The organism is Pseudomonas sp. BP11-1-1 (genome assembly GCF_052112105.1).
Taxonomy (GTDB): domain Bacteria; phylum Pseudomonadota; class Gammaproteobacteria; order Pseudomonadales; family Pseudomonadaceae; genus Aquipseudomonas; species Aquipseudomonas alvandae.
The window spans coordinates 113,854-229,196 of the sequence record NZ_JAUTYU010000003.1 but is presented as its reverse complement, the minus strand read 5'-3'; the positions used below and the strand labels follow the sequence as shown (position 1 = coordinate 229,196).

96 protein-coding genes and 3 pseudogenes (2 of these 99 only partly in view) are annotated in these 115,343 nt (G+C 60.8%); 54 read left to right on the top strand and 45 right to left on the bottom strand.

All coding sequences use genetic code 11. The annotated features are described in order from the left end of the window. The 3 genes in view from Q7C33_RS07795 to Q7C33_RS07785 are tightly spaced (at most 54 nt apart) and all read right to left on the bottom strand, a layout consistent with a single transcriptional unit that may run on beyond the window. Nucleotides 1-294, bottom strand: the 5' end (the start) of a protein-coding gene (locus Q7C33_RS07795) for an amino acid ABC transporter permease (protein WP_407683134.1). 495 nt of this gene lie to the left of the window's left edge; only the first 294 of its 789 coding nucleotides appear in the window; its start codon is at nt 292-294; the stop codon falls past the left edge of the window. Beyond that, complete coding sequence (locus Q7C33_RS07790) at nt 284-1,018, bottom strand: amino acid ABC transporter permease (protein ID WP_407683133.1); 735 nt, start codon at nt 1,016-1,018, stop codon at nt 284-286. The genes Q7C33_RS07795 and Q7C33_RS07790 overlap by 11 nt, the downstream gene beginning before the upstream one ends. Nucleotides 1,019-1,072: 54 nt before the next feature. Further along, nucleotides 1,073-1,915 carry a transporter substrate-binding domain-containing protein gene (locus tag Q7C33_RS07785; protein WP_407683132.1) on the bottom strand — a complete coding sequence of 281 codons (843 nt, stop codon included), beginning with the start codon at nt 1,913-1,915 and terminating at the stop codon, nt 1,073-1,075. Between the two features lie 242 nt (nt 1,916-2,157). On the opposite strand from Q7C33_RS07785, the gene Q7C33_RS07780 reads away from it, so the two are divergent. Next, nucleotides 2,158-3,009 (top strand): LysR substrate-binding domain-containing protein, encoded by an 852-nt coding sequence (locus Q7C33_RS07780; protein ID WP_198795821.1) that lies wholly within the window; start codon nt 2,158-2,160, stop codon nt 3,007-3,009. Between the two features lie 37 nt (nt 3,010-3,046). Here the strand turns inward: Q7C33_RS07780 and Q7C33_RS07775 are convergent, their stop codons facing one another. Further along, a complete protein-coding gene (locus tag Q7C33_RS07775; RefSeq protein ID WP_030141713.1) occupies nt 3,047-3,964 on the bottom strand; it encodes a LysR substrate-binding domain-containing protein in 918 nt (305 codons plus the stop codon). Between the two features lie 44 nt (nt 3,965-4,008). Between Q7C33_RS07775 and Q7C33_RS07770 the strand changes: the two genes are divergently transcribed. The 7 genes from Q7C33_RS07770 to Q7C33_RS07740 all read left to right on the top strand — a co-directional run bounded on the left by Q7C33_RS07770 (nt 4,009) and on the right by Q7C33_RS07740 (nt 11,423). Beyond that, the gene (locus tag Q7C33_RS07770; RefSeq protein ID WP_264081977.1) at nt 4,009-4,137 is read left to right on the top strand and encodes a hypothetical protein; all 129 of its coding nucleotides are present in this window, start codon (nt 4,009-4,011) and stop codon (nt 4,135-4,137) included. 22 nt (nt 4,138-4,159) lie between these two features. Beyond that, nucleotides 4,160-4,909, top strand: coding sequence for an SDR family NAD(P)-dependent oxidoreductase (locus Q7C33_RS07765; RefSeq protein ID WP_323155318.1), 750 nt, complete (start codon nt 4,160-4,162; stop codon nt 4,907-4,909). Between the two features lie 99 nt (nt 4,910-5,008). Then, complete coding sequence (locus Q7C33_RS07760; RefSeq protein ID WP_030141715.1) at nt 5,009-6,307, top strand: MFS transporter; 1,299 nt, start codon at nt 5,009-5,011, stop codon at nt 6,305-6,307. 17 nt (nt 6,308-6,324) lie between these two features. After that, nucleotides 6,325-7,173, top strand: coding sequence for a transketolase (locus Q7C33_RS07755; protein WP_407683131.1), 849 nt, complete (start codon nt 6,325-6,327; stop codon nt 7,171-7,173). Beyond that, on the top strand, nt 7,170-8,192 hold the full coding sequence (locus Q7C33_RS07750) for a transketolase family protein (RefSeq protein ID WP_407683130.1): 1,023 nt from the start codon (nt 7,170-7,172) through the stop codon (nt 8,190-8,192). Before Q7C33_RS07755 ends, Q7C33_RS07750 begins: the two co-directional genes overlap by 4 nt. A 60-nt stretch (nt 8,193-8,252) precedes the next feature. Beyond that, a complete protein-coding gene (locus tag Q7C33_RS07745) occupies nt 8,253-9,194 on the top strand; it encodes an alpha/beta hydrolase (RefSeq protein ID WP_334598794.1) in 942 nt (313 codons plus the stop codon). Between the two features lie 285 nt (nt 9,195-9,479). Continuing rightward, a complete protein-coding gene (locus Q7C33_RS07740; RefSeq protein WP_407683129.1) occupies nt 9,480-11,423 on the top strand; it encodes a sigma-54-dependent Fis family transcriptional regulator in 1,944 nt (647 codons plus the stop codon). Between the two features lie 54 nt (nt 11,424-11,477). On the opposite strand, the gene aldA is transcribed toward Q7C33_RS07740, so the two are convergent. Next, nucleotides 11,478-12,914 carry an aldehyde dehydrogenase gene (aldA, locus tag Q7C33_RS07735; RefSeq protein ID WP_030141720.1) on the bottom strand — a complete coding sequence of 479 codons (1,437 nt, stop codon included), beginning with the start codon at nt 12,912-12,914 and terminating at the stop codon, nt 11,478-11,480. Between the two features lie 42 nt (nt 12,915-12,956). Then, on the bottom strand, nt 12,957-15,134 hold the full coding sequence (locus Q7C33_RS07730) for a PQQ-dependent dehydrogenase, methanol/ethanol family (protein WP_407683128.1): 2,178 nt from the start codon (nt 15,132-15,134) through the stop codon (nt 12,957-12,959). Nucleotides 15,135-15,424: 290 nt separating this feature from the next. On the opposite strand from Q7C33_RS07730, the gene Q7C33_RS07725 reads away from it, so the two are divergent. Both Q7C33_RS07725 and Q7C33_RS07720 read left to right on the top strand, forming a co-directional pair. Next, on the top strand, nt 15,425-16,321 hold the full coding sequence (locus tag Q7C33_RS07725; protein ID WP_407683127.1) for an alpha/beta fold hydrolase: 897 nt from the start codon (nt 15,425-15,427) through the stop codon (nt 16,319-16,321). 70 nt (nt 16,322-16,391) lie between these two features. Continuing rightward, a complete protein-coding gene (locus Q7C33_RS07720; protein ID WP_217859733.1) occupies nt 16,392-16,799 on the top strand; it encodes an ACT domain-containing protein in 408 nt (135 codons plus the stop codon). Between the two features lie 281 nt (nt 16,800-17,080). Here the strand turns inward: Q7C33_RS07720 and glcC are convergent, their stop codons facing one another. Further along, the gene (gene glcC / locus Q7C33_RS07715; protein WP_407683126.1) at nt 17,081-17,848 is read right to left on the bottom strand and encodes a transcriptional regulator GlcC; all 768 of its coding nucleotides are present in this window, start codon (nt 17,846-17,848) and stop codon (nt 17,081-17,083) included. 233 nt (nt 17,849-18,081) lie between these two features. Between glcC and glcD the strand changes: the two genes are divergently transcribed. The 3 genes from glcD to glcF are packed head-to-tail and all read left to right on the top strand — an operon-like array spanning nt 18,082 to nt 21,866. Beyond that, nucleotides 18,082-19,581: a glycolate oxidase subunit GlcD gene (gene glcD, locus Q7C33_RS07710; protein ID WP_407683125.1), complete on the top strand. Its 1,500-nt coding sequence runs from the start codon at nt 18,082-18,084 to the stop codon at nt 19,579-19,581. After that, complete coding sequence (glcE, locus tag Q7C33_RS07705) at nt 19,581-20,645, top strand: glycolate oxidase subunit GlcE (RefSeq protein WP_407683124.1); 1,065 nt, start codon at nt 19,581-19,583, stop codon at nt 20,643-20,645. Before glcD ends, glcE begins: the two co-directional genes overlap by 1 nt. A 3-nt stretch (nt 20,646-20,648) precedes the next feature. Beyond that, nucleotides 20,649-21,866 (top strand): glycolate oxidase subunit GlcF, encoded by a 1,218-nt coding sequence (gene glcF, locus Q7C33_RS07700; RefSeq protein WP_407683123.1) that lies wholly within the window; start codon nt 20,649-20,651, stop codon nt 21,864-21,866. A 54-nt stretch (nt 21,867-21,920) separates the two neighbouring features. Here glcF and Q7C33_RS07695 read toward each other — a convergent pair whose 3' ends face one another. The 9 genes from Q7C33_RS07695 to Q7C33_RS07655 form a co-directional block, all read right to left on the bottom strand. Next, on the bottom strand, nt 21,921-22,307 hold the full coding sequence (locus Q7C33_RS07695; RefSeq protein ID WP_407683122.1) for a hypothetical protein: 387 nt from the start codon (nt 22,305-22,307) through the stop codon (nt 21,921-21,923). A gap of 10 nt (nt 22,308-22,317) precedes the next feature. Continuing rightward, a complete protein-coding gene (locus Q7C33_RS07690) occupies nt 22,318-23,550 on the bottom strand; it encodes an SfnB family sulfur acquisition oxidoreductase (RefSeq protein WP_407683121.1) in 1,233 nt (410 codons plus the stop codon). Nucleotides 23,551-23,711: 161 nt separating this feature from the next. Beyond that, nucleotides 23,712-24,488 carry an ABC transporter ATP-binding protein gene (locus Q7C33_RS07685; RefSeq protein ID WP_407683120.1) on the bottom strand — a complete coding sequence of 259 codons (777 nt, stop codon included), beginning with the start codon at nt 24,486-24,488 and terminating at the stop codon, nt 23,712-23,714. 52 nt (nt 24,489-24,540) lie between these two features. After that, nucleotides 24,541-25,875 (bottom strand): ABC transporter substrate-binding protein, encoded by a 1,335-nt coding sequence (locus tag Q7C33_RS07680; RefSeq protein ID WP_217859739.1) that lies wholly within the window; start codon nt 25,873-25,875, stop codon nt 24,541-24,543. An 87-nt stretch (nt 25,876-25,962) separates the two neighbouring features. Continuing rightward, complete coding sequence (locus tag Q7C33_RS07675) at nt 25,963-27,027, bottom strand: branched-chain amino acid ABC transporter permease (RefSeq protein ID WP_407683119.1); 1,065 nt, start codon at nt 27,025-27,027, stop codon at nt 25,963-25,965. A gap of 4 nt (nt 27,028-27,031) precedes the next feature. Further along, complete coding sequence (locus tag Q7C33_RS07670; protein WP_407683118.1) at nt 27,032-27,913, bottom strand: branched-chain amino acid ABC transporter permease; 882 nt, start codon at nt 27,911-27,913, stop codon at nt 27,032-27,034. Then, on the bottom strand, nt 27,910-28,680 hold the full coding sequence (locus tag Q7C33_RS07665) for an ABC transporter ATP-binding protein (protein WP_407683117.1): 771 nt from the start codon (nt 28,678-28,680) through the stop codon (nt 27,910-27,912). The genes Q7C33_RS07670 and Q7C33_RS07665 overlap by 4 nt, the downstream gene beginning before the upstream one ends. Next, on the bottom strand, nt 28,677-29,639 hold the full coding sequence (locus tag Q7C33_RS07660; protein WP_407683116.1) for an AMP-binding protein: 963 nt from the start codon (nt 29,637-29,639) through the stop codon (nt 28,677-28,679). The genes Q7C33_RS07665 and Q7C33_RS07660 overlap by 4 nt, the downstream gene beginning before the upstream one ends. Before the next feature lie 4 nt (nt 29,640-29,643). Beyond that, nucleotides 29,644-31,062 (bottom strand): LLM class flavin-dependent oxidoreductase, encoded by a 1,419-nt coding sequence (locus Q7C33_RS07655; RefSeq protein WP_407683115.1) that lies wholly within the window; start codon nt 31,060-31,062, stop codon nt 29,644-29,646. Nucleotides 31,063-31,346: 284 nt separating this feature from the next. Between Q7C33_RS07655 and Q7C33_RS07650 the strand changes: the two genes are divergently transcribed. Then, on the top strand, nt 31,347-32,984 hold the full coding sequence (locus Q7C33_RS07650) for an ATP-binding response regulator (RefSeq protein WP_407683114.1): 1,638 nt from the start codon (nt 31,347-31,349) through the stop codon (nt 32,982-32,984). 12 nt (nt 32,985-32,996) lie between these two features. On the opposite strand, the gene Q7C33_RS07645 is transcribed toward Q7C33_RS07650, so the two are convergent. After that, entirely contained in the window at nt 32,997-33,944 is a 948-nt protein-coding gene (locus tag Q7C33_RS07645; protein WP_323153866.1) for an ABC transporter substrate-binding protein, read from the bottom strand. Between the two features lie 301 nt (nt 33,945-34,245). Here Q7C33_RS07645 and Q7C33_RS07640 point away from each other — a divergent pair, with 301 nt between their 5' ends. From Q7C33_RS07640 to Q7C33_RS07620, 5 genes are all read left to right on the top strand, one after another. After that, nucleotides 34,246-35,238, top strand: coding sequence for an aliphatic sulfonate ABC transporter substrate-binding protein (locus Q7C33_RS07640; protein ID WP_407683113.1), 993 nt, complete (start codon nt 34,246-34,248; stop codon nt 35,236-35,238). Between the two features lie 63 nt (nt 35,239-35,301). Next, nucleotides 35,302-36,147 carry an ABC transporter permease gene (locus tag Q7C33_RS07635; RefSeq protein WP_198795800.1) on the top strand — a complete coding sequence of 282 codons (846 nt, stop codon included), beginning with the start codon at nt 35,302-35,304 and terminating at the stop codon, nt 36,145-36,147. A gap of 3 nt (nt 36,148-36,150) precedes the next feature. Continuing rightward, entirely contained in the window at nt 36,151-36,864 is a 714-nt protein-coding gene (locus Q7C33_RS07630; RefSeq protein WP_407683112.1) for an ABC transporter ATP-binding protein, read from the top strand. Nucleotides 36,865-36,986: 122 nt separating this feature from the next. Beyond that, the gene (locus Q7C33_RS07625; protein WP_198795798.1) at nt 36,987-37,148 is read left to right on the top strand and encodes a hypothetical protein; all 162 of its coding nucleotides are present in this window, start codon (nt 36,987-36,989) and stop codon (nt 37,146-37,148) included. A gap of 53 nt (nt 37,149-37,201) precedes the next feature. Then, the gene (locus tag Q7C33_RS07620) at nt 37,202-37,792 is read left to right on the top strand and encodes a helix-turn-helix domain-containing protein (protein WP_170866797.1); all 591 of its coding nucleotides are present in this window, start codon (nt 37,202-37,204) and stop codon (nt 37,790-37,792) included. A gap of 268 nt (nt 37,793-38,060) precedes the next feature. Here Q7C33_RS07620 and Q7C33_RS07615 read toward each other — a convergent pair whose 3' ends face one another. After that, nucleotides 38,061-38,570, bottom strand: a complete 510-nt coding sequence (locus tag Q7C33_RS07615) for a hypothetical protein (RefSeq protein WP_236010238.1) — start codon at nt 38,568-38,570, stop codon at nt 38,061-38,063. Nucleotides 38,571-39,018: 448 nt separating this feature from the next. Between Q7C33_RS07615 and Q7C33_RS07610 the strand changes: the two genes are divergently transcribed. From Q7C33_RS07610 to Q7C33_RS07580, 7 genes are all read left to right on the top strand, one after another. Beyond that, nucleotides 39,019-39,681, top strand: coding sequence for an HD domain-containing protein (locus tag Q7C33_RS07610; RefSeq protein WP_198795796.1), 663 nt, complete (start codon nt 39,019-39,021; stop codon nt 39,679-39,681). Between the two features lie 129 nt (nt 39,682-39,810). Next, on the top strand, nt 39,811-41,511 hold the full coding sequence (locus tag Q7C33_RS07605) for a molecular chaperone HscC (RefSeq protein WP_407683111.1): 1,701 nt from the start codon (nt 39,811-39,813) through the stop codon (nt 41,509-41,511). 2 nt (nt 41,512-41,513) lie between these two features. Next, nucleotides 41,514-43,178 (top strand): J domain-containing protein, encoded by a 1,665-nt coding sequence (locus Q7C33_RS07600; RefSeq protein WP_198795794.1) that lies wholly within the window; start codon nt 41,514-41,516, stop codon nt 43,176-43,178. Further along, nucleotides 43,175-44,146, top strand: a complete 972-nt coding sequence (locus Q7C33_RS07595; RefSeq protein WP_198795793.1) for a DUF3829 domain-containing protein — start codon at nt 43,175-43,177, stop codon at nt 44,144-44,146. Before Q7C33_RS07600 ends, Q7C33_RS07595 begins: the two co-directional genes overlap by 4 nt. Before the next feature lie 24 nt (nt 44,147-44,170). Beyond that, a complete protein-coding gene (locus Q7C33_RS07590; protein WP_217859758.1) occupies nt 44,171-44,959 on the top strand; it encodes a nucleotidyltransferase domain-containing protein in 789 nt (262 codons plus the stop codon). Nucleotides 44,960-45,005: 46 nt separating this feature from the next. Continuing rightward, complete coding sequence (locus Q7C33_RS07585) at nt 45,006-45,446, top strand: hypothetical protein (RefSeq protein ID WP_407683110.1); 441 nt, start codon at nt 45,006-45,008, stop codon at nt 45,444-45,446. A 30-nt stretch (nt 45,447-45,476) separates the two neighbouring features. After that, the gene (locus Q7C33_RS07580) at nt 45,477-48,407 is read left to right on the top strand and encodes a DUF4132 domain-containing protein (RefSeq protein WP_407683109.1); all 2,931 of its coding nucleotides are present in this window, start codon (nt 45,477-45,479) and stop codon (nt 48,405-48,407) included. Between the two features lie 30 nt (nt 48,408-48,437). Here Q7C33_RS07580 and Q7C33_RS07575 read toward each other — a convergent pair whose 3' ends face one another. Further along, nucleotides 48,438-49,604 (bottom strand): MFS transporter, encoded by a 1,167-nt coding sequence (locus tag Q7C33_RS07575; protein ID WP_030141747.1) that lies wholly within the window; start codon nt 49,602-49,604, stop codon nt 48,438-48,440. 95 nt (nt 49,605-49,699) lie between these two features. Between Q7C33_RS07575 and Q7C33_RS07570 the strand changes: the two genes are divergently transcribed. After that, a complete protein-coding gene (locus Q7C33_RS07570) occupies nt 49,700-50,593 on the top strand; it encodes a LysR substrate-binding domain-containing protein (RefSeq protein ID WP_030141748.1) in 894 nt (297 codons plus the stop codon). Nucleotides 50,594-50,616: 23 nt separating this feature from the next. On the opposite strand, the gene Q7C33_RS07565 is transcribed toward Q7C33_RS07570, so the two are convergent. The 3 genes from Q7C33_RS07565 to Q7C33_RS07555 form a co-directional block, all read right to left on the bottom strand. After that, nucleotides 50,617-52,272, bottom strand: coding sequence for a N,N-dimethylformamidase beta subunit family domain-containing protein (locus tag Q7C33_RS07565; RefSeq protein ID WP_051066033.1), 1,656 nt, complete (start codon nt 52,270-52,272; stop codon nt 50,617-50,619). A gap of 93 nt (nt 52,273-52,365) precedes the next feature. Beyond that, entirely contained in the window at nt 52,366-53,649 is a 1,284-nt protein-coding gene (locus Q7C33_RS07560) for an MFS transporter (protein WP_407683108.1), read from the bottom strand. A 48-nt stretch (nt 53,650-53,697) separates the two neighbouring features. Further along, nucleotides 53,698-54,948 carry an MFS transporter gene (locus tag Q7C33_RS07555; RefSeq protein ID WP_198795787.1) on the bottom strand — a complete coding sequence of 417 codons (1,251 nt, stop codon included), beginning with the start codon at nt 54,946-54,948 and terminating at the stop codon, nt 53,698-53,700. Nucleotides 54,949-55,050: 102 nt separating this feature from the next. On the opposite strand from Q7C33_RS07555, the gene Q7C33_RS07550 reads away from it, so the two are divergent. After that, a complete protein-coding gene (locus Q7C33_RS07550; RefSeq protein WP_030141752.1) occupies nt 55,051-56,019 on the top strand; it encodes an AraC family transcriptional regulator in 969 nt (322 codons plus the stop codon). 47 nt (nt 56,020-56,066) lie between these two features. On the opposite strand, the gene Q7C33_RS07545 is transcribed toward Q7C33_RS07550, so the two are convergent. Beyond that, nucleotides 56,067-56,873 (bottom strand): GntR family transcriptional regulator, encoded by an 807-nt coding sequence (locus Q7C33_RS07545; protein WP_198795786.1) that lies wholly within the window; start codon nt 56,871-56,873, stop codon nt 56,067-56,069. A gap of 250 nt (nt 56,874-57,123) precedes the next feature. Here Q7C33_RS07545 and Q7C33_RS07540 point away from each other — a divergent pair, with 250 nt between their 5' ends. From Q7C33_RS07540 to hisM, 5 genes are all read left to right on the top strand, one after another. Continuing rightward, entirely contained in the window at nt 57,124-58,137 is a 1,014-nt protein-coding gene (locus tag Q7C33_RS07540; protein ID WP_030141754.1) for an SIS domain-containing protein, read from the top strand. 2 nt (nt 58,138-58,139) lie between these two features. Then, nucleotides 58,140-58,994, top strand: a complete 855-nt coding sequence (locus Q7C33_RS07535; RefSeq protein WP_407683107.1) for a PfkB family carbohydrate kinase — start codon at nt 58,140-58,142, stop codon at nt 58,992-58,994. Nucleotides 58,995-59,055: 61 nt separating this feature from the next. Further along, nucleotides 59,056-59,826, top strand: coding sequence for an ABC transporter substrate-binding protein (locus tag Q7C33_RS07530; RefSeq protein ID WP_407683106.1), 771 nt, complete (start codon nt 59,056-59,058; stop codon nt 59,824-59,826). A 24-nt stretch (nt 59,827-59,850) separates the two neighbouring features. Then, complete coding sequence (locus Q7C33_RS07525) at nt 59,851-60,537, top strand: ABC transporter permease (RefSeq protein ID WP_407683105.1); 687 nt, start codon at nt 59,851-59,853, stop codon at nt 60,535-60,537. Further along, nucleotides 60,537-61,238 (top strand): histidine ABC transporter permease HisM, encoded by a 702-nt coding sequence (gene hisM, locus Q7C33_RS07520; protein WP_030141758.1) that lies wholly within the window; start codon nt 60,537-60,539, stop codon nt 61,236-61,238. The genes Q7C33_RS07525 and hisM overlap by 1 nt, the downstream gene beginning before the upstream one ends. Nucleotides 61,239-61,274: 36 nt before the next feature. On the opposite strand, the gene Q7C33_RS07515 is transcribed toward hisM, so the two are convergent. Next, on the bottom strand, nt 61,275-61,865 hold the full coding sequence (locus Q7C33_RS07515; RefSeq protein WP_030141759.1) for a TetR/AcrR family transcriptional regulator: 591 nt from the start codon (nt 61,863-61,865) through the stop codon (nt 61,275-61,277). Nucleotides 61,866-61,985: 120 nt separating this feature from the next. Between Q7C33_RS07515 and Q7C33_RS07510 the strand changes: the two genes are divergently transcribed. After that, nucleotides 61,986-62,744, top strand: a complete 759-nt coding sequence (locus Q7C33_RS07510) for an SDR family oxidoreductase (RefSeq protein ID WP_030141760.1) — start codon at nt 61,986-61,988, stop codon at nt 62,742-62,744. A gap of 23 nt (nt 62,745-62,767) precedes the next feature. On the opposite strand, the pseudogene Q7C33_RS07505 reads toward Q7C33_RS07510, so the two are convergent. The 8 genes and pseudogenes from Q7C33_RS07505 to vasI all read right to left on the bottom strand — a co-directional run. Continuing rightward, nucleotides 62,768-63,109 (bottom strand): annotated as a pseudogene (locus tag Q7C33_RS07505) (ATP-binding protein); the annotation flags it as partial. A 519-nt stretch (nt 63,110-63,628) separates the two neighbouring features. Beyond that, nucleotides 63,629-63,964, bottom strand: a pseudogene (locus tag Q7C33_RS07500) (response regulator transcription factor); the annotation flags it as partial. Nucleotides 63,965-64,177: 213 nt separating this feature from the next. Continuing rightward, nucleotides 64,178-65,227: pseudogene (locus Q7C33_RS07495) on the bottom strand (sensor histidine kinase); the annotation flags it as partial. 1,294 nt (nt 65,228-66,521) lie between these two features. Next, the gene (locus Q7C33_RS07490) at nt 66,522-67,625 is read right to left on the bottom strand and encodes an ABC transporter substrate-binding protein (RefSeq protein WP_407683104.1); all 1,104 of its coding nucleotides are present in this window, start codon (nt 67,623-67,625) and stop codon (nt 66,522-66,524) included. A 329-nt stretch (nt 67,626-67,954) separates the two neighbouring features. Continuing rightward, nucleotides 67,955-69,277, bottom strand: a complete 1,323-nt coding sequence (locus Q7C33_RS07485) for a hypothetical protein (protein ID WP_407683103.1) — start codon at nt 69,275-69,277, stop codon at nt 67,955-67,957. A gap of 51 nt (nt 69,278-69,328) precedes the next feature. Beyond that, nucleotides 69,329-72,970: a type VI secretion system membrane subunit TssM gene (tssM, locus tag Q7C33_RS07480; RefSeq protein ID WP_407683102.1), complete on the bottom strand. Its 3,642-nt coding sequence runs from the start codon at nt 72,968-72,970 to the stop codon at nt 69,329-69,331. Nucleotides 72,971-72,979: 9 nt separating this feature from the next. Next, nucleotides 72,980-74,416, bottom strand: coding sequence for a type VI secretion system protein TssA (tssA, locus tag Q7C33_RS07475; RefSeq protein WP_407683101.1), 1,437 nt, complete (start codon nt 74,414-74,416; stop codon nt 72,980-72,982). Then, on the bottom strand, nt 74,404-75,066 hold the full coding sequence (gene vasI, locus Q7C33_RS07470; protein WP_407683100.1) for a type VI secretion system-associated protein VasI: 663 nt from the start codon (nt 75,064-75,066) through the stop codon (nt 74,404-74,406). The genes tssA and vasI overlap by 13 nt, the downstream gene beginning before the upstream one ends. Nucleotides 75,067-75,393: 327 nt before the next feature. Here vasI and tssB point away from each other — a divergent pair, with 327 nt between their 5' ends. The 14 genes from tssB (at nt 75,394) to Q7C33_RS07400 (ending at nt 93,172) form a co-directional block, all read left to right on the top strand. Beyond that, nucleotides 75,394-75,897 (top strand): type VI secretion system contractile sheath small subunit, encoded by a 504-nt coding sequence (tssB, locus tag Q7C33_RS07465; protein ID WP_407683099.1) that lies wholly within the window; start codon nt 75,394-75,396, stop codon nt 75,895-75,897. Between the two features lie 36 nt (nt 75,898-75,933). Further along, the gene (gene tssC, locus Q7C33_RS07460; protein ID WP_407683295.1) at nt 75,934-77,406 is read left to right on the top strand and encodes a type VI secretion system contractile sheath large subunit; all 1,473 of its coding nucleotides are present in this window, start codon (nt 75,934-75,936) and stop codon (nt 77,404-77,406) included. After that, on the top strand, nt 77,407-77,820 hold the full coding sequence (gene tssE / locus Q7C33_RS07455; RefSeq protein ID WP_407683098.1) for a type VI secretion system baseplate subunit TssE: 414 nt from the start codon (nt 77,407-77,409) through the stop codon (nt 77,818-77,820). It begins immediately after the preceding gene. Nucleotides 77,821-77,827: 7 nt separating this feature from the next. Continuing rightward, nucleotides 77,828-79,594: a type VI secretion system baseplate subunit TssF gene (gene tssF, locus Q7C33_RS07450; RefSeq protein WP_407683097.1), complete on the top strand. Its 1,767-nt coding sequence runs from the start codon at nt 77,828-77,830 to the stop codon at nt 79,592-79,594. After that, nucleotides 79,558-80,580: a type VI secretion system baseplate subunit TssG gene (gene tssG, locus Q7C33_RS07445; RefSeq protein ID WP_407683096.1), complete on the top strand. Its 1,023-nt coding sequence runs from the start codon at nt 79,558-79,560 to the stop codon at nt 80,578-80,580. The genes tssF and tssG overlap by 37 nt, the downstream gene beginning before the upstream one ends. Further along, nucleotides 80,577-81,926 (top strand): type VI secretion system lipoprotein TssJ, encoded by a 1,350-nt coding sequence (gene tssJ / locus Q7C33_RS07440; protein WP_407683095.1) that lies wholly within the window; start codon nt 80,577-80,579, stop codon nt 81,924-81,926. Before tssG ends, tssJ begins: the two co-directional genes overlap by 4 nt. A 38-nt stretch (nt 81,927-81,964) precedes the next feature. Next, on the top strand, nt 81,965-83,311 hold the full coding sequence (gene tssK, locus Q7C33_RS07435) for a type VI secretion system baseplate subunit TssK (RefSeq protein WP_407683094.1): 1,347 nt from the start codon (nt 81,965-81,967) through the stop codon (nt 83,309-83,311). Then, the gene (gene icmH, locus Q7C33_RS07430) at nt 83,304-84,149 is read left to right on the top strand and encodes a type IVB secretion system protein IcmH/DotU (protein WP_407683093.1); all 846 of its coding nucleotides are present in this window, start codon (nt 83,304-83,306) and stop codon (nt 84,147-84,149) included. Before tssK ends, icmH begins: the two co-directional genes overlap by 8 nt. A 106-nt stretch (nt 84,150-84,255) precedes the next feature. After that, nucleotides 84,256-84,768 (top strand): Hcp family type VI secretion system effector, encoded by a 513-nt coding sequence (locus Q7C33_RS07425; RefSeq protein ID WP_217859775.1) that lies wholly within the window; start codon nt 84,256-84,258, stop codon nt 84,766-84,768. Nucleotides 84,769-84,842: 74 nt separating this feature from the next. Next, entirely contained in the window at nt 84,843-86,780 is a 1,938-nt protein-coding gene (locus tag Q7C33_RS07420; RefSeq protein ID WP_407683092.1) for a type VI secretion system Vgr family protein, read from the top strand. Between the two features lie 46 nt (nt 86,781-86,826). Next, nucleotides 86,827-87,255: a DcrB-related protein gene (locus tag Q7C33_RS07415; RefSeq protein WP_407683091.1), complete on the top strand. Its 429-nt coding sequence runs from the start codon at nt 86,827-86,829 to the stop codon at nt 87,253-87,255. A gap of 54 nt (nt 87,256-87,309) precedes the next feature. After that, entirely contained in the window at nt 87,310-91,857 is a 4,548-nt protein-coding gene (locus tag Q7C33_RS07410; RefSeq protein WP_407683090.1) for an RHS repeat-associated core domain-containing protein, read from the top strand. 16 nt (nt 91,858-91,873) lie between these two features. After that, nucleotides 91,874-92,143 carry a DUF7710 domain-containing protein gene (locus tag Q7C33_RS07405; RefSeq protein ID WP_407683089.1) on the top strand — a complete coding sequence of 90 codons (270 nt, stop codon included), beginning with the start codon at nt 91,874-91,876 and terminating at the stop codon, nt 92,141-92,143. 696 nt (nt 92,144-92,839) lie between these two features. Then, the gene (locus Q7C33_RS07400) at nt 92,840-93,172 is read left to right on the top strand and encodes a hypothetical protein (protein ID WP_407683088.1); all 333 of its coding nucleotides are present in this window, start codon (nt 92,840-92,842) and stop codon (nt 93,170-93,172) included. A 1,307-nt stretch (nt 93,173-94,479) separates the two neighbouring features. On the opposite strand, the gene Q7C33_RS07395 is transcribed toward Q7C33_RS07400, so the two are convergent. Beyond that, the gene (locus Q7C33_RS07395) at nt 94,480-94,776 is read right to left on the bottom strand and encodes a hypothetical protein (protein ID WP_407683087.1); all 297 of its coding nucleotides are present in this window, start codon (nt 94,774-94,776) and stop codon (nt 94,480-94,482) included. An 85-nt stretch (nt 94,777-94,861) separates the two neighbouring features. Between Q7C33_RS07395 and Q7C33_RS07390 the strand changes: the two genes are divergently transcribed. Both Q7C33_RS07390 and Q7C33_RS07385 read left to right on the top strand, forming a co-directional pair. Next, on the top strand, nt 94,862-96,844 hold the full coding sequence (locus Q7C33_RS07390) for a M10 family metallopeptidase C-terminal domain-containing protein (protein WP_407683086.1): 1,983 nt from the start codon (nt 94,862-94,864) through the stop codon (nt 96,842-96,844). Between the two features lie 127 nt (nt 96,845-96,971). Continuing rightward, on the top strand, nt 96,972-97,733 hold the full coding sequence (locus Q7C33_RS07385) for an SDR family NAD(P)-dependent oxidoreductase (protein WP_258647646.1): 762 nt from the start codon (nt 96,972-96,974) through the stop codon (nt 97,731-97,733). 84 nt (nt 97,734-97,817) lie between these two features. Here the strand turns inward: Q7C33_RS07385 and Q7C33_RS07380 are convergent, their stop codons facing one another. From Q7C33_RS07380 to Q7C33_RS07340, 9 genes are all read right to left on the bottom strand, one after another. Continuing rightward, entirely contained in the window at nt 97,818-98,717 is a 900-nt protein-coding gene (locus tag Q7C33_RS07380; RefSeq protein WP_323154009.1) for an AraC family transcriptional regulator, read from the bottom strand. Nucleotides 98,718-98,779: 62 nt separating this feature from the next. Then, nucleotides 98,780-100,168, bottom strand: a complete 1,389-nt coding sequence (locus tag Q7C33_RS07375) for a J domain-containing protein (RefSeq protein ID WP_198795774.1) — start codon at nt 100,166-100,168, stop codon at nt 98,780-98,782. Nucleotides 100,169-100,171: 3 nt separating this feature from the next. After that, complete coding sequence (locus tag Q7C33_RS07370; protein WP_407683085.1) at nt 100,172-101,863, bottom strand: Hsp70 family protein; 1,692 nt, start codon at nt 101,861-101,863, stop codon at nt 100,172-100,174. 159 nt (nt 101,864-102,022) lie between these two features. Continuing rightward, the gene (locus Q7C33_RS07365) at nt 102,023-102,325 is read right to left on the bottom strand and encodes a hypothetical protein (protein ID WP_407683084.1); all 303 of its coding nucleotides are present in this window, start codon (nt 102,323-102,325) and stop codon (nt 102,023-102,025) included. A 58-nt stretch (nt 102,326-102,383) separates the two neighbouring features. Beyond that, on the bottom strand, nt 102,384-103,691 hold the full coding sequence (locus tag Q7C33_RS07360) for an OprD family porin (RefSeq protein WP_407683083.1): 1,308 nt from the start codon (nt 103,689-103,691) through the stop codon (nt 102,384-102,386). Nucleotides 103,692-103,741: 50 nt separating this feature from the next. Further along, nucleotides 103,742-105,394, bottom strand: coding sequence for an AMP-binding protein (locus Q7C33_RS07355; RefSeq protein WP_407683082.1), 1,653 nt, complete (start codon nt 105,392-105,394; stop codon nt 103,742-103,744). Further along, the gene (locus Q7C33_RS07350; RefSeq protein ID WP_407683081.1) at nt 105,391-106,137 is read right to left on the bottom strand and encodes a nitroreductase; all 747 of its coding nucleotides are present in this window, start codon (nt 106,135-106,137) and stop codon (nt 105,391-105,393) included. Before Q7C33_RS07350 ends, Q7C33_RS07355 begins: the two co-directional genes overlap by 4 nt. A 41-nt stretch (nt 106,138-106,178) precedes the next feature. Next, on the bottom strand, nt 106,179-107,522 hold the full coding sequence (locus tag Q7C33_RS07345) for an MFS transporter (protein WP_198795770.1): 1,344 nt from the start codon (nt 107,520-107,522) through the stop codon (nt 106,179-106,181). 283 nt (nt 107,523-107,805) lie between these two features. Beyond that, nucleotides 107,806-108,837, bottom strand: a complete 1,032-nt coding sequence (locus Q7C33_RS07340) for an AraC family transcriptional regulator (protein WP_198795769.1) — start codon at nt 108,835-108,837, stop codon at nt 107,806-107,808. Nucleotides 108,838-109,126: 289 nt separating this feature from the next. Here Q7C33_RS07340 and Q7C33_RS07335 point away from each other — a divergent pair, with 289 nt between their 5' ends. The 4 genes from Q7C33_RS07335 (at nt 109,127) to Q7C33_RS07320 (ending at nt 112,487) form a co-directional block, all read left to right on the top strand. Further along, nucleotides 109,127-109,591 carry a MaoC/PaaZ C-terminal domain-containing protein gene (locus tag Q7C33_RS07335; RefSeq protein WP_030141778.1) on the top strand — a complete coding sequence of 155 codons (465 nt, stop codon included), beginning with the start codon at nt 109,127-109,129 and terminating at the stop codon, nt 109,589-109,591. Nucleotides 109,592-109,722: 131 nt separating this feature from the next. Then, nucleotides 109,723-110,247 carry a transporter suffix domain-containing protein gene (locus Q7C33_RS07330; protein WP_030141779.1) on the top strand — a complete coding sequence of 175 codons (525 nt, stop codon included), beginning with the start codon at nt 109,723-109,725 and terminating at the stop codon, nt 110,245-110,247. 70 nt (nt 110,248-110,317) lie between these two features. Beyond that, the gene (locus Q7C33_RS07325; RefSeq protein ID WP_407683080.1) at nt 110,318-111,448 is read left to right on the top strand and encodes an HlyD family secretion protein; all 1,131 of its coding nucleotides are present in this window, start codon (nt 110,318-110,320) and stop codon (nt 111,446-111,448) included. Next, a complete protein-coding gene (locus tag Q7C33_RS07320; RefSeq protein WP_407683079.1) occupies nt 111,438-112,487 on the top strand; it encodes a DUF2955 domain-containing protein in 1,050 nt (349 codons plus the stop codon). The genes Q7C33_RS07325 and Q7C33_RS07320 overlap by 11 nt, the downstream gene beginning before the upstream one ends. A 165-nt stretch (nt 112,488-112,652) precedes the next feature. Here the strand turns inward: Q7C33_RS07320 and Q7C33_RS07315 are convergent, their stop codons facing one another. From Q7C33_RS07315 to Q7C33_RS07305, 3 genes are all read right to left on the bottom strand, one after another. Then, complete coding sequence (locus Q7C33_RS07315) at nt 112,653-113,834, bottom strand: hypothetical protein (protein ID WP_030141782.1); 1,182 nt, start codon at nt 113,832-113,834, stop codon at nt 112,653-112,655. Between the two features lie 165 nt (nt 113,835-113,999). Further along, the gene (locus tag Q7C33_RS07310) at nt 114,000-115,238 is read right to left on the bottom strand and encodes a serine hydrolase domain-containing protein (protein WP_030141783.1); all 1,239 of its coding nucleotides are present in this window, start codon (nt 115,236-115,238) and stop codon (nt 114,000-114,002) included. A 6-nt stretch (nt 115,239-115,244) separates the two neighbouring features. Beyond that, on the bottom strand, nt 115,245-115,343 hold the final stretch of the coding sequence (locus Q7C33_RS07305; protein WP_407683078.1) for an ABC transporter ATP-binding protein. It continues 858 nt past the right edge of the window; 99 of the gene's 957 nt are visible here — the last part of the coding sequence; its start codon lies beyond the right edge, outside the window; it ends in the stop codon at nt 115,245-115,247.

Sequence of the window (115,343 nt, the reverse complement as noted above, 5' to 3'; positions counted from 1 at the left end):
GAAGACCTGCACCCAGAGCCGCGCCGGCCAGCGCAGCAGGCGCAGGGGCGACAGGACCATGGCACCGACCAGCAGCCCCGCCACGGAGCCCGACCCGATGGCCAGCAGGCTGATCAGAATGTTCTGGCCGAACCCGGCGGCCAAGGCGGGAGACCACTGCAGCAACGCCTTGAGCACCGGACTGTGCTGCGCGAAGTACACCAGCCCGCACAGCGCGCCCATCCCCAGCAGCAACTTGCCGATATGGCGACGCGGCCAGGCGCGGGGCAAAACGACGGAAGAATCAATGGCCATAGCCGGGCATCCTCAGGCGCGCTTCGAGCCAGCGCCCGACGCAATTGACGGTGAAACTCAGCAGGCCGAAAAAACCCAGGATCAGGATCATCAGTTCCAGCACGTTATCGCTCTGGGTCCAGATCATGATCGCCGCGTAGGTGATGTCACCCACGGCAATGGCCGAGGCCACGGCAGTCATCTTCACCAGGTCGATCAGGTTATTGATCAGCGCCGGCAAGGCGAAACGCAGGGCCAGTGGCAGTTGCACGCTCCACAACAATTGGCGGTTGTTGAACGCCAGCGAACTGGCCGCCTCCATCGTCACCGTGGGCACGGCTTCGATGCCGGCCCGCAGTGCCTCGGCGTGGAACGCGCCCTTGTGCAGCGAGATGACGATCACTACCCAGGCAAAAGGTGTCAGCGGGTTGGCCGCGCCGACGGCTTGGGTCAGCAGCATGTTCAGCACGAGGAACGCGCAATACAGTTGCACCAAGGTCGGCGTATTGCGGGTCACTTCGACAAACACCCGGGCAGGTCCTGCCAGCCAGGGCTCGCCAGAGGTCAACATGGCCGCCAGGCCGACGCCCGCCAGCAAGCTGCCGACGATGGTCAGCAGGCACAGCAGCAGCGTGGTCAACGCGCCCTGCTCCAACGTGCCGCGCTGATAGGCATCAACCAGGAAGTTGTAGTTGAGGCCAAACCCGGCGCTCCAATGAACGAACGCCTCCAGCCAATGAGTCATGGGCGATTACCTTGAGCGTCGGGATGGGTCGAGAGAGACGCAGGCACGACGATCTCAGGCGCCGTTGGCCTGGAACTGTTTCTGCAACTCCACCAAGGCCGGTGACGCCGGGGTGATGCGATGACGGGTCTGGGCCTCGATCAGCCAGCCGCTGCGGTGCAACTGCTGGATGATCGGGTCGAGCCTGGCCTGGGTATCGCTTTCACCTTTGCGCGTCCAGACCACCGAGGGTGCCGGGTTCAGCTCCGGACTCAGGGCGCGGTAGCCCTGCCATTCGGGGTTCTCGGCAACCAACGGATTGATCAGCGTGGCGTCATGCACCGCGGCGACGCAGTTGTTGCCCCGCAGTGCCAGGAGCGATTCCGAAGAACTCTTGAAGGCCTTGATCTCGACGCCCAGCTCGGTGAGCGGCTTGATGTAGCTGCTGCCCTGGGAGGTGCATACCGGTTGATTCTTCAAGTCTTCCCAGCGGCTGATCTTGCTGTCCTTGAGCACTGCCGCAGTGCCGCCGACGCGGTAGAACGGCGTGGGCACGAAGCCGAGGATTTCACCGCGCTCGGCGGTCCATTCCATGTTGGCGATCAGCAGGTCGACCTTGCCCTGCTGCAAGAACTGGACGCGGTTGGCGGGCAGTACCGGCACCAACTGCACCTCGGCGCCGAGTTGCCGACCCAGTTCCTGGGCGAGATCGACGTTGAAGCCGCGAGGTTTCTGGGTAGCGGGATCGATACCGCCGAACGGGCCACCGGACAACAACACGCCCACCACCAACGCGTGGCGTTGCTCGATCTTGTCCAGCGTGGCATCGGCATGGGCGAGGTGGACGGTCGACAACGAGACCAGGGCGCCCAGCAGGACAGGCAACAAGCGTTTTACGGATGAGCGCTCACGTGACATGGAATTCCCCTCATGGATGGCCGGCGTCCCCCGGCCTGATGAGTGGGCATCCTAGGTAGCGCCCGGAGCCAACGGAAATTCAAATATCTAATATCGTTATAACTCGTCAGGTTTGGTCTCCAAACGAAAAACGCATAACCACGATTCCATGGGGCCGCAGAGCATATCGAGCGAGAGCAGCCCACCAAACACATAAAAGTCTGTAATGTTTAGGTTTTCAGCCTTGATATGAAGCGGTGACCATGTCGACCTTGGATCTCGAATTACTGCGCACCTTCATTGCCGTGGTCGATCACCACAGCTTTGCCGAAGCAGGCGCCCAACTGGCCCGTACGCAATCGTCGGTGACCCAGCACATGCAACGCCTGGAACAGCAGGTCGGGGTCACGCTGTTCGAAAAACGCGGCAGGCACAAGCAGCTCACCGAAGCGGGCCAGCAATTGCTACGGCACGCACGACAAATGCTTTCGCTCAACGACGATGCGCTCAATTCCCTGCGTGAAAGCAGCCTGAGCGGCGTGTTGCGCATCGGCTCGCCCCACGACATCGCCGACACCATCCTGCCGCCGATTCTCAGCCACATCGCCCGCTCGGCTCCGCGCCTGCGCCTTGAAATCGACGTTGGGCGCAGCCCGTTCCTGATGGATGACCTGCACCGGGGCAAGGTCGACATGATCATCTCGACACGCCAGGACCCGAACCTGGAAGGCTTCGCGTTGCGCACCTCGCCGGTGTGGTGGATCTGTTCGGCGCAGTACCTCCACAATCCCGGCGAACCCCTTCCGCTGATCCTGGTGGATGAGCCGAGCATCTATCGGCGCTATGCCCTGGAAGCGCTCGAACGCGCGAATATCCCATGGCGCCAGGCCTACCTGGCCTCGAACCTGATCGGCATCAAGGCGGCCACCCGCGCCGGCCTGGGCGTCACGCCCCGCAGCATGGAAATGCTCGGCCCGGACATGCGCGTGCTGGGTGAGAACGATGGTTTGCCACGGCTGCCGGATGTGACCTATCACTTGTGGATCCGGCCCAATACCGTCAACCCGCTGGTGCGCCGGGCCTATGACCTGATCAGGAACAATCAAGGGCATTGAGACGACGCTCGTCATTGCCCGAAATTGCTCCCGACAGTCAATACGCGAAGCCCTGCCCCAGCTCACTTTCCATCCATTCCAGGAAACGCCGGACGCGAGGGAAACTCGAGTGCGCCTTGGGAAACACCAGGTGGTGGGCAGCCACGGGGGCGCTGAGCGCTTCTGGCGCCACCTCGACCAGGCTGCCGGCCGCCAGGTATTTCTTCGCCAGCAACGTGCTTTCCAAGGCAAACCCCAACCCATGGCTGGCTGCTTCCAGCGACATGTATGACCGGTCGAAGCTCAAGGCGTAAGGTTTCTCCGGGCGCGCCAGGCCATGTTGAGCGAACCATTGCGGCCATTTGAGTAAGGTGGCTTCGGAAAGCACCAGGTCGCAATCCAACAGGTCGGACGCGCTGCGGATCGGGCATTGCGCGAGCAGTTTCGGCGAAGCGAGCACCGCGAAGGTTTCGTTCTGCACGGTGCGGACTTCGTAACTGGGCCAGTTTGCAGTGCCGTGGCGGATATCCACGTCGATCTTGTCTCGACTGAAATGCAGCGATTCATAGGAACACGACAGATTGATCTGAATATCCGGGTTGGACGCTCGAAAAGCCTCCAGTCTCGGCATCAACCACAACAACCCGAAGCTGGGCGCCGAGTGCAGGCGCAAACAGTCCAGGCTCACGTCGCTGGCCGCGCGCTCGGTGGCGACCGCCAGGCTATGGAGCACCCCAGAGACTTCCTTGAGGTATTGCTCGCCCACCGGCGTCAGCGTTACCCCTCGAGCGGCGCGGACGAACAATTGCCGGCCAATCATGGCTTCGAGTTTCGCCAGTTGATGACTGACCGCAGAGGGCGTCAGGTCCAACACTTCCGCAGCCCTGGCGACGTTGCTGAACCGGGCCGTTTGCTCAAAAGCCTGAATTGCTTTCAGCGGTGGAAGAATCAAGGGGGCATCGGTGTCGGTACGCATGGCAGATCACTCGACAATAGTTCTAATGATTGTTGAGCTTCGCCGTGAAAGCTTCCATCCGCAAGCAACCGAGTGCTGAATTTTTTTCAGCGCTGAATGATTTTTACGGCATTGCTCAGCCGGGAGGCAAAGCAGAAGCTGAGTCATCGGTTTTTTCCAAATCGACCCAATAAAAACAATCCGAGGTATCCCTCCATGCTTCTGCAAGGCAAAGTCGCGATCATTACCGGCGCCGCATCCGCCCGTGGCATTGGCCGCGCCACCGCTACGACGTTCGCCCAACACGGCGCCCGCGTCGTGATTCTCGACCTGGATGAATCTGCCGCACGCGATGCCGCCAGCGCCCTGGGCGAAGGCCATCTCGGCCTTGCGGCCAACGTTGCCGATGAATCGCAGGTCCAACGGGCCGTCGCCCAGGTCGTCGAACATTTCGGCCGAATCGACATCCTCGTCAACAACGCCGGCATCACCCAACCCCTCAAGACCCTCGATATCCGCCCATCGGACTACGACAAGGTGCTGGACGTCAGCCTGCGCGGCACCCTGCTCATGTCGCAGGCGGTGATCCCGCTGATGCGCGAACAGCAAGGCGGCAGCATCGTCTGCATGTCTTCGGTGTCGGCCCAACGTGGCGGCGGCATCTTTGGTGGGCCGCATTACAGCGCCGCCAAGGCCGGCGTATTGGGCCTGGCCAAGGCAATGGCGCGCGAGTTGGGCCCGGACAAGGTGCGGGTCAACTCCATTACCCCGGGCTTGATCCACACCGACATCACCGGCGGCCTCATGCAGGATGAGCGTCGGCACGCGATCATCGACGGCATTCCGTTGGGTCGCCTGGGTGCGGCGCAGGATGTCGCCAACGCCGCCCTGTTCCTGGCCAGCGATTTATCGTCTTACCTGACAGGCATCACCTTGGATGTGAACGGCGGCATGCTGATTCACTGATGCATCTGGGCGGGCCATCGCGGCCCGTGCGGTTCTGGATCGAAGACCCCAGCCGGGCTGTTTGCCTGGCGGTCAATAAAAACAAGAGATCAGGCCATCATGACTACTTTGTCGCTCGAAGCGGTTTCGACCGTGCGTTCCAATGCCTACCGGAAAACGGCCTGGCGGCTGATGCCTTTCCTGATGCTGTGCTATTTGTGCGCCTATCTGGATCGGGTCAACGTCGGTTTCGCCAAGCTGCAAATGATGAACGACCTGGCGCTCAGCGAAACCGTCTACGGGCTCGGCGCGGGCATGTTTTTCATCGGCTATTTCCTCTGCGAAGTCCCCAGCAACGTCATCTTGCACAAGGTCGGCGCTCGCGTCTGGATCGCGCGGATCATGATCACCTGGGGCATCATTTCCGCGCTGTTCGCCTTCGTCGAAACTGCCTGGCAGTTCTATGCCCTGCGTTTTTTGCTCGGGGTCGCCGAAGCAGGACTGGCCCCCGGATTGCTGCTTTATCTCACCTACTGGTTCCCGTCCTATCGGCGTGCGCGCATGACCGTGCTCTGGTTCATCGCCATCCCCTTGTCGGGCATGGTGGGCGGCCCGCTCTCCGGCTGGATCATGAACCATTTCGCCGGCGTGCACGGCTGGGCCGGATGGCAGTGGATGTTCGTGCTCGAAGCCATTCCCACCGTTGTCGTCGGGCTGCTGGTGCTGAGTTATCTCAAGGACGGCGTGCATCAGGCCCATTGGCTGGACGATGAAGAGAAGGCCCTGGTCAGCCGTGAACTGGCCGAGGACAACCAGCAGAAGGTCACCCATGCCTCGGTGGGCGAGTTCGTCCGTGACCGCCGCCTGTGGCTGCTGGCCGGGATTTATTTCTGCGTGGTCATGGGCCAGTACGCCATCACCTTCTGGCTGCCGACACTGGTGCGCAACGCCGGGGTTTCCGATCCGCTGCACATCGGTTTCCTGACCAGCCTGCCCTACCTCTGCGCCATCGCAGCCATGTTGTTGATCGGCCGCAGCGGCGACAAGCATCGCGAGCGGCGCTGGCACCTGATCGCACCGATGATCGCCGGTGCCATCGGACTGACGCTCGCCGCGCTGCTGGGGGGCAACATCCTGCTGTCCATCCTGAGCCTGTGCCTGGCGGCGTCCGGCATCCTCTCTGCGTCCTCGATGTTCTGGATGCTGCCCACGACCTTGCTCGGCGGGGTATCCGCCGCCGCAGGCATCGCGGCGGTCAACAGCTTCGCCAACCTTGCCGGCTTCTGCTCGCCCTACCTGATTGGCTGGATCACCACGCAGACCGGTTCCAGCGCCATCGGCATGTACCTGATCACCGGCGTACTGCTGGGCGGCGCCTTGCTGGTGCTGCGCATTCCCGCCGCCCTGGTCAATCGTTAAGTCACCGGAGTTCCACCATGACTCGCTCGCTTTCATCTGCTTCATCCACGTCCCTGGCGGACCGCGCCCACAATATCCGTCGTCATGCGCTGCGCATGGGTCAGGTCCAGGGACAAGGCTACGTCGGCCAAGCCCTGGGCGCCGCCGACCTGCTGGCGGTCGCTTACTTCCACGCCATGAACCATCGGCCCGAAAACCCAGAGTGGGAGCAACGTGATCGCTTCTATCTCTCCATCGGCCATTACGCGATCGCGTTGTACGCGGCCTTGATCGAGGCCCGGATCGTTCCCCTCGATGAGCTGGAAACCTATGGCGCGGACGACAGCCGGCTGCCCATGTCGGGCATGGCGGCGTACACGCCGGGCATGGAAATCACCGGAGGCTCCCTCGGCCAAGGCTTGGGCATCGCCGTAGGTGCCTGCCTGGGCCTGAAGCGAAAAGGCTCGCCCGCCTTCATCTACAACCTGCTGTCGGACGGTGAATTGAACGAAGGTTCGACCTGGGAAGCCGTGATGTCGGCGTCGCACTGGAAGCTCGACAACTTGATTGCCATCGTCGACGTCAACAACCAGCAGGCCGATGGCTATTCCAGCGAAATCCTTTCATTCGAGCCGATCGTTGACCGCTGGCAAGCCTTTGGCTGGTTCACTCAACGCGTCGACGGCAACGACCTGGATGCCCTGGTGACGGCATTCGATGCGGCGCGTAACCACCCTTCCAGCCAGCCCCGGGTGATCATCTGCGATACACGCATGGGCAAGGGTGTGCCGTTCCTGGAAAACCGCGAGAAGACCCATTTCATCCGCGTCGAAGAACACGAGTGGGACCTGGCGCTGAACAACCTTGAAGAAGGAAAACACTCATGAGCAACGCCGCCAACACACCGAATGCGATGGGCCAGCCGGGCAAGAAACGCTTGACCACCTCAGCGATGATCGCCTCGATTGCCGCCGAAGGACAGGCGACGAAACCAGCACCATTCGGCCATGCGCTGGCCGCATTGGCGGACCAGCGCCCGGACATCGTCGGTCTGTCCGCCGACCTGTCCAAATACACCGACTTGCACATCTTCGCCAAGGCCCATCCGGATCGTTTCTACCAGATGGGCATGGCCGAGCAGTTGCTGATGAGCGCCGCGGCGGGCATGGCCCGGGAAGGTTTCGTGCCGTTTGCCACGACCTACGCGGTGTTCGCTTCCCGTCGGGCCTACGACTTCATTTGCATGGCGATCGCCGAGGAAAACCTCAACGTCAAGATTGTCTGTGGCTTGCCAGGCCTCACCACCGGTTACGGTCCGAGCCACCAGGCTACGGACGACCTGGCGATCTTCCGCGCCATGCCCAACCTGATGATCGTCGACCCCTGTGACGCGTTGGAAATCGAGCAGGCCGTACCGGCCATCGCCGCCCACCAAGGCCCGGTCTACATGCGTTTGCTGCGCGGTAACGTGCCCTTGGTGCTGGACGAATATGGCTACACGTTCGAGATCGGCAAGGCCAAGACCCTGCGTACCGGCAATGATGTGCTGATCATTTCCACCGGGTTGATGACGATGCGTGCCTTGGAAGCCGCCAAGCAACTGCAGGCCGACGGCGTCGATGTCGCGGTCCTGCACATGCCGACCATCAAGCCGCTGGACGAACACACCCTGCTCGCCGAGGCCAGAAAGCCAGGGCGACTGGTGGTGACCGCGGAAAATAGCTCCATCATCGGCGGGCTGGGCGAAGCGGTTGCCGGGGTCCTGCTGCGCAATGGCGTGACCCCGACATTCAGGCAAATCGCGTTGCCAGACGCCTTCCTCGACGCGGGTGCGCTGCCGACGCTGCATGATCGCTACGGCATTTCCACCCAGGCCGTTTGCGCGCAAATCAAAGCCTGGCTTTAACGGCAAGCGCCGGGTACCGGCGATAGGTACCCGGCAGCTCCAAGCAAAAGGGAGCGAAACCTGATGCCTGATGATTGGCTCGATCCCGCGTTCAGCAGTCTTGTAGCCTCGGGTGCGGAACAATGGTCACTGAGCACGCTGCCGGCCATCCGCGCCCGAGTTCATTCGACCTTCAAACCCGAGCACCACGTGCGATGTGAAGTGTGCTGGATTCCTGGCGCCGATGCCGAGCATTTGCGCCTGTGCCTCTACCGGCCGAAAGGCCTCGCGCCAGATGCGAAGCTTCCGGCGATCCTGTCCATCCATGGCGGTGGCTTCGTCCTCGGAAAACCCGAGATGGCCGATGACTTTCTGGCGAACCTGGCCGACGAGTTGGGGGCCCTCATCGTTGCGGTGGATTATCGACTGGCGCCCGAACATCCTTTTCCTGCACCCCTCGACGACTGTTACAGCGCCCTCGCCTGGCTGTTCGAAAACAGTCAGGACTTGGGCCTGGATTCCCGGCGCGTTGCAATCATGGGCCATAGCGCCGGTGGCGCGCTTGCCGCCGCATTGGCCATCATGGCGCGCGACAAAGGCCGGTTTTCGCTGGCCGGCCAGGTGCTCATCTACCCGATGCTCGATCACCGCACAGGCTCAGCGCAATCCCCCTACCCGAGCAGGAAAACAGCCACGTTCAGTTGGCTGCCGGAGCCCAATCAGTTCTGCTGGCAGTGCCTGCGCGGTGGCTACGCCCTGGACGATGATCGTGTCGGCCTGTTTTCACCGGCCCTGCAACCAGACCTTTGCAACCTGCCGCCGACGTTCATCGCGGTCGGTGCGCAAGATCTGTTTCTCGAGGAAGACGTCGATTTTGCGATGAGGCTGTCTCGCGCTGGGGTCGCCCTGGAGCTTCACGTCTATCCTGGCGCGCCCCATATGTTTGACCAGGTGCCAGGGCGCATCGCGGATCAATCGACCTGCGACATCGTTCGGGCGTTGAAAGTATTTTTGAGGAAGTGACGAAGCGGGATCCGGACCTGCAATCCAACGGTGAAAACTTGCGCGCCAGCGTCTATGGTAGATATCTGCAACGCAGACCATCCCCTAGGGTCTGTACGAAATGTGTTCGCGCGAAAGCCAGACAAGGCGAAACGGGGCGAGGAAGCGGAGTGTACTGGAGTACATGAGCATTCCGAGCCCCGTTTCAACGCAGTATGGGTGAGTGCGGATACATTTCGTACAGAGCCTAATAACAAGATTGCCGTGAAAGCCCTGCGCGGGCGTCACGCCCGATGGGAGCCTTTCATGACCCTGCACAGCGCGCAGCCGATCCCCAGCGAACTGGCGGCCTTCGTCAACGACCATTTTTCCGGACGCGGCCTGAAGCCCGATGGCGTCATCGCACAGTCCTGGTACCGCAGCGTCGTGGAGCACCGGCTCGATCCCGGTGCGGCGAGCCGCAAGAACATCCTCAGCGCCGAAGACATTCGTCGCCATCAGGAACAACACCAGCAGTATCTTTCCATCGCCAGCCAGGGCGTCAGCGGTCTGGCCCGGCGCGTGGTGCCCGCCGGCTTTGCCGTGCTGCTGAGCGACGAGCGCGGCATCACCCTGGACTCCCGGCTACCCGACCAGCCCGACATCTATACGCAATCAGGGCTGGTGGTGGGTGCGCAGTGGGAGGAATCGGTGGTGGGCACCAATGGCATTGGCACAACGCTGGCTGCCGCGCAGCCATTGATCATTCATCGGGAGGAGCATTTCCTGGCGTCCAATTTCGGCCTGAGCTGTTCGGTAGCGCCCATTTTCGATGCCCAGGGCCTGCTGCGCGGCTGCCTGAACGCGACCTGCATGAACAGCGCGGGCCCTCGGGAAAGCCAATACCTGACGCTGCAACTGGTGATCATGTATGCGCGCCTGATCGAAAATGCACATTTCCGCCAGAGCTACCGCGACCGCTTGACCTTGTCCCTCAAGCCCCTTGATGAAATCGCCGACCTGGCCAACGAACAGTTACTGGCGCTTGATGAAAGCGGTCGCATCATCGGCGCCAACCGTGCCGCCTTTGTCGCCCTGGACTTGGCTGAAGGTCCAGCACTGCTGGGCACCGTCATCGATCGCCTGCTGCCAACCACGGTGGACGAGCTGCTCAAACTCACCAACGGTGGCGCCCAAGGCGTGCGTTTGCGTGGTCTGCGGGATGAGGCGTTGCTGGAGGTCGGCCTGCGGATCCCGTCTCAACAGCACCGCCCCCGCCCCGTCGCCCGCCCTGCCCCTGACGCACACCCGGACCTGCAACAACTCTCCGGCCTCGACCCCCAACTGCAACAGAGCGTCCACCGGGTGCGCAAGGTGATCGACAAAGGCATCCCGATTTTGATTACCGGCGAGACCGGCACCGGCAAGGAAGCCTTTGCCCGCGCGATCCACCACGCCAGCCTTCGTCGCGCTGGGCCTTTCGTCGCACTCAATTGCGCAGCCATTCCGGAGACCCTGATCGAGAGCGAGCTGTTCGGCTATCGCGCCGGCAGCTTTACCGGCGCGAACCGAAAAGGCATGAAGGGCAAGTTGGAACTGGCGAATGGCGGCACGCTGTTTCTCGATGAAATTGGCGACATGCCCGCCCATTTGCAAACCCGCTTGCTAAGGGTGCTGGCGGAGCGGGAAATCGCGCCGCTGGGGGCTGAAGTGCCGGTGGCGCTGGACATCCAGGTGATCTCGGCGACTCACCAGGACCTGCCCACGATGATCGGCGAGAAGCGCTTTCGCGAAGATCTGTTCTATCGGCTCGCCGGCATGAACCTGGCGCTGCCCGCCTTGCGCGAACGCAGTGACCGCGCCGCGCTGATCGAGCAACTGCTCGCGGCACAGGACGAAACCCGCGCGCTACGACTGAAAGCGGATGCCCGTCAGTGCCTGCTCGACTACCACTGGCCCGGCAATATCCGCCAACTCCTCAATAGCCTGCGCTACGCGGTGGCCCTGGCTGAAAACGGCGTTATCGACCTGGACTGCTTGCCCAGCGAAGTGCTGGCGCCACAGCGCCTGTCACTGTCCGCCAACACCACACCGTTGGCCGTCAGCTTGGGCGAACAGCTGGGCGACGAAGAGTCCCGTCGCCTGCTGGCAACCCTGCGCCAGCATCGCTGGAACATCAGTGCCGCCGCTACCGACCTGGGCATCTCCCGCTCCACGCTGTACCGCAAGATGAAAAAGCATGGCGTCGTCGCGCCCAACGACCAGTTCTGATACGCCCAGAAAAATGCCGGCGCCCTTGCGGGTGCCGGCATTTTTCTCGCCAGATCACACTTGGATGTAAACCACGTGGGTATGGGTGTACTCATACAAGCCGTGCTTGCCGTCCGCGCCGCCAATGCCGGACTTGCGCGCCCCGGCATGGAAGCCCTGCATCGCTTCGAAGTTCTCTCGATTGATGTAGGTTTCGCCGAAATCCAGCTCGTTGCTCGCGCGCATGGCGGCACTCAGGCTGCGGGTGTAGATCGATGACGTCAGGCCGTACTCGCTGTCATTGGCCAGGGCGATGGCTTCGTCCAGGCCTTCGACAATCTGGATCGGCAGCACCGGGCCGAAGATCTCCTGGCGCATGATCGCCATCTCGCCACCACACCCAGCCAGCACCGTCGGCTGGTAATGGAAGCCCTGGCCCTTGTCGGCCACCGCGCCGCCCGTGACCACTTCAGCCCCCTGCTCCTTGGCAATGGTGACCATCCGCGCAACCTTGTCCAGCGCCGCCTGGTTGATCAGCGGCCCCATGTCCAGATTGTCCTCGGCCAACGGGTCGCCGTAGCGGGTCGCGGCCATCGCGGCGGCGATCTGCTCGATGAACTGATCGGCGACCTTGCGCTCGACATACACCCGCTCGGCGCAGTTGCAGACTTGCCCGGTGTTGATCACCCGCGAAGCCGTGATCGCCTTGACCGCGAGGTCCAGGTCGGCGTCCGCCAGCACGATGGCCGGCGCCTTGCCGCCGAGTTCCAGGTTGAGCTTGGTGATGTTCGGCGCCGCCGCGGCCATGATCCGCGAGCCGGTGCCGACGCTGCCGGTGAAGCTGATCAAGTCGATGCCGGCATGGCGGGTCAGGTTATGCCCCACGGTCGCCCCCGTGCCGCTGACGACATTGAACACCCCGGCCGGCAGGTCGGTCTCGGCCACCAGACGGGCAAACTCGAAGCAGTTGATGGGCGTTTCTTCGCTGGGCTTGATCACAATGGTATTACCGGTCACCAGCGCCGGCGCCATCTTGCGAGCGATCAGGAAGAACGGAAAATTCCACGGCAGGATACCGGCCACCACACCCAGGGGCTTGCGCAGCAGAAAGATGCTTTCGCCAGCGCGGTCGCTGGTCAGCACCTCGCCCTCAAGGCGCCGTGCCCACTCGGCCATGTAGTCCAGGTAATCGGCGGTGAAGTTGACTTCCACCCGCGCCAATCCCAGCACTTTGCCTTGCTCGGCGGTGATGATATGGGCGAGTCGTTCGGCGTTGTCGCGCACTTTGCTGGCGATTTTGCGCAGGTAGCCGGCGCGCTCGATGGCCGGGCGGGCGGCCCAGCTTTTTTGCGCCTTGCGCGCTGCGGCAATCGCCGCTTCGACTTGCTCGCCGCTGGCTTCGGGCACCCGCGCCAGTAAAGCGCCGTTGGCCGGGTTGTGCACCTCAATGCTTGGGTCGCTGGGAATGAAGGCGTTGGCGATGAAGTTCTGGTAATTGATGATCTCGGTCATGTGCTTGCTCTCGCGGTCAGTTTCAGAACGATGCAGGTGCATTCATTTGGCGGTGAAGGTTTTCCAGACCCCGCCTTCCTGCTGCAGGTCGTGGGCGCGCTTGATCAGGTATTGGTGGATCTGCTCCACCTGTTCCGGCGTGAAGGCGTCGGCGAAGGACGGCATGCCATCCGGCACTCGACCGCCGTAGAGAATGCCGAGGAACATCTGGTGTTTTTCCGCCGTCAGCTTGCGCAGGTCCGGCAGCACGCCGCCGCTGACTGCATGAATGCCGTGGCATTGGGAGCAATAGCCGTCGTAGAGCTTGGCGCCGGCGTCCACTGCGGCCAGGTCGCCGGTCAGGGGCGGCGGTTTCGGGGTGTCGGCGAGCGGTGCCGGCTCGTTGAGTTTCGCCGTGCCGCCCAGCTTGTAGGTCAACACCTGGGAGAACGGCCGGACCCCGGCGCGCAAGGACAAGGCACCGGCAAAGGTCGAGAAGGCGCCGCCCCACCCGGCCATGAACGTCACGTACTGCTCACCGTCCACGCTGTAGGTAATCGGCGCCGCCATCACACCGCTGGCTGCCGGCTGCTCCCAGAGTTTCTTGCCGCTGTCGGCGGCATAGGCGATCACCCGGCCGTCGGCGCTGCCCTCGAACACCAGGTTGCCGGCGGTGCTCAAGGTGCCGCCGTTGAAGATCGTCACATAGGGCACTTCCCAAGCCGGTTGTTGCTTGACCGGGTCCCAGGCGATCAGCTTGCCCGACCAGCCCTTGGCCATTTCCAACAGCCCATCGGCGTCCTCCGGCATCATCCCGGTGCGCAGGCCCAGTTGGTACATGCTCTTGAACGGGTTGCGCTTCGGCGCCTCGGGGATGTGCTCGTAGTAGGCGGACATGATGTGCGCCGGGATATACACCAGGCCGGTGTTCGGGTTGTAGGACATCGGCTGCCAGTCATGGGCGCCCCAGAACGCGGGCGTGACCAATTTGCGCTTGCCATCCTTCCAGTACGCGGCATTCTCGTCATCGACGATGGGCCGGCCCGTCTTCATGTCCATGCCTTTGGTCCAGCTCTGCGGCACGATGCCCTTGGCCGACAACAGCTCACCCGTGGCGCGGTCGATCACGTAGAAAAAACCGTTCTTCGGCGCCTGCATCAGCACCTTGCGCGGCTTTCCATCGATCGGCAGTTCCGCGAGGATCATGTGCTGGGTGGCGGTGTAGTCCCAGGCGTCCCCCGGCGTGGTCTGGTAGTGCCAGGCGTACTCGCCCGTATCGGCGTTGACCGCGACGATGGACGACAGGAACAGGTTGTCGCCCTTGGCCTGGCTCCGCCATTTCGGGTCCCACAACGATCCATTGCCCACACCGATGTACAGCAGGTTCAAGTCCGGGTCGAACGCAAAGGAATCCCAGGCCGTGCCGCCACCGCCCTGGGCCACATAGGCGTCGCCGTGCCAAGTCTTGGCGGCGATGGCCATGGCCTTGTCTTCCGGCGGCAACTTGGGATCACCCGGCACCGTGAAGAAGCGCCAGGCCTGCTTGCCGGTCTCCGCGTCGTAGGCGGTGACATAACCGCGTACGCCGAACTCGGCGCCGCCGTTGCCGATCACGACTTTGCCATTGACCACTCGCGGGGCCCCGGTGATGGTGTAGCTGCGCGAGTGATCGGCCCGGGTGTCCACCGACCAGGCGCGCTGGCCGGTCTTGGCGTCGATGGCTTCAAGACGACCATCGAGCACACCCACGTAAACCTTGCCCTTCCACACCGCGACGCCCCGGTTGACCGCGTCGCAACAAGCCTCACCGGCGCGGTTGCGGTCGGACTTGGGGTCGTACTTCCAGATCAACTTGCCGTCGCGCGCATCCAAGGCGTAGACCACCGAAAACGGACCGGTCGTATACATCACGCCGTCGACCACGATGGGCGTCGCCTCGACACCGCGATCCAGGTCCAGTTTGTAGCTCCAGGCGAGCCCCAACTGGCCGACGTTCTGGTCGCTGATCTTCTTCAACGGGCTGTAGCGTTGTTCGTCGTAGGTGCGGCCGGTGCTCATCCAGTTACCGGGTTCCTGGTCGGCGGCGATGATGCGCTTGCCGTCGACATTCGCCGGCAGGTCCTGCGCCCAGCCCGGGACGGTATGGAAGGTAAGCGCCAGCACGACAAATAGCGTCTTGAGGGGAGCGCGGAGGGGCGCGTTCCGAGAAGCAGTAGGCACGGCGAGGCCAATCTGTGTCATGGGAGGACTCCTGGTTCTTATTAGTAGCGAAGCCATTGCGCTGCGCACCAGCAGAGGAGCAACCCCCATGCCACCGTTTGAAAATGCTGCGCAAGCCCCGATCCATGGGGTTTTCGGCTCCTATCGCGGGTCGCGAAGCCGTGCGACAGTTGTCGCATTTGCCGCGACAGCTGTGCCAGAGGTGAGTCAGGTTGCGCACGATTCGTGAAGAAAGCCGTCACACGCCGGGCCTTAGCACCCGCGAGCGCGCGCCCTACAATGAGCGCAACCATCAGCAGGAGAACCAAGCGATGTTCGCCTCATTTGAATCGGGCCGATGCCAAGTCAATGGCATCACCGTCAACTACCGCAAAGGCGGGAGCGGCCAAGGCCTGCTGCTGCTCCACGGGCATCCCCAGACTCACGTCATGTGGCACAAGATCGCCGACCCCCTGGCGGAGCATTTCACCGTGGTCGCGGCGGACCTTCGTGGCTACGGTGACAGCGACAAACCGGCAGGCGACGCCGAGCACCTCGCCTACTCCAAGCGAGAAATGGCCCAGGACGGGCTCGAGCTCATGCGCGCGCTGGGATTCATGAAATTTGACGTGCTGGCGCATGACCGAGGCGCACGCGTCGCCCATCGCATGGCCATGGACCACCCGGACGCAGTGAAGCGTTTGATAACACTGGATATCGCGCCGACCCTGGCAATGTATGAGCAAACCAACGAAGCGTTCGCCCGCGCCTATTGGCACTGGTTCTTCCTGATCCGTCCAGCTCCGTTTCCCGAAACGCTCATCGAGGCTGATCCGGAGCTTTACCTGCGCAGCGTCATGGGCACCCGCAGCGCTGGCATGGCGCCTTTCACCGACGCCGCATTTGCCGAGTACTTGCGCTGCCTGGCACTCCCTGGCACCGCTCATGGCCTGTGTGAGGATTACCGGGCAAGCGCCAGCGTCGATCTGGAGCACGACCGGAGCGACCGGCAAGCCGGGCGAAAGCTCTCAACGCCGTTGCTCGCGTTGTGGGGAGCGGACGGCGTCGTGGGCCGTTGCTTCGATCCGCTGGGTGAATGGCAAAAAGTCGCGACCGACGTGCAAGGGAAAGCGTTGCCGTCGGGGCATTACATCGCGGAGGAAGTGCCAGGGCTTTTGATGGACGAGGTGCTTGGTTTCCTGCTTCCTTCGGTCCCGGGAGGCAGGTAGTTGCAGGCGGTATCCGTTTCGACAACACTCGCCAGCCAATGCCCCCTTATCCATCGAACGGTGAACCGACATGGCTGGCGAAAAATCGATTGCGAAATTGCTCAGCGCAATGAGCCCGACGCTCAACGACGGGGATTACGTCTTCTGCTGCGTCGCCGACATGGACCTCGTCAAAGGCGAGGAAATACTGGGCAGTTTCCGGGAAAAGGAAGGCCTGACCGTCATCATCGAGCGCAACAGGGCCCAGGCCCTGGGCCTGCACTTCGACTACGTCGCCGCCTGGATCACCTTGACCGTGCACTCCGCCCTGGATGCCGTCGGGTTGACCGCCGCCTTCGCAACAGCCTTGGGCAACGCGGGCATCAGTTGCAACGTCATCGCCGCCTACTACCACGACCACATCTTCGTGGGTCGGGAAGATGCGCAGCGGGCGATTGAGGTTCTGGAGGCGCTTGCTCGGTCTGGAGGCAGCGACTGAGCCGAAACTGCGGTCGACGGAACAAACCATCCAGGACAGTTGCTCCCACAACGATCGCCGTGGCGTACGCAAACCTTGGAACCACCCCAAAACAACTGTGGGAGCGGGCTTGCCCGCGAAGGCGTCCGGTCAGCTACATCTTTTTGACTGACACTCCGCCTTCGCGAGCAAGCTCCCACATGGATTTTTGGGTCGTTTTCAAGTTCAGTGTCCACCACCCATCCCTTGTGGGAGCATGCGTTCAACCGAAACCAGGTCGGCACCTGCCCAACGGTTGACCTCTACGCCCACCCCTCCAGCCGCAACGTGGCGCGCACCAGGCGTTGCTCTTCGTTTTCGATTTCCCTGAGGTTCTCGCAGATGCTCTGGATGTGGACGATGGCCGCCTTGCGCGCCTGCTCCGGCAGCCGCCCGGTCACGGCGTTATAGAGCCGGGCGTGTTGGCGGTCGATCTGGCGCTTTTGCGGCTCGCGGTGGTAGAGGTTGTTGACCGAGGCAAACACTGAGCTGAGCAGCAAATCCGTCAGCGAACGCAAGGTCTGCACCAGCACCGGATTGTGCGAGGCCTCGCAGATCGCCAGGTGAAACGCATGGTCGAGCCGGGCATGGACGCTGGCCTCCAAGGGACGGCTATGGGCGTCGAGCATGGCCTCGTAGCTGCGGGTAATCAGTACGAAATCAGCCTCGGTCCCGCGCAGGGCCGCCAGGCGCGCGGACTCGCCTTCGAGCAGGCTGCGGACCTCGAACAGATCATAGAGCGTGCGTGGCTGCGAGCTGAACAGGTGCATCAGCGGCGACGCCAAGCCATGCCCCGACAAGTCGGCCACGAATGACCCCTTGCCCTGTTCAGTCTTGATAATCCCGCGGGCGCGCAGCAGCTTCAGTCCCTCGCGAAGCGCGGTGCGGGAGACACCGAGCTTTTCCGTCAGTCGCCGTTCCGAAGGCAACAGCTGCCCGGTCTTGAGCACGCCATCGACGATCAGGCGTTCTATGCGCTCGCAGACCACGTCGGCGACTTGCGGGTTACGGCGCGTCTCGAAGCTTTCCATCGAATCTCCAACTGGTATGACTAGCTCTGTCATCGGATCCAGAGGTTTTCAAACACAGCGATAGCTCGCTGATTTTTCATTGAATTTTCAAACAGCCAAAAAGAACAGGGTCGAAGAACTGGTTCGACCAGTCCAACAACACATGGACAGTAGAACGCCTCGGACCAATGATGCAAGTCAGCCGTATCAGAACAGACCTCGAATAAAAACAACTTGAGGGTCGCCTGCGAACCATGAACATTCTCTACGATGAACGCGTCGACGGCCTCTTGCCTGACGTGGACAAAAATGCACTGCTCCAGGCCCTGCAAACCCAGCTTCCCGACCTGGAAATCCTCCATCAGCGCGAAGCGCTCAAGCCGTACGAATGCGACGGGCTCTCCGCCTACCGCACCACGCCCATGCTGGTAGTGCTGCCGCGCCACATCGAGGAAGTCCAAGGCGTGCTTCGCCTCTGCCACGCGCGCCAGGTGCCCGTCGTCGCCCGTGGCGCGGGCACCGGTTTGTCCGGCGGTGCGCTGCCGTTGGAAAAAGGCGTGCTGCTGGTGATGGCGCGCTTCAACAACATCCTCCACATCGACCCCGCCGCCCGCACCGCGCGGGTGCAGCCGGGCGTGCGTAACCTGGCGATTTCCCAGGCGGCCGCGCCGTTCGGCTTGTACTACGCGCCGGATCCCTCTTCGCAGATCGCCTGTTCAATCGGCGGCAATGTGGCGGAAAATGCCGGTGGCGTGCATTGCCTCAAGTACGGGCTGACCGTGCACAACCTGCTCAAGGTCGATATCCTCACCGTCGATGGCGAACACCTGGCGCTGGGCTCCCAGGCCCTCGACTCACCGGGGTTCGACCTGTTGGCGTTGTTCACCGGTTCCGAAGGCATGCTCGGGGTGATCACCGAGGTCACGGTCAAACTGTTGCCCAAGCCGCAAACGGCCAAAGTGCTGCTGGCGGCCTTCGATTCGGTTGAAAAGGCTGGCCGGGCGGTGGGTGACATCATTGCCGCCGGGATCATCCCGGGCGGTCTGGAAATGATGGACAACCTGGCCATTCGCGCCGCCGAAGACTTCATCCACGCCGGCTACCCGGTGGACGCCGAAGCGATTCTGTTGTGCGAACTCGATGGCGTGGAAGCCGATGTCCATGACGACTGCGACCGCGTGCGCCAGGTGTTGCAACAGGCCGGCGCCATCGACGTGCGCCAGGCTTGCGATGAGGCCGAACGCGTGCGTTTCTGGGCCGGACGCAAGAACGCATTTCCTGCGGTGGGCCGCCTTTCGCCGGATTATTACTGCATGGACGGGACGATCCCCCGCCGGGAACTGCCCGGTGTGCTGCAAGCTATCGCGGCGTTATCGGCGGAGTACGGCCTGCGGGTCGCCAACGTTTTCCACGCTGGCGATGGCAACATGCATCCGCTGATCCTGTTCGATGCCAATCAGCCGGGCGAGCTCGATCGCGCCGAAGCCCTGGGCGGCAAGATCCTCGAATTGTGCGTGGAGGTCGGCGGCAGCATTACCGGTGAGCACGGTGTGGGCCGCGAGAAGATCAACCAGATGTGCGCGCAGTTCAACAGCGATGAGCTGACCGTGTTCCATGCGGTCAAGGCTGCGTTCGACCCGAGCGGGCTGCTCAACCCCGGGAAGAATATTCCGACGCTGCATCGCTGCGCCGAGTTTGGCGCCATGCATGTCCACATGGGTCAGCTGCCCTTTCCTGAACTGGAGCGCTTCTGATGGGCAGCGAGCACGATTTCGACGACAGCGCGGCGCTGCTGGAGCAGGTCAACCAGGCCCTGGAAAACGCCACGCCGCTGCGTATCCAGGGTTCCAACAGCAAGGCGTTCCTGGGGCGTAGCGTGGCGGGCGAAGTACTCGACACGCGCTCGCACCGCGGCATTGTCAGCTACGACCCGACTGAACTGGTGATCACCGTTCGCGGTGGTACGCCGTTGACGGAGTTGTTCGAAGTGCTCGACGCGGCGCAGCAGATGCTGCCTTGCGAACCGCCCGCCTTCGGTGAAAATGCCACGGTGGGCGGCATGATTGCCTGCGGACTCTCGGGGCCACGTCGTCCCTGGTCAGGCTCGGTGCGCGATTTCATCCTCGGTACACGAGTCATCACCGGTCAGGGCAAGCACTTGCGCTTCGGCGGCGAGGTCATGAAAAACGTCGCCGGCTACGACCTGTCGCGCTTGATGGCCGGCAGCTACGGCTCGCTGGGCGTGGTGACCGAAGTGTCCCTCAAGGTCCTGCCAAAACCACGGCAGACCTTGAGCATCAGCCTGGAAATGGATGCCCAGCGCGCCTTGCAGCGCCTGGCGGAATGGGGGCAGCAACCGCTGCCGATCACTGCCGCGTGCCACGATGGCCAGCGCCTGAACCTGCGACTTGAAGGTGGCGAAGGCTCGGTGGCGGCGGCCCACGATCGTTTGGGCGGCGAGCGACTGGACGCTTCGTACTGGCAGGACCTGAACGAACATCGGCTGAGCTTCTTCGATGAAGATCGGCCCCTCTGGCGCCTCTCCCTGCCGCCGAACACACCTCGCTTGCCGTTACCCGGCGTCCAACTGATCGATTGGGCCGGCGCCCAGCGCTGGCTCAAATCGGACGCCGAAGCGACCTTCATCCGCTCGATCGTCGAACAAGTCGGCGGGCATGTGACCTGCTACACCCCTGGATTGGCCGACAGCCCTTTCCAACCGCTGCCCGACGCACTGATGCGCTATCACCGGAACCTGAAGCAGCAACTCGATCCACGGGGCATTTTCAACCCCGGTCGCCTGTACGCGGAGCTTTGAACCATGCAGACCACCTTGAGCGAAGACGCCCGCCAATTGCCCCGCGCCGAAGAAGCCGAACGCATCCTGCGCAGTTGCGTGCACTGCGGTTTCTGCAATGCCACGTGCCCGACCTATCAATTGCTGGGTGATGAACTGGATGGTCCGAGGGGGCGCATCTACCTGATCAAGCAGGTGCTCGAAGGCAACGAAGTGACCCGCGCAACCCAGGAACACCTGGATCGCTGCCTGTCGTGCCGCAACTGCGAAACCACCTGCCCCTCCGGCGTCGATTATCACAACTTGCTGGACATTGGCCGGGCGGTGGTCGATGCGTCAGTCCCGCGTTCACACGGCCAACGCCTGTTGCGCGAGGGGTTGCGCAGCGTGGTGCCCAATCGCGGGCTGTTCAAAGGATTGGTGAGCGGCGGCCAGGTTTTCCGCGCGTTGCTGCCAGACACGCTGAAAGCCAAGCTGCCCCGCAACGTGCACCCAGCAAAGCCACGACCGACCACCCGCCATGACCGGCAAGTGCTCATGCTCGAAGGCTGCGTGCAACCAAGCCTCTCACCCAACACCAACGCAGCCGCCGCACGGGTACTGGATCGATTGGGCATCAGCGTCACCGCGATTCGTGAGGCCGGTTGTTGCGGGGCGGTGGACTATCACCTGGACGCCCAGGCCGCCGGCCTCGACCGCGCCCGGCGCAACATCGACGCGTGGTGGCCGGCCATCGAAAGCGGTGCCGAAGCCATCGTGCAAACCGCCAGCGGTTGCGGCGCCTTCATCAAGGACTACGGGCACCTGCTCAGCAGCGATCCGGCGTATGCCGCCAAGGCCGCAAAAGTGAGCGCCCTGGCCAAGGACCTGGTTGAAGTACTGCGCGACGAACCGTTGGATCAGCTCGGCGTACACAGCGACCAGCGCCTGGCCTTCCACTGCCCCTGCACGTTGCAGCACGCACAAAGACTCGGGGGCGCAGTCGAAACGATCCTGGAACAACTTGGATTCAACCTCACGCCGGTGCCCGACAGCCACCTGTGCTGCGGCTCGGCGGGCACCTACTCGCTGACCCAACCCGAACTGTCCCGGCAACTGCGCGACAACAAGCTCAACGCTCTGGAAAGCGGACACCCGGAAGTCATCGCCACCGCCAATATCGGCTGTCAATCCCACCTCGACGGCGCTGGCCGACCCCCTGTCCGGCATTGGATCGAACTGGTCGAAGCGGCATTGCCTTGAGCGGCGGACTTGGATCATTCAACCCGGCACAAAGGCGAGCAACCGCAACCCCGCTCACGCCTGCCCTCCCTGCCCATCCGCCAACGCCGCGCCGTTGAGGTAATGGTCGCCCAGCAACCGGCGCTGGGTCAGCAACGCTGGCTCGGCGGCGTCCGGCAATGGCCGCGGCAAGCTGCGCCCGGCCAACTCGAAGTACCCATGACCGGCCACCCGCGCCGCCTCCGCAGCGGCCAGGCGAAAGGCGATGGCGGTCGATTGGGACGTGTCGGCGCGTTCGAGCAAAGCATCGGCGGCGTCGATGCGGATGCGCAGGTCGCCGACTGCCGCGACCACCAGGGCTTCATGTCGCGCGCTGTGGCCGCGCAGGTAGTCAAGCAGAGCCGCCTCGACGTGGCGGGCATGGGCGAGGTCGCTACGACCTTGGGAATGTGAATAGGACATGCTCGATACCTCAATTCCAGGAATGACGTTGCGGCTTGATGTCGTTGAGAAGCTGGTTGCCGACCAAGTGATATTTCCAGCGCACCGGGTCGTGCAGGGTGTGGGTCCGCGCGTTGCGCCAGAACCGGTCCAGGCCCTGGCTGGCCGAGACGCTGCGGGTGCCGCCCAGCTCCAGCAAACGGCTGGACGCCTCCAAGGCGATCTCGGTAGACAGCACCTTGGCCTGGCCAACGATTACGGAAGCCTCGGCGACTCGTTCCTCGCTGGGTTCGGCGACGGCACGGTCGACGGCTCGGGCCGCACGCTGCAAAATCGCCTCGGCCGCTTGCAGGCGCCAGGCCAGTTCACCGATCAACGCTTGGCCCAGCGGGTCTTGCCAACCGTGCTGCAGGCCGCTGTCGACCCAGGGGCGCGCCTGGCGGGCGACGCGCAAGGTCTCGGCGAAGGCGCCACGGGCAATGCCGGTGTCCACGGCGGCTTGGATAATCTGCGAAATCGGACCGTCGGAAGTGGGTTGGTCATAGGCCTTCCAGGCCGGCACCACGTCGATGGCAGGCACTCGCACGCCGTCGATACGCACCTGGCCGCTGGCGGTGATGCGCTGGCCGAAACCGTCCCAACTGTCGATGACGGTCAACCCGGCAGCATCGCGCGGCACCAGGGCGATGTGCACATGCCCCACCTCGTCAACCCCGGCCACCGGCACGATATGGGCGAACAATGCGCCGGTGCAGTAGGCCTTCTCGCCGTCGAGTACTGCCGTGTCGCCATCGAAGCGGATCTGCGTCTGGAAGGTCGTGACGTATTGGCTTCGCGCTTCGGAAAAGGCGTTGCCGAAGCGATACCCCTCAAGCACCTTGGCGTAGTAGCGCCGCTTCTGCGCTTCGCTGCCGGTCAAGCCGAGATTGCTGAGGACGCCGAAATGGTTTTGCGGTAGCTGGCCGAGGGATGAATCGGCGGCGGAAATGATGGCGATCACCTCGCTGAGGGTGACATAGGACACCCCGGCACCACCGTAGGCCTTCGGCACGCTGATCGCCCACAGGCCGCTTTCGGAGAAGCGTTCCAGTTCATCCCAGGGCAGCCGTCGCTCACGATCGCGCAAGGCGGCCTCCCGGGCGAAGTCCTCGGCCACATGCTGCGCCACCTCGATGGCCTCGGCGTCGCTGCGAATGATATGGGCCGGGCGCCGAGGGCCCGGACGAGCCTGCTGGGAGGGGTCAACGGTCGGTGTATGGCTCATGTGCTGCTCCTTGCGTAACGGGTTCACCAACAACCAGAGCACAGTCCGTACCAACCCTTTTAACCCTTTGTATTCAATGCGTTGCAATCCGAAAGCAGGTCTGGAAAAGCCCCTGCAACAGCAAACTGCGGATTCACTGTTGCCCACCGAACACTCGACCGTCAGCCGGCCTTGCCGCCCAGATAGAAATGCTGGATGTCTTCCCGCGCCGCCAACTCCGCACCGCTGCCCTCACCCACCACCCGACCGTTTTCCAGGACGTAGGCGTAGGTGGCATGGCGCAGGGCAACATTGATGTTCTGCTCGGCCACCAGAAAGCTCATGCCTTCCTGGGCATTGAGCTGGGCGACGATGGCAAAGATCTCTTCGACAAGGATCGGCGCCAGCCCCATCGAAGGTTCATCCAGCAACACCAGCCGAGGCCGGGTCATCAATGCCCGGCCGATGGCGAGCATCTGCTGCTCGCCGCCTGAGGTCAGCCCGGCCTGGGTCTTGCGCTTGGTCTTCAGGCGTGGGAACCAGGCATAGATGTGCTCCAGATCCTGCTCCAACTGCCGGCGCGTCGGCTTGCGCAGGAAACCGCCGCTGCGCAGGTTGTCCTCGACGGTCAGGTGGGCGAACACATGGCGCCCCTCCAGCACATGGACGATGCCTTGGCGGGCCAGCAGATTGGCTGCAACGCCGGCGGTGTCCTGCCCCTGGAAAGTGATCCGGCCCCGGCTGACGTGCGCGCGGTCAGCCTGGACCAACCCGGAAATGGCCTTGAGCGTAGTGCTCTTGCCGGCCCCGTTGGCGCCCAGCAGCGCAACGATGTCGCCCTGCCCGACCCGCAGGGAAACTCCGGCCACGGCAAGGATCGCGCCGTCATAGATCACTTCGATGTCGTGTACCGCCAATAGCTCACTGCTTGCGGTGCCGGCAAGGGTCGCAATGGTCATGGGTGCTTCCTCCTCGGGCGCGGGTGCGCCCGGTTGTGTGTCGTGTGCAGGGTCATTGCGCCGCGCAATCGCGGGCGGACACGCCCTTCTCTTTCGCATACTCGGCGGCCTTGGCATCGATCAACGGGCGCAACGTCACGCGGTCGGCCTGGACCCAGTCGGTGATCAGCTTCCATTGCTGGCCGTCCCATTGCTGGACCTTGGCGGCCCCGCCCCCTTCGTGGTCGCTGCAAGACAACTTCAGCGGCTGCATCAACCCAAGGAAACCAATCTCCTTGAGGCGGGCATCACCGAGGTCGAGGTGCTCCAGGCCCCAGCGACCTTCCTCACCGTTGAGCGGACGGTTGCCGAATTTTTTCTGCCCGGTGCGGATCGCCTCGACGGCAATGGCGGCGTTCACCAAGCCGGAGTTGTAGTAGACGCTGCCAAAACTCTTCGGGTCCTTGAGGTCGCTCTTGCCGGTATCGAGGATGTACTGGCGGATGCGTTGGTGGATGTCGAAGTCGGCACCGCCCGGATAAGGCGTCAGCGCCAGGTACCCCTTGCCCGCCTCGCCGGCCGGCAGCACGTCCTCATTGGAACTGGCCCAGATGTCACCGACGATGCGCTCCACCGGGTAGCCGAAACGCGCCGCAGTCTTGATCGCCACGGGCGTGGACACGCCCCAGGTCCGTAGGAACACCCAGTCCGGCTTGAGTTGCCGCACCTGGCGCCACTGCCCGGCCTGTTCGTTGCCCGGGTCGGCCACCGCGATCTGGATGTTCTCGAAACCATACTTCTGCGCCAGCAGCGCCAGCGGTCCCTGGGTTTCTCGACCGTAGGCCGAGTCGTGGTAGACGGTGGCGATCTTCTTGCCCTTGAGCTTGTCCAGCCCACCCTCGCGCTCAGCCACGTAATTGATGAACGCCGAGGCCTCGCTGTAGAACGTCAGCATGGCCGGGAAGTTGTAGGGGAATACCCTGCCGTCGGTGGCCTCGGTACGGCCATAGCCGAGGGTGATCAACGGAATCCGGTCGGCTTCGGCCTTGTCCGCGAGGGCATAGGCCGCCGGTGCGCCGTTGGGTGCGTAGATCGCCACTGGCGCGCCGTTGAGGCCGTTCTTGAAGCGCTCGTAGCACTCGATGCCCTTTTCCGCCGTCCATTCGGTCTCGCACTCCTGCCAGACCAGTTTGACGCCGTTGATCCCGCCTTCCACCTCGTTGATGTAGCGCAGGTAGTCAATCATTCCGGCCCACACCGGAATGCCGCTGGAGGCATAGGCGCCGACCCGGTAGGTGGCCAGGGGGAAGAACTGTTCGTTGGCCGCCTGGGCAGCCGGTACCAGCGTTGCACAGGCGCCCAATGCCAGGCCGATGGCGGCGAGGCTACGTTTGAAAGTTGCATGCATGTCTGTCTTCTCGATGTGGTCTTGTGCGGTGTTGGAAACCTCCTTTCCCTCGGTAGGGTCAAGGTTCGTTGGGTTGTAGGTCGGCGCTCAGAACCGCAGCGGCCAGACCCTGATGCGTTCGCGCAGGTCGCCGAGCAGGCGCGCCAGCCCCTCCGGTTCCTTGATCAGGAACCCGATGATCAAGGCGCCGAAGAGCACCTTCTGCAGGTTCTGCAATTGCCCGGCGTCGACGTTGCCGTTGAACAGCCATTGCCCGGCATGGCTGAGCAGGATCGGCACGAGGCTGATGAAGGCCGCGCCGATGAAGCTGCCGGCAATGCTGCCCATGCCGCCGATAATGATGATGAACAGAATCTGGAACGAACGGTTGATGTCGAAGCTGCCCGCGCTGGCTGTTCCCAGGTAAGCGAATGCCCAGAGCGCCCCGGCGATTCCCAGGTAGAACGAACTGACGGCGAAGGCCATGCGCTTGTCGCGCTCCACGGCAATCCCGATCACGGCGGCAGCGGTGTCCATGTCGCGGATCGCCATCCAGTTGCGACCGACCTGGCTGCGCACCAGATTGGCTGCCACCCAGGTCAACAGCACCACGCAACTGAGGGTCAACAGGTAGCGGCCGACCGGCGTCGCCAGGTTATGGCCGAACAGTTCCAGGCGCGGCGCGCTGATGGTGCCGGACGAAGCGTAGTTGTAGAACCACGGGAACTTGGCGAACACCCACTCCAGAAAAAACTGTGAGGCCAGCGTGGTGACCATCAGGTAAAAGCCCTTGATCCTTGAGCTGGGAATGCCGAACAGCAGCCCGACCACCCCGGCAATCACCCCACCGCCCAGCAGCGCCAGTGGCAGCGGCAGGCCCGGCACGCGCAACAGCAGGCCGTAGGTGGCAAACGCCCCCACGGCCATGAAGCCGGCGGCGCCGACCGAGGTCTGGCCGGTGTAGCCCGTCAACAGGTTCAGCCCCAGGCCCGCCAGCGACAGCACCAGGAAGGGAATCAGGATTGCGTTGAGCCAATAGTCGCTGCCCAGCCACGGCAACCCGACAAACGCCACCGACAGCAGCAACAGCAGGCCCGGCCGCCAACGTCGACGCACCAGGGTCAGGGGCGCCTCGTCGAAGCTGGCAGTGAGGCGCGGAACAATAGCAGTCATGGCGTCATACCCGTTCAATGATCCGGTCGCCGAACAGGCCGGCCGGACGGATGTAAAGGAAAATCAAGGCGAGGAAATAGGCGAACCAGGGCGTGATCCCGCCGCCGACCAGTGGGCCAATGTAAGCCTCGGCGAGGTTCTCGGCCGCCCCGACGATCAGCCCGCCGACGATGGCGCCGCCAATCGAGGTGAAGCCGCCGATGATCAGCACCGGCAACGCCTTGAGCACCACCAGCGACAACGAGAACTGCACACCTTGCCGCGCGCCCCAGAGCAACCCGGCGACCAGGCCGACCACCCCGGCCACAGCCCAGACGATCTGCCAGATGCGGTTGAGGTTGATGCCCAGCGACAGTGCCGCACGGGTGTCGTCGGCCACGGCGCGCAGGGCGACACCGATGCGGGTCTTGCTGAACAGCAAGGCCAGCACCGCCACCGTCAGCCCCGACACGCCGGCGGCGATCAGGTCGAACTGGCTGACCATGATCTCGCCCACGAACAGCGGGACGTCCTCGATACCCAGGTCCAGCGCACGTACCTGGGCGCCCATCAGCCCTTGGGCGAGGCCTTCGATGATGAACGACAGGCCAAGGGTGGCCATGAACAGGGTGATCTGCGAACGGTTGACCAGCGGACGCAGCACCAGCCGCTCGATCAACAACGCGCCGACAATCATCACCAACACCGTCAGGACCAACGCCAGGGCGAAAGAAAAACCCTGCTCGCGCAAGCTGACGAAGGTCAGCGCGGCGAACAGCAGCATGGCGCCCTGGGCGAAATTGAACACGCCGCTGGCCTTGTAGATCAGCACGAAACCGATGGCCACCAGGGAATACAGGGTGCCAGCCAACAGTCCGCCGACCAGGGTTTCCAAAAAGAAATTCATGCGTGCGAAACCCCCAGGTAAGCGGCGATCACATCGGGGTTGGCCTGGACTTCAGCGGGCGTGCCGTCACCGACCTTGCGTCCGTAGTCCAGCACCACCACATGACTGGAGAGGCCCATGACCACCTGGATGTCGTGTTCGATGAGAATCACCGTAGTACCCAGGTCGCGATTGATATCGGCGATGAAACGGCTCATCTCCTGTTTCTCCTCAGCGTTCATGCCGGCCATCGGTTCGTCGAGCAACAGCAGGGTCGGTTGCGCGATCAGCGCCCTGCCCAGCTCCACGCGTTTCTGCAGGCCATAGGCGAGGCTGCCCACGGCGACGTCGCGCCAGGCCTGCAACTCGAGGAATTCCAGCACCTGCTCGGCCCGCTCGGCGAACGCCCGCGCCTCGCGCCGGGCTCGCGGCAGGCCCAGGGCCTGTTCGAGGAAAAACGTGCGCTGGAAGCGCGACAGGCCGGTGAGCAGGTTGTCCACCACGCTCATTTTCTTGAACAGCGCATTGTTCTGGAATGTCCGGCCGATACCGAGCCGCGCCGCCTTCAGCGGATGCGGACGGTGCAACGGTTCGGCGGCGAAGAACAACTGGCCGGCATCGGCCCGGTAGACCCCGTTGAGGATGTTCAGCAACGAACTCTTGCCCGCGCCGTTCGGCCCGATCAAGGCGCAGATCTCGCCAAGCCTGACGCTGAACGAAAGATCGGAAATCGCTTTCACGCCGCTGAACGACAGCGATACATTGCGCACCTCCAACAGCGCACTCATGCCGCTCGCTCCAGGTATTCGCGCAACCACGCCGGGCCTTGCCGCACGGCACCTGCGGGCGCGCTCGGCACCTCGATCCGGCGCAGTCGCTGGAAACCGAGCAGGTGCCGCACCCGCGCCTTGAGCCAGCGACGCAGACCACGGCGCGGATCATCCAGGGTCCATTCGCACAATCGTCGGCGCCAACTGTCCGGGGTCGGCAGACGGGCTTCTATTTCCGCCGCCAGCGACTCCACTCGCGCAGCGGACAGCAGCAACGCCGTCGGGGCGATCTCGCGGCGATCGCGGCTGGCCGATTCTCGGGTTTCCGGAAAGGCCAGGCCTTCGCCGCCCTCCAGCCAGCGACGGAACAGGTGCGCCAGTCCATCACGCCATTCGGTGCCTTCATCGATCCACACCACCGCGTCGTCGGCAACCTGGGCCCAGCCCTGGCGCTGCGCTGTCGGCGCCTCGGCGACGAACAGCACCGACAGCGATTGCACCTGCCACAAGCCGCGACGCACCGCGTTGGCCTGGGCTGAATACAAGCGCAGCGACCAATCTTCATCCAGGCCGCATTGCAACCAGTGCGACACGCTTTCGCGGCGCTGGACAAAGGCGAACGCCGGACGGATCAAACGCAACTGGCGTCGCAGATCCTCACCCTGACTGTCGCGGTCGATCACCACGCTGTGCCCATCCAACTGGCGCGCCGCCAATGCCAGGATCAGCAGGCTCGGCTCGAAGGCGCCGCTCAGCGCCAACCGCGCCCCCGGGACAAAACCCTGCTGGCGCAGGCCATCGCAGACACGCTCGACCTCGCGTTGCACATCGATCCATCGCCAGGCCTTCCACACGCCGAGGCGTCGATGACGCAAGGCAATCTGCGTCGGTCGCTCCCTGGCCCAACGTTGCAAGGCGACCAAGGCTTTGTCCGTCACGCTTTCAGGCAGTGGTGCATTGAGTTCGAAGAGGCTCATGCGCTTACTCCTCATCCACCAGGGCCGGCTCGGCGACACGGGTGCGCTGGCCCAGTCGACTCAAGTCCCGATAACCGGCACCCGGGTGGCTGGCGGGCAAGCGCGGGCCGTCACCGAACAGCTTGTCGCGCAGGGTGCCGGGGCGGTATTCGGTCTTGTACGCGCCGCGCTGTTGCAGCTCGGGCACCAGCAGGTCAACCACATCGCGGAAGGTTTCATGGGCCAGCACATAAGCCAGGTTGAAGCCGTCCACATCGGTTTCCTCGACCCAGGCCTGCAACTCGTCGGCGACGGTTTGTGCACTGCCGACGATCAACGGGCCGAAGCCACCGATGCCGACCCAATCGGCCAGTTCCTGGACGGTCCACTGCTTGTCCGGGTCGGCGGTCGAGAATGTCTCCACGGCCGACTGGATGGCGTTGGTATGGATGTGCTTGAGCACCTGGTCGGGTCGGTACTGACCGAAGTCGATGCCGGTCCAACCGGAAATCAGCGCCAGCGCGCCCTCGTAGCTGCTGTAGGATTTCAGCTCCTGCCACTTGGCCTGCGCCTGGGCGTCGGCCTCGTCGACAATCACCGTTTGCAAGTTGAAGATCAGCACTTTGCGCGGATCGCGCCCGGCCTCGGCGGCACGCCGGCGGATATCGGCCACGGTCTTTTTCAGGATGACCTTGGACGGCGCCGCGACGAATACGCACTCCGCATGCCCGGCAGCAAAGTCCTTGCCGCGACTCGATGCCCCCGCTTGATAGAGCACCGGCGTGCGCTGCGGCGACGGCTCGCAAAGATGGATGCCCGGGACCTGGAAATGCTTGCCCTGATGACGGATCTCGTGGACTTTGCTCGGGTCGCTGAAGATGCCGCGCTCCCGGTCGCGCACCACCGCGCCCTCCTCCCAACTGCCTTCGAACAGTTTGTAGAGCACCTCGAGGTATTCGTCGGCGTAGTCATAGCGCGCATCGTGATCGCTGAGCGCCTTCTGCCCGAGATTGCGCGCCCCGCTGTCGAGGTAGGACGTGACGATGTTCCAACCGATCCGCCCCTTGGTCAGGTGGTCCAACGTGGACAGGCGACGGGCAAAGGGATAGGGATGTTCGAAGGTCAACGAGGCAGTCAGGCCGAAGCCCAGGTGCTCGGTCACCAAGGCCATCGGCGTGATCAACGCCAGTGGGTCATTGACCGGGACTTGGGTCGCCTGGCGGATGGCGGCGTCGCCATTGCCGCCGAGCACATCGTAAATACCGATGACATCAGCGATGAAGATACCGTCGAACTTGCCGCGCTCCAGCAACTTGGCCAAGTCGGTCCAGTAATCGAGGTCCTTGTACTGCCAGGCCCGGTCCTTGGGGTGTCGCCAGAGCCCCGGAGACTGATGACCGACGCAGTTCATCTCGAAGGCATTCAAACGAATTTCACGTGGCATGGAAACTCCTGCTCGATAGATTCAGCACCCAGTCCCGGTGCTCTTTACTGTTCTATCAACACGATTCATGCCAAGAAAATTGTCCTTTAGATTTCAATCAGTTAGATATTTTCCCAGCCAGCAAGGGTGCTGGTTCATCCATAGAGATGTTGATCAGCTGTTCGGTGGCAAACAGTGGCCTGCTCGTTGGAAAAACCCGCAGGAGTCTCCCGACTCGGCTGTCCATGCAGAGGGAGCCGCTACGCTTGCCCAGGTCAGCAGCGGCTCATGGAGTTCGAAAGCCAATGGAGAAGAACAGTGAACTTGACCAGGCCACCCTGCGCCTGACCGTCAGCGCCTGCGCGCTGTTGTATATCGTCGTGCTGGTCGGCCTCGATCCGGACGCCGCCACGCGTTACGCCCCCATCATCATCTACATCGTCACGTTCATCTTCGCCTCGGTGTTCCTGCGCATGGCAATCAAGCGCTGGCCAGGGCATTTCTTCTGGCGGCGTCTTTTCGCCATGTTGCATGACTACACCGGTATTGCGTTCGCCATGGTGCTGGGGGGCGAAGGCGCGTTGCCGATCTATGCAGCGCTGCTCTGGGTCACCCTGGGCAATGGCATGCGCTTCGGCTCGCGCTACCTAGCCCTGGCAACGGTCATTGCACTGTCGACCTTGGTGCTGATTTTCTGGCTCAACCCCTTCTGGCACACGCAGCCCTACATGTTCCTGATGCTGATCGTCACGACCATCGTGGTGCCGGCCTATGCGCACATCCTGCTCAAACGCACACGCATCGCCTCCGAAGAGGCGATTGCCGCCAACCAGGAGAAATCGCGATTCCTGGCACAGGCGAGCCATGACTTGCGCCAGCCGATCCATTCCATTGGCCTGTTCACCGCGTGCCTGAGGGACGCCAGACTGGGCCTGGAGGAGCTGCGGCTGGTGGACAACATCGACCGCTCGCTGCACACCGTGTCGCAACTGTTCCGCTCGATCCTCGACATTTACACCCTGGATCACGGCAAGTGGGCACCGCAGGCTGACACTGTCCACTTGGGCGCCTTGCTGCAAGACGTCGTCAAGCAGAACACCGAGGCCGCGCGCTGGGCCGGCGTCGAGCTACGCCTGCGCGCCTGTCCCTATTGGGTCAACGTCAATCCAGGAATGCTGACCACCATGGTCCAGAACCTGTTGTCCAACGCCCTCAAATATGCGCCGGGGCAACCGGTATTGATCGGCGTGCGGCGCCAGGGCAAGGGCCTGGCCGTGGTGATCTACGACAAGGGACGCGGCATCGCCAGTGAGCATCTTCCTGAGGTATTCAAGGAGTTTTATCGCGTGCGCCATGTCCGCGACAAAGACGTCGAGGGGCTTGGCCTCGGCCTGTCCATCGTCAAGCGCATCAGCCAGTTGCTCAATGTCGACATCCACATCCGCTCGACAGTCGGCCAAGGCACCAAGGTGGCGATCAGCGGCCTGGAGCAAGCGGCACCCCGCGCCTCGGCGCCCAGGGTCTCCGGTGCCCGTGACCGCTTGAACGGATTACGGGTGTGCCTGGTGGAAGACGACGCCAACGTCCTGATGGCGACGTCCGCGCTGCTCGAGAAGTGGGGTTGCGATGTGCAAGGTCACAGTGACGGCGAAGGCTTGTCCAGCGACTGCGACATCGTGATCGCCGACTTTGACCTGGGCACCAAGGTCTCCGGTGCCGAGTGCATCGCCGCGATACGCGCCCAACGCGGCTGGGAAGTCCCGGCGCTGGTGATCACCGGACACGACATCGAGCGGATCCGCCAGTCCCTGCAAAACATGAATGTCTCGGTGCTGGCCAAACCCGTACGCCCGCCGGAGCTGCGAGCGGTATTGCTTGAGCAGCTCAAGGCCATGGATCGCCAGGGCGAGGCTCCAGCCAAGGCGTCCTCGGAACCGGATTGAAAGTCCGGGTGGTCAATGACTGAAGGCTTGGCTGAAAGACGTGTCGATAATTCCAGCAGTGGCCAACGGAGCCGGCAGGGCCTTGACCTTGAACAGGAAGTCCGCCGTGCTCTGCAGGTCGGCGGCGGCCTGCGGGTCTACCGGACCGACATTCATGTGGGCCTGGCGCAACCAATGGCGCGAAACGTCCTGGTCCAGATTGGCTTTCTTCGCCCAGAGGTCGGCGTATTGATCGGTATGGTTGTCGACCCAGGCGCGGGCCTGCTTCACGCGACCGAGGAAGTCGGCGATGGCTTCGCGCTTGTTGTCGATGGCCGGCGTCGAGGCGGCAATGGCGCTGAGGCCGGGCATCAGGTTCTTCGCCGTCAGGATCGGCCGGGCGCCGGAGAACAGGATCTGTTGCGAGATGTAGGGTTCCCACACCGGAAAGGCGTCGATGCTGCCCTGGGGCAAGGCGGCGGCCGCATCGATGGGCATCAGCTTGATGAACTCGACGTGGTTGTCGGGCAAGCCGGCCTGCTCCAAGGCGCGCAGCGTCAGTTGCTGGCTCCAGGCGCCGGGCCAATAGGCGATCTTCTTGCCCTTGAGGTCGGCGATGGTCTTGACCGGCGAGTCCTTGGGCACCAGTAGCGCAATGGTGTCCGGGTTCTGCCGCGAGACACCGATCAGCTTCACCGGTGCCTGTTTGGCAGCCAGGAACAGAAAGCCCGAGTCGCCGAGGAAACCCAGGTCCAGGTCACCGGTATTCAGCGCCTCGGCCAGGGGCGCAGCGGCTTGGAAGTGTTTCCAGTCGACACGATAAGGGGCGCCTTCCAGCACGCCCGAGGCCTCCACCGAAGCCCTGACGTTGTAGTAGTTCTGGTCGCCGACGTGCAGCACCAGCGGCTCGCCAGCCTGGGCCAAAGGGGTGGCGAACAATGTGCTGAAAAGCAAACGACGCAGGGATCGGGTGAACGTCATGACAGCATTTCCTGGATGATTTTTTAGAACATAGCGCTCCTATCAATTCCTTTAGAAATTCTTTTAGCGCATAAGCTCATAGTCATAATTCAGCCAGTGTTCATGGGGCAACAGCACCGCAACAGACTGTTCGCCGATCAACATTTCCTCTGATGCCTTGCGCATTGCCAGTGCCCGTTGGCCGTCCTTTCGAGGCTGTGGCACAGAGCCTGCATTATTCCTTTAAGACGCGATTTTTCTCGCCGTCCGATCTTTCGGAAATAAGAACATTGCTTTCTCACCGCCTTGTCTGGAGCTTTCCATGAAACTCGCCCTCCGTTTCTCCCTGGCCCACGCTAGACAGCTGATCAGCGCCTGCGCCCTGGCGCTGGCCGTGCCGTCCATGGTCCAGGCCGCCGAAAGTCCTCCGGCCGAAGTGCACCTGGACTACGCCTATTACTCGCCGGTCAGCCTGGTGCTCAAGCACTTCGGTTACCTGGAAAAAGCCCTGCCCCAGACCAAGGTGAGCTGGGTCTTGAGCCAGGGCAGCAATCGTTCGCTGGAATACCTCAACAGCGGCGGCGTCGACTTCGCATCGTCCGCCAGCCTCGCCGCGGTGTTGAGCCGAGCCAATGGCAGCCCGATCAAGTCGGTGTATGTCTACAGCCGCGCCGAATGGACAGCGCTGGTGGTGCGCAAGGATTCGCCCTACCAGACGATCGCCGACCTCAAGGGCAAGAAGATCGCCGCCACCAAGGGCACCGATCCCTACCTGTTCACCCTGCGCAGCCTGCAACAAGCCGGGCTGAAGAAAGACGATGTGGAACTGGTGCACCTGCAGCATCCGGACGGGCGCACCGCACTGGAAAAAGGTGACGTCGACGCCTGGGCCGGTCTCGATCCGCACATGGCCGCCAGCGAAGTCCAGGCCGGATCGCGCCTGCTGTATCGCAATTCCGCTTTCAACAGCTACGGCGTGGTCAGCGTCACGGAGAAATACGCCCAAGAGCATCCGCAGACCATCGACACCGTGATCGCCGCCTACGAACAGGCCCGGACGTGGTCGGTGGAGCATCCGCAAGAACTGGCCAAACTGCTGGCCGACGAATCCGGGCTGCCGCTGGAGGTTGCCAAGCTGCAACTGTCACGCACCGACCTGGGCAGCCCGCAGCTGAGTGCCAAGGATGTGTTGGCTTCCAAGGCGGCCGCTCCGATCCTGGTCTCCGAGGAATTGGTACGGCGCGGGGTGAACGTCGACCAGGTGATCGATCAACTGCTCGACACCGGCCGCCAGCAAGCCGTCGCCCGTCAATAACCCCTAGCCCAGGCGACAACCGATCCGCGCCTGGCGCGGATTCGGCATTGCCGGAGAATCGCCATGAGCAGCAACAGCAAAGACCTCTCCAACCCACACCTGGCCCTGTCCCCAGCGGACAGAACGCCGCTGTTCGATTCCGATCGCTGGCGACTGCGCCTCAAGGGATTGGCCCTGCCGGTGCTGATCATCGTGTTGCTGGAGATCATCGTGCGCATCGGTTGGCTGCCCGCCTACCAGATGCCGGCCCCCAGCGAGATCGCCCTGACCCTTGGCGAACTGGCCGAAGGCGCCCTGTGGAAGCACATCAGCGCCAGCCTGCTGCGCGTGCTACTGGGCTTTGCCATCGGTGCCAGCCTGGCGTTGGTCTTCGCCGCCTGGGTTGGCCTGAGTCGGGAAGCCGAAGCCTACCTGGAACCGACCTTCGCGGGCCTGCGCTCGATCCCCAGCCTGGCCTGGGTGCCGTTGCTCCTGCTGTGGCTGGGCATCGACGAAACCTCCAAAGTGGTGCTGATCGCCATCGGCGCGTTCTTTCCGGTGTACCTCAATGGCGTGGCGGCGATTCGCAACATCGACCGCAAGCTGGTGGAAGTCGGCCACATGTATGGTTTCAGCCGTCGCCGCCTGGTGCGGCGGATTCTCCTGCCTGCCGCCCTGCCCGGCCTGTTCACCGGGTTGCGCAGCGGCATGAGCCTGGCCTGGATGTTCCTCGTGGCCGCCGAACTGATCGCCGCGACCAAAGGCCTGGGCTATCTGCTCAGCGATGGTCGCGAAACCTCGCGCCCGGACATCGTGCTGGCGGCGATCATCGTGCTCGCCGTGCTGGGAAAGCTCAGCGACGGCCTCCTCGCCGGCCTGGAGAAACGCTTCCTGGCCTGGCGCGACACTTTCAACGGCACCGAGGACTGAGCCATGCCCCAAGCCCTGCTGGACATTCACGTGGCGCGCAAGAGCTTCGCGACCACCACCGTGCTCAACGACATCCACCTGCAACTGCAGCCTCGGGAAACCGTGAGCCTGCTGGGCCCCAGCGGCTGCGGCAAAAGCACCTTGCTGCGCATCGTTGCCGGCCTGGAAAAAGAGTTCGAAGGGCAACTGCTCAGCCACACCGAACAGTTGGCCTTTGTGTTCCAGGAACCGCGGTTGATGCCCTGGCTGACGGTGCAACAGAACATCGGCTTCAGCGACGATGACCGCTATGACAAAGCCTGGGTCGCGCAGTTGATCGAAGAAGTTGGCCTCAGCGACTTTGCCGACGCCTTGCCCAAGGCGTTGTCCGGTGGCATGGCGCAACGGGTGGCGATTGCCCGCGGCCTGTATTCGCGGCCGCGGGTGCTGCTGCTGGACGAGCCCTTCAGCGCCGTGGACGCTTTCACCCGGATGAAACTGCAAGACCTGTTGCTGCAACTGGCCGAGCGTCACGCTATCGCCCTGCTGCTGGTAACGCACGATGTCGACGAGGCGCTGTACCTGAGCGACCGGGTCCTGGTCATGGACAATCGCCCCAGCCGCATTCGCCAGGAACTGGCGGTGCAACTGCCGCACCCACGCGATCGGCGTGACCCGTTGCTGGCCAGGCTCAAGGCATTGGCGCTGACTGAGTTGCACCGGGCTCACGTAATTTAATCAGGGCGCTTCGCTAAGCATTTAAAAGTATTAACAAATAAATAATCAGTATTTATGGTTATAAACATAACCACGTACTCTCAGCTCATCCCGTCCCATTGGTCACGACAGTGAAGTGCCTTATGAAACCGACTGACAACGTTATCGATTGCGTCCAATTCCGCAAACGCAAGCAGGCCCAGCAACGGGCCCGGGCCATGTGGGAAATGTACGCGCGTAATGCCGGTTACCAGGCGTTCCAGTGGGTCCAGGCATCCCAGTCGACCGCGACGTACCAGGCGTGAGCGCCCAGGAACCCTCGCGCTTTTTGGCGAGCACCGACGAACCCGAAGTGGATCTGAACAATCTGGAAGCCTTGGATGAGGATCCGATCTGCGAACGGGTCGCGCAAAACTTGCAACGCCTGCGCGGCAAGCGACACTTGTCCCTCGACGCCCTTGCCCGCCAGTGCGGGGTTAGCCGGGCCATGCTGGCCCAGATCGAATCCGGACGCAGCGTGCCGTCGATCAAGGTGCTGTGCAAAATCGCCAAGGGTTTGAAGGTATCGGTCGCCGCATTCCTCGAACACCGTGCGTTCGAAGGCGTGGCGGTGCTGTCGGTCAGCCAGAGCAAACGCCTGGTCAGCGCCAGTGGTGCCTTCGTCAGTCGCGCCCTGTTCCCGTTCGACGTGGCACGCCAATCGGAATTCTACGAACTGCGCCTGGGCCCCTTGGGCGAGGACCAGTCCGAAGGGCACGGGCCTGGCGTGCAGGAGAACCTGGTGGTGTCCCAGGGTGTGTTGGAGATCAGTGTCAACGACGAGCGCTACCTGCTTTCCACGGGTGATTCGATTCTGTTCTACGCCGACCAGCCACACCGATATCGCAACCCGGCCGACAGTGAAGCAGTGGCGTACCTGGTGGTCACCTATCCGGAACGCCTGGACTGAAGACGAACATGCAAAAAGCCCGGCATTAACGCCTAGATGCTGTTCAAGGCACTCGACAAACCCGTGGCGAGGGAGCTTGCTCCCGCTGGGCCGCGCTTGTAGGAGCTGCCGAGCGAAGCGAGGCTGCGATCTTTCCAATGACACTCGAATCCCAAGCGAAAGATCAAAAGATCGCAGGCTTCGCCAGCTCCTTCAGAGCCGAGCGGGAGCAAGCTCCCTCGCCACAATGGATCGTGCCCGCGTCGAGAGCGAACCAGCCCGGTTGTCATCAGCAGGTGCAGCACATCATCGGCATGCCATTGCAGCTCATCATCATCGGCATGCTGCAGTCGCCCATCATCTTCATCATCAACGCGCAGCAGTTTTTCATCATGTCCATGTTCATGCCGGCCATCGGCATGACTTTGCACATCATGCAGTCCGCCATCACCGTGCTTTCCATCACGCACTTCATCGACGGCATCGGCATGCCCATCATCGGCATTGGCATCATCATGCTCGCCATCGGCATGGCCGTGCTCACCGGGGACATGCACATCATGCTCATGTTGCCGCAGTGCATCATCATCGGCATGCCGCAGTTCATCATCATCTGCATCATGTCGGCGCTGTTCTTGAACATGGCCATGTCCATGCCGGCAGCGGGCATCATCTTGCACATCATGCCGTCATCCATCATTTCGCAGGTCATGGTCGCCATCATCATCGGCATGCCCATCATCGGCATCATCGGCATGTTGGCGTTCATCGGCATTGGCATCTGCATGGCGTTCATCATGGTGGTGTTCCCTGTAGGTTCGAGAGTCGGACAAGCTGATGGGGGCGGATTCTAAGGATTGGCCCGGGCCCGACAAGATGGCGATCGAACAGCAGGAATGAACGTTCAAGCAGGCTTACCGGAGTGACGCGCGCCAAGCCTTCTGTTATTGCACGTCTTTCGCTCTCATTGCAGACAGTAAGTAAACGACAGCGTCGATTTCCCGGTCATGGGTATGCCATCCAACGCTATATAAATAACCGTAAGAAATAATCGATCTAAACTCGCATACCGGCCGGACGCACGACCCGGCGGGGTCCGAGATAGGCGCGTCCCATTCCTGGCCCGACTCAAAGCCCTCGCCCCCAATGAACTGCAGAACTTGCCAATGACGGAACGATTGCGAGAATCTCCGCCACATGCAGCGATGGCTTTCAGTTGCTTAAAGAATTGACGCAGAGGAACAATCATGACGGAGCTGCCAGATGGGAGCGATCACGACGCAGCGTCCGACGACGTGAGCCTTGCCGCCTGGACTCGGGTCTGGGCGGATCTCGGCGTCAGGCACGCACCGCTAGAGACGTTTGAAGAACTCATTCGACACTATTGCGAGCCACACCGCGCTTATCACAACCGCCAGCATCTAGCGGAGTGCCTCCACGTACGGCGACGCGTCAATGCCGCTTGCCAGGCACCCGCCGAAGTTGACCTCGCGCTATGGTTTCATGACGCGATCTACGACCCCCTTCGCACCGACAACGAGCTGCGCAGTGCACAGTGGTTGGACGACGTGGCACGGGATAACGGACTGGACGAGGAAACACGACGCAGGCTTTACGACCTGGTCATGGTGACACGGCACGACGGTGCCCCAGCGACGGCAGACGAGGCGGTGCTGGTGGATACTGACCTGGCGATCCTGGGGGCCTCCTTCGAGCGGTTTGAGGAATACGACCGGCAAATCCGCCTTGAATACCAATACGTGCCCCTGCCTATGTACCGTCAGAAGCGGCGCCAGGTTCTGGAGCGTTTCCTGGCGCGTGAGCGTATCTACACGACCCCCTTGTATTTCGAGGCATTCGAGCAGCAGGCACGGGAAAATCTCGCCCGGGCTATCCCCCGCCTTGATTGAAAACCGGATTCAAGCGTCAACGTGATTCGTCTTCAAGGTTTTTCAGTCATTCGCCGATACAGGCCTGATAAACTGACCGGCTCGCCGATAGCCCATCGCGGCGCAACGACTCAAGGAGTTCCAACGGACATGATTGTCGGCATTGACCTGGGCACCACCCATAGCCTTATCGCAGCATGGCGCGACGGCGCGGCGCAACTGGTGCCCAACGCGTTGGGCGAGTGGCTGACACCGAGCGTGGTCGGCCTGGACGATGAAGGCCGCGTCATGGTGGGCCGCACGGCCCTGGAGCGCTTGCAAACGCACCCCCGACTCACCGCCTCGCTTTTCAAGCGCTACATGGGCAGCGCCCGTCTCACCACCTTGGGCAACCAGCAGTTCCGGGCCGAGGAGCTCTCGGCCATGGTGCTACGCAGCTTGCGCGAGGATGCCGAGCGGCATTTCGGCGAACCGGTGGAAGAGGCCATCATCAGCGTTCCCGCCTATTTCAGCGATGCCCAGCGCAAGGCCACGCGAATCGCCGGCGAGCTGGCCGGATTCAAGGTCGAGCGACTGATCAATGAACCCACCGCGGCCGCACTCGCCTATGGCTTGCACCGGCGAGACACTGCCAGCACTTTCCTGATATTCGACCTTGGCGGCGGGACGTTCGACGTGTCGATCCTGGAGCTGTTCGAAGGGATCATGGAAGTGCGCGCCAGTGCTGGCGACAACTTCCTTGGCGGAGAAGATTTCGACACGCTGCTGGTCCAGGATTTCGTTGCCGCACAGGCAGGCAACAACGAGGCGCCGCTGGCCCTTGGAGACCCACAGCTCTACGGCCGGCTGCGCCGTGAAGCTGAACGCGTGCGCAAATCCCTGGGCCAGGAGTCAAGCGCAACGTTCGCAATACGCCAGGGCGAGCGCGAATGGCGTCGCGAATACACCCAGGCCAGCCTGACCGACCTTTATGCGCCCCTGTTCAGCCGTCTTCGAGCCCCTATCGAGACCGCGTTGCGAGATGCCCGCATCCGCGCCGGCGAGCTGGACGAAGTGTTGCTGGTGGGCGGCACCACCCGCATGCCGTTGGTACGCAAACTGGCCGCCAGCCTGTTCGGACGCTTTCCCTCTATCCAGCTCAACCCCGATGAAGCCGTGGCGTTGGGCGCAGCGGTGCAGGCAGGCCTGAAAAGCCGCGACGCGGCACTTGAAGAAATCGTGCTCACCGATGTCTGCCCGTACTCCCTGGGCATCGAAATTGCGGTTGAGTTTGGCGGCAAGCTCGAAAGCGGGCATTACCTGCCGATCATCGAACGCAACTGCGTGGTGCCCGTGAGCAAGGTCAAGCGCGTCTTCACACTTCAGGACCAGCAAAAGGTCGTGCTGCTGAAGGTCTATCAAGGCGAAAGCCGTCGGGTCACTGAAAACATTCTCTTGGGCGAATTGGAAATTCCCGTGCCGCCCATGGCTGCCGGAGAGGTGGGGATCGATGTGCGCTTCACTTACGACACCAACGGTCTGCTGGAGACCGATGCGCAGACCGTCCAGACCGGTGAACGGCGCAACCTGGTGATCGCCAATAACGCCGGCGTGCTGGATAGCGAAGAAATCGGCCGGCGTCTCAAGGCCTTGGAAACGCTGAAGATCCACCCACGCAACGAACAACCCAACACCTTGCTGATCGCCCGGCTGGAACGTCTCTACCAGGAAAGCCGCGGTGAGCTGCGCCAACGAATCGATGAGTTGGCGACCCGCTTCGGCCAGATGCTCGAAACCCAGGAATTGCATGACATCCGGGCACTGCGGATGCAGATCAGCGCCCAGCTCGACAGCTTGGAAGAAGGTGTCTGACGATGACCTGCTGGGTTGTACTCGGACTGCCGGAAGATGCCGACAAGCGCAGTATCAAGCGCCAATATGCAAGCTTGCTCAAGCAGCTTCGCCCGGACGAAGATCCAGTGGGTTTCCAGCGCCTGCGCGAAGCTTACGAACAGGCATTGGAATGGGCCGACTGGCAGCCGGAAGTCGTAGTCGACGAAGATCAGCCCACCCCTGCCAAGCTGCCCCTCGTGGATTTTCCGGCCCCGCAGTCAGCGCCGACAACGCCTCCACCGAGCCAGCGCGTGGCGACGCAGTGCCTGGAAGCGGTAAGCGCCGCCAATCTCCACGACCGTCTGGTGCAGGCGCGCCTTTATGGCTGCGAGCGTGAGTTCGAACAAGGCCTGCTGGAGCTTTGCCTGGCGCAAGAGGATAGCTACGACCTGGCTGAAGCAGCCGTTGAGCAGTTGCATTGGCTGACCCTTTGGCAACGCGAGGACTTGCCCGCCGCCGCCACCGAGCAGCTGCGCGGCAGGCTCATGGATCTGGCATGGTCTCGCCTGACTGGGGCCTGGCACGATGACCGACGCTTTCTCGATGTCGCCCGCCAGCTCGACACCAGTCCCTGGCTACAGACCCTGGACGCCCGGCAATGGCTGAACCGATGTCTGGCCATGGCGCTGCTGCAGGCGCCGCAGTGGTCGCAAACATTGTTCGATGACATTTGCGAGCAGCAAGGTTGGAAGCAGACCGGCCAGTACACACCTTGTCCCGAACCCTGGTGGAGCCAACTCCTGGCGCGCAGCCACTGCGCCATCTTCCTGGCGCAGCAGGCTCGTCTCACTCAGCTCTTCGACAGCAGCGAGTCCCAGGCCGCGCGAATGCTGTTTGGATCACACGATGAAGACGCCCGGGTGCGTTTGAGCATGACCTTCAGTGCTACGGACTGGGATGCCTGCGAGGCGCTGTATCGCACCGTTCAGCTTCGCTATCCACAACTGCTGAACGAGAGGCCACAGCTGGGGCCGGACAATTGGCGCCCGTTGCGTCGGCAGCCGCCGGTCCTGGCCGTGCCACTGGCCATACTCGGCACTTCGATCTGCATGAGCTGGCTCTTTGAATATCGGCTCGGTGGCTCGTTCTACACCAGCGTAGTCGATATGTTGCTTCGCGCCCTGTTGCTCGGTGTCGTCGGTTGGGCACTTCACGCAGTGTGCAAGAAACTGAGCCGCAAAGCCTGGCGCCTGGACCATTGGATAAATGACCATTACGGTCGCTGGCTGAGTCTGCGGCGCCCCACTCCGATGCCGATCCGCGAGATCCTCTGGGTCGGGCTGCTGGGCGGCCTCATTTACTTAGCCGGCGGTGTTGCCGGGGCGGCGACCTTCTTTGGGACGCTCGGTGTGCTGGGAGCCTTGAGCCGCCGGACGCCCTTCGATCGCGGCAAGTCTTTCCTGGCCCGACTCTATGACCAGGTGCCCGGCGACGTGCTTATTGGCCTTTTCCTGGGCATGCTAGTGCCCATGGTCTTGTTGGGGAATACCTGGGCCAAGAGCACGTATGTCAGCAAGAATGAAGGCCTCCAGGTCTGGCCACAGCGCATTTGTGCCGCCCGACAGTCCACCGCTTCGCCATGCCCTTCGGTACTGTCTGCAACCGAGTGGCAAGCTTTCAAGAAACCTCAGGCCAATCAACCATGATCAGCACCCGCGCTTTCATCACTGCAGTTGTCGTGCTACTGACGATGACTTGGCTGGTTCAGCGCCTGGCCGGGCCGTCGGACGAGGATAAGGAAAACCGCGTGCATTGGGACGAAGTTCAGGAGATAAGTACCTGCCTGGTGGACGGAGCGGAGCTATTCGAGCAGCGTTATGTCGACTACCGTGCCCGCCGGGCCTTGCCGGAGGACGAATGGATTCGCAAAATGGGTTTCGTCGGCTTCGGCATGGGGTCGGGCATCGACGCCGAGGAGTTCATCCGGCCTCAGGGTGCTCAGCCATCACCCTGCAAGCATGGGTTCAGTATTGGTGAGCCCGGCAGTCTGCAAGCCCTCGCGGCGAACTACATCAAGGCCTATGACAACCTGCGCCCGAACGCCCGGATCGCCGAACTGTGGCTGGCGAATCATCGCGATCAGCCTCAGCCTGACCAACTCGATAAGCTGGACCGCGACCTGACCCTGCATTTGCAGGACGCTCGTGACCAGGCGATACCGTTGCGCCAAGCATTGGAACAGCCGCAGCTAAAGGTGCGTGAACAACAGTTGGCGTCCATCGAAAAGCACCTGGGACAGGACCAACATTGGTACACGCTGCGCTTCATGATCCAGGCCCGTCAGACCATCAACGCCTTGGACGCCATGACTGAAGGCGCCCCGCTGACGCCGCAACAACTGCTCGCCCTGCAACATTCGCTGACGGCTCACTGGACAGACACCGAAGCCTTCGTGCAAGCCCTGCCGCGCCTGCGATCGGCTAACGGCAACCCGCCCGTGTGGAGCAAAATCAGTCTGGCAGCCAAGGAATGGCTTACCGCCGTTGAGCGCCTGCAACAACACTGGGGGGCCGGGGCCGACGCCGCAGAACTGAACCAGGATCTTGCTGCCGCACGGGCCGGGTATGACGAATTGCGGATGCGTTACAACGCTGCGGTGCAGTCCCAGTATTGAAATTAATTGGATTGGAGTGGGGTCATGGTTTGCGTAGCTGTCCAGGAAGAAGTTCGAAGCCGTCTGCGCCGCGCCGAGGATGAACATGAGGTCAAGGTCCTGCTCGCCGTTGAGTCAGGCAGCCGCGCATGGGGCTTCGCATCGCCCAATAGCGACTATGACGCGCGCTTCATCTACGTCCATAAACCTGACTGGTATCTCTCGGTCGGCCTTGAGGAACAGCGCGACGTTATCGAGTACCCGATTGTCGACGACATGGACATCAATGGCTGGGATCTGCGCAAGGCATTGAGGCTGTTCTGGAAGTCGAATCCAGGGTTTGTCGAGTGGGTGCAATCCACCATCGTCTACGAGCATTGCGGCTCCTTCCACGAACGTGCCAAAGCGTTGCTACCGCAGGTGTACTCGGTTGAAAGCGGCATCTACCATTATCGCAGCATGGCGAAAACCAATTTCCGTGGGTATTTGCAGGCACCGGAAGTACCGCTGAAGAAGTATTTCTACGTGCTGCGACCCTTGCTCTCCGTACGGTGGCTGGAGCGGTTCGATACACCGGCCCCCATCGAGTTCGACACGTTGCGCCAAGTCATCGACGGCGAACCAGAACTGCATCGGGCGATCGATGACTTGCTTGCGATCAAGCGCGCCTCACCAGAAATGGGGCTTTCACCGCAAATCATGCCTATTCAGACATTCGTCGAGCGTGAACTGCATCGGCTTGAAGCCATCAAGCCGACCCGCAGCGAACGTAAGGAAGTCGAGCCGCTGCTGTCGGAATTGTTTCGCTCGGTCCTGAAGGAAACGTGGAAATAGTCCAAGGCACAGGTTTTAGGCTGGTCTGGCTTACGAGGAATGCATCATGGAGTTCGTAGTTCATAGCTATTGCCTGAAAGGCGCACGCCAGGAGCCTCTGCTGCCTCCTGTCACCCTGACTCCGTCCTCGTTGACCTTGACGGTCGCCGAGTTGATTCGCCTGGCCGTTGCCGAGCAGATCGCCGCATTGTTGGCTCAGCACTCGCTGCAACAAGTGTCGGTGCGTGAAGTGCTCGACCGCCAATACTTGAGCGAGCGGGACATTCTTCAACAAGCCAGCGAAGGGGCGGTAGCCATGCCTCACGCCAGCGCGTCCCTGGACCTGGATGTTGGCGTTGAAGCCGAGCGAGCCTTGAAGGGTTTTGAAACCCGTGCGTTTCGCATTCTGCATAACGGCGTCATGCTCCAGAGGCTCGATGAGTCGATTGAATTGGGCGCGCCATCCACGCTCGCGTTTATCCGCCTGCTGCCACTGATTGGCGGTTGATCCTCGTCGCTCGCTCCCTCGGATACCCACATGCAATCACGCCGTCCTCTGCCCGAACAAGCCACGCGCCTCGCTGCATTGCGAGTATTCTGCGACAGAGCGCTGGATGAGTATCCCGAGCTCAGCCCCTATGACCAATTCGCACCCGGTTTCTGGGACGGCATCGGCGTTCTGCGCATCGCCGAGGACTGGGTCAGGCAGTATCCCGAGGATGGACCCGAAGCGCTGGCTGACGGTTTTGTGTTCCCGACCGTTTGGGACGACCTGGAGGACCTTCGCGATCAGCAACGCTACGGCCTGCAATATCGAATCTGCGATGCCTGGATCACCGCCCACCCGGACACCTATGCGCTAGAGCAGATTGGCGCGCGGTTGCAGCACATGCTGCAATTTGCCCTCGAAGACAGTGACTACCCATTACCCACTGACGAAGATGACCCCGCCTATTACCGCAGAAGCCCGGACCAGGCCTGGGCCTTGCCTGACGTCCAAGCCTGTATCCATCGCTTGAGCAACTACCCGTCCACCCCAACCTGGCAGACCTTCGCCGGATGGTTGCTGGATGGCAGCTGGAATCGCGAGCAGCCCCCTTCAGCGCCTGGGGAAGAACAACGGAAAATCGCTGACGCCTATATCTACGTGCACCGGGAAATCAAGCGCATCGCCTTGGGCTTGGTGGAAGCAGGCCGCCTCGATTACCCCCGCTTCGTCCGGGGCGCCAACACCTGGGGCAGCGCCATGATGTTCTACGCAGGCGACGCCGGGTTGGACAGCGATGATGTGGACCCGGATCGGTACACCCACGAAGCATTCGGTGAGGAGGACTCAAGCGATGAGGGTCCCGAAGACGAGGACGTCGATGATGAGTCGTTCCAGAATGATGATGTCCTTGATGAGGCACCCACACCCGTGCACCCCGAACTGGCAAGCTTCACCGTTCGTTATGTCGAGGAAGCCTTGGCTGGATTGCCCGATAACGCCGCGAAGCTGGCTGACACCTTCCGTTCGGTAGAGGTGTATGACACCCGATGGATGCTGCAGGCCCTGGCGGTCATCGAACGATTGGGCGCGACGCCCGATGGCTTTTTCGACCGTTTCGGCGATACGGCCGCGGTGCTCGAACGTTTCCTGCTCCTTCAGGAGTTGCCCGAGGACCAATCGGCAGCACTGCTCGCCGCGCTGACCGGCTTTTCCAGAAATACCCTGCTGACCGCCCTGCCCTATGCAGGACATGCCAGCCGCGTGGTGCTCGACGCGCTCGGTTGGAGTGATCTGCAAGCCTTTCAGCGCGAGTATTTGAGCATTGCCCTGGCACCTCGGTCCGGATGGGGTACCGACCTGCCCAATACGCTTGATGAAACGGTGGGCGTGGTGGACCGCTACCTGCTGGACAAGGCGCTGGCCGAGGCGGACCCGGAGCATTTGCGCGACTACCTCGTGGCACTCGAGCATTCGCACTGGGCGTTTCCCGAGACGCGTGTACTGCTCGACGCGTACCGAGGCATCGGTCGACCGGCCTTGGAAAAGAAACTGGCCCGCCATGCACAGCCGGCCATGCGCATCTATGGCGTGCTGCCCGTCATGGATTCGGATGATGTACGCCAGCGCTATCTGACGTTGAAAAAACTGCACAAAGAGGTGCGTAAATACGGCGCTCAACGACAGGCCAACTCCCACGCAGCGGTGCAGGCGGGATTGGAAAACCTGGCGCGTGTCGCGGGTTACCCCTCGGCGATTCGCCTGGAATGGGCCATGGAATCGGAGATCGCCGAATCCGCCCTGACGGCTGCCACCATCGATGGCTATGACGTCACGATCGTCATCGACGGCTTGTCGCCGGCATTGCACATCTGCAAAGCCGCAAAGCCCCTCAAGACCGCACCGCCTGCAATTCGCAAACACGCAGACTTCATCGCCCTCAAAACGCAGCAGACCCAGCTCAAGGAACAGATCGCACGCTTCTGCAGAACCCTGGAAACAATGATGAGCAGCGGCGAAACCCTGGCGTTGGCGGAGCTGAAGCCGCTGCTGAAAATGCCTGCGGTTCGCCTGCTGCTCGAACAGCTTATCGTGCAGGTCGACGACGCCGCGTTGGGTTGGCTCGATGCCGCAACGCTGACCGTGACTGACCTCGAAGGCCGGCGACACGTGGCCGAGAAGCACCTGCGTATTGCTCACCCTTTTCACCTGTTCACGGCAGGACAACTGTCGGCCTGGCAGAAAGAAGTCGTGACCCATCGCCGCGTGCAGCCATTCAAACAAGCCTTTCGCGAGTTGTACCTGCTGACACCGGCTGAGCGAGAGACCGCTCTGTGGTCCAACCGATTTGCCGGCCACCGCCTCAAAGGCAAAGTAGCCGCCCGGTTGCTGCAGGTCCGCAATTGGTCGACCTCAAGCGTCGAGGACATCTATTACGAGAGCAAAGAGCATGGCATTTACGCCCTGTTCAACTTTCTCGATACCGGTCACTACCTCTCCGAAACGGAACACTTCACCTTCGACACGATTGCGTTCCACCGCGACCGGAAAGCGATCCCGCTTGAGCAAGTACCGCCGCTGCTGTTCTCGGAAGTCATGCGCGATGCCGACTTGCTGGTCTCCGTGGCCTACGCTGCGGACAGCTACGCCACCAGCAACGAAACCTTGCAACGACGCGCCGAACTGGTCGGCGAATTGATCCAGGGGCTCGGGTTGCAAAACGTCAAATGTGAAGGGCATTTCCTGCACGTCACCGGCCAGCGCGCCAGCTACCGAATTCATTTGGGCAGCGCAGCCATCCATATCGAACCCGGCAACTACCTGTGCATCGTGCCCGTTGTCGCCAGTGCCGAGGCGTTCTACCTGCCGTTCGCCGACACCGACCGAAAAATGGCCGAGGTGCTGAGCAAGATGTTCCTGTTGCTGGACGATATGGACATCACTGACAGCCAGATACTGGAGCAGATACAGCGCGGCGGTTGATGCTGGTCTTCGGCATTACGGCAGTAAACATCAAACCGCCGCAGCCGCAACCATTCTGGAACGCCAGGCGAAAGCCAGCACCATCAGCAACCCCAGCCCCGCCATCGCCGCTCCAGCCAGGGAAATCGCCGGATAGCCCAAGCCCGCGTTGATCACCGCGCCGCCCAGCGCCGCGCCAATCGCATTGCCCAAGTTGAAGGCGCCAATGTTCACGGCCGAGGCCAGATTAGGTGCGTCCTTGGCGGCTTCCATCACGCGCATCTGCAAGGGCGGCACCAAGGCAAAACTGGCGATGCCCCAGATCAGGATGGCGATGGCCGCCGGGAGCGGCCAGCGCATCAGTGCGGTGAACGCCAGCAGGACGAGAATCAGCACGCCCAGCGAAACGATCAGGGTGCGGTCTATCGAGCGATCCGCGGCCTTGCCGCCCCACATGTTGCCCAGCGTCAGTCCGACGCCGAACAGCACCAGCATCGCCGTGATGAAAGTGGCGGAGGCATGGGTCTCGTTGCTCAGGATCGGGGCGATATACGTGAAGACAGTGAACATCGCACCTGAGCCGACCACGGTCAGGGCCAACGCGCCCAACACCGGGCCGCGCCCCAGTACCCGAATTTCGGCCAGCACGCCGATGCTTTGCGGCGCCGGCACGTTGGGCAAGGCGAACCACAGCGCCGCCATCGCCACCACGCCCAGGCCGGTAATTCCCCAGAATGCCGTGCGCCAGCCGAACAGTTCACCAAACCAGGCAGCCAACGGCACACCGCCGATCGTCGCCAAGGTCAGGCCCATGAACATCGCCGCGACCGCCCCGGCGCGTTTCTGCGGGGCGACCACGCTGGCCGCGACGATGGAGCCGACGCCAAAGAACGCACCGTGGTTCAGTGAAGTCACGACCCTGGCGGCCATCAGGCTGTAGTAATCGGTGGCCAGCGCTGACATCAGGTTTCCCAGGGTGAAAATCGCCATGAGTCCGATCAGCAGATAGCGCCGGGGAATCCTGCCGGTGGTCAGGGTCATCAGTGGCGCGCCGAGCAGTACGCCCAAGGCGTAGGCACTGACCAGCAGGCCTGCGGCGGGAATGGAAACGCCGAGATCTGCAGCGATCCCCGGCAACATGCCCATTGGGGCGAACTCGGTTACGCCGATGCCAAAGGCACCCATGGCGAGTGCAACAAGGGGTGGATTGATACGCATAGGAAGGCTCCTCATCTATGCCGCAAATGCTACGATGCGACCTTCTATGGCGGTAGATAGCCTTTCTTGCAAACACCTTTGCGTGTGGAGCACAAATGGACGTCAACGGCAGATCAGGTGAAATGGTTGTGTTCGCCGCGGTGGCGCAGGAAGGCAGCTTGTCGGCTGCCGCGCGTGCTTTGGGGCTGACACCCTCGGCGATCAGCCGGATCATCGCGCGAACCGAACTACGGCTGGGCACCCGCCTGCTGTTGCGCACCACACGAGCGATCACTTTCACCGCCGAGGGCGAGGCTTACCTGCGCGGCGCCCGGCGTATCCTGGCCGACATGGCCGAGGTCGAAGAAGCCGTCGCCGACCAAGGCGTCCCCAAGGGCCGTTTGCGGGTCAGCGCCGCCCTCGGCCATGGTCGACAGACGATCGTGCCCTTGGTGGCCGCCTTCAGCGCCCGCTACCCAAACATCGTCGTCGACCTCACCCTCGGCGACGAAGTGGTCGACATTCTCGGCGGCCAGGCCGACGTGGCGGTGCGTTTCGGCCATCTGCCCGACAGCCCGCTGACCGCGCGCCGGATCGGCGACACCGGCCAAGTGGTGGTGGCTTCGCCCGAGTATCTGGAGCGCCACGGCACACCCCTGGAACCGGAAGATCTGCTGCGCCACAACTGCCTGCGCTTCAATTTTCGTCGTGCCGAACCCAACTGGCCGTTCATCCGCGATGGCAAAGCGTTTTCCCTGAAGGTCAGCGGCAACATCGAATGCAGCAGCGGCGAGGCGTTGGCACAACTGGCACGACTCGGCGCTGGCATCGCCCGTATCGGCGAGTTCACCGTAGCCAAGGATCTGCAACGCGGCGGCCTGGTGCCACTGTTGGATACCTGGAACCCCGGAGACCGGGAGCCGATACATGCAGTTTTCGTTGGGGGTTCGGCGATGCCGGCGCGGGTGCGGGTGTTTGTAGACTTTCTGCTGGAACATCATCGGATGTGAACAGCAGCTCTCCATCACAGCCATCAGGACGTATTCCGCAGGAAACGATCGAGCACATTTTTTGTGATCATCACGGTGTAAATATCTGCCTGCATGAGCCCATGTACCCATTCGCACGTGGCGGCAGTAAATACCTCACCTCGGCCTTTGTGGAAATGCACCACCATGCCTGCCCCGCGGCTGTGCCGGTGGACGCTGGCCTCGCTAAGGTCGGGCGCCAGGATGGAAGCACGAAACCGGGCATCGCCATCGCCTAGCATGAACGAATAGGCATCCTCGGATCGGCCATGCTCGGCATTGGTCGCCCAGCCCATGGCGAGGATTTGCAATCCGGCGGGCGCACCGTCCGTGCCGAGCGGTTCCGGGAGACCGTCGACAAATGTGTACTCCAGGCCATCCACCTCATAGCCAAAGATATTAGCTTCGTCCCCGAACATATCCGCGTAGCCCAGCCCCGTGCCCACAAACGCCCAGTGCCGGGGCCTGAAGACCGTGTACCCGCGAGGGCTGCGTGGTGCCATCCCCCCAAATGCGCCATATATTCCTCGCAAGGCGTTCACCCCAAACGTCCGTGCCCCTGGGTGATCCACCCTAGGATCTTCCCAGGCACCGGATAGCCGATGAAGGTCGGTAGCCGCCACGGGATCAAGGTCGCCGGCATCGTATTTGTAGGCCACCTGTTTCTGGCCCTCCTCCTCCAAGCGAATCTGCCACATGAAGTTGCCGGCGAAGCGCGCAACCTTGCCGCCCCCTTCGACGAAGACATCGACGTGGTCGCGCATTTCCCGCGTCCAGTATTCGTCGTGTCCTATGAAGACGGCGCAGCTATAACCCTCAAGCGCCTGCGGATCCTGATGCAAATCGTCCTGGGTCAGGATGTCGACCGTATAGCCTTGCTGTTCGGCCCAGACCACAAAGGGTCTTTCGTAGGAGGCCCACCCCGCCAGCGCGTAGTACTTGGCGTAGCCGTTAAGAGATGCCCATTCGATGAACTCGTAGCGCGCCGGCCCGGGCTTGCGTTGCCGGGTAGCGTTGACAGAACGTGGCGCATCCTCGGGCAGCCAGACTTGCCCCCGCGCCCAGGGGCGTTGTGCCGAGAGCAATGGCGCGCGGCCCCTCGGCGTTCCGGGGTGGAGACCGAAGTAGTGATTGGCGCCGCCCCAGTCGTTGTAAGCAGCCCACGTCGATGTCGCCGCGACGAGCACCAAAGCGTCGGCACGCTTGCGCGCCGCCTTGATGATGAACAGGTGATGCCCGAGTACGCTGTCAGCACTATCGCGTACTTCCACTACATAGCCACCCGGGTCCGCATCACCCGGGATTGACCATTGCACGAAGACCGGCCATTGGCATCCCTGCTCGTAGGCACGTTCGGGCAACGGGTGGAAGCAAGCATCGAGGCTGTCGGTTTCGTGCAGCGTGCGAGCAACGGCTCCATCACGATAGATCCTGAGTCTCACTTGCGCTCGGTTCGAGGACAGATGCAGGCGCACCGAGTCACCCGGGCTATAGGAGCGGCGATCCGAGTAGCACCAAGCGGCCGCCGGGCCCGACTCGGAAGGGACTTCGACCCAGATCTCGCGCGCGGCCTGACGAGGCCCTGACGTCTGGCTGGCGGTCACGTTCGCGCCCGGTCGCTCACCTCGTGCTGCGGCATTCTTGAGGTCTGTTGAATTCATTGAATCGCACTCCTTGGATCCGCTGATCCGGCGGGTCTACATGCCAATTGATTAGTCCTGAGACAGCGCCACCGGCCGTGAGCCGGCAGCGGTTCAAGCACCGGGCGCCTCGATGTGCGCAAGATCGATGCCCGCCGTTTCGTCGATAAGAAAACCCGCCAGGACGGTAACCAGACCCAACCCCATGACGTAGCAGATGTACAAATAGCCAAGGTCGACGCCGCTGAGATAATTGTGCAAATAGGGCGCGGTGCCGCCAAAGAGCGCCACCGAAACCGACGACACCAACCCAACGCCCTGCGCCCGCGCCTGGGTCGGCACCTGCTCGGACAGCACTGCGGGAAAAATCGCCGCAATCAACGACCAGGCTCCCAACCCCACGACCTGGGCCAGGAACAGCGTGTAGGGTTCAACGGTCACCATTATCGAAATGGGATAGGTCAGCAGGATCACGCCCAGGCCCCAGGCGATGACCATGGGCCTGCGGCCGCAACGATCGGACAACATTCCGCAGACTGGCAACCAGCACACACAAAGGATTTGCGCGAAGAGACTGGCCACATAAGCACCCGTGGCGTCCATGCCCCGGGCAATGGCCGTCGAAGCACCGAAGGTGACCCACGCGTAGTAGGTGACATTGGCAGCCGCTGCAAGCATGACGATGTTGCGCGCCACTCGCAGCATCTCCCCCCTGGATAACTTGCGCGGCGGCCGAGCCTGCCCCTGCTGCTCCACGAACACGTGAGACTCCTGCGCACTGCGGCGCAAAAACAGCGCATAGATGCCGAGCAGCCCACCGATGGCGAAGCCAATCCGCCAGCCGTAGTCGGCCATGGCCTGCGCGCCCAATAGCCAGGTCAGTACCGCCGCCATGGCCGTCGCTGCCATCACCCCTAGCGTCACCCCGACATAGACCGAACTGGACCATAAGCCACGGTGCTTGCTTGGGGCGATCTCGGCGACATAGGTGTAGGAAACCCCGGTCTCGCCGCCATGGGCGAGCCCCTGCATAAGCCGGAAGAACAGCAGCGCGACCGAGGCATACAGGCCAATGCTTTCGTAGCTGGGGATGATCGCGATACCAAGGCTGCTGATCGCCAGCAGCAACATCGTGATGACCATGATGGCCCGGCGTCCCAATCGGTCGCTCAGGCGCCCAAACAGCCATCCGCCGATAGGACGCGCGACAAAACCCACCGCGAACACGGCGAGAGTCGCGAGCATTGCCGAGCGGGCATCAATCTTGTCGAATAGATTGCTGGCCAGGTACACCGAAAAGGTTGCGTACAGCGTCCAGTCGAACCACTCCAGCGCATTGCCTATACCTGCCGCGCGCAAAGATTTGAGGCGTCCTTGGTGAGACGTCGTATTGTTCATGTCTTATCTCCGGATTACGGATGGAATCGAGGCGGCTGCGAAGCCGGATCAGAGATGCAGCGCGGGCCTGGGCCGGGCATTGCCATGGGCGGAAGGAACCCGGACCCGCAACGCAATCAGCAACGCGGCCAGCAGCATCAGCACCGCCGCCGCCACGAATACGCCGACGCTGCCACCGAGGCTGAACATCGCACCGCCAGCGGCGGCGCCCGTTGCGATGGCCGACTGGACAGATGCCACCACCATGCCCCCGGCGCTTTCCGCCTGATCGGGTACCGCGCTGGCGACCCAGTTCGACCATGCCACCGGCACACCACCAAAGGCCAAACCCCAGATCGCCAGCAGCACCGCCTGCCCCGGCACCGAGGCGGGCAACAGAACCAACGCCAGTGCTGCAACGCCCACCAACGTCGGCATCAACACCAGGGTGGCCAGTGGACGGCGCTCAAGCAGCCATCCCGCCAACAACGTGCCGCCAAAGTTCGCCACACCGAAACCCAGCAGCATCAGTGACAACCCTTGCGGGTCGATGCCAGTGGTCCCTTCGAGGAACGGTCGGACATAAGTGAACATCGCGAAGTGGCCGCTGTGCACCAGCACACAACCGAACATGCCCATGGCGATGCCCGGGCGCTGCAGCACTTCCAGTACGGTGCGCAGGCGTGCCGGCCTGCGCGGCGCAAGGCGCGGCAGCGTGAACGACTGGAAAACCAGGGTCACCACGCCGACTGCCGCCGCTGCAAAGAACGCGCTACGCCAGCCGTATAGCCCACCCAGGTAGCTGCCCAGAGGGACCGCAACCACCGTCCCGACGGCAATGCCGCTGAAAATGATAGAGAGCGCCCGGGGCAACAAAGCCCCCGGCACCAAGCGCATCGCCACCGCTGCCGCCATGCTCCAGAACCCGCCAAGGGCGATACCCAGCAAGATACGCATGACCAGCAGCACCGCGAGACTGGAGGAAACGGCGACCAGCAGATTGGAGGCGATCATCAATGTGGAAAAACCCAGCAGCACCCAACGGCGGTCGATACCGCGAGTCAGGCCTGGCACCAGCAGGCCAGCGAACAGTGCGATCACTGCAGTCACCGTTACCGCCTGGCCAGCCAACGCTTCGGACACCCCCAGGTCGGTCGCCATCGGCGTCAACAGGCTGGCCGGAAGGTACTCGGCGGTGAGTAATCCAAACACGCCCATTGCCAACGAAAACACGGCCATCCACGCGGGTGTGGCGGGTTCTACATCCGGCCCGGCGCCGAGATGGCTGTCGGATACGGCATTACAAACACAGTCAGTCATTGCACAGATCTCCCAATCCCCATTGCGATCCGCAGTCTAGGCGGGCGAATCTGGATGATCTATGATCGAAAACCTCCATTTTTTGACTGAAACACCTGAATCATGCCTACCGATCAGTTTGCCCTCTCCTCGGATCTCATCAATGAACTGTTGCGCGGCATGCGCCTGCGTGGCGTCGAATACCGGCGTATTCAAGCCGGCCCAGCTTTTGGCCTGGGTTTCGCTGCCAAACCCGGGCATGCCTGGTTCCACTTTCTGGCAGTTGGCAATGCGGTGCTACGAATGGAAGACGGGGCCACCTATGCGCTGTCTGCCGGAAACGCAGTATTCATCTCCCATGGCGCGGCCCATCAATTGCTTTCCCATACGGATGTGCCTGTTCAGGACATCGACCATCTGGACGGCGCCCCCCTCGGTGAAACCGTGAGCGCGGTGGATACCGGAACCGATGCCAGGCCGACGCCGACCACCCTTTTGTTCAGCGGCTGCATGGAGTTTGAACTGGGCAGCATCCATGGCCTTGGCAAGCTGATGCCGGGCCTGATGCTGATCGACGCCGGCGGCCAGCGCTACCCCGGACTGGTGCCTATCCTGACCACCATGGAACGCGAGGTCAGCGCCGCACGTATCGGCTTCGCGGGCATACTTGCGCGATTAGCCGACGTGGTGGCCGCCATGGTCGTTCGCGGTTGGGTGGAGTGCGCCTGCGGCAATGCCTCTGGTCTGGTCGCTGCATTGCGCGATCCACGCTTGGCCAATGCACTCCTCGCGCTCCATCAACAACCGGGGCGCGACTGGACCGTTGCGCAGCTGGCGGAACAATGCAACACCTCTCGCTCAGCCTTCGCTGACCGCTTCCAAATGACGATTGGCATGGCCCCGTTGCGCTACGTGACCGAACTGCGGATGCGGTTGGCGAGCCAGTGGCTGACGCTCGAAAGGCTGCCTATTGAAGAGGTGGCGCAGCGCTTGGGCTATACCTCCCAGGCCGCTTTCAGTCGCGCGTTCAAGCGCATTACGGGCAAGACGCCTGGATTGAGTCGTCAGTCGGGGCAGTCCGCTGCTCCTTGACGACGAGAGGGAATCGTGGAGGAACCGTAGGGTGTCCGCGTTGGGCTTTACCCAGATGGGAAATGATGATCGGAATGCAGGCTGTTGACCCGACTGTCCGCCAATTTGAACACCACACGCTGGGGATGGTTGATCGAGACCAGGTATTCCACCGGCTGCCCTTGGCGGTCAAAAATCACACCTCGGTAGACCAGCGCGGCCGTCCCGGGCTCGACGTCGAGCAAGCGGGCCTCCTGGTCGCTCATCGTGGCGATGCTCAGTGTGCCCTCGTCACTTTCCATTTCGATCTGGTAGCGCGATAACAGCAACGCATACAACGAGGCCCCCTCGATCAGGTCTCCCGCCACGAGGTCCGGTGCGCGGGCTGCAGGGATGTAGCTGGTCTCTATGCAGAATGGCTTTTGATCCACCGTGCGCAGTCGCCTGATGGTCAGCAAGAGGTCGCCTTCCTGGATCTTCAGCAGTTTCGCCACGCGGGCATTGGCCTGGGTTTGTTCGAAGTAGAGCAATTTACTGCCCGGCCTGGCCCCCGCTTGTTCGACCACTTCGGCGATGCCTTTGCGCGCGACGGTATTGAGTGGCCGCTCGACGCCCGGACCGGTCACGAAGGTGCCGCGGTTGCCACGGCGCTCCAGGACCCCGCGATCGATCAGCGTTTGCAAGGCCTTTCGCAGCGTCATCCGGCTGATGCCCAGGTGCTCGGCCAGGTCCCGTTCCGCCGGTATCCGCTCACTCGGCCCGAACTCCGGGCGCTCCAGCATTTCCAGCAGGGCCTGGACGGCCTGCCAGGCCACCTGCTTGCGTTCGGGCGCCAGCAGGGCCACGTCGGAGGATTTGGAAGGACTAACTTTCATGGTCTACATCCTGGATTTATTTTTCTGTGCAACGGCGTGCCAACAGTACCCACTGAAACCATCGCAAACCCGCCAGCTTGATAATCAGACCCAATAAACGGTCCATTGCCTACCTTGAAAACTGCGGTGACGGTGCATTAGACCACGGAGGAAAAATCTTGTAATGGTATTTTTCGTGGTATAGCTTTTGGTCTACATGGTGATCATGAACCGCAACATGAACACCGCAACAAAGCCCCCAGGAGCTCACATGGCGATCCAGTTCAACCGGGAAGCATTCACCACTTCCTTGCAGCAATCCGTGCAAATCGTCGACGACGCGCAGCAGTTCGGCCAGGAACTGGCGACGCGAATCGACCGCATCTACTTCGTCAGCTGCGGTGCGCCCAACCGCATCATGCTCGGCTTGCAGTACTGGCTGGAGCGCTACAGCCACACACTGGAAGTACGCCGTTATTTCCCCGCCGATTTCATGGACATCGATCCGCCGCGCTTGGATGAACGCACCTTGGTGGTCCTCGCCTCCAAGTCCGGGACGACCCAGGAAACCATCGCCGCCGCGCGTTTTCTGCAGGACAAGCCCTGCCTCACCGTCGGCGTGACGCAAACCGCCGAGCTGCCGTTGGCCCAGGCTGTTCAACATTGCTTTTTGCTGGGACGTACCGATGAGGCGTACTTCGGTTGCTTCATGATCCTCCAGGCACTGGTCGGCGGGATCCTGGCCAAGCGTGAAGGCTGGCCGCTGCTGGACAAGCTCACTCGCTCGCTCAAGGCCCTGCCGCAGGCCCTCGCCGACGCTGCGATCAATAACGACCGGCGCGCCACCGAAGAGGCGCGCCTGTATAAGGATGATCGCGTGATGTACTTCCTCGCGTCGGGCCCGATGTTCACCACCGCCTATGTATTCGGAGTCTGCGTGGTGATGGAAAGCCAGTGGTTGCATTGCCTGCCGGTGGAGGCTGCCGAGTTTTTCCACGGCCCGTTCGAAGCCATCGACGCCAGCACCCCGCTGCTCCTGCTGGTGGGCGAAGACCCCAGCCGGGCGCAGATGGAACGTGTGGTGCGCTTCTGCCAGCGATACACCGAACGCGTCATGGTCTATGACGCCAAGGATTTCCCCATGGAAGGCATCGACCCGGAGATCCGCGCCATTGTCGCGCCCTACATCGTCGGTATCGCCGTGGAACGTATTGCCGCTCATCTCGCGGTCTGGCACCAGCAGCCGCTGACGACGCGCCGCTACATGTGGAAAACGGAGTACTGAGCATGGCCAGCCTGATCGCGGTCGGCGACAACACTGTGGATGTTTACCTGGACCGGAACATCGAGTACCCCGGTGGCAACGCACTCAACGTGTCGGTGTTTGCCGCCCGGCTGGGGGCGCGCAGCGCCTATCTGGGCTGCGTTGGTCATGACCGGCACGGCCAGTACCTGCTCGATTGCCTACAACAGGAAGCGGTCGATGCATCCCGCTGCAGAACGCTGGCAGGGGCCAACGGCTGGGCTTGTGTCGACAGCATCGACGGCGAACGGGTGTTTCTCGGCAGCGATCCGGGCGTCTGTCGCCAACTGCGACTCGGTGCCGACGACTTGGACTATCTCGCGCAATTCCCGCTGGCCCATGGCAGCCTCTATAGCGGTCTTGAGAACCAACTGGCGCAGATTCGCCAGGCCAGTGGCTGCCTGTCATTCGACTTCTCGGACAACTGGGTCGAGTTCGATTGGCAAGCGTTGATCCGGCACGTCGATATCGCTTTTTTCTCGGCGGCCGACCTGTCGGCCGGCGAAGCCCGTGAACTGGCGGACTCGATGCGGGCGCTGGGTCCGGCAACGGTGGTCATCACCCGCGGCGCCCAGGGAGCGCTCGCAGTCGACGCACGGGGCGTGCATGAACAGGCGGCGCGGCCCTGCGCGTTCGTCGACAGCATGGGTGCCGGCGACGGCTTTATCGCCGCGTTCCTGCTGGCATGGCAAGCGCGGCACAACCTTGCCGAGTGTCTTGCACGGGGCGTCGACTATGCCGGCCAGGTGTGCGGCTGGGCCGGTGGCTTTGGCCATGGACAGGCCGTGGACGACCAACGCGCTCGACAACTGAAAAACGCCTTGGAGATTCAAGGCTGATGCGTGCTGCCCGGGTCTCTTCCCGGGACAGTTCTACCAACCTGTCGTGGATACCCTGTCGATGAAAAAATGTCTGATCGGTTTGATGCTCGTGGCCAGCCCGCTGATGACCTGGGGCGCCAGCGAAGAGCTGCGTTTCGGGGTCGATCCCACCTACCCACCGTTCGAGTCCAAGCGACCGGACGGCTCCCTGACAGGTTTCGATATCGAGCTGGGCGAAAGCCTGTGCAGCGAGTTGCAACGTCGTTGCGTCTGGGTCGAAAACGCCTTTGACGGCATGATCTCGGCCCTTAAAGGCAGGAAGTTCGACGGCATACTTTCTGCGCTCTCGATCACTGAAGCACGCAAAGCCGAAATCGCCTTCTCCGACACCCTGTACGACACCCCGGCACGCCTGGTGGCCCCGCAAGGCAGCCCACTGCAACCGACGGCCGAATCCTTGCGCGGCAAGCGCATCGGCGTGCAGCAAGGCAGCGTATTCGAAGCCTATGCAAAACGGATGTGGGGCCTCAAAGGCGTGGAAGTGGTGCCGTATCAAAGCAGTGACTTGACCTATTCGGACTTGATCAACGGTCGCCTGGACGCGGCATTCGACGATGCCATCGCCGTTTCCGAAGGCCTGCTGAAGAAGCCTATCGGCAAAGGCTTCGACTATGCCGGCGAGGTGGTCAAGTCACCGGAGATCTTCGGTCCGGGCACTGGCATCGGATTGCGTAAAAACGATACCGCCCTCGCTGGGGAAATCAATCAGGCGCTCGAACGGATCCACCGTAACGGCACCTATGAGCGCATCGCCAGGAAATACTTCGACTTCGACATCTCGCCGAAATAATCCATCCGTGCGGAGCCCGAAAGCATGTTTCTCGAAGGGTACGGTTATCTGATTTTCCAGGGCGCGTGGCTGACCGTCCAGGTCGCCACCTGGGCCGCCTGCGTCGCCATCGTGCTCGGCCTGCTCGGCGCCTTGGCGAAACTCTCGCCGGTGGCGCCGCTGCGGCTGGTCGCGACGGTCTACACCACGCTGGTGCGCAGCGTGCCGGACCTGGTCCTGATGCTGTTGATCTATTACAGCGCGCAAATCGGAATCAACCAGATAGCCCAGGCGTTCGGCCAGGAATCGTTGCAGTTGGATCCCTATGGCACCGCGATCGGTACGTTGGGATTCATCTACGGTGCCTACTGCGCCGAAACCTTTCGCGGGGCCTTCAGGGCCATCCCGTTTGGCCAACTGGAAGCCGCGCGGGCCTATGGCATGAGCCATTGGCAAGTGCTGCGGCGGATCCGCCTGCCGCAAATGATGCGGTTCGCCTTGCCCGGCATCGGCAACATCTGGCAGGTGCTGTTGAAAAGTGCCGGCCTGATCTCGCTGCTGGGCCTCAATGACATGGTCCAGGTCGCCAAGCAAGCGGGAAACGCGACCTCACGGCAGATGTTCTTCTATCTGGTGATCGCGGCGATCTTCCTTGCCTTTGCGATCCTCTCCAGCCTGGCCCTCAAACACCTTGAACGACGCTACAGCCTCGAACCGCAGCGGAGCGTGTGATGATCGAGATACTGAAAGAGTTCGGGCCGAACTTCCTGTGGTCCGACGGTTACCGCTGGAGTGGCTTATCCGTCACCTTATGGCTGTTGGTGACGTCGGCCATTATCGGCCTGGCCGCAGCAATACCCCTGGCGCTGGTTCGCACCTACGGCAATCGCTGGCTGGCGTTGCCTGTCCAGCTCTACACCTTGGTCTTTCGTGGCACGCCGCTGTTCGTGCAACTGCTGATCATCTACAGCGGCCTGGCCAGCCTGAGCCTGATCAGGGAATCACCAAGCCTGTGGTGGTTCTTTCGAGACGGCATGCATTGCGTGATCCTGGCGCTGGCCTTGAACACCTGCGCCTACACCGTCGAGATTCTGGCCGGCGTGTTGCGCACCACCCCACGCGGTGAAATCGAGGCGGCGCTGGCCCTGGGCATGACCCGCCGCCAATTGTTCGTCCTGGTGCTGATCCCGAGCATGCTGCGCCGGGCACTGCCGGCCTACAGCAACGAAGTGATCTTCGTCCTGCACGCCACGGCCATTGCCTTTACCGCCACCGTTCCCGACATTCTTAAAATCGCTGCCGATGTAAACGCCGCCACCTTCAAGACCTTCCAGGCCTATGGCATTGCCGCCCTGCTCTACATGCTGTTGGCGTGCGCGCTGGTGGGTGTGTTTCGATTGGCCGAGCGCCGGTTGTTGGCTTATCAGCGTTGAACAGTTTGGGGGGCTGGCTTCCGTCCCGGGCATCACCTACGGAGCATTCTCAGGCGCCCCCGCGTTCATCTTCAAACTTTCAGGGCTGCCTGCGCACAGGCCATCCATCACTAGGTCCATCAATCTGTCGAGACGAGTACGCCATTGGCTCTGGGAATCGATTTGCCATATGCCGGCCGTGGCCAGGAAAAAGTCGTCGTGGGTGACGCCGCTGCGAATGGTCCCGGCCTCCTCATTAGCCCTCAGCAGTAGCTCGGCTGCCGCCTGGACTGGCGCGTATCCAGATTTCCCTGGGAATTCGTAGGCAGAAGCGGCCTGTCGTATCGCAGTCGCAAGCCCGGCCTTGGTCATTGCATATTCAGCGAGGCAGCTCATCCATTCTCGGAGCGCCTCTTTCGGTGGTTTTGTCGCGAGCAGTTGTTCGGCCAACGCGGCCACCTGCTGCATTTCGAATTGATAAACCTCGAACACCAGGCTTTCCCGGGTAGCGAAGTGTCGATAGAACGTGCCCTGTCCTACCCCGGCTTTCTTCGCGATCGTACTCAGCGGCACTGCTGGATCGATCGTCAGTTCCACCACCGCGACCTCCAGTATTCGCTCCCGGTTTTTCTTGGCGTCGGCACGCATTGCCGATTCGTCATTCCTAGGCAAGATTTTTCCTTCGCGCATTGCAAAGCGGACAATTGTCCGGTAGATTTTTTACATAAGCGGACACGTGTCCACTTATGACCTTCACTGGAGTCTACTATGAACGGCACTGGCAATACGATTCTCGTTACTGGCGGCACCTCCGGCATAGGCCTTGGCCTGGCACTCAGGCTTCACAAGGCGGGCAACAAAATCATCATCGCGGGACGTCGCCAGGCTCTGCTCGACCAGATCGTGGCCGAACATCCAGGTATTGACTCCGTCCTGCTGGACGTCTGCGACCCACAATCGATCCAGCGCAACAGCGAAGCGCTCGCGACCCGCCACCCGAACCTGAACGTTCTGATCAATAACGCTGGCATCATGCATTGGGAGGATCTGACTGATTCCGAATACCTGGGCACAGCCGAAGATACCGTGACGACGAACCTGCTTGGCACGATTCGCATGGTGTATGCGTTCATTCCCCAACTGCTCAAGCAACCCAGCGCAACGATCGTGAATGTCAGCTCGGCCTTGGCGTTCGTGCCGCTGCCTGCAACACCGACCTACAGCGCAACCAAAGCGGCCGTCCACTCTTTCACCCAGAGCCTTCGTGTCCAGCTGGAAGCTTCGCCAATCGAAGTCATCGAGCTTGCGCCACCGGGCGTGCGCACCACCTTGCTCGGGCAGGAAAATGACGAACATGCCATGCCCCTGGACGAGTTCCTGGATGAACTCTTCGAGCTGCTTGAGACCTCTCCGACCCCGCGAGAACTGATCGTCGAGCGCGCCAAGCCCTTGCGATTTGCTGAAGCAAGCGGTTCACATGAAGAAGTATTGAACATGCTGGCGGGGTACAAACCTCCGGCAGAATGAGACGCGTAGGAACGCTTCTGTATTCACTGCTTACCCAGCGAAGCATCGACGGGAATATCCAGGATAAACGTCGCTCCCTGCCCAACCCCATCGCTGCGCACGGTCAAGCTGCCGCCCATTTCCTGCGCGGCGAGTGCGCAGCTGTGCAGGCCGAAACCGTGGCCGTCCTTGCGAGTCGTGAAGCCATGGGAAAAGAGACGCGCCATGTGCTCTGGCGCGATCCCCTTGCCATTGTCGGTCACCGTGATACGCAATGCTGCCTCGTCAGCGAGGAATGCGCTGAACGTGACGCATGGGCTGCGATCGGTCACGCCGTCCAGCGCCTGCCTGGCATTGCGGATCAGGTTCACCAGAATCAGCAACACCCGGTGCCGGTCCAGCGGCAGCAGAGGCAGGTCGGCGATGTCCTTGACCACCGTCATCTCCTGGCGCGCCCGGGATCCAGCACTCATGCGCAAGGCATCATCGATCAACTCCGGGACCGGCACGGTCTCGACCACACTCACCGCAACGGCGTAGGACTGCTGGGCAGCGACAATGGTCTTGATGTGGTCAATGCCCTTGGTCAGTTGCCCGAGTTCTTCGATGATGCTTTGTTGCTCTTCCGCCACGACTTGCGCCAGCTTGAGCAGGTAATCGGGCAGCATCTTTCCCTTGTGGTCGTGGGTCAGGAAATCGCTCAGGTCATGGACGTGTTCGTTCATCAGCTTAGCCACCTTGCCCAGCCCCTGCGCCTTGGACGAGCGCATCTGACTGCTGACCAACTCTGCCGATACGTTCACGCTGTTGAGCACGTTACCGACGTTGTGCAGCACCGTGGTGGCAATTTCGGCCATGCCCGCCTGGCGCGATTTCGCATGCAGCTCGGTCTGCACCTGGCTCATGCGCAGCGCCGCGCGTACGCGAGCCTGGAGCTCCAGCGGCGAGAAGGGTTTGGCGATGTAGTCATCGGCGCCACTCTCCAGCCCGGAGACACAGGCCTCGCTGCCGCCGCGAGCCGTCACCAGGATCACAGGCAGATGGGCAAAACCGGCGCTGGCCTTGATCCTGGCTGTCAGGCCAAAGCCGTCGAGGTTCGGCATCATCACGTCCGAGACGATGACATCAATGGGGCGACGCTGCAGGATTTCCCAGGCCTGTTCTCCATCCGTTGCGGTGACGACGATGTAGTCGTTGCGCAAAAGTTCGCTGAGATAGGTAAGCATTTCAGGGCTGTCGTCTACGACCAGGACTTTGGATCGCGAGGCGTATTCCGGGTGCTGTCCATCGTCTGCGCCTGGCGCCGAAGCCAAGTCGTTGCGATTACCCTGGCGGCCATCGTCGAAACGCAAGTGGCGCTGCTCGGTTGTGCTTGCGGTGTTCGCCGACGATCGCTCGTACACATCGCTGGCTTCGGCCGGCAGGGTGTTTTGTCCATCCCCTATCGGGAGTCGAACGAAGAAGCGCGAGCCCCGCCCGGGCTCGCTGCTGACGCCGACTTCGCCGCCCATCAGTTCGGCCAGGTCCTTGACCAGGGCGAGACCGATGCCCGTACCGCTGTAATGGCGCGTGGCGGAATTGTCGATCTGGGAAAAACGCTGGAACAACAACGGTAATTTGTCCGGCGCGATACCAATGCCCGAGTCTTGCACTGCGAACTCGAACCGCTCGCCCTCCATCGGCGTCGCTGCCAGGTGCACCGTGCCGCCAGCGGGGGTGAACTTGATGGCATTGCTCACCAGGTTGAGCAGGATCTTCTCGAAGTGTCGAGGGTCCAGGAACACCGTGCCGAGCGCGGAATCGATGCTGCAGGTCAAGCTGCAGCCTTTACCCTCGGCCACCATGGCGGCATCTTCGGCCAGCACCCCAACGACCTTGTTCAAGTCAATGAGCGTTGGACACAACTCGAACTTGCCCGCTTCGGCCTTGGAAAAATCGAGGATGTCGTTCACCCGGTTCATCAAGCGCAGCGCGTTGCGTTGGGCGCGCTCGATTTGCACGCGCCAGTCGTCCGGCGGAGTGGTCGCCGCCGAGAGCTGCTCCAGGGGAGCGAGGATGAGGGTCAGGGGCGTGCGCAATTCGTGGCTGACCGTGGCAACGAAATCGCTTTTCGCCTGGTTAGCCGACTCGGCCTGGTTGCGCGCCTGGATGAGTTCGATGGCCTGCGCCTCCAGCTCCTCGGTCTGCTGGTGCAGCGTATCGGTCCGTTCGGCGACCATTCTTTCCAAAGAGGCCTGGACTTGCTGTCGTTCGGCTTCGGCCTCGGCCTCCAGCACCCGGATGCGCAGGGCGTTCTCCTGGAACACCCGTACGGCGCGGGTCATGACGCCAATTTCGTCGCCGCGTCCGGCACTGGCGATCTCGGCGTTCAGGTCGCCGGCCGCCAGCCGACGCATGACCGAGGCCAGGGCCACGATGGGTTGCGCGATAAATCGCGAGGTGCTCCAGGCAATGGCGCCGGCGAGCAGGATGGCCACGGCACCGGCCACGATCGTCGCAAGCATGCCGCGATCATTGTGGACCAACGCGTCGGCGCGCGCTTCGCCGGCAAAGCGCGCCACCAGCAAGCCGGCGCTCCGTGCCTCGTTGCGAACCTGGTCGCGTGCGCCGCCCAGGGCATTGCTCGCCTGCTGGAACCGGGCGAATGCTGCCCGGTAGCCGGCAATCTGGTCGCTGACCGTCAAGGGCGTCGCCTTCGCTTGCAGCCCGACGGACGAAGGGAGAACGCGCGCGAGACGGGAAAGTTCATCCAGGATAGCGCCGACAGAGGTGGCGATCTCCGCCGACGGTGACAGGCGAAACGATAAGGTCTGCGCCTCCAGCGTGGCGACACGCTCGGCGAAACGCTTGGACAACGCGGCTGCATTGTTCAGCAATCCGGTGGCCGCTTGAATGTCGCTCGCATCATGGGCAACACGCCCATCCACGTCACCCAGCATTGCCTCGAGGCGCTCGGCCAGGTTGCCGATGGCGGCGAGGTGCCGCAAGGCCTCGCCTCCCCGGAGCTTGGGCGCCTCGCCAAGTTTCTCTACCGTCGCACCGGTTGCGGTGATCGCCGCCACCAATTGGTCCAGGACTTCTATCTCCTGTGGCGCCCCCATCACCTCACGTAATTGTTCGACCACGGGCTGGAGTGCCGCGCAGGCATCACGCGCCGCGCCGGCGGCCGTTCCATCATCGTTCACCAGCAGCTTCGCCACATGGGTGGTGATGATCTGTTCGCCGTTGCGCAGGACATCCAGGATGCGGTGGGCGCTTTCGATGTTGCTCACCCGCGCCGTGTGCTCGGCGGCGCGAGAGTCAAGACGCTTCTGGCCATCGACGATGCCTTGCTCGACAACCGTCGCCGCCTCTCGCATCCGGCCGTAGTGGGCCGTCATGTTCTCCGTTTCGCCATCCATGGTCAGGGTCGCCGCCCGCAAGACCGTGATCGCCGCGGAGAGCCTGTCCAGCCCGCCCTTGAGCGATTTTGCCTCGGCCACCGGAATGGCAGTGAGGCTGGCGATCGCCGTTGCGACCATGCCTTCGGCCTGGGACAGGCTTTCCTGGTCGCGGGAGGCGATGAAATTTTCCACCCGCTCGGTCGCTCCGTTGACCGAGGCCAGGATCTCCGCGGAATGGCTGGCGGAATCCACGGCACGCACCATGCCCCGCAGGCCGTAGAGGTTCACCAGCGATACCGCCAGCATCAGGAATACCAGCGCGGCGACGGCCAGCCCGATCCTGACAGCAATGGGCCTGTCAGTGGCGAGTCTGAATGTCACCATCGCCCCTCGCCTCCTGATTCTCTACCCGCCATTACTGCTTCGTCACCTCCGGCAAAGGCGTCGGCGGCGCCGCCGTATTGTTGATGGCCGCATCGATCATCGCCGCTACGGAAGCCTGGCTATACAAAGGATTGGCAGCGCCGCCCACCTGCATCGTGGCGAGCCAGGCATCCAGGTCTTTCGCATCAATGCGCACCAGCGGCACCTCGACGAACTTCGGTACGGGCTTGCCCGCCAGAATCTGCTGCGCCACCCAGAAACCCACCTGGGAAACGCTTGGCGAGGCGGAAACGGAGACGGTCTCGTAGCCATTGGCATCGCGCTCCTGTTTCCACAGGGCAAGTTCGTCCTGGCGATTGCCCATCACGATGATCGGCAAAGGGCGCCCCGCCGCCTTGAACGCCATGGCCGCGCCATAACCGTCGCCGCCCTGGGTCGCGACCGCATCGATGCTGGGTAGCGACGGCAGCGCCAGCGCCACTTCCTTGCGGGCGACGGACGCCGTCCAGTTTCCGTAGACGGTCTTGGCGAACTTCAGGCCGGGATAGTCGCTGGCGGCCTTGCGAATGCCGTCGCTGATGTTTTTATCGGTGGCATCACCGGCAATCCCACGGATCTCCAACAGCGTTCCGTTCCCCTTGAGGCGCTCGGCGATGTAATCGATTTCCACACGGCCCATGGCCGCCCAGTTGTAGTCCACGGTATAGACGCAGCCTTCGGTGACCAGGCTGGCCATGACGACCACCACGATGCCAGCGTTGCACGCATCACGGATCACCCCATCAAGAGCGGTGTCGGACGCGGCCAGGATGACGATGGCGTTGACGCCCTTGACGATCATGTCCTGGATATGGGCCGCTTGTTCCGACGCCGAGTTGTTGGCGCTGACCACCGGAGCCTCCCGGACCAAGCCCTCCTTCTGCGCCTGGACCGCAATTTCCTCCCAGTTGCGCACCATTACCTTGCGAAAATCGCTGCCCGCGTAGGAGTTGCTGAAGGCGATGGTATAACTTGCGGTTGGGCCACTGGCGATGCCGCTTTCGGCCGCTTGGGCTGGATGGGTGGCGAATATCGCCAGTCCGGTCATGCAGGCGGCGAGGCGCCACAAGACTTGGTGGATCGGTTTAGTGTTCATGCCGCACTCCTTCGCGCTTGGGAGTCATTCACCTGGACCTGCCGACAGCCTGGCTAAGCAGCTGCTGCGCCATTGCCGGACACCGCATCTTCAGCGGGACACACTGCCTCATCCATCAATAGAACCGGGCATAAAGCACCAGACACATGGAGCTCATTTCCTTGGTAGTCAAGATTTGGAGTCCATACATTGCCTGCAATGGCAGTGAGCATAGTCTCAACATGTCCGCTTCGCGCGCGACATGGACGATTTCAGCCGAGGCAAGCCTAGCCCTAGCAGACAGAGACTTGCTGCCAGCGCTTGTATGCCCTGAGGTTATCTCGCCACCCTCACGACCGAAGCGCGTCGGCAATTTCTTCAACAGCAGAACCGACATCATGACCGGCGCGAATCAGCTCCGCGAACCGCAGCATCACTGCAGATCCAACGTCGTGGGCCAACGCATTGGTCATCAATTCCCGTATCGGTTCGTCAAGCGCTGCTTCGGCAACTGCTGAACATGCCTGCCCTGTGAGCCATGTAATAAGGGAGGAGACCATACGGCCTGAAGTATTTTCATCGGCACCCAAAATCTCCTCCAACACCATTCCCAATGTGCCCGCCGGATGCAGCTCCGGACGCCTCCATGCCCTGAGTTCAATCGACTCTCGCTGCACCTTCTCCAAGTTCCGCCGAATCTTCCCTGGAATGGTCGCCGCCGCTTTTGGACGGTTGTAGTACTCGCGATTGGCTAGACTTGCGGCATCTCTGACAACCTTCCAAACCACGGACCAAAGTTGTGAAACACTGTAGGTTTCCAATGCTGAGCGGATGATACTTTTAACTTCCTCCAGTTCCTGTTCCGACAAGTCATGGTTATAGAGTTCGCACTGGGTGCTCAGATAGTGCATGACATCAGCGACTGAGTAATCAAGCCAAAGATTGAAAAGCCCTTCAGCGTCTGTATACACCCTGTCCTGCAAGCTCCGAATGACCTCGTCCGCGCTTCTTGATGCGGCATCCGGTGCCAAACGATAAATCACTTGGTCCCTCAACATCCAAATTTCATCGCCCTCCCAATAGTAGGTGCCAGGCTTGGCTCTGGTGGGGTCGTCAAGGACCAGCCCCGCCTCACGCAATTGCTGTAGGAATTTACCGACGTACCGCGGCGCAAGCCCTCGGCAATTACCTATTGTGAAGCCGCCATTGGTCAATCTCGGTGTAACAGCCCGATCTAACGCCAGCAGAAGTAGCACCTGACCATCGGGCACCTCTGAATAATCCACAGTTCTCGTTGACTGCCGGTGAGCATATTCGGCCAACTGCCGTTCAAGTTCTGCGGCTTTCGCTTTTTCAGCCTCCAGTGCAATCGCGTCTTGATCGTTCTGACACAACGTACAAAGTTTAGTGGATCGCAGAGGAACCTTTTTGGCCTCGGAGCGATTTCTGATTTCGACCAGTTCTGCGCAGTTAGGACAGACCTGGTTGTCATCGAACGCGTTGCAACGTTGCCGTATGAAACTTGCAAGGGTAACGCCCTGAGCCATTTTAATAATGCCCTCGAGGGCACTCACTTTTTCCAGGTATTGTCCTGCCTCATCAGCCGCCCAGTAACGCTCAATCAACTCTATTTCTTTGGGATCTTCGGTCAACATTTGCAGCTTGATCGCCATGTAAAAAGTCCTGTTTGACTTGTGGTTGCTTTGTATCCAGTAACTGCTGATTTATTTACGCTCATCGCTGAACGCTGTTGCGGCGACAACCTCAACCTTGTTTACGTTTTTTCCTGATTGACGTTCCTTCAACAATGTCCTCGGCAACCCAAACCCTTCAAAGCTGCGCTGGGTAATCGGGTTGTTAGCCTTCTCCGCCCCAATCCGATAACGCATCAATCCATCAGCGACGGCAAAGGTCAGGTCCACGCTGGTGTCGGTGCGGCCATTGAGGTGCCCGCGGCTAAGCAGCCGGAACAACGACCACGGCCCGCGATAACTCATGCTGGCGGTGTTGCCAGTGCTGTGCACCAGGGTCAGTTGGCTACCGTTGGTGTTGCCCAGGCTGTTGGGCCACACCAGCCCGGTGCGTTGTGGTGCGCCGTGCTGGTAGGGGATCAGTTGGCCGTCGACGCTGAGCATGCTGCTCAGGCGGGTCGCGCTCAGGGCTAGAGGTTCGATGGTGAGCTGTACGGCCAGATGGCCGCGATGGTTGAAGAAGGTGTCACGAATGCGCTCCGCCTTCTTGAGCTGTTCCAGTACGTCGCTGCGCACCAGGTAGCCACCGAGACTGTCGGAGTACAGGGCATCGAGGTTGTCCTTGAGGAACACGTTCAGGTACTGATCGTGGAATTGCTGCAGGCGCCCTTGTGGGCCGAAGAAAGCTTCAAAGTCCTCCAGCGAGGCGTCCTCGCCGCTGGCCTTGAACGGGTAGCGGCCCGCCAGGCGGTCACGGTAGAAGCTGTAGATTTCACTGTCCCAGCGTTTTTCCAGTTCGCGCAAGGCGGCAATCACCAACACCTGTGAAGTCTGGTCGGCGAGTTTCTTGACGTGCTGGTTCAGCGGTTCGGGCAGGCCCACAGCGACGCGTTGCAGATTGGCGATGGGGTCAGCACCGTCCAGGGAGAAACGGTTGAGTACGGTTTTGAGCGCCGCCTTGCCAGGATCGGGGTTGTCGTGCACGGCTTTGGCGTTGTCGTAGACGGCGCTAACCGAGCGCACAGTTTCTTCGTAATAGGACGGCTGCTCGCCTCGCGCAGCGATCAATTCCGCCAGGCTGGAGAACGCGCGCCGGATGCCAGCGGCCTGCTGTTGGCCGTCCGATACCTTGTCCAGCGCCAACGGCGCTTGTCCTTCGGCCAAGGGCGCCGACGGGTAGATCACGCTGTTGTCACGCAAGGTTTCCAGCAAACGCCGCAACGGCGCGGCCGGGCCGGTGACCTGTTCCAACACCGCCACGCCGTGGCTGAGATCGTCGAAGTCAGTCACCTCGAACTGATTCAGCGCCCGCCGCCAGCTGTCCACGTAGTCGGCGCTGTACAGCGCACGGATACGTTGGGTCAGCACTTTGCGGTCTTCGTCGGAGTAGTCCAGGCGTTGCCGTTCGCCGAGCACCCACTGGTCGATCATGGCCAGTTCGATGATGCCCTCGGTGCCGGGCTCGAAGTAATCCTTGAAGCCCCTGGCGGTGAGCAGCGGCGGCAACTGCAAGCCGCTGCCCTCTTGATCGGTGTTCAGCGGGCGGTAGACGATATCGAACGACGGCCCCACTTCGTTGCGCAGGTCCAGTGGGCGATGCAGGCGTTCCAGGGCATCCTGTTTCAGGCTCATGTAGACCCGTTCAGCCATGGGCAACTGGCGCAATTGCTGCTGCACCTGGGCAACGCGTTCACGGTAGTGCGGCAGGTCGGCGTCGGCGTATTTCAGCGCGTAGCCCAGGTGCCCCATCAAGTCGGCCTGCAACTGGCCCTGGCCAGGATAGGCGCGCTGCCATTGCTTGGCGACCCATTCTTCGACGATGGCTGGGTGGCGATTTTGGCGTTCTTCGAGCATGCGGTACACGCGCAGGGCCGCCAGTTGCTGACTGCTGCCGGCAGTGGCGGTGTTGATTGCATCCAATACACCGCTGGCAATCGCCGGGAGGAAGCGTTTGGACAATAGGTTCAAATAGACCTCATCCACGGTGGGGCCAATCGCCCTCCCCTGATACAGCCCCATATCCGACAGCAACGGCCAGGCTTGACGATAGTCGCCGTAGACCAGCACCGCATCACGGATCTGGTCCAGGGGCAGCAACAGATTGCGCCCGGTAGGGTCGACCTTGGCGTCGATATCCCGCCCGCTGAACTCCTGGCTCTTGGCCAAGACGTTGGCCGCCTTGTCTCGGTTGATATTGAAGTAAAACTGCCAGGTGCCGATGACAACCAAGCAGCCCAAGGAGGCGACGCTGAACCCGGCGATCAAAAGCCGCCGTTTGCTGCGGGCCACCTTGATGTTATCGCCCGCCAAGCCTGCTTCGGGGTAGATCACTCGTTGGAACAGTTGCTGGGCAAAGAAGATGGCCGTGCCACCGGCTGGCTTGACTTCGGATGGCGGTGGCGGCAGTTGATAGGCTTGCCCTGCTTCTTTGACGAAGGCATTGCTCAGGGTGCCCTGCTGAAGCACCGAGGAGAAATACAGTCCGCGCACCAATGCCGGGGTGGTGAAACGATCGCTGCCGAGCATTTCGCTGAGAAAGCCGAACAGTGCCGGGCGCAAGCCCGCCATTTGATATCCCAGCGCCTGTAACCGATCGCGCTCTGTCAGCGTGCGTGACTCCACGGCGCTGTCGAAAATCTGCTCACTCAGGCAGGCGACAAAGGTTTGGTATTGGCGTGTCAGTTCCGCCAACCAAGCATCAAAATCATCCACCGCGTCCAGGCTGAAGGTGAAGCCCAACAGGTCTTCGCGCCCACTGCGCGACAAGCGGGCGAAGAACTCTTCAAAACCCTCCAACAGGTCGAACTTGCTCAGTGTCACGTACACCGGCAAACGCGTGCCCAACTGCCGCGTCAGCTCAAACAGCCGAGTGCGCAGCAGGTTGGCGTGAGCCTTGCGTTGTTCGGGACGCTGCGCCAACAAGACCTGCACATCGATCACCAGCACCACTCCGTTCAACGCTCGACGGCTGCGGTTGCGCGTCAGCCAGTCGAGCAGGTGCGACCAAAGGCGCGCATGGGTGCCGGGGGGCAGTACCGGTTTGACCTTGCCCTGTTGCTCGACGTTTTCACCCGGTGAGTCCAGATGGCTGAGGAACTCACCCGGCGGATCGATCAACACCGCCTCGTCACCGATCCACCAATCCACCGGATAGGCCAGTTGCTCTTCTTGACGAGCCCTCACTCCGGCCTTGGTCACATGGGATAAAGCAAAGCTCTGGTTGGAACGAGTGATCAGGCTGGTCTTGCCAGCATTTTCCTCGCCCAGCACCAGGTACCACGGCAGTTGATAGAGCGAACGGCGGCGCTCCATATTGTTCAGCAGGCTGCCCAGGCTGCGGTCCAGCGCACGCTCCTGCGCCTCGATATAAGGCAGGCTGGGATCGGCTTGCACCGCTGCCTCATGTTGGCGCTCCACCTGCAGACGCAGATAACGATTACGCACCCGCCACGCCCAGATCAGCAGCGGCATCACCAGCACCACGACACTGGCCGAGACGCGCACCGACAATTCACTCAGCGGTTGATGCTCGCGCCAGGTCCATTGCGGGCCTAGCCACCAGATGGCAATCAACAAGAACACTACGCCCAGCAAAACCAGCACAGGCAATGCCTGGTTGAACTGACGCAGTATCGGCAGTACCCAGCGTTTGAGGTAACCCCAGACCATACCCATAAATCGCTCCTACTCCTTAATCGCTTTAATCAAATGACTGTCGTCCATGGGTTGCGCCACCTTCTGGTACAGCTCCGGTTCCCATCCTTGCGCCGTGGTCTCGCGCATCAGCCGCGCAACGTTGGCGTACAGGTCGTCCGCCAGCCACGACAAGCCACGCGATGCCAGCAAGTCGGCGGCGATCACCGTGGCGTAGCTGCGCTGGCGCGGGACGTCTTGGGCAGCGTGCAGTTCCTGCAGGCGCAGCAGCACCCGCTCAACGCCTTCAGTGTTGAGTTGGGCGGCCAGTTCGTCGCGCAGGCCGGTGTACTCCTGCACCGGGCTTCCAGCGGTTTGCGCCTGATCGGTGCCGGTGATCCAGGCCTGGGTTTGCGGATCCACGAACGGCGTACCGTCGCTGAAACACAACTCCAGCAGCGCCGGCAAACGGCAGACAAAACGCTCACAGGTCTGGCGAATGGCGGCGGCCACCGCCTCCATTGCCAGGCGCGAGGCGACCTGGGCGGCCAGGTAACTGCCACGCAGCCAGTACGGCGAGGCGCAGACGCTTTTTTCGAGGCGCAGCAACAGGTTCGGGTCCAGGACGTTATGGTTCAGCGCGTCCTGATAGCCGTCGACGATGTCCTTGGGCACGGCGGTCAATTCGGTGCGACGGTCGCGGGTGATGGGCGGTGCGGTGCGCAGATGGGACCACAGGCCGAAGCGGCGCAATTGATAGCCGGTGGGGTCGTAGGGGTCCTGCTGGTTGATCAGCTCGGCCATGTTCAACACCGCGCGGCGCTGCTCACGTTCATTGCTCGGCACTTGCGGTTTGGGGCTGTTGAAAAATGCTGAATCCAGAACGTTGCCGGAGGTGGCCGCCCGGACGGGCTCAGTCGCAATGACCGGCTCGCTGTATTTCTCCAGCTGGCGTTGCAATGCGTCCAATGGGGCCGGGGCGAGCTTGGCGCTTTCGGCACAGCGGTGCAGATTGGCCAGGGCCAGGTCCGCCGCGGCTTGGTAGGCCGGTTCAAAACTGTTGCGCTGCAGGGTCGGCAACACCTGCCCAAGGTCGCTCAGCAGGCGCTGCACTTGCTTGCGCTTGTTCAGATAGCCGGTGGGCCCAGGCTTGGGGTGGGCACTGTCCCAATACAGTTCGACCATGCCGGCCAACAAACCCAGGGCATCGGCCCAGCGCGCCCATTGCCGGGTGCGCAGCCACACCACCTGCAGATGGGCGACGATGCGCCAGTGCTTGCACTGGGTCGCCAGATATTGACGGGACGCTTCGTCGATATAGGGCCAGTCGATATCCCCTTCGCGCAGGCCGCCGAGCTTGATCATTTCCTGGTCGATGGCCTGGTAGGTTTCGTCCTCCATATCGAAATGCCCAGCGGGTTGCTCGGCGTCGATGGGGGTCAGCAGCAACTTGACGGTGTCCGCCGGCACGTCGATCACCAGCGACATACTTGGCGCTCCTGCTCGATCAGTTCACCCAGCCCTTCAGCATCGAAGACCAGGCCGTGCAACCGCGGATAGTCGCTCTCCAGTCGCAGGCGCTGGCCGCCGCCCATGTTGCGCAACAGGGAAATTGCCTGCAGCCCGCGCCCGGCGTCGACCACCAGGCCCGCGTCGTCCAGGACCTGCCACTGATAGGCCGCGGAGACCGGGCGCTCGTCCTTGAACAGCTGGATGCGAATCTTGTTGGGCTTGGCCGGTTCATCCAGCACCAGTTGCAGGCGCGAGATGTTCGATTCGCAACTGATGGCCAAATAGGGCCGAGGCGGCAACGCTCCCAGGGCCGGGGCGGAAATCACCAGGCGGGGTTGTTGGTCGTTGTCCGGCTCCGGGAATGACGACAATAAAAACCGCTGGTCCTCGGAGGGACGCTTGGCTTCATTGCGTTGGACCAGATCGACAATCGGAAGTACCCGGCCCAAAGCACGTGGCGGCACAGATGGTTGATGAATGGGTGTCCCGGCGGCCAGGTCAAAACATTCCAGCCGCTTCAAGGGGGAGACGATGGATGGGCAATCCTGTGTCGCCGCTTGCACACCCGTTACAGCCACTACCATCAGCCAAAGCCCGCATTTCCACTCTCGCCATCCGTCGCGCATCAACACCTCCTGAAATGCCTCATCGAGGTCCAAATCAGACAGTTTTCTTAAGTTTTCGAACTAACGCTTTTTAGCAGGCGAGTTCAACGATTAACCCTAAGAGCATCTCCTGAGTTCAACGGGGAGGCAAGTAAAACAGGAACAACTCATCACAAAATCCGTACAAAAAGAATCGCCTGTCAGACGTTTCTATAACCACCGTAGGAATAATTCAGTTATGCACAACCCCTTTGCCGGCTTCCTACGAAACGCGTCCATATCGTCCTACATGACAAATATTACAATAGCCGGTTCTAATGCGCCGACCTTACGAAAAGGATATTTCACATGTCGAAAACTCAGGGTTCTGTCGCGCCCAAAGAACGCGTCAACATCAAGTACGTCCCGGCCACGGGCGATCAGCAGGCTGAAGTTGAGTTACCTCTGAAGTTGTTGATCACCGGAGACTTCAAAGGCCACGGCGAACTAACCGCCCTCGAAGACAGGCAATCCATCCGAATAGACAAAGACACCTTCAATGAAGTACTGAGTAAAGCCGAAGTTGCTCTGGACATGGCCGTCCCATCCGTTCTGAACAACAACCATGACACCGACTTGAAGGTGCAAATTCAATTCAAAAACATCAACGACTTCAGCCCCGACGCCGTCGCCCGCCAAGTGCCTGAATTGAACAAGTTGCTGGAACTTCGCGAAGCCCTGGTTGCACTAAAAGGCCCCATGGGCAATGTCCCGGCCTTTCGCAAACACCTGCAAAGTCTGCTGACCGATGAAACCGCCCGCCAACGTCTGGCAAGCGAACTGAATCTGGTGCTCGACGCGCCCCACAACTGATTGAACGCCCTTCTCAACGGAGTACTCCCCATGCCCATGGAAAGCGCCGCCGCCCACGTATTGGTCGCTGACGAATCGCCGTCGTTGCTCGACCAACTGCTGGCCAACACCACCATCCGTCCCTCCCAGGAAGGTTATGCCGTGGCCCGCCAGGGCGTGGCCGCGTTCATCAGCGAGATCCTGCAAAGCGGCGATCACCAGCAGCCGGTCAACAAGCACCGGGTCGATCAGATGATTGCTGAAATCGACCGCGCCTTGAGCAAGCAGATGGACGTAATCCTGCACCAGCCGCAGTTCCAGCAACTGGAATCGGCCTGGCGTGGGTTGAAGCTGCTGGTGGATCGCACGGATTTTCGCGAGAACATCAAGCTGGAAATGCTGCATGTCACCAAGGAAGAGCTGCTGGACGACTTCGACAACGCCGGTGACATCACCCGCAGCGGCCTGTACAAGCACGCCTACACCTCAGGTTACGGCCAGTTCGGTGGCGAGCCGATCGCGGCGATGATCGGCAACTACACCTTCGGCCCATCGTCCCCGGACATGAAGCTGTTGAGCTACGTCGCCTCCGTGGGCGCCATGGCCCATGCACCGTTCGTGATGGCTGCCGGCCCTGAGTTCTTCAACCTCAAGAGCTATCAGGACCTGCCATCGGTCAAGGAAGTCAGCGATATCTTTGAAGGCCCCGGCCACACCAAATGGCGCAGCCTGCGCGAGATGGAAGACTCCAAATACATCGCCGCGACGCTGCCGCGCTTCTTGCTGCGCTCGCCTTACGATGGGCTGGAGAACCCGATTCGCAGCTTCTGCTACAACGAAACCGTCGACGGCAACCACGACAATTACCTGTGGGGCAACACCGCGTTCCTGATGGCCTCGCGCATCACCGACAGCTTCGCTCGCTACCGCTGGTGCCCGAACATCATCGGCCCGCAGTCCGGCGGCGCGGTGGACGACTTGCCGGTGCACCTCTATGAATCCCTCGGCCAGTTGCAGGCCAAGATCCCCACCGAAGTGCTGATTTCCGACCGCAAGGAATTCGAGCTGGCCGAAGCCGGTTTCATTCCCCTGACCATGCGCAAAGACAGCGACAACGCGGCGTTCTTCTCCGCCAACTCGGTGCAAAAACCGAAGAACTTCCCCAAGACCCGCGAAGGCCAGGAAGCGCAGACCAACTACAAGCTCGGCACCCAGTTGCCGTACCTGTTTATCGTCAATCGCCTGGCCCACTACATCAAGGTGCTGCAGCGCGAACAGATTGGCAGTTGGAAGGAACGCCAGGATCTGGAGCGCGAACTCAACACCTGGCTCAAGCAGTACATCGCCGATCAGGAAAACCCCTCCTCCGATGTACGCAGCCGTCGCCCTTTGCGCGCCGCACAAATCGTCGTGCAGGACGTGGCCGGCGATCCGGGCTGGTACCAGGTGTCGTTGGCGGTGCGCCCGCACTTCAAGTACATGGGCGCCAACTTCGAGATCTCACTGGTCGGTCGGCTGGACACCCAATAAATGGGCCGCAGCCTGTTCGAACGCCTGGAACCCGACGCACCGCGCTACCGCCCCGGCAGCGCGGATGAACAGGCGCGCCAGCGTGTCGAGGCGATCAAACGCCACCTGGAACAGGTGCTCAATTCACGCCAGGGCTGCTCGCAAAGTAGCCCTGAGCTGGGCCTGCGTGACTTCAATGGGGTCACCCAGGCCAGCAGTGACTTGGTGGTGGCCATCAGCGCCGATATTCGGCGTTCGGTGGAAGCCTTTGAACCACGCATCAGGGTTACGGGCGTGCGCTTTCAGCCCGAACCGGACCTGCCGTTGGAGCTGAACTTTCGGCTCGATTGCCAGGTACGGATCCACCACAAGGAAGAGCTGGTTCAGATTGAGGTGGCCCTGCATGGCCACGACGGCTACACCCGAGTGAGATGAGAATGCGATGGACTTGAAACAACGCTTTGCCGAGGAGCTGCGCTACCTGCGCGAACTCGGCCGCGAGTTTGCCGAGGACAACCCGCAGCTGGCGCAGTTTCTCGGCGATCAGGCCGGCGACCCGGACGTGGAGCGGCTGCTGGAAGGCTTTGCCTTCCTCACCGCCAAGCTGGGCATGAAGATCGACGATGATTTGCCGGAACTGACCCATCCGCTGTTGCAGATGCTGTGGCCCAACTACCTTCGGCCCTTGCCCAGCGCGACCATCATTCGCTTTACACCGTTGCCCGACGCGATCAGCCAGCGCCAGGTGATTCCCAAAGGCACGCCCTTGTTTGCCAAACCGGTAGATGGCATCTCCTGCCAATTCCGCACCTGCACCGACGTCAACCTGTACCCACTGGCCTTGCAGGACGTCAGTGACGCCCACAGCCGTGAGGCCTCGGTGATGCGCATCGACCTCAAGGTGTTGACCGAGCAGCCGCTGACCAGCATGGCCTGCGACCAGTTGGACTTTCACCTGGGCGGCGATAGCGCCACCGCGCTGACCTTGTACCTGTGGCTTGCCCATTATCTGGACAGCGTCACGCTGCACATCGATGACCAAAGTTATCGCCTGTCGGCCAAGAATATTGGCTTCCCCGGCTTCACCCCTGAGGAGGCCCTGCTGCCCTACCCGCGCAATGTGTTCGATGGCTACCGCATCCTGCAGGAGTACTTTGTGTTCCCGCAGCGGTACCACTTTTTCAGTCTGAACCGCCTGGCTCACGTTTGGCCGGATGTCAGCGCCACCACCCTGCGTTTCGAGTTTCAGTTCAGCCGGCCAATGCCGCCCGATATCCGCCTGCGTACCAGCGACTTGCACCTGTACTGCGCGCCGGCGGTCAACCTGTTCCGCCACGATGCCAACCCTATTGCGTTGGACGGGCGCAGCCTGGAGCGGCGTATCAGCCCCAGTGGCAACAGGCCCGAAGCCTACGAGATTTTCAGTGTCGACAAGGTGACTGGCTGGGATGCCGCCGACAAGGAGCGCCAGGGCGATCCGTTGCGGCGCTTTACGCCGTTCGAGTCCTTCCAGCATGAGATCGAGCACGCGCGAGGCCGCACGACACTGTACTTCCGCACGCATATCGAGGAGTCCCATGGCCGCGAGGGCTTGCGTCATCGCATTGCTTTCGTGCGCGGCGATGAAAGCCTGTACATCGGTGAGCATGAAGCGGCGTCCATCGAGTTGACCTGTAGCAACCGTGATCTGCCGCAGTTGCTGGGTGTTGGGGATGTGTCGCTGTCCACCGAAGTCACGCCGTCGTTTGCCACCTACACCAACCTGATCGCACCGACTCGCAGCTACCGGCCCGTGCTGGACAGCAGCCTGCACTGGACGCTGATTTCCAACCTGTCGCTGAACTACCTGTCGCTGCTGTCGGCCGAGCCGCTCAAGGCGGTGATCCGCGCCTATGACTTTGCTGCCTTACACGACTTGCAACAGGCCCGCGCCACGCGCAAACGCCTCAACGGTATCCAGAATGCCGTAACCACGCCCATCGATTGGCTGATGAATGGCCAGCCGGTGCGCGGCTTGCAGACCCGCTTGCAACTGGACCAGAACGCTTTTCTCTGCGAGGGCGAGCTGTACCTGTTTGCCAGCGTGCTTTCGCACTTCTTCGCCCTATACGCGAGCATCAATTCCTTCCATCGCCTGGAAGTGATCAATACCACCAACAACGAGCGTTATGAATGGCCACTGTTGACCGGCAGACAACCCGTGATCTAGCCGATGTGCTGCTGGCCGACGCGCGGAACTATTCGTTTCACCGTCTGCTGGAGCATTTGCACGCTTTGCATGGCGATGACCTGGAGGCGCAGCCCTTGAGTGCGGCGGCGCGCCGTCGTGTGCGCCTGCAAAGCCATGCGGGGTTGGGCTTTCCGGCCTCCGATGTGGTCGAGGCGGCGCGCCTTGAGGAGGATCGCGACGAGGTGCGCTATCGCTTGCAGACGAGCTTCTTTGGCGTGCACGGCACCGACTCACCACTGCCCGGCTATTACCTGGACCGCCTGGCCTACGAACAATCACAGGAGCGCGGGATCCGCCCGGCGTTCATGGATTTTTTCAACCATCGCTTGCTGACCCTGCTGCACACCAGCTGGCGCAAGTACCGCTACTACATTCGCTTCCAGGCCGAGGCCAGCGACCGCTTTTCGCGCTACGTATTCTCCATGGTCGGGCTGAACGACAACGACCTTCGCGGTGCCACGCCGCTGCCCTGGGGCCGCCTGCTGAGCTTTGCCGGGTTGATTGCCAGCCGTAGCCGGTCACCCTCGGTGGTATCTGGCATCGTCGAGCATTGCTTCGACCTGAACGGCGTGTACATCCGTGAGTTCGAGGTGCGCTCGGTAAATTTTCCGCAGCGTCAGCGCCTGGTGTTGGGCAAGGCCAACGGCACCCTGGGCAACGACTTTGTGGTGGGCGACCGCAGCAAGACCCGCGCCAGCAAATTCACCTTGGTGATTCCCAACCTGACCCAGACGCGCTTTCGGCAGTTTTTGCCCAGCGGTGAGCAGTTCGGACGATTGCGCCAGTTGATGGATTTTCTACTGCGCGACGTCACCGCCTACGACCTGGAACTGGGGCTGCGCGAAGAAGACGTACCGCCCTTCAACCTGCAACGCGCTGGCGGCACCCACCTGGGCTGGACCAGCTTTATCGAACATCAAGAACAACGTCATCCCGCCGTGGTGCGGATTCGGGGGCGCGCATGAAGTTGACGCTGGTCATCAATAATCCTGCGCAGTTGTTGCACGGGTATTTGCCCCTTCACCGGTTTGGCCCAAAAGGCGGCAGCATCGGCAGTGCCGCGGCGGACTGGCGCCTGGAGGATCGCCACAACAGCGTGCAACCCAATCACTGTGAAATCAGAGTCGTCGAGGGGCGTTTTTGTGTGGTCGACCGCAGCGGCCATACCTACGCCAATGATCATGATTTGCCGTTGGGTCGCAATGTGGCGGTGAGCCTCAACGACGGTGATCGGTTGCAGATTGGTGCGTATCAGATTGCGGTACAGCTGGGAGAGCACGCCCCAGGGTCGCGTTCGCTGGATGAGCTGCTCGGCGGCCACCCTGAGGGCATGCACGTGTGGCAACAGGAAGACCTGCCAAGTAGGCCACCGGCGGATAGGCGACCTGCCACTTGCTCGGAATTCGAGCGCCTTTGCCGGCCCGAGGATCTAGCCGAGCAAGGCGACCCGCTGCGAGCAATGCATCAAGCGCCGCCACCCGAACCGCTGGCTGACCGTTGCGCGCCTGCACCCAAGCGCACCGCCAGCGTGTTCAGCACCCTGCGCCTGGGTAGCTTGTTGCTGGCCTGCCTGGCCCTGGGTGGTTGCACCATGCTCGGCAAGATCGGCCAGGTGATCTGGACTCCGTCGGTCCCAGTGGGCGGCCCCGACGATCAGCCCAGCCGCTACTCCCTGAGCCTGTACGCCAGCGATAACGTCAACCCACGCCTGATCAGCACCGGCACGGCGCCGGATGAAGACGCGAGCCGTTCGCCCTACACCCTCAACGTGCAGGCAACCAGCCCGCAGGCCCTGACGGACAAAGTGCAAACTTTGCTCAGTCACCTTTACGAAAGCGTGCCGGCCCAATCGCCACTGAGCGATGAACCGGCGCCCGTAGTGCCGATGTCGCCGTTGGAAGACACGCTTCTGGGTGACTACGACGCTCAGGGTGTACGCCTGACCACCCCGTGGGGCAACCCGACACTGGCGCATGTCGCCACGCCGATCGCCTTCAAGGTGTTGCAACTGACCGACGACTCGCTGCTGGTCAACGCCAGTCCCCAGGCCCTGGCCGAAGACCTGAAAAAGACCTTGGGCAGCACCTATATCCGCGCCGACGACTACCTGCTCCAGCCCGGACAATTCAAGTTCATCGACCTGCGCGCCCTGGATGAAGACACCCGCTTTATCGCGGTGATCGCCAACTACCACAACAGCGAGGTCGGCCAGTGGAAACAGCGTCTGCGCGTCGAGCCGAAAGGCCGGCAATACGCGGTGCTGGTGCAGCTGGACGCCGCGCAGGTCAGCCTCAAGGGAGAAACCCGATGACGCCCTTTCCAGCCCCCTATTGCCCAGAGTATTTACCAATGAGTTCACGCAACCCCGTCATCTGGCATGAAGGTTTGTTCGTCAAGCCCCAGCACTTCCAGCAACAGGCCCGCGCCGCCGAAGCCGCCGTGCACCAGCGTTTGCACAGCCTCAACGACACCCTCTACGGCTTCAGCGAACTGGCGTTGAACGACGAATACCTGGGCTTCGGCAAAATCGCCATTACCCGGGCACGCGGGATCATGCCCGATGGCAGCGTCTTCGACATTCCCCATGACCTGGCACCGCCCTCCCCGCTGGAAATCGCCGACAGCAGCGCCGTCGGCCAAATCGTCTACCTGACCCTGCCGCTGCGCTCCAACGGCGCCCTCGAAGTGCGCTGGCCCGACCAGTATGGCAACAGCCGCTACATTGTCCGCCGGGAAGAAATCCGCGACACCCACAGCGATGACGGCGATCAGGTCGGCATGGACCTTGCCGTGCCCAACCTGCAATTGATGCTCGAACACAGCGACCGCAGTGCCTTCACCGGCATCGCCCTGGGCAAGATCAAGGACAAACGCCCGGACGGCAGCCTGGTGATGGACGAGCATTTCTACGCCACCAGCCTGTCCCTGCAAGCCGTGCCGGCGCTGCACCGCTACTTGGGCGAAGTGGCCGGGCTGATGCGCGAACGGGCCAAGAACCTGGCGCAACGCATCGGTTCACCGGGGCAGTCGGGCGTGGCCGATGTCACCGATTTCAATCTGCTGCAAACCCTCAACCGCTTGTTCCCGCTGTTCCAGCACTTGGCTCGCCAGCGCCAAGTCCACCCGGAACGACTGTACATCGCCTTGGCCCAGGCCTGCGGCGAACTGGTGACCTTTACCGATGAGGGCCACCTGCCCCAGGAATACCCGGCCTACCAGCACGACAACCTGCGCGAATCGTTCCAGATGCTGGAACACACCTTGCGCCGCGCCCTCGGTACCGTGCTGCAACCGCGTGCGGTGTCGTTGCCGATTGTCGAGCAGCGGTACGGCGTGCGCATCGCCGCGTTGAACGACAAGCGCCTGCTGGACAACGCCGAGTTCATCCTCGCCGTGCGCGCCGAACTGCCCGCCGAGACCCTGCGCCAGCAACTGCCCAAGCAGATCAAGATCACCTCCACCGAAGGGCTGGAGCAACTGGTCAGCCTGCAACTGCCGGGCATTCCACTGCGGCCACTGCCGGTGGCGCCGCGGCACCTGCCGTTCCATGCCGGTTTCAGCTATTTCGAACTCGACCGGCATCACCCTGCCTGGCTAAGCCTGAGCAGTGGTAGCGGGTTTGGTTTCCATATTGCCGGTGAGTTCCCGGCGCTGGAGTTGCAGTTCTGGGCGATCAGGAGTGAGAGAGATGAATGAAACAACGTCCACCGAAACCACGCCACCTGCGGACAACAATCAGCTCTTGGATTATTTGCAACAGGCGACCGGCAGCAAAGAACCGGAACCCGTTGAGGAGCAGGCCATGCCAAAGCCGCCCGTGCTGCTCGCCGACCCTGAATTCGACATCCGCGGCGTGGGCTGGAACCCGTTGTGCGACGCCGCCACGCCGCTGATCGGCCTGGTCATCCGCTTGCGTCGCCTGGACCAGCACAACGACGTGCCCGCACTGTACAAAAGCGTCAGCAACCAGATCACCACGATCATGGAAGAAGTCAGCCAGCTCGACTACGACGCCGGCATGCTCAAGGCCTACTCCTACAGCCTGTGCCTGCTGGTGGACGAGGTGGTCATGCGCACCACCTGGGGCAGGCTCTCCAGCTGGAGCGCACGCTCGTTGCTCAGCCAATTCCACGGCGAAACCCAAGGCGGCGAAAGATTCTTCACCGTGATGAACAACATGATCCTCGAAGCGCCCCGCTACCAGCATGTGCTGGAGTTCATGTACCAGTGCCTGATCTCCGGACTGAAGGGCAAATACGGCGCCCATATCAAGGGCGATGACGAAATACAAAAAATCATCACCCAACTGCACGGCCTGTTGCGCCCCTTGCGCGGTGAAACACCCAAGCGCCTGACCGACCCACTGAAAAACGTCGCCCCGCGCAACTACCGGATCAAACGCGCCTGGCCGTTGTGGACACCCTGGGCCATGGCCGCCGTCGTGCTGACGGTCGCCTATACGATCTACTCGATCCGCCTGAACACCATCACCCAGCAGGTGCTGGAATCCCTGGAGCGGGTGCTGCACCTGTAACCGATTTTCAGCGCGCTTATCCCGAGCGCCTGCAAAGCCATGGCCGTGTCGGCCATAACCTGCGGCCCCCAGGGGCCGTTCACTTGATCACGACAAGGAGCTTGTCATGCCAACACCTGCGTACATCAGCATCCACGGCAAAACCCAGGGCCACATCACCAAGGGCGCGTTCACCGCCGACTCGGTGGGCAACGTTTATGTGGAAGGCCACGAAGACGAAATCCTCGCCCAGGAAATCGACCATGCAATCGGTACCCCCACCGACCCACAGAGTGGCCAACCGTCCGGGCAACGGGTGCACAAGCCACTGACATTCACCAGCGCCTTGAACAAAGCCTCACCGATGCTCTATCAGGCCCTGGCCACCGGCGAAATGCTGCCAACCGTTGAAGTGAAGTGGTTCCGCACCTCGGGCGACGGCAAGCAGGAGCACTTCTTCACCACCAAGCTGGAAGACGCCACCGTCGTCGACATTCACACCGTACTGCCCCACGCGCAGAACAGTGACAACGAAAACTACACCCAACTGATCAAGACCAGCTTGGCGTATCGCAAGGTCAGCTGGACCCACGTGGTGGCCGGCACCGAAGCCTCGGATGACTGGCGTAAACCGGCTTAATCAGCAACCGAACCGTTGCGCCGCACAGCTCGCTGTGCAGCGCAATACCCACGGACTCATCACAAGGAGGTTTCATGCCCCGTCAAAGCGACCTGCGCTACACCTTCGAACCGCTGCGGGGCGATCCCTTCGAAGTGGTTTCTTTCAAGCTCGAAGAAGGCCTCTCCCAGCCGTTCAAACTGGAACTGGAACTGGTCAGCCATCACCCGGCCATCGACTTCTTCCGCATGCTCGACCTGGCCGCGGTGTTCACCGTTTGGCGCAACGACACCCCGGTGCGCTATGTCCACGGTTTGGTCAGCCTGTTCCAACAGGGCGACACCGGCTTTCGCCGCACCCGCTACACCGCCGTGGTCGAACCGACATTGGCGCGTTTTGGGCTCCGTTCCAACTGGCGCATTTTCCAGGGCCAGACCGTGCCCGACATCATCACCAGCATGCTGGCCGAGCAAAAGCTGACCGACATCCGCACTGAAATCTGCTTCGACCATCAACCTCGCGAATACTGCGTACAGGCCGGCGAAACCGACCTCGATTTCATCGCCCGCCTCGCCGCCGAAGAAGGCCTGCTCTACACCTTCGAACACCGCGCCGACGGCCACACCCTGGTCCTCACCGACCGCGTTGGCGGCCTCGGCACCATCGGCACCCACACCGATTGCCCGGTGATCTACCAGTCGATGGCCGGCGGCGATGCCACGGCACCGGCCCTGTCCCGCTTTCACTACACCGAACAAGTACGCACTGCCGTGCAGGTACAGCGCGACTACACCTTCACCCACCCGCACTACAACCAGCAGCACACCGTCACCGGCGACCAGGACCTGAACAACCAGCACAAGGACTACGAACGCTACGACTATCCCGGGCGCTACAAGCGCGACATCGCCGGCAAGCCCTTTACCAAGACGCGGCTGGCGGCGCTGCGCAACGACGCCAAGCTGGCCCATGTGGAAGGTGACGACGAACGCCTGCAACCGGGGTTGGCCTTCGACCTCAATGAGCATCCGCGTGAAGACTTCAACGACCGCTGGCGGACCATCGCCATCCAGCACGAAGGCAAACAGCACACCAGCTTGCAGGAGGAATCGTTTGGGAGCGGCCTCGGCACCTCCTACACATTGAAGGCCAGCGCCATCCGCTGGACCTCGGACTGGAAAGCCCCACTGCGTGACAAACCCTGCATCGACGGCCCGCAGATTGCCACGGTGGTCGGCCCGCCAGGGGAAGAGATTTATTGCGATGAATGGGGCCGGGTCAAGGTGCAGTTCCCGTGGGATCGCTCGGATAAAAACAACGACCACAGCTCCTGCTGGATCCGCGTCACCCAGGGCTGGGCCGGGGCGACCTGGGGCTCCATGGCGATCCCGCGTGTGGGCCAAGAGCTGGTGATCAGCTATCTGGATGGGGATCCCGACCAGCCGATCGCCACTGGGACCGCGTACCGGCAGACCAACCTGCCGCCTTACCCGCTGCCCAAACACAAGACGCGCATGACCATCAAGAGCCGGACCCATAAGGGTGAAGGTTTCAATGAGCTGCGCTTTGAGGATGAGTTGGGGCAGGAGGAAGTGTTTGTCCATGCCCAGAAAGATCAGACCACGGTGGTCAAGAACAACCAGAGCCAATCAATCGGCGCTGACAGAAACAGCCAGGTGGGTCAGGACGAAACCATCACCGTGGGCCGCACCCGCATGCGGGTGGTGAACGCCAATGACACGCTGAAAGTAGGCGGCAGCAAAAGTGACTCGGTCGCCAACGAATACACCGTCGAAGTGGGCAACGCTTTACGCCTGAAATGCGGCAAGACGGTGATCGAGCTGCAGGCCAACGGCACGCTGAACATCACCTGCGAGAACTTCAATATCACCGGATTGCAGTCCGGTCAAATCAACACCCCCGACGGCATGCTGGATCTCAACGTGGAAGGCGGCACTGCTGCCGCTACCGCTGACGGACGAGATGCCAGCGCGCTCGAAAATGAGGTCAACAGCCATTTTCAGGAGGGCTGAGACCTCTGATGGCTGACCTGCACTTCCCTAGCTAAGGAACACCTGAATGACCAGATACCTGACTCAGGATCTCAACGTCGATCTCGGCGATGAAATGCCCGATGACACCACATTAAACATGCTCCAGTTTCGCCAGCGGCAAACCACATTGGTCATCGCCCGTAGCGCGCTACCAGAACACCAGACACTGGATGACGCCTACACATTTCAACTGGACTTGCTGCGCAAACGGCTCACCGCGTTGACCTGCACTGATCCTGTGACCGTTTTCATTGGGAAAGACAAGCAAGTCGAAGGTCGTGAAGCCGCGCTCCAGTTCACGCACGGAAATCAGCCTTTGTATCAGCTCCAGTTTGCCTGCCAACTGCCTGGGCAACAACGCCTGCTGGTCCTGAACTACAGCAAACACAGCGCGCTTACCGAAGCCGACATCGTCCATTGGCGCGCGATCAAAAACAGCCTGCGCTTTTCCTGACCAACTCATTCCACCCATTTGCATACACGTCAGTTCAGCAAGGAGCACATACCAATGGCGCAGAACGTCCATGCTGCCAGGGAAGGAGACGCGATCCTTCATCCACCATTGGCTGCCGAGCTGATGAGTGCATTGGCAGAAGCGGTTGTCTACGCCGCCGCGACCGCTCTCGTTGCGGCGGCTATCGCCGGCACCGTAGTCGCGGTGGTGGGCACGGGTGGTGCGGCGGCAGTGCTCGTCCCTGTGATTGCTGGAGCTCTGGTAGGCGGTGCCAGCATGATTCCCATCGGTGACAAGAGCATTGGTGAAGCCATCACCGACGGGTGTGAATCCCTTGCCAACAGCGTGTTCCCGGCAGAGCCATTCGGCAAGATTGAAAGCGGCTCGCAAGACACCCGCGTCAACGGAAAGGCCGCAGCTCGGGCCGCAGGGCGCAGCTCCGGAGGTGGCGGCGCGGACGCTGCCGAAGAGGAGTCAGAACCGTCATTTCTGGACAATGTAGGCGCAATGACGATGTCCGCCGCGCCCATGCTCTTACCTGTGCTCGGGCTGGGCATGGCGATCTACGACATCTTCAATCCACCGGTCACCACACCTGCAGCGCCAGGAACGGAGCCGGCAGAACAGGATAAGGTCACCTGCGAACGCCATCCTCCCTTGCCTGAAGCCTATGTCGCGCAAGGGTCCGGGAAGGTGTTCATCAACGGGCAGCCGGCAGCCCGAGCCGGCGACAAGACCACGTGCGATGCAACCATCGACAGCGATGCCAATGTCTCTCCCAACGTGCGCATCGGGGGTGAGCCGCTGACCGTGCGGGATATCCGCAATGGCAAAAGCAAGATTGCGCAGTTCACCGGCATGGTGGCCGGCATGTTGATCTCGCGCAAAATCAAGCTTCGGCCACGACCGAAGGGTAGTCCCAAACCGCTGCCACGCATCCGTCCGTGCAAAGGCAGTCCAGTGATTGTTTCAACCGGAAGCAAGGTTCTGGGCGGCCCCGAGGATCACGACTTCACATTGTCCGGCCTGCTTCCCATTGAATGGGCCAGGGGCTACGACAGCAACGACCTGCGCAGCGACGGCCTGTTCGGCATGGGCTGGAGCGTGCCCTACGAGGTGGAAATCCTGCGTGTGCCTCATCCCGAGGATGGCGAGTTGTGGATCTATGTCGACGAGGAAGGCACGCGCCTGGAACTGGGCCGCTTGAAAGCGGGCGATGCCTTTGTCAGCGTGCTCGATGGGTTGGCGTTCTTTCAACTGGAGGATGGACAGACCGTGGTCGAGGACATCTACACTGGTCTCTACCAAGTCTTCCAGAACGACCCGCACAACCCGAAACGTTCACGCCTGATCAAGCTGGGTGATCGCAACCTGAATACGCTAGGGCTTCTCTACGATCAGACAGGGCGACTGCACTACGTGTGCGACGGCTTGAGCCGAACCACCATCCGACTGAGCTATGACACGCAACACCCGAAGCGGGTCAGCCAAGTGGAACGACTCTACATCAAGCTTGGCAATGATCCCCGGATCGAACACACCGAAGTGCTTGCCAGCTATCGCTACACCCAAAGCGGCCAGTTGCAGGAAGTCCTTGATGCCACCGGCCAGATCTTGCGTAGCTTCACCTACACCGCGCACGGCTACCTCGAGAGCCACACCCTGCCCAGTGGGGCGACTCGACAGTATCAATGGCAACGCTTCGAAGTTCCCGCACAACGCCCTCAATCGGTGCGCACAGACGGCAGCCTCTATAAATTTCCGCCCCTGCTCGAACCTCAATCCGACCATGAGTGGCGCGTCATCCGCCATTGGGGCAGCGATGGCGAGGACTATCGCTTCGAGTACGACCTGGAAAAAGGCGAAACCCACGTCACCGACAGCCTCGGTCGCCAGGACCATTACTACTGGGGGCCCTTCTATGAGATCTACAAACACATCGACCCCATGGGCCATTGTTGGCAGGAAGACGTGCTCAGCGGCCAACTGCTCAAGAGCATTGACCCGCAGGGCGGCGAATGGCAATACGGCTACGACGAACTCGGCCGCCTGATCGAAACCCGCGACCCGCTGGGCCGCTGCGAACGGATCCGTTACACCCGCCACTGGGCCTTGCCACTGAGCATCACCGATGGCGCCGGGCGCACCCAACGCTTCGGCTACGACGGCCAGGGTAATCTGCTGTGGGAGCAAGATCCCCTCGGTCGAAAGACCCAATACCGGTATAACGCCCAGGGCCAGGTCGAATGCATCACCGATCCTTTAGACAAACACAAATATTTGCGTTGGAACGTTCACGGGCAACTGCTCAACTACCGTGACTGCTCCAACCACGAGACCCACTACCGCTATGATCAGCGCGGCCTGCTCAGCGAAACCATCAACGCCCGCGGCGAGCATACCCACTATCGGTATGACGCCCGCGGCTATCTGATTGAAAGCGAGCGCCCCGATGGCCGCATCGACCACTACGATATCGACGCCGCTGGTCAACTGACCGCTTACACCGACCCGGCCCAGCGCATCACCCGCCTGCGTTACGACCGTAGTGGCCGACTGATTCAGCGGATTGACGCCCTCGGCCACAGCGTCGAGTTTGGCTACGACGCCTATGACCGTCTGCTGCACCTGAGCAATGAAAACCACGAACGCTACCGCTTCGAGTGGGACGTGCGGGACCGGCTGCTGGCCCAGCAGGACCTGGATGGCAGCGGGCGTATTTATCAGTACACCCCACTGGGCGATGTTACCGGCATCCACCATATCCCCGCGCCGAATGCCGAGCCCGAGCTGGACGGCAACGACAGCGCCGAATCGCTCACGCCGCTGCAACACCATTTCGAGCGCGATGCCCTTGGTCGCCTGGTCCGCAAACGCACCGACGACGGAGTCACCGAGTACGCCTACGATAACGCCGACAACCTGCTGTCGATTGCCTTTATAAACAAACAAGGTGAAGAGCAGCGGCTCGACTATACCTACAACGCCCTCGGCCAACTGCTCAGCGAGACCAATAGCGCCGGTCTGCTGCAGTACAAGTACGACGAATTGGGCAACCTGCAAACCCTGACCCTGCCCGATCAGCGTCAGCTCAACCATTTGTACTACGGCGGCGGCCACCTGCATCAAATCAACCTGGGTGGCCGGGTGATCAGCGATTTCGAGCGCGACGTATTGCACGAGGAGGTGCTGCGCACCCAGGGCGCCCTGCACACCCGCACCCGTTACGACCGCAATGGCCGCCTCAGCCAGAAAGCCTTGCACTACCAGCAGGTCGCCCGCGAGGTGTTGCCGCTGTTGCAGAAAGACTACCAGTACGACGCCAGTGACAACCTGGTGGCGGAGATACTGACCCAGGCCCAGCGCCCAGGCGCTCGCCACTCGGCTACGGCGGCCAATGACGACAGCCTGATCGGGCGTTTTCATAACCAGTCATCGACCGGCAAGTCCTATCAAGGCAGTGCCCAATATGGCTACAACCCCGTCGAGCAGCTCCAGAGCATGCACCGCACCAATCCTGGGGCGCAGGGCCAGCACATCGAGAGCCTCAACTACGACCCGGCCGGCAACCTATTTGATGGCTACCGGGTCAACGGGCTGATCAAGCACAACCGCGTACATGTGTATCAGGACAAGCGCTATCGCTACGACCGCTTTGGACGGCTGAGCGAAAAGCGTATCGGCAGCAGCCACATCCAGCGTTTCGAGTATGACGCCGAGCACCGGCTGATCGGCGTGCATCAACAGAACGGCGCCCTACGCCAGCGTGTGGTGTTCGGCTACGATCCGCTGGGGCGCCGCATCAGCAAGCAGGTGTATAACGACGACGCCAGCGAGCCGAGCAACCGCACGCTGTTCCACTGGCAAGGGTTGCGGCTGCTGGAAGAAGTGCAGGACGGCAGGCCCAGCCTGTATGTATATGCCGATCCGGACAGCTATGAACCCCTGGCCCGCCTTGATGGCAAGCCCGGTAGCGAGGCGATCTTCTACTTCCACACCAACCTGGCCGGGCTGCCGGAACAGCTGACCGATACGGACGGCCACACGGTGTGGCACAGCGAATACCAGGCCTGGGGCAGGACGCGGGATGAGTGGCATGATCAACAACCGGGACGTGGGCAGAACCTGCGGTTTCAGGGGCAGTACCTTGACCGCGAAACCGGGCTGCACTACAACACCTTCAGGTTTTTTGATCCGGATGTGGGGCGGTTTACCCAGCCGGATCCGATTGGGTTGTTGGGTGGGTATAACCTCTATCAATACGCGCCGAACCCGATTGTGTGGATTGATCCATTTGGATTGAATCCATGCGATACCACCAAGGGAAACGGCAGGTTTACCGAGCCAGTACTACCACCAAAATTAATCGCACAACATGGAAATGTTACAATTGTTCACTACACCCGAAGTGGGGATCACGGGCCTGCACATTTGCACGTCAAGGGAGGCGGTAAAGAGACAAAAATAGGTCAAGCAGGAAAACCAATAAAAGGCTCTCCTGCCCCGACTTCCGAGCAACAAGCTGCGATTAACATCAACAAATCGGCAATCAGAAAATCAGTTGACAAAATACAACGCTGGTTCAAGTTCCAAAATCATTAATAGGAGTCCAACTAAAATGAAATATATTTGGGTATTTAATGGCAAGATGGCTCGCTTTCCATCGGCATTGTTCATTTCGCTTAAAGATGCAAAAGACTGGATAAACCACAACAAACTCACAGGAGTTCTTACTAAGTACCCTGTCGACATAGGGATCTATGATTGGGCAATTAAAAATAGCTTATTCCGCCCAATGGAAGACAAACATAACTCATCGTCATTTATTGGCAGTTTCACGTGCGCATCCATGGATCATCTTCACTTTGAAGATGGAGAGGAAGATTGACCCCACCTCATGCTTTGCTACGAATTCGGCGGAGAGACTGATCACCGGACCATAATTTAACGGCAACTAGTGTACCCCGCAACGTCTAGACTATGCCTAGGATAGCCCCGGCCTACTGCTCGGCAGGACCAACAGCGCCGACCTGCTGCGGTATCAATATGACGAACAGGGGAAGTTTGAGACCCTGACCATGCACGACCAGCGCCGATTGAACCATCTATATTACGGCAGCGACCACCTGCATCAGATCAATCTCAATGGCCGGGTGATCGGCGATTTCGAGCGCGACGCATTGCACTAGGAAGTGCTGCGATTGGGCTGACGGGTGGGCTGAACCTCTATCTGTATGCGCCGAATGCGATTGGGTGGATTGATCCGTTAGGCCTTAGCAATAACCCCATTAGCGGCACGCCATTAGGAGAAGCACTCGAGCCAGTGTCGGCCAGAACAGGAAAGACATATCAAGGCCAACAAATATTCAAGATCACGAAAAAGACGAAAGTTGACGATGTAAAATTTAAGTCAGGCGACTACTTTTATATGGATGGCATGCACAAGGATCATATAGAAACCTTCTCATCAAAAAACTCATCAAAAGGCGTTTTCAATCTTGACGGTAGATACAACGCTGCAAAATCTACTCGCGCCACAAACCGAATCGGCCCAGGCTGTTAACATACCGACGGATTTAAACTCATGAATGATCTAGAAAATGAGATTCTAAAAAACAAAGACGATCTAGTCGCAGGTACATTTTGCTTTGAATTATTTGAGGAGAAGACGTTCAACACCCCTTTATTCGATAGATTGATAAGAGACATACAAACAGCACTAAAGTCCACAGATGCAAAATCTAGCGACAAGCTGAAAGAGTTTATAATTTGGTTCACCATGGGAACTATTCGCTGTGTCATATGCCATAACGACCCTAATGACTTATATAAAATAAGCGACTTCTCCATGGATGCATGGAACGAATCATATGAACCAAAATTAAACAATACGCTCTTGGCGCTAATAAAAACGTAGGCTCGTCTACAACGGAGTTTACCGCAGGACAAACGCCTGGGTGTGCAGTCCGAAATCCTGCGCTTCAGCTACGATCCGCTGAGCCGTCTGATCGAGGAAGTCGGACCACACCTGCAGCGCCACTATCACTACGACAAGGCCGGGAATTCGGCATAGGGAACTCCCAAAATAGAGGAGCTCATTTAAATGATGAGCCAGGCAACCACTATGATTACTGAAATTAAAACTAACAGCAGTGAAAATGCCTTTCAGGACACTGATGCATTCATCTTGGCAGAGCCGTAAATTCAGATGAATGCAGCCTATCTGCAATTAGCTGGACGACGACGGGGCGCTCATGGCAAATCCAGTTAAACATACTTAAACCCTGTGCACGGGCTTTAAAAGTGCGATTCCAGAACAAAATATTTGGCTCCTTATGGGATTTTACTCATGGCAGCCAGATAATCGCATTACCCGTCACATAAGATTGTGGGGCAGTTTAAAAGCAAGAGGGGGCGAAAATTTTCATGGCAAGGATCATCAAGATTACCTTATTGGTTGAGTTTGACGATAGAAACAAGGCTCACATCAACACTTGGGCAGGTAAGTAAAAAGGCCCCCACTTCATTTTCAACTCAACAAGATCAATTGCCTCTAGAATACAGAAAACATTCAGAAAACTTAGTCACTCACTTTCATGCGGAGCATAAAAATAATGTCATATAACCTTGATCTTATCGAATCCTGCAAAAAAGGCGGAAATACAAATCAACGCACCACATTCGCCAGAACAATATTTAGAAATAATTGACCAAAAGTATCCAACCATAGGCGGCCGAACAGACCTCTCCTCGTCCCCGGACTACAACCACTCTAGAGCAAACACAGAAAACATCCATCTAGACTATTGCAACTTTGTAAAATCCATACCCAACTTAGATGACGATAACTCGAAGATAATTTATATAGGAGACAGCCTACAGATCACGCCTACACTGTAAAAAGCTCCGACCCACAAGCGTTCCTGTGCGCCATTGTTGAAATCCCCCAATTCCACTACCTATTCCGCAGCGACTTTTCTTGGTGCATCAACCTATCATTTGAAAATGATATGGAATTTGCGCGACTTAGCGCCTAACAAAACTTAATTCTCAACGCAGCTACTCTCGAAGATGATCGCGATAGTACCCGATAGCCGCCCGCTGCACCTGAGCAATGAGAACCTCGAACGCACTGCTTCGAGTGGGACGCGTTGGACCGCCTGCTGGCCCAGCAGGATCTGGACGGCAGCGGACGTATCTACCAGTACGACCCGTTGGGGGATGTCACCGGCATCCGCCATACTCCTGACCCCGCTGGCCGAACCACTCGCCCCGCTGCAACACCATTTCGAGCGTGATGCCCTCAGTCGCCTGATCCGCAAACGCACCGACGATGGCGCCACCAAATACGCCTACGACAACGCCGACAACCTGTTGTCCATTCCCTTTATAAACAAACAAGGTGAAGAGCAGCGGCTCGACTATACCTACGATGCCCTCGACCAACTGCTCGGCGAGACCAATTGCATGCTCTCCCGTCGGGTAGCCGTTCCATCGTTTGCAGAGTCGAAGGTCGCCCAAGACCCTCTCTTCGCTTCACAAAGTGGAAACCAGACCGAGCCCTGTCTATTGTCTTTGGCGACGTATAGCCATCGGAGACATGGACATGACTCAGAGCACTTCTCCCGCCGCTTCAGCCGTGCGGAACACCGGCACGGCAGCCACCACCCTATGGGGCTCGGACACAGTCGCAGGTATCGCGGTCGATCCGGACGGTAACATCTGGCTGGGCGCTTATAGTCGCCTGGGACTGGGAGGCGAAGAGGATTCAGGCTTTACCGGCAGCCTGGTCCGGTTCAATGCCGAGGGTCGCCTGGACCGCAACTTCAGTGGAGACGGTAAGTCCCTCCTCCCTGTGTCGCTCGATATCGAGGACGGCGGGAATGCCGCCGTGCAGCCGGGAGGGAGCTACTTGGTGGCGCAGTACGTGAAAGTCGGCGACGCCTGGGTGTCGGGCGTCAGTCGCACCTTGGCCGACGGCAGCCTCGACACGAGTTTCGGCAATGGCGGCACCGCGACAGTGCCCTTCTACTGGAATGACAATCTTGGCCAGCAAGCGTCGTTCTCCGTGCAACACGACGGCAGTTTTTTCGCAAGCGCCGGGTATCCCTCCGGGGAGATCTATATTGCTCGTTTCGACGCGACGGGGACCTTGGTCTCGTCTTTCGCTGAGGCTGGGGTCCTGCGCCTGCCAACGTCCGTTGGTATCCACCCCGGCGGCACGATTGACGTTTCGCTGCAGGGAGACGGGAAGGTATTGGTCACGGGACAAGATACCCTGACCCGCCTCAACCCGGACGGTACGCTGGATAGCACCTTTGCGAATGGGGGCAGCCTGGTCCTGGATGTTCATGCAGACGCGCTCGTCATACAGGATGACGGAAAAATCCTGCTGGCGGGCGCCTCAGGTGGCGTGGCGAGCGTCATCCGACTCAACGCCGACGGTTCGCTCGATACCGATTTTGGTGATCAGGGTCAGGTGCGTTGGGGCTCGGAAAGCGCTCCCTTCGCGGTCGCCGACATGGTCGTGCGGGCCGACGGCAAGCTGTTGATTGGCGGAAGCCAAGGCACGAGCGCGGACGGCTATCTGGCCGCCCTGGTCCAATTGAACCCCGACGGCAGCCTGGACCACAGTTTCGGCAATCCCGACGACGGCTATCACCACCTTGACGGTGGCCGCGAGGATGACTTCTTGCTGGGTACCGCGTCGTTCGACGATGCGATCCTTGGCGGGGCCGGTAACGATCTGCTCGATGGCCAGCAAGGTCGCGACCAGCTGACGGGCGGTGTTGGGGCCGATACGTTCCGTTACGAGTCAGTCACCGACAGCTACCGAACCACAACCACGGCCCATAGCGATCGAATCACCGACTTCGACCCCAGCACCGATACGCTCGACCTCTCCTCCCTGGGCTTCCTCGGGCTGGGTGATGGACATGACGGAACCCTGGCGATACGCGTCAATGAAAGCGGGACGCGGACCTACCTCAAGAGTTTCGAGGCCAATGCGCAGGGGGAACGCTTCGAAGTGGTCTTCGACGGAAACCTGGGCCAAGCGCTGGATGAAACCAACATCCTGTTCCAGCAAGCCAGGTTGATGGGCACCGAAGGGGTTGATCAATTACAAGGCAACGCTCGGGGCGAAATCATCGAAGGGTTCGCGAGCGACGATCGCCTTTATGGCGCGCTAGGGAACGATGTATTGATTGGCGGAGAAGGCCGGGACTTATTAACGGGTGGCGGCAACAGCGATGTGTTCCGCTTCGACACACTGAGCGACAGTTACCGTACCGATACCGAAAACCACGCTGATCGCCTGATGGACTATACCGCCGGTGAAGACACGATCGATGTGTCCGCCCTGGGCTTTACCCGACTGGGAAATGGCTACAACGGCACGTTGGACGTGGTTTTCAATCAAGCCAGGAACCTGACGTACTTGAAGAGCTACGAAGCCGACGCCTCCGGGGCGCGATTCGAATTGAGCCTGACAGGGGATCACTCCGGTTACCGTAACTTGGACATCACCTTCGCGCCCTCGGAAGAAGAAGTATTTCAATTGATCGGCGTCGCTGACTTCCAGGTTTAGCGCGGCCAACAAACGAGAAAGGAGCAAAAACCCAACAGTCCGAGCAAGGCTGCCAAAGAGAGGCACGTCAAAAAGCAGCAGAGTTGAACCGTCGAAACGACTGACAACCACTGCTTGGAGACCTGTCATGACTCAATTCAATCCAACCCCTGATGAAGTTGCAGGCAAAGTAGTCCTGGTGACCGGTGCGGCCAGTGGCATTGGTAAAGCCATTACCGAGCTGCTCCATGCCCGCGGTGCCAAAGTAATCGCCGAGGACATCGACCCGTCTGTAAACGACCTGGAGCGAGACGGCATTGTGCCCTTCGTCGCGGACATCACCGTGGATGGCTCCGCTGAAAAAGCCGTCGCCCTGGCCGTCGGGACGTTCGGCAAGCTGGACGTGCTGGTCAATAACGCAGGCCGAATTCTCTACAAACCGATCGTGGAAATGACGCGCGAAGACTGGACGTGGCAGATGGAAACCAACGTCACCGGCGCGTTCCTGCATTCTCGCGAAGCGATGAAGGCAATGATGAAAAACAAATCCGGGGCAATCGTGAACATCGCCTCCTACGCCTCGTATTTTGCGTTCCCCGGCATCGCCGCCTACACCGCCTCCAAAGGCGCCCTCGCCCAACTGACGCGCACCCAGGCGCTTGAAGCAATCGAGCATGGCATCCGGGTAAACGCCATCGGCGTCGGCGACGTGGTGACCAACCTGCTGAACCACTTCATGGACGACGGCCGCGGTTTCCTGGAGGAACACGGTAAATCGGCCCCCATCGGCCGGGCGGCGGCGCCAGAGGAAATTGCCGAAATCGTCTCCTTCCTCGCCTCCGAACGCGCCAGCTTCATCGTCGGGTCGGTGGTCATGGCTGACGGCGGCATAAGTATTCCCGTGGGCTGATGCTGGTCCTGATCCACGCGGTGCGGCGTTGTCTGCACCGCGCTTTTTTTGGACACCGCGATGACGAACACATCGGCAAAGGGCTCACTTGCGATAGTGGCTCGGCGTCACGCCCACTTGGCGTTTGAAAACTTGGGAAAAATGGCTTGGGCTGCTGTACCCCACGTCCAGGCCGATATCGATAATGCTGCGATCCGTCTCCAACAGAAGCTGCCGGGCACGGGCCATTCTCAGTCGGATGAAAAACTGCGAAGGCGAGTGCCCCGTCGCTTTCTTGAACAGCCGGCTGAAGTGGAATTCGCTCATGTCGGCTGCTTCGGCCAACGCCCGCAAGCTGAACTCCTTTTGCAGATTGGCTTCCATGTCCGCCAATACGCGTCGCAGTTTATAAGCCGGCAAAGCATTGCGACGGGCGATATCGTCTGCCGAATCGTCCAGGTACTCACGGGCGAGGTGAACGGCCAGGCACTGCGCCAGTCCCTGCAAAAAGAGTCCGCTGCCCCCGTGGCGAGTGGTCAGTTCCGCGCGGAACTGTTCCAGCAGCATGGACAGCACGTCGTCACGACCACCCGACACCTCGCGCAAACGGACAGCACCAGGGCCGCCGAGCGTCTCCTGAATGGCTTTCTCCAGCAGCGCGATGCCCAGGTAGATATGCATCACGACAAAAGCGTCTGCGCCAGACACGCTCCAGCGCATTTCGTAGGGCTCAGCCGATGTGGTCAAAAAGAAATCGCCCTTGGACACGACGCTGGTTTGCCACTCGCCGCCCAGGCTGCGTTCCTGCACCGCCGCGGTGCCTGACATGATCCATACCAGCAAGGGCTCAGCGACGGCTGGGACGATAAAGCCTTCCTCCTGAGGCTCGCGGTTGAATATCTGCACCAACACGTCGCGGCCGGCCAAATCATCCGACGCCGCCAAGCGCTCGCCGCGAATATAAGCCTCCAACCCTTGGGGAGAGGTTCGTTCTATTGGCTTCATGCTCATCAGCGCCCCTTTATCGATACCCCCGGCCAGCGCGCCTGACGTTGAAAAATCTATTTCTAAGCGACACCTTTCATACGCCAGTACACCGTCGCCGCCATCACCAGCACGACAATCACGACCACAAGACCTGGGTGTTGCAGCGTGTGCCAAGGCAGCCGCCCGACCCGAAGTTTAACGGCGCGCCATGCTCGTGCCCAGATGGAAACCTTACCGCCGCTCAGCGCTTGGTTGGTGAAATAGAGGACACCAAGGAACACAGCGACCGCGCTTCCCCACCGCAACCATGCAGGGCCGCCGGACCATATGTACGCCAAGAAGGCGGGCGCTGCGCCGGGAAGGATGTGGCGCAGCAACAGCAGCCCGGCGCCCTGTCGGTACCAACGGCGCGGGACCAACCACTGGCTGAGCAGCACGTCCAACCGAGCCGCTGTCACGGCCACCAGCGCCCAGATTCCGTAGGCCTTCATGCCGACCCAGTTCACTGCGATCATCAGCACCGGCATGATAACCGCCGAACTCAGCCCATCCTTTCTTATCAGACCGGTGAACACCGACGTGATCAGCACCACGGACAGCGCCACCCACAGGAACAGGTAGATGCCTCGATAGCTCGTCGGGGGTAGCCAATCCCGCCAGTTGTCGACGGGTTGCAATCCAAGCTGCCCGGGCACCTCTGGATACTGATATTCGATCGCTTGAGCGAGCTGGGCAAAACGTTGCCAGTCACCGCCGTCAAAGCCATCGGCCAATTCACGGCGGTCACCGTCCGCCATGGCTTTCAGCAGCAGAGCGGCCGGCTGCCCGTAGACTTTATCGGTTTCGAACCTGGTAAGGTCCGCCCGCACAGACTCGGCAAAGGCTTGCGCCTCGCACCGTCTGATCAGGCGGTCCCAACGCCAATATTCACAAGGCAGCGTGGCCTGGGCTTCATCCCACCCCATGACCTTGCACACCCCATCGAAAAAGGCCGGCGACCAGCCTTCCGCGGATTCGAGCCATTCCAGGACGCTCAGCTCGAACTGCTGGCGGCGCTCGAACGGCAACAGCCAGTCACTGGCCAGCCAAACGCGAAGCCCGTCCATTACCTGGCGGTCCCGGCCCTCGGCCAACCATTGCTGCATCTGCTCAAGGGACGGTTGCGGCGGGCTGATGGACGTTTGGACGTCGATATCGTCCAAAGAAATGGCGAGCGCAGAGGCCTGCACAACAGTGGGAGATGAGTCCGGGGTTGGCTCGCTGACATCTAGCGAAACATAGCTGCCTTCATCTTCAGCCTGCGCACGCCACTGTGCCTCGGCCAGCGTCGCCTCGTACGCTTGGCGCAGGCGCTGGAACTCATCAGGGTTTTCGTCAGGACGATGGACTTTTAGCAGCCGTGCATAGGCGCGCTTGATACTGCGTTCGTCCGCGTCCGGGGCAAGGCCCAGCATTTGCCAATGGCTCATGACTTACCTCTCCATCTCGAAGTGGGCAAGGCGCTGGCTGATGTCGCCACGGGCTTCGCGGATCCGGTGTTCGTCCTGGGTGTCGAGCATTTGCTGGAAGTGGTTCGCCAGCGCGGCAATATGGTCTCGCCCGTCGCCAAGGCTTTCCTGATACAGGCGGTCCAGCCGAGCCAGCAGCAACGTATTGACCTGCTGATCCCGCGGATGCACTTTCAATGCTTCAAGGGCGGCCAGCCGTCGGGCGATTTCTTCCGGGGCCAGCACGCCAGGGTTGTTCTCGATGACCAGCCGACGAGTTTCGCCATTGATCGGCAGATGCACCTGGGCTTCGAGCAGGCCGTTGTTATCGTAAGTGAAGCGCACGTCCAGGGTGATCTCCCCGGCCTTGCGCGGCGGCACTGGGATTTCCAGCTCACCGAGAAAAATATTGTTGGCCACCAAACGGCTTTCGCCCTGGTAGATACCCAGCCTGACCACTTTCTGGTTGTCGCTGAGGGTCGACACGTTACGGGAACGACTCACCGGCACCACCGTGTTGCGCTCGATGATGGGCAAGTAGTGACCGCTTTGGTATTGGTTGCCCAGCTGGACCGAGGTTTCGATGCCCAGGGTATAGGGGCAAACATCGGTCAGCACCACTTCTTCCAGGGAAGCATGGCGTGCTTTCAGTGCCGCCTGGATAGCCGCGCCCTGCGCCACGACTTCGTCCGGATTGAGTTGCATCGCCGGGATCCGTCCGAACAGCGTCGCGACCAACTTGCGCACCAGCGGCATGCGCGTGGTGCCGCCGACCAACAGTATTTCGTCCAGGTCCGCGACCTTGATCCGGGCGTCACGCAACGCGCGTTCGATCGGCGCACGCAGGCGATCCAATAACGGCTGGGCGATGTTCGCCAGATCGCTCTGGGTCACTTCCAGGCACCACTCACGTGCCTGCTCACGCAGCACAAAGCGTGCAACCGGTGCCTGGCCCAACGCATGGCGAACACGCTGCGCCTCGCGCCGCAATCGCTGCGCCATGCCGGGCTGGGACGTATCAGGGAGATCGGCGGCGCCGATGCTGGCGATGAAATGCTCGACAAGTCGATCATCGAAATCTTCGCCACCGAGGAAGTTGTCGCCGGCACTGGCGCGCACCTCCATGACCCCTTCGAACAGCTCCAGAATGGAGACGTCGAAGGTGCCGCCACCCAGGTCGAACACCAGGAAGGTGGCCTCGTCCCGCTGTTGCAGGCCGTAGGCCAACGCCGCGGCGGTGGGTTCGTTGATCAGTTTTTCGACCTTCAGGCCCGCCAGCTCTCCCGCAATACGCGTGGCCTTGCGCTGGGCATCGCTGAAGTACGCCGGCACGCTGATCACCGCTTCGAGAAAGGGCACGCCCAAGGCACGCTCGGCGTCAGCCTTGAGACTGCGCAGCAGCATCGCCGAAAGCTCTTCGGCGCGGTAGGCCCGCCCGCCCAGCAATGTTTCACGGGCACTGCCCATATAACGCTTGAACAACGACGCGGTGAGGTGCGGATGGGTGTGCAGCCTTTCCCGAGCGATATCGCCGGCGATCAACTGGCCATCGTCGTCGAGGCCAACGACGCTCGGGGTAAGAAGATTGCCAAGGGCATTGGGCAATAGCCGGGCGTGTTCGCCGTCCCAGGCCGCCACGAGGCTGTTGGTGGTGCCCAGATCGATACCTATGATCACTGTCACTTTTCCTTGATTGACACGGTCGGCCAGCAGAGCACCGCATTTCGGCTCAGTCAATACTGATGCGGACGCGGTTCGCGGATTCATGACCGGGGGTATCGGCGGCGTGGGCGGTGGCTTTAGGTATTGGCTGCCTGGAGATTGTAAGGTTGACGCTTACATTTTTTCATCGTAGAAGGCGATGCGAAGGCCAGGCCTGTCCTTGGAAATAAGGATATTGATGCGATAGCTTCGCCCACTGCCCTGGGCATCGCGCAGTGTAATGCCCGTATCGCCGATCGGGAGGATTTCAGGATCGTCCCACCAGTCCATCGTTTGTGGAACGGCCTGAAGAACCTCGTTGAGGACGGACTTGAGAATCGGGCTTTTCCCGCCCGTCAGATAGTCATGGCGCGCCTTGAGCAGTACAAGCCTCGCGGCGGACTGCCAGTCTTGGATCTTGACGCCTGGTACAAGCATTTTCGACAGCGGCCGGGCGCCGAGTACCAGGAGCGCTCGATACGGTGATGCTGCACCCTTAGAGCAGCGGAATGCTGTAGCTCACAAACACCCGGTTCTGATCCTGGTCACGGGCGGCTTCGCTATTGGATTTACCGTTACGCCAACCGAAGCCAACACCTTTGAGCGCTCCCGACTGAACGACGTAGTCCAGAAAGATATCCCTTTCCCATTCTTTCTGAGTATCACCTGATCTCGTCTTGATGTTGTCACCTGAGAGGTACATGACCGAGGCTTTCAGGCCCGGGATCCCCAGGGCGGCAAAGTCGTAGGCATACTGACCGAATAATGTGCGCTCCCCTGCACGGGTGAAACTCTGGATCAGACGATCTGTATACAGGTACAAGGAGCTGCCTCCTGCGCCTTTATCCACCAGGCTACCCTGATTGAGCTGGGTGAAGCTGCTACCGTCCGAGACGCTTTGGTAGCCGGCCGTTATCGCATGAGCACCGAGGCTATAGATCAATGCAGCACTCCAGAGACGATTGTCGATAACGCCATCACCGTTTTTGGTGTAGCCGCTGATTCGGTAGCCCGATGTACCGGAGCTGTTTTCACCTGACGCGTCAGTCCTGAAGTAGCGCAGGTCGGTTTTCAACGATTGGCTGTCCGAGAATGCGAGCGTATGCGTCAGTCCGAAAAACTGCTGGTTATAGTAGTTTTCGAGCTGGGCATAGTAGTACTGAGCTGTCAGGTCCTTGGTGACTTTCCAGTCGCCCCCGGCGAAAGCGAACTGGTTGCTTTCACGCGTACCGCCCATAGCGGCGAGCCCTGTCCGGTCAGTTGAAGCACGACCGGTTGCGTGTTCAATTCGCCCACCCGTCAGGGTCAGGTCCTTGAACTCGCTCGAAGTGATTTGGCCGCCCTCGAAGGTTTGCGGGAGCCCCCGTCCATCGTTGGCGACCAGAATCGGAAGTTTCGGAATCAAGGTGCCGTAGCGCAGTTCGGTCTTGGACATCTTGACCTTACCGGTCAGCCCCAACCGGCTCCACTCGTCGACGGCGCGGTTGTCGCTGTCCGAGGGAATCATCGAGCTGCCAACATGACGTCCCTTGCCAGTGTCCAGGGTAACGCCCAGCAACCCAAGGGCATCAACACCAAAACCAACGGCACCCTCGGTATAACCCGACTTGAAGTCCAACATGAAGCCCTGCGCCCACTCTTCGGTTTTCGAAGGGGCAGCGACGCCATCGCGATTGTCATTATTGAAGTAGAAGCTCCTCATGCCCAAGGTGGCTTTGCTATCGCTTAGAAAGTCAGCAAACGCCTGGCCACTGAGGGCAATGCTGCCAGACACCAATGTTGCAGATATTTTCTTCAGGCTCACTTATAACGCTCCTATTTTTATTATTTGTATGTGATGGAAGCGACCACGACCTAGCCATTCGAAGCCAAACGGACAATGGCATCGCGACTGCCTGCCTGCTCTCGAAGTAAAAACTTCTGGATTTTTCCGGTTGCGGTTTTCGGCAACTCCATAAAGACCACTCTGCGCGGACATTTGAATCGGGCCAGACGCGCTTGGCAGAACTCCATTATTTCTGCTTCGGTGGGAGGCTCGACACCCGTTTTCAGCTCGACAAACGCGCACGGTACTTCCCCCCATTTGTCATCAGGCTGAGCGACCACCGCGGCATATAGAACAGCGGGGTGACCATGGATGGTCTCTTCGATCTCGACCGACGAGATGTTCTCCCCGCCGGAGATAATCACGTCTTTGCAACGGTCGGTAATTTGGACGTAGCCGTTGGGGTGAACGACGGCGACGTCCCCCGTATGAAACCAACCCCCTTCGAAAGCTTTTCGGGTTGCACTGCCATTCTTCAGATAGCCCATCATGACGGTATTGCCCCTGAGCAGTAGCTCACCCGTTGTCTGACCATCCTTTGCTACTGGCTGCATCGTATCGGCGTCAGCCACCATCAAGCCTTCGAAGGCGGCTGCACGAGCCCCTTGGCGCACTCGCATAGCGCCTTGCTCACCGACCGTCAGATCATCCCAGCCGTCTTGCCAGACGCAACTGATCGGCGTACCGGACACTTCAGTAATTCCATAGACGTGGTCAACATCGAAGCCTCGTGAAACCACCGCGTTGAGTACGCTGGCCGGAGGTGGGGAACCGGCGGTCAGCACTCGGACCGGAGTCTTGAGCACGCGGCGATCTTCGGCATTGGCAATCATCGCCATGACAATCGGCGCCGCACAGAAGTGATCGACACCGTGGTTATCGATCGCATCAAACACCGTCTCTGCGCACACTTTTCTCAGGCAGACGTGCGTACCGGCCGCAGCCGTGATCGCCCAGGTAAAACACCATCCGTTGGCGTGGAACATCGGCAATGTCCACAGGTAACGAGGCGCCCGCGTGAGCGGCCAGTTGGTCATCTGCAGCAGACTCATGAGGTAAGTGCCACGATGGCTCGCGACCACGCCCTTTGGATCACCGGTTGTACCGGAGGTGTAGTTGAGTGCTATCGGCTGCCACTCGTCATCCGGCCATACGCCTTCGAAATCAGGGTTGCCGCTGCGGATGAAGGTTTCGTAGTCAGTGTCCCCGACACTCGCGCAAAGTGACGCCAGGTGATCATTGATATCAATCACCATCGGGCGATGCTCGAGGAGCGCTAGTGCGGCATCCGCCAGCGCAGCAAACTCTCGATCCACCAAGAGCAACTTGCATTCGCCATGACGCAGTATGAACGCCACACCTTCGGCATCCAGCCGGTAATTAACCGCATTGAGTACCGCGCCGCTGAGGGGGACCCCGAAATGCGCTTCGAGCATGGCAGGCGTGTTAGGAGACAGAATTGAAACGGTGTCCCCTGCTCCCAGGCCTTTTTCGCAAAGCGCCGAGGCCAGTCGATAGCAGCGTCCGCGGGTTTCTCGCCAGGTTCGTTGCAGTTCGCCATGCACCACCGCTACCCGATCCGGGTGCACAAGGGCTGCCCGATCCAGAAAACCAAGTGGCGTCAGGGGCAGATGGTTGGCCTTGCAGCGATCAAGCCCACTCTCATAAGCACCAGGCTTCATGATGTCGTTTCCTTATTATTGTGATGAAAAGTGCAGAACGCGCTCACCGGCTCCCGATCAGTGACCAAGGTGTTCTCGATACTGGTCTCGTTGGCGTATCCAAGGCTCATTCCGCAAACCAGCATTTGATCCGAAGGGATCGCAAGGACTTGCGAAATGACCTGGTGATATTTCAAAAAAGCGGCTTGTGGGCAGGTGTGCAGATTCCTCCCGCGCGCTGCCATCATTACGGCCTGCAAAAACATTCCGTAGTCAAGGAGGCTGCCCTCCTTCAACACCCGGTCCATGGTGAAAATCAGGCCGACGGGAGCGTCGAAGAACTGGTAATTGCGGCCGTGCTGCGCATGCATCCGCTGCTTGTCGCCCTTTGCAATGCCCAGCAGCCCATAGAGTTCCCAGCCGACTTGCCTTCTCCGATCCACATAGGGTGAAGTCCACTCGCGTGGGTAGTAGTCGTAGGCATCTTCAAGGTCGCTGCCCAGTGATGGGTCGTTGTCAATTTCCGCGATGGCGCATGAAAGATGAGTCTTTGCTTCTCCAGTGACGACATGCACGCGCCAAGGCTGCATGTTCACGCCCGTTGCGCAGAACCGAGCGATATCAAGGATCGCTTCAATGTCTTCGCGCGGTACGGGAGTGGGCAAGAAAGCCCGAATACTGCGCCGTGAAGCGATCGCCCAATCAACCGTTTGACCAAGCAGTTCAGGCGGTATGGGCGGTTTGGATAAGCGATTCATTTTCATGCATTCAATTCCACGGATTCAGCTACAGGCGGGTGCATCCCTCAGTTCGACAGGGCCGGGGATTTCCTGACTTGAGTAGAGTCGGCGCGCGACTGATTGATCAGGGTCACGGCGACAGCGCCGATGAGGCCGGCCAGGCTGATGGCCATGAAGTTTTTCTCAAGTGCAAGATTCAACGACACCAGCCAGCCAATCAGGACAGGGGCGACGATTGCGCCTATTCGTCCCACACCAGACGCGAAACCCACACCGGTTGAACGAATCGATGACGGGTAGAAATCGCCCGCGTACGCATATGCCAGCAACTGGGTCCCTAGCGTCGATGCGCCGACAATGAACACCACAGGAAACAGCAATGTCGTTGAACGCGTATAACCCAGAATAGTGAGCGCAATCGCACCGACGATGTAGAAGCAGACCAATACGTGCTTGATGTTCAGCTTGTCGCTCAACCACCCTCCGCCTATTGCGCCGGCAATGGCCCCCACGTTGAAAACAATCACAAAGTTCAGCGCAGAACCCAGGCTGAAACCCGCCATCGCCATCAGCTTGGTTAGCCACGAGTTAAGGGCGTAGACCATGAACAGGCCCGTCATGAACGCAGCCCAGATCATTACCGTGCTAAAGCCCCGACCTTCCTTGAATAAATTACGAACGGGGGCTTCCTGTTTATCCAGTACGGTGGCGTTCCCGATCATCAGCGTGTTTTCGTCGATAACCAGAGCTGGGGCCAGTTTACGAGCGATCGCCCGTAATTCGTCCTGACGTCCGCTCTTGAGCAGGTAGCCGATGGACTCAGGTAGGGTCTTCAGGATCAGAGGGATCAGCAGCACGGGCAGCAACGCCACATAAAACACCCACTGCCATCCGTGACTCTCGATGAGTTGCTTACCCGTCAGGGCAACCAGAATTCCGCCCACGGAGTACCCGGCGAAAACCAGGGTGACCAGCCGAGTACGCAGTTTGAGCGGAGAAAATTCACCCATCTGAGCGGTGCAGATGGGCAGTACACCACCGATGCCAAGACCCGCGATAAAGCGAGCAACGCTGAAGCTGATCGGGTCACTGGTGAGGCCTGCCGCCGCCGTGAAAACACTGAACAACGCCACGCAGATGGCGATCATCCTGGGCCGCCCGATACGATCGGCCAGCGTGCCAAGAAAAATCGCGCCCAACATCGTTCCGAAGAGCGCAGAGCCTGCCATGACACCAGCGCTGGTTGGATCGATGTTCATGTCCTTCATGATCGCCGGGAGGGCTGCACCGACGACGGCGAGGTCATAGCCATCGATGATCAGGATAAGCACACACCAGAACAGGATGAGCCCATGGAAGCGGTTGAACTTCGACTCAACCGCGAGCGTATTGACGTTTACCGGCTGCATATCGCGTCTCCTTCGATCTTGTTTTTGTTTGTGAAGTGCGAAGATTTGCTGGCTCGCTTGATAGGCGATGCCAGGGCTACCTGCAGCGCATCGTAGGAGTTGCCTTTGCGACGGCCTATGCCCGACGACATCGTTGTGCGTGACCGTTTTGGACACCCATGACTTGCCAAGCATGATCGGGCTGGTCCTGGTCCATTGAGGTTTGGGGGGATGAAGCGAGTGGCAGATCACAGCAGGTAATCTGGCGGGGAAGCAGTGCTTTTTATAACCGCAAGAAGGGCTTTTAACTCTCGCCCGATTCGTCAGCATTGGAGCGGCGGTAAGCGCCGGGACTCACCCCCGTCCACTTTTTGAATGCTCGATGAAACGCACTGCTTTCCTGGAAACCCGTGAGGGTAGCCACTTCAGTCACGGTCATATTCGGTTGGCAAAGCAGATTGATCGCCATGTCACGGCGCAGATTGTCTTTCAAACGCTGATAACTGACCCCATCGGCCTGGAGCCTTCGCTGGAGCGTCGAATAAGACATGCACAGCGTGTTCGCCATCTTGTCCAGTTCTGGCCATTCCTCCGGATCGAGGCCTCTCAATCTGAGGCGGATCTGGGCGCTAATACTGTCCTCGTTACGATATTTCACCAGCAGACTGGCAGGCGACTCTTTCAAGAATGCCGATAGGCTGGCTTTGTTTTGCGCGACCTTGAGGCTTAGAAAACTGCGTTCGAAACGAACCATCGTCACTGGCGCACCAAACTGAATGTCTTCACAGAAGCGCATCCGATAGTCGCTATCGTCGAGCGGTCGATTCGGCCTGAAGCAGAGCTCTTTTATGGGAATGCGTCTGTTACCCAGCCAGCAGAGCAGTCCATGGACCAGGATCAGCCATGTTCCATAACTGAAGAGACGACGTTCAATGCCGTTGTCATGGATAACGATGACGGCGCAGTCGCCATCAAAACTCAGCTCACCGTGAATATCGTCCAATACGAGACGCAGGAATTTAAGGATGCGTCGCAGCGCTTGCTCTAACGACTCGCAGTCAATCGAGGACTGGCACATCAATCGGAAGCTGCCCCGTCGCATGGGATGGCTATCGATTGCGAAAAACTCGTCGTCGAGCAGATCCGAGAGCGCGACCCACAGGCGAGAAAATGCAGCGGCCGAAACCCTCGCTTGAGGAGAAGTGAGGAGTACCGGGTCGATACGTGCCTGCTGCAATACGATGGAAGTGTCCAACTGGCGTCGCAATGCGCCCTCGAGGGCCTCATGCACCAGTCCAATTGAAGTCGTTCCCTTGTCCTGGATGAGCACGCCCATACCTCTCTGTCGGTGAGTGACTGCTGACCTGATGCTGACCTTCAAATCTCTTCGGCAGATCCTGCTTTATGCAACCCGGCGAGCCTGAGTTCTCTGTCTACGTTCCGATTTCCTGATATTACCTGTCAACCCAACCCTCCCCCAGGCTTGATGGCAGGCCTTGCTCGTTGTCCAAAACATTCAACCACGCTAAGGCTTTTGAGCATTGTCGAGGCCACTGACCACCGACACCATTGACTTAACAATCTTCGGTACGTTGAGTTCAACGCTACAGAATCCAGGGGCTACCGTGGCAGAGAAAGAGTTGTATTGGGAAGACCTCCCGGCAGGCAGTATTTGGACGGCCAAGCAATCTGCACCTATCACAACGCAAGAGATCATTGCCTTTGCCGCCGAGTACGATCCTCTCGATATTCATATCGATCCTGACCTTGCCCGTTCGAGTCCGCTTGGGGTGCATTGTGCCAGCGGGGTGCAAACCTTCGCTATCTCGCAGCGGTTGATGTGCGATGCCCTGTTGCTTCAAACAAATATCGTGGCGGGTGGCAAAATCGACGGTTTCAGGATGGTTGCTCCGGTAGTGCCCGGAGACACGCTCAAACTATCCGCTCGAGTCGTTCGATCATTTATCCACGCGTCAAACCATGAACGAGGTTGGGTCGTGTTTAAAGTCGATGTCACTACGAATGAGGGGAAAACAGTTCTCGTCTATGAGGTGACAGTATTGATAATGCGCGGGGGCGATCAAGTTTAAATATGACGAAGCGTTTTTGAGGGGCATTCACAGAAAGACCGCCACTACCGAATGCGTTGGCAATCCAGCTGCTAAGCTCATTCCTGCTCCAGACCATAACCAACAACAATTTCAAAGAAAGGGAAGGCAGCATGACCACGGCTCAGCCCCCGGCAACGTCAACGTCCGCGAAATGGCGCTTCAAGGCGGGCATCGCCATTCTTTGTCTAATGCTCGCGTTGTGGTTGTTGGTGCCGCTGGCAGCGGCTGCGGATGTGCCCCGCTCCACCATTGCGGCAATCACCGGCGCCCTGTTCATCATCAACAAGGTGCTGTTGCTGTTGGTCATCGCCGTGATGGGCAAGGCAGGTTTTCAAGAGCTCAAGCAGCATGTGTTCAGCTATGTGTCGGGACTTGTGCCGAGCGCGGAGCAGGAAGTCAGCGTCACCCGCCACCGTATTGGCCTGGTGATGTTCTGCTTGCCGTTGGTGTGCTCCTTTCTCGAACCCTATGTCGATACCTTGGCACCCGGTCTGCGCCCCAACAGCTGGGCATTGCAACTGCTTGGTGATGCGCTGCTGGTTGGCAGCTTCTTCGTGCTGGGTGGCAATTTCTGGGAGAAATTACGCGCGCTGTTCATTCGCACCGCACGGGTCGTTGCGACTGACCCGGCCTGAGCCAACGCCGGATCGCGTCTCCCTCGCGCTTTCTGTATTTCTTTAACGGCCATGACCTGCAGGTGCCGATATGCCCGAGACGCAGAATTCGCCCGTTTCCGTCGAGCCAGAACGCCAAGCTGAACCGCCTTCTGAAAAGCCTGCGCCAGGCAATCCGCTGCGACGCATTGCGCTAGGCGTCGCGGTGTTGACCGCCGTGCTGTTTACCCTCTCCATTTTCATGGAACGACGCACGCCCTCGACGTCACAGGCCGTGGTGCAAGCCTATGTGGTGGAAATGGCTGCCGAGGTAGGTGGCCGCGTGACAGAAATCGCGGTGCTCGACAACGCCCGGGTGAAAGCCGGCCAGGTGCTGTTTCGTATCGACCCGCAACCCTACAAGCTTGTCGTCAGCGAGGCTGAAGCGCGGCTGGAGGAAACCGGCCAGGCATTGGGCGCCAGCACCGCCTCGGTGGATGCCGCCCAGGCCCAGCTGGTGTCGGCGCGCGCGCAGCGCGACAACATACGCGAGCAGGCCCGGCGAGTGAATCAAATGGTCGAGCGCGGTGTGTTCGCCCCCGCCCGCCAGGATGAAGCCAAAGCCTCGCTGGGTTCCGCCGAGGCGGCCGTGAGCAAAGCCCAAGCCGACCTGGAGCGGGCGCACCAGCAACTCGGGCCCAAAGGCAACGACAACCCGCAATTCAAGCAAGCCTTGGCCGCGCTGGAAAAAGCCCGGCTGGATCTGGTGCGTACCGAAGTCATTGCACCCGCCGATGGCGTGATCACCCACCTCCAGCTCGCCGTTGGCCAAGTCGTCAGCGCTGGCCAACCGGCACTGACCTTTATCGACAGGACCACGGTATGGGTGTCTGCCGCCTTCAAGGAAAACAGTCTGGAACATGTGCAGGCCGACGATCCGGCGGAACTGGTGTTCGATGTATTGCCGGGGCGGGTATTCAAGGGTCGTGTTGAAAGCGTTGGCTGGGGTGTCGCACAGCAAGACAGCAGCAACGCCGCCCTACCCTCGGTGCGCAACGAGAGTGGTTGGGTGCGCGACCCGCAGCGCTTTCCGGTACGCCTGATAGTGGAGGAGCCCCACCCGATCGGCCCACGTTACGGCTCGCAAGTCACCGTGGTGATCTATACGGGTGACAACCCCATGACCAACGCTTTGGGGGCATTCATGACACGCCTGGGCGCCTGGCTGAACTATGTCTATTGATGGGCAAGCTGCGCCGCAGCTGCTGCGGATCAAACGCCAGGGATTGCGCGTCGCCCTGGCTGTGACCGTGGGCTTGTGCACGGGACTGGTCCAAGGCGACATCCTGCCCTTTCTCGCACCCTTGTTCGCCATCCAGTTCCTCTTGGCCAGCCGCCGCGCGCCAACGTTATCCCAGGGATTGATAACGTTGTTGGTGAGTATGCTGACCGGCGCGCTGCTGGTGTGCATGACCGGCGTGCTCGGTGAGCGGCCGTGGATACTGTTACCGCTGCTGTGGCTGTTTTATTTCGCCTGCTTTACCGCGCAAGGCCGACAATTGGGCGGCGCGGGGCCCACATTGATGTTGGTGATTGCGATTGTGGTGCCGATGCTCGATACCGTGCAGCGTGATCTGGGCGAGTCCATCGTGCTCGTTCTGGTCAAGGCGGTCAGCCTGGGTTTGCTATTGACCTGGGGCGCCCATGCGCTGATGCCCGACCTTGCGGGTGAACAGGCCGACCAGCCACTCGCGCAGCCGCAGGAGTTGACGCTAGTGATTCGCCAGGCCATGACCAGCGCGGCGATTTTGCTGGCCATGGTTGCCCTGTGCCTGAGCGATCCACGATTGGCCACGGCGATGGTCGTCCCCATCACGGTGGCCTCGTTGCTCAGCCAATTCTCCTTGGACATGAGCAGCCGCAGCGCCCTCGGGCTGGTGGTCGTCAACCTGCTGGGCGGAGTGGTGGGTTCTCTGGCCTTTACGCTGTTCGAACTGCGACCAAGCCTATGGCTGGTGGCGCTGGTCCTGCTGCTGGTCAGCCTGCTGTTTGCCGGCAAAGCTGCCCTGGGCAACACCGCTGGCAAGGTATTCGGCGGAGGGCTCATGACGTTCCTGATTCTGTTCGGGCTCGGTGTATCAGCGTTGCCGACAGAAACGCCCCAGCTGTTTTCCACCCGTATCGCGTACGTGCTGTTTGCGGTTGTCTATGCCATTGGCATGGCCGCGCTGTTGTGGCCGAGAGGGCGTGCAAGAGCTCGCCGTGCAGGCGTAGAGCGATAGGCTGATGAAGGTGCACCTCCCCGCCTAGCGACTGAGTGGGCTCGAAACACCCAACGCCGATTGGGGATTTCGCAAGCCAACTCGCTCCCGAAGTTTATGCGCTAAACCTGTGGGAACGAGCCTGCTCACGAACAAGACTTCAGGGCTGTTGCCCCATAATTCTAATCAGAAGTAGTAACCGATGTTCATGTACAGCTGGTTTTCCCACCGGTCACTACCCCCAGCCCCCAGACTCTGGGTGAGGCTGCTGCCGCCGATGACCGGGTCATTCTTGCCGTACAGCCATTCCGTGGCGATCCACAGTTTGCTGAGGGAGAACGAGGTGCCGAGAATCATCCGTTGCGAGGTCTTGAAGTCGTCTGCGGATTTATCGAAGGCGCTGTAGTTGGCGTACAGCTGCACGCCGCTGATCTGGTCGAACAAGTACTTGCCGCCAACGTCGTAGCTCACATCCGCCACATACAAGTTGCCGCGACTGGCCACGTTGTAGGTGGCGTCGTAGCCGCCGAAAGTCACCAGTTCATCGGTACCGGGGTTGCGCGGGGACATCTGCTGTCGCGCAGCTTGCAGTTGCACGCCCCACGGGCCGTTTTTGCCAATGTAGTGCACCGCCACGGCATTGCGCCGGCCTTCGTTGTCGGTGTCGCGGTTCTCCAGGGACGAGGTCAGGCCAGAAATGCCGACCTCGGACTTCCACGGCCCCAGGTCCAGCGCCTTGGCCACCCGCAGCACCACGGTGTTGCGTTCCTGGTTGTTGCTGCCGTCGATGACATAGCTGTCCGCTTCGGAGACGACGCTGGAGTAGGTTTCACCCTTGCTGGTGCCTTTGCCCTGCGAGGCCGGGCGAACGTAGTAACCGGCCTGGATATTCCAGTCGCCGCTTTGCTGGATGTACTTGGCGCCCAATTCTTCCAGGTCTTCCAGACCCACGACATTGCCCAGGGTTTGATAGAACGTGCTGCCAAAGTATGGCTGCAAACCGAACGGCACTTGGTTCAGACCGACCTGGACTTGCTGGTCGGGGTTGAACTTGTAGCCAATCCAGGCCAATTCGGCGAACTGGACGTCTCCTACATTTTCTGTGTACTGGTAAGGATAGGCACGTCCGTAGAAACGGTACTTGGCCTGGCCGATCCAAGTGTCGGAGTTGTACTTGGCGGAGAGGATCACGGTATCGAAGTTAAACTTCTGTATATCGCGATCCGGGTCATAGTCCCAACGCGCCCGGACGGCGCCGCCGAGATCGAGGTTATCGGTGACTTGGATCGCCTGCGCGTGGGTGGAAAGTGCGCCCAACAGCGCCAACGGGATCAGTGAGCCCAAGGCCCGGGTGGTTTTCAAGTTCATGGTCGCTCCATCTTTAAGTTTTATTTTTGGCAACAACCATCCCGGCCACGACAAAGCGCGGTCTGGATGAAATAGGTATGGCCCGCTGGAACAGAGGTTGGAACAGCGTCCAGGTGCTAGCGGGCTACGGGTGTTCGAGAAATCGCAGTCGTTTAAATTTCGGTGTCAGTTGCGTTGAATTTCTTCGACCACAGCCGCACAAGCGCGGAAGGTATCCAATGTCCACTCTGGATTGATGAAGTCCGGCCAACTGGACAGTTTTACGATCGTCACTTCAGAAGCCGGATCCCAAAAGATGCTTTGACCAAATACTCCGCGCGCCGAGTAAATCCCATGCTCACTGTCCAATACCCAGCACTTATTGCTATAGGCCGCGGTAGGAAAGTGCTTGGTGTAGTAGCCGTAGAGCACTTCAAAAGCGGGTGTGGAGCCACGTCCGCATGCACGTACAAATGTCTCCGGGACGATTTGCTGGCTGTTGTAATGTCCACCTTGCAAATACATTTGGGCAAATCGCCCGAGATCGCGCAGCGTGGCACTTATTCCCCCATCGGCCAATGCAGTTCCAACACGATCAAGGGTGATATTCGCGTCTTGTTCTGCTCCCAGTCTCGACCAGATCTCCCGACTCAACAAAACGGGGAGCCGCTCGCCGCAGGCCCGCTCGCAGACCCAGGCCAACATGTCGGTATCCACTGAGCGATACTCAAAGAACTGGCCATGTTCACGATCTTTACTCAGTGACTTCAACAAGGCATAGATGCTGTCGGGTGCGTTTCGCTCGCCCCGTTCACGCCAACCCGAGGCGATATCCAACTGGATGAATTCGGCGTCCGGATCGGTGTAGTCCTCCCTGAATCTCACGCCCGTGCGCATATCCAGCAGATCCTGTACCCGGGCGTCGCCATAGCCGCTTGCTGAAAGCTCGGGCACATAGTGGCTGACACACGCTTGAGGATCGATCCTGCCCTGGCCGATCAACCGGCCGACCAGGCTGCCGATGATGGTCTTGGATACCGATTGCAACAGATGCAACGTGTGCGGCTGCATACCGTTGAAATACTGCTCCGACACCACCTTGCCTTGGTGAAGTACCAAAAAACCATCGGTGTAACTATCGGTCAGGAAGGTCGCCAGATCGGTTTGCCCGCCGTCGACCCGCTGGAAACGTACGTCATCCAGTGAGCGCTCGTTGCGCTTGAGTTCGCTGACCGGCCCGGGACCGCGATGAATAGCGGCCACTGGAAACAGCTGGCTCATGTGCTGGAACGACCAGCGGTTATAGGGCGGGCTGTCCCAGTTATGCAGGCCAATCTGCTTTTCCCGGGACGGCGGATAGCCCTGCATCAGCCTTAAATCCTGGTAGCCAATGCCTGGAGCGGTCATGTCATTTTTATTGTACATAGGGGTTCAGCTCTCATCGTTCAGAGGGTGGTGGCAAGAAAAGCGGTGGCCGTGATCCTGGGTCTCGGCTGGCACCTCTCGGCGACAACGCTCGCTGGCCCGCGG

Bases quoted from the DNA above. Each gene is read 5' to 3' on its own strand.
- Q7C33_RS07310 (WP_030141783.1), bottom strand. From the start codon at position 115,238: ATGTACAATAAAAATGACATGACCGCTCCAGGCATTGGCTACCAGGAT.
- Q7C33_RS07345 (WP_198795770.1), bottom strand. From the start codon at position 107,522: ATGCAGCCGGTAAACGTCAATACGCTCGCGGTTGAGTCGAAGTTCAAC.
- Q7C33_RS07595 (WP_198795793.1), top strand. From the start codon at position 43,175: ATGATCAGCACCCGCGCTTTCATCACTGCAGTTGTCGTGCTACTGACG.
- Q7C33_RS07775 (WP_030141713.1), bottom strand. From the start codon at position 3,964: ATGCGTACCGACACCGATGCCCCCTTGATTCTTCCACCGCTGAAAGCA.
- Q7C33_RS07365 (WP_407683084.1), bottom strand. From the start codon at position 102,325: ATGCTTGTACCAGGCGTCAAGATCCAAGACTGGCAGTCCGCCGCGAGG.
- Q7C33_RS07565 (WP_051066033.1), bottom strand. From the start codon at position 52,272: ATGAATTCAACAGACCTCAAGAATGCCGCAGCACGAGGTGAGCGACCG.
- Q7C33_RS07675 (WP_407683119.1), bottom strand. From the start codon at position 27,027: ATGACTGCTATTGTTCCGCGCCTCACTGCCAGCTTCGACGAGGCGCCC.
- tssA (WP_407683101.1), bottom strand. From the start codon at position 74,416: ATGTCGCTGGTGATCGACGTGCCGGCGGACACCGTCAAGTTGCTGCTG.
- Q7C33_RS07575 (WP_030141747.1), bottom strand. From the start codon at position 49,604: ATGCGTATCAATCCACCCCTTGTTGCACTCGCCATGGGTGCCTTTGGC.
- Q7C33_RS07405 (WP_407683089.1), top strand. From the start codon at position 91,874: ATGAAATATATTTGGGTATTTAATGGCAAGATGGCTCGCTTTCCATCG.
- tssM (WP_407683102.1), bottom strand. From the start codon at position 72,970: ATGGGTATGGTCTGGGGTTACCTCAAACGCTGGGTACTGCCGATACTG.
- Q7C33_RS07420 (WP_407683092.1), top strand. From the start codon at position 84,843: ATGCCCCGTCAAAGCGACCTGCGCTACACCTTCGAACCGCTGCGGGGC.
- Q7C33_RS07560 (WP_407683108.1), bottom strand. From the start codon at position 53,649: ATGAACAATACGACGTCTCACCAAGGACGCCTCAAATCTTTGCGCGCG.
- Q7C33_RS07740 (WP_407683129.1), top strand. From the start codon at position 9,480: ATGACCCTGCACAGCGCGCAGCCGATCCCCAGCGAACTGGCGGCCTTC.
- Q7C33_RS07615 (WP_236010238.1), bottom strand. From the start codon at position 38,570: ATGATGAACGCCATGCAGATGCCAATGCCGATGAACGCCAACATGCCG.
- Q7C33_RS07765 (WP_323155318.1), top strand. From the start codon at position 4,160: ATGCTTCTGCAAGGCAAAGTCGCGATCATTACCGGCGCCGCATCCGCC.
- Q7C33_RS07730 (WP_407683128.1), bottom strand. From the start codon at position 15,134: ATGACACAGATTGGCCTCGCCGTGCCTACTGCTTCTCGGAACGCGCCC.
- tssG (WP_407683096.1), top strand. From the start codon at position 79,558: ATGGCCACTGTTGACCGGCAGACAACCCGTGATCTAGCCGATGTGCTG.
- Q7C33_RS07415 (WP_407683091.1), top strand. From the start codon at position 86,827: ATGACCAGATACCTGACTCAGGATCTCAACGTCGATCTCGGCGATGAA.
- Q7C33_RS07780 (WP_198795821.1), top strand. From the start codon at position 2,158: ATGTCGACCTTGGATCTCGAATTACTGCGCACCTTCATTGCCGTGGTC.
- Q7C33_RS07655 (WP_407683115.1), bottom strand. From the start codon at position 31,062: ATGCCACGTGAAATTCGTTTGAATGCCTTCGAGATGAACTGCGTCGGT.
- Q7C33_RS07550 (WP_030141752.1), top strand. From the start codon at position 55,051: ATGCCTACCGATCAGTTTGCCCTCTCCTCGGATCTCATCAATGAACTG.
- Q7C33_RS07350 (WP_407683081.1), bottom strand. From the start codon at position 106,137: ATGAAAATGAATCGCTTATCCAAACCGCCCATACCGCCTGAACTGCTT.
- Q7C33_RS07610 (WP_198795796.1), top strand. From the start codon at position 39,019: ATGACGGAGCTGCCAGATGGGAGCGATCACGACGCAGCGTCCGACGAC.
- tssE (WP_407683098.1), top strand. From the start codon at position 77,407: ATGGGCCGCAGCCTGTTCGAACGCCTGGAACCCGACGCACCGCGCTAC.
- Q7C33_RS07355 (WP_407683082.1), bottom strand. From the start codon at position 105,394: ATGAAGCCTGGTGCTTATGAGAGTGGGCTTGATCGCTGCAAGGCCAAC.
- Q7C33_RS07725 (WP_407683127.1), top strand. From the start codon at position 15,425: ATGTTCGCCTCATTTGAATCGGGCCGATGCCAAGTCAATGGCATCACC.
- Q7C33_RS07585 (WP_407683110.1), top strand. From the start codon at position 45,006: ATGGAGTTCGTAGTTCATAGCTATTGCCTGAAAGGCGCACGCCAGGAG.
- Q7C33_RS07535 (WP_407683107.1), top strand. From the start codon at position 58,140: ATGGCCAGCCTGATCGCGGTCGGCGACAACACTGTGGATGTTTACCTG.
- glcC (WP_407683126.1), bottom strand. From the start codon at position 17,848: ATGGAAAGCTTCGAGACGCGCCGTAACCCGCAAGTCGCCGACGTGGTC.
- vasI (WP_407683100.1), bottom strand. From the start codon at position 75,066: ATGCGCGACGGATGGCGAGAGTGGAAATGCGGGCTTTGGCTGATGGTA.
- Q7C33_RS07685 (WP_407683120.1), bottom strand. From the start codon at position 24,488: ATGACCATTGCGACCCTTGCCGGCACCGCAAGCAGTGAGCTATTGGCG.
- Q7C33_RS07670 (WP_407683118.1), bottom strand. From the start codon at position 27,913: ATGAATTTCTTTTTGGAAACCCTGGTCGGCGGACTGTTGGCTGGCACC.
- icmH (WP_407683093.1), top strand. From the start codon at position 83,304: ATGAATGAAACAACGTCCACCGAAACCACGCCACCTGCGGACAACAAT.
- Q7C33_RS07660 (WP_407683116.1), bottom strand. From the start codon at position 29,639: ATGAGCCTCTTCGAACTCAATGCACCACTGCCTGAAAGCGTGACGGAC.
- glcF (WP_407683123.1), top strand. From the start codon at position 20,649: ATGCAGACCACCTTGAGCGAAGACGCCCGCCAATTGCCCCGCGCCGAA.
- tssF (WP_407683097.1), top strand. From the start codon at position 77,828: ATGGACTTGAAACAACGCTTTGCCGAGGAGCTGCGCTACCTGCGCGAA.
- Q7C33_RS07755 (WP_407683131.1), top strand. From the start codon at position 6,325: ATGACTCGCTCGCTTTCATCTGCTTCATCCACGTCCCTGGCGGACCGC.
- Q7C33_RS07695 (WP_407683122.1), bottom strand. From the start codon at position 22,307: ATGTCCTATTCACATTCCCAAGGTCGTAGCGACCTCGCCCATGCCCGC.
- Q7C33_RS07790 (WP_407683133.1), bottom strand. From the start codon at position 1,018: ATGACTCATTGGCTGGAGGCGTTCGTTCATTGGAGCGCCGGGTTTGGC.
- Q7C33_RS07635 (WP_198795800.1), top strand. From the start codon at position 35,302: ATGAGCAGCAACAGCAAAGACCTCTCCAACCCACACCTGGCCCTGTCC.
- Q7C33_RS07750 (WP_407683130.1), top strand. From the start codon at position 7,170: ATGAGCAACGCCGCCAACACACCGAATGCGATGGGCCAGCCGGGCAAG.
- Q7C33_RS07515 (WP_030141759.1), bottom strand. From the start codon at position 61,865: ATGCGTGCCGACGCCAAGAAAAACCGGGAGCGAATACTGGAGGTCGCG.
- Q7C33_RS07325 (WP_407683080.1), top strand. From the start codon at position 110,318: ATGCCCGAGACGCAGAATTCGCCCGTTTCCGTCGAGCCAGAACGCCAA.
- Q7C33_RS07390 (WP_407683086.1), top strand. From the start codon at position 94,862: ATGACTCAGAGCACTTCTCCCGCCGCTTCAGCCGTGCGGAACACCGGC.
- glcD (WP_407683125.1), top strand. From the start codon at position 18,082: ATGAACATTCTCTACGATGAACGCGTCGACGGCCTCTTGCCTGACGTG.
- aldA (WP_030141720.1), bottom strand. From the start codon at position 12,914: ATGACCGAGATCATCAATTACCAGAACTTCATCGCCAACGCCTTCATT.
- Q7C33_RS07630 (WP_407683112.1), top strand. From the start codon at position 36,151: ATGCCCCAAGCCCTGCTGGACATTCACGTGGCGCGCAAGAGCTTCGCG.
- hisM (WP_030141758.1), top strand. From the start codon at position 60,537: ATGATCGAGATACTGAAAGAGTTCGGGCCGAACTTCCTGTGGTCCGAC.
- Q7C33_RS07555 (WP_198795787.1), bottom strand. From the start codon at position 54,948: ATGACTGACTGTGTTTGTAATGCCGTATCCGACAGCCATCTCGGCGCC.
- Q7C33_RS07545 (WP_198795786.1), bottom strand. From the start codon at position 56,873: ATGAAAGTTAGTCCTTCCAAATCCTCCGACGTGGCCCTGCTGGCGCCC.
- Q7C33_RS07690 (WP_407683121.1), bottom strand. From the start codon at position 23,550: ATGAGCCATACACCGACCGTTGACCCCTCCCAGCAGGCTCGTCCGGGC.
- Q7C33_RS07665 (WP_407683117.1), bottom strand. From the start codon at position 28,680: ATGAGTGCGCTGTTGGAGGTGCGCAATGTATCGCTGTCGTTCAGCGGC.
- Q7C33_RS07785 (WP_407683132.1), bottom strand. From the start codon at position 1,915: ATGTCACGTGAGCGCTCATCCGTAAAACGCTTGTTGCCTGTCCTGCTG.
- Q7C33_RS07340 (WP_198795769.1), bottom strand. From the start codon at position 108,837: ATGGGCGTGCTCATCCAGGACAAGGGAACGACTTCAATTGGACTGGTG.
- Q7C33_RS07400 (WP_407683088.1), top strand. From the start codon at position 92,840: ATGAATGATCTAGAAAATGAGATTCTAAAAAACAAAGACGATCTAGTC.
- Q7C33_RS07580 (WP_407683109.1), top strand. From the start codon at position 45,477: ATGCAATCACGCCGTCCTCTGCCCGAACAAGCCACGCGCCTCGCTGCA.
- Q7C33_RS07590 (WP_217859758.1), top strand. From the start codon at position 44,171: ATGGTTTGCGTAGCTGTCCAGGAAGAAGTTCGAAGCCGTCTGCGCCGC.
- Q7C33_RS07320 (WP_407683079.1), top strand. From the start codon at position 111,438: ATGTCTATTGATGGGCAAGCTGCGCCGCAGCTGCTGCGGATCAAACGC.
- Q7C33_RS07410 (WP_407683090.1), top strand. From the start codon at position 87,310: ATGGCGCAGAACGTCCATGCTGCCAGGGAAGGAGACGCGATCCTTCAT.
- Q7C33_RS07605 (WP_407683111.1), top strand. From the start codon at position 39,811: ATGATTGTCGGCATTGACCTGGGCACCACCCATAGCCTTATCGCAGCA.
- Q7C33_RS07485 (WP_407683103.1), bottom strand. From the start codon at position 69,277: ATGGCGATCAAGCTGCAAATGTTGACCGAAGATCCCAAAGAAATAGAG.
- Q7C33_RS07375 (WP_198795774.1), bottom strand. From the start codon at position 100,168: ATGAGCCATTGGCAAATGCTGGGCCTTGCCCCGGACGCGGACGAACGC.
- Q7C33_RS07645 (WP_323153866.1), bottom strand. From the start codon at position 33,944: ATGACGTTCACCCGATCCCTGCGTCGTTTGCTTTTCAGCACATTGTTC.
- Q7C33_RS07380 (WP_323154009.1), bottom strand. From the start codon at position 98,717: ATGAAGCCAATAGAACGAACCTCTCCCCAAGGGTTGGAGGCTTATATT.
- Q7C33_RS07720 (WP_217859733.1), top strand. From the start codon at position 16,392: ATGGCTGGCGAAAAATCGATTGCGAAATTGCTCAGCGCAATGAGCCCG.
- Q7C33_RS07510 (WP_030141760.1), top strand. From the start codon at position 61,986: ATGAACGGCACTGGCAATACGATTCTCGTTACTGGCGGCACCTCCGGC.
- Q7C33_RS07530 (WP_407683106.1), top strand. From the start codon at position 59,056: ATGAAAAAATGTCTGATCGGTTTGATGCTCGTGGCCAGCCCGCTGATG.
- Q7C33_RS07490 (WP_407683104.1), bottom strand. From the start codon at position 67,625: ATGAACACTAAACCGATCCACCAAGTCTTGTGGCGCCTCGCCGCCTGC.
- Q7C33_RS07650 (WP_407683114.1), top strand. From the start codon at position 31,347: ATGGAGAAGAACAGTGAACTTGACCAGGCCACCCTGCGCCTGACCGTC.
- tssC (WP_407683295.1), top strand. From the start codon at position 75,934: ATGGAAAGCGCCGCCGCCCACGTATTGGTCGCTGACGAATCGCCGTCG.
- Q7C33_RS07330 (WP_030141779.1), top strand. From the start codon at position 109,723: ATGACCACGGCTCAGCCCCCGGCAACGTCAACGTCCGCGAAATGGCGC.
- Q7C33_RS07525 (WP_407683105.1), top strand. From the start codon at position 59,851: ATGTTTCTCGAAGGGTACGGTTATCTGATTTTCCAGGGCGCGTGGCTG.
- Q7C33_RS07760 (WP_030141715.1), top strand. From the start codon at position 5,009: ATGACTACTTTGTCGCTCGAAGCGGTTTCGACCGTGCGTTCCAATGCC.
- Q7C33_RS07425 (WP_217859775.1), top strand. From the start codon at position 84,256: ATGCCAACACCTGCGTACATCAGCATCCACGGCAAAACCCAGGGCCAC.
- tssB (WP_407683099.1), top strand. From the start codon at position 75,394: ATGTCGAAAACTCAGGGTTCTGTCGCGCCCAAAGAACGCGTCAACATC.
- Q7C33_RS07315 (WP_030141782.1), bottom strand. From the start codon at position 113,834: ATGAACTTGAAAACCACCCGGGCCTTGGGCTCACTGATCCCGTTGGCG.
- glcE (WP_407683124.1), top strand. From the start codon at position 19,581: ATGGGCAGCGAGCACGATTTCGACGACAGCGCGGCGCTGCTGGAGCAG.
- Q7C33_RS07570 (WP_030141748.1), top strand. From the start codon at position 49,700: ATGGACGTCAACGGCAGATCAGGTGAAATGGTTGTGTTCGCCGCGGTG.
- Q7C33_RS07385 (WP_258647646.1), top strand. From the start codon at position 96,972: ATGACTCAATTCAATCCAACCCCTGATGAAGTTGCAGGCAAAGTAGTC.
- Q7C33_RS07540 (WP_030141754.1), top strand. From the start codon at position 57,124: ATGGCGATCCAGTTCAACCGGGAAGCATTCACCACTTCCTTGCAGCAA.
- tssJ (WP_407683095.1), top strand. From the start codon at position 80,577: ATGAAGTTGACGCTGGTCATCAATAATCCTGCGCAGTTGTTGCACGGG.
- Q7C33_RS07600 (WP_198795794.1), top strand. From the start codon at position 41,514: ATGACCTGCTGGGTTGTACTCGGACTGCCGGAAGATGCCGACAAGCGC.
- tssK (WP_407683094.1), top strand. From the start codon at position 81,965: ATGAGTTCACGCAACCCCGTCATCTGGCATGAAGGTTTGTTCGTCAAG.
- Q7C33_RS07680 (WP_217859739.1), bottom strand. From the start codon at position 25,875: ATGCATGCAACTTTCAAACGTAGCCTCGCCGCCATCGGCCTGGCATTG.
- Q7C33_RS07625 (WP_198795798.1), top strand. From the start codon at position 36,987: ATGAAACCGACTGACAACGTTATCGATTGCGTCCAATTCCGCAAACGC.
- Q7C33_RS07640 (WP_407683113.1), top strand. From the start codon at position 34,246: ATGAAACTCGCCCTCCGTTTCTCCCTGGCCCACGCTAGACAGCTGATC.